The organism is Arthrobacter sp. NPDC093125, from assembly GCF_044754225.1.
Classification (GTDB): Bacteria; Actinomycetota; Actinomycetes; order Actinomycetales; family Micrococcaceae; genus Arthrobacter.
Genome location: NZ_JBIVOQ010000002.1, coordinates 402078 through 517420, shown reverse-complemented (window position 1 = coordinate 517420; position 115343 = coordinate 402078). Strand labels below are relative to the sequence as shown.

The window sequence follows — 115343 nt, the reverse complement described above, 5'->3', positions numbered from 1 at the left end:
GGACGCCGATCCGGACATCGCCGAAGGCCAGGAAATCGTCAAAGTTGGGCTGCCCCACGAGCAGCGAGATCAGGGGCATCATGACGCTCTTGACGAGCGCGTCCACAACGGAGCTGAAGGCCGCGCCAATGACCACCGCTACCGCCAGGTCGATGACGTTGCCTTTGAGAATGAACTTCTTGAATCCAGAGAGCATGGAAACCAAACTATCGCACCGGCGTCCCGACTAAACCGGCCTCCCGACTAAAGGGTTGCGGGCCCCGCGCCTCCGCGTTGGAATCGAGCGCCAGGCGTCAGCGATAGCCCGGTGCAGCTCCCACCCCGAAATACTCCTCCAGGGTGGCGACGCCGCGCTTCCGCATATCGGTGGCGGCCTCCACCCCGATGTACCTCAGGTGCCAGGACTCGTAGAAGTACCCCGTGATCTGGTGGAACATCCACGGGTACCGCACCACGAAGCCGAACCTGTGGGCGTTGGCTTTCGCCCATACCGCCGCCGGCTGCTCGGCAAAGCAGGGCTGGAACGCGCAGGCGCCGCCGCCGTCGCCGATGTCGAAGGCCCAGCCGGTCTGGTGCTCTGAATGCCCGGGCCGCGCGGAGGCGGTGTCCGCGGCGGCTTGTCCCCGCGCGGCGACGTGGCCGTTGTACGTGGCCGCCTGGGTGGCATAGGAGCGGTAGCCGCTGGCCAGCGTCATGGACACACCGTCGGCAGCGGCTGCGGCAAACATCTTCTCCGCCGCGGCCGCCGTGGTCCGGTTCAGCAGAGCCGCCTCGCCGGAGACGGCCAGGGAGACCCGCGGCTGCACCAGGTTCCGCGGCGTGAAATTGGCGGGCTTCAACGGCCGCCGCTTGTTGACCACCACCCACGGGCTGGCAGGATGAGTCAGCGAAAACTGCTTGGACAGGCGGGACGCGGCCGACGGCGGTGCTGCCGCGCCGGTCGCCGGGGCCGTGGCCGACGGCGGAGCTGACGTTTTCGGAGCGCCCGACGGCGGCGCTGACGCTGAGCGAGTGGCGGGCGGCGCCGATGAGGCGCCGGGGCTTGTGAGCGGTGAGGATGCGGCTGAGGTCGGCGTGGCTGTCCCACGCGGGCCGCCAGGTGAGCCGGCCGCCGCCGGAGGTACCGCCGTCGTACTTTCCGTTGCGGACGGTAAGGTGCCGGAACCGGACGGCGTACAGGCCGCCAGCGCCGTCAAACCCGCGCCCGCGAGGAGCAGCCGGGTGACGGTGCGCCGGCCCGGGGCGGGGGAGCAGTCGCCGCACACGGGTGCTAGACCTTCCTCAGCAACATGCGGCGGACGGAGTGGTCAGCTTCCTTGGTCAGAACAAGCTGCGCGCGCCCCCTGGTGGGCAGCACGTTCTCCTCAAGGTTGGGCTCGTTGATCCGCTTCCAGATCTCGCGGGCGGTGAGCTCGGCTTCCTCGTCCGAGAGGGTGGCGTAGCGGTGGAAGTAGGATTCCGGCTGCGCGAACGCCGTAGAGCGGAGCTTCCGGAAGCGGTCCACGTACCACTCCTCTATATGGGACGTCTTGGCGTCCACGTAGATGGAGAAGTCGAAGAAGTCGCTGAGCGCCAAGCCCTGGCGGCCGTCATGCCGGGGACGCGCGGGGGCCAGGACATTCAGCCCCTCCACAATCAGGACGTCCGGGCGGCGCACCACCACTTCCTTGCCGGGGACGATGTCGTAGGTGACATGGGAGTACCAGGGTGCGCGCACCTCCTCTGCTCCGCCCTTGATCTCGCTCACGAACCGCAGGAGCGCGCGCCGGTCATAGGATTCCGGGAAGCCCTTGCGTTCGAGGAGCTGGCGGCGCTTGAGCTCGGCCAGGGGATAGAGGAAGCCGTCCGTGGTGATCAGCTCAACGTTCGGGGTCCCCGGCCAGCGGCGGAGCATTTCCCGCAGCACACGGGCGATGGTGGACTTGCCTACCGCAACGGATCCTGCCACCGCGATGACGAAGGGCGTCCGCTGGGTCTGTTCACCCAGGAACGTGGTGGTGGCGGCATGCAGCTGCCCGGCAGCCTCTACATACAGGTGCAGCAGGCGGGACAACGGCAGGTAAACCTCACGGACCTCATTGATGTCCAAGGGGTCACCGAGCCCGCGAAGGCGCAGCACGTCCTCTTCGTTAAGGGGCTGTTCCATCTGGGCTGCGAGCCGGGACCAGGTCTGCCGGTCCAGCTCCACGAACGGCGATACACCCTCCCCGTTCGCTTCGTTGCGTTGCGAAGTCACCCTAGAGATTCTGCCCCTCGCAACGCCCAGAGCGAAATGGGGCTGACCAGCAGGGACGTCACAGCGCGCCGTTCCTGGGGTCCTGACCGCTCCGCGAGATAGGACGGGCCACTGGTTCAGACCGGAGCGGGGCGCCCCTTCTTGAGCGAATCTTGAGCCTTTCCGTCATCCAGTCCTGAGCAGGGCCGGGAAGGGTGACAGCAGGAAGCGGATCTGCCGCCGAGCCGGAAAGCGTAACTATGGGGGGATAAGTCTTTATGACCAAGGGACGTGGGGCTGGAGGCGCGGAGGCGACGAGGCGGATAGCCCGGGACTTCGGCGGAAGGCGCGGCAGCATCCGCTCCACGGCGGTGGTCGAAAATCGGCACCCGGGGCGGTTCACCGGCCGTGTCACAGGCCCTTTGGTGCTGCTGCTCCTGATCCTCACCGCGATCGTTCTCGTTGCCATGCCTCAAGCCCTCGGCTGGCAGACCTACACGCTGCCGGCCAGCGCCATGACGTCGACCCATCCCGCCGGCAGCTTCCTCGTGGTGCAGCCCGCGGCGTTCAGCCAGCTCAGGAACGGCGATACTGTGACCTTCCAGCTCACGCCCGGCCGCCCCGAGGTAGGGGTTCGCCTGATCACCGGGGTCGGCGCCCGCCAGGACGGTGAGCAGGTACTGATCACCCGAGGCGCGAATAACGACGTCGTGCCTGTCCACGCCCGTCAGATCAGGGGAAAGCTGCTGTACGCGGTACCGGTCGTCGGACACCTCACGGACGCTGTGTCCACCGCTGACCGGAACCTCTGGTTCCAGATCGCCGCGACCGGGCTTGCAGCTCAGGCTGTGCTCGCTGTCATCCTTGCCCGCCGCCGCCGACGGGCCGCTCGCTGAAGCCCCGGGGGGGATAAAGGGCGGCCGGAGGACCCTGTAACAGTGGCCGTCCGACGTCGGTTCTCCTCAAAGCCAGTTAGGCTTATACCCATGTGTGGAATCGTGGGTTATGTAGGCCGTTCGTCGGGCCGGGCTGATGCCGGGCATGGTGCGTTGGATGTTGTTCTTGAAGGGCTGCGCCGTCTGGAGTACCGGGGGTATGACTCGGCGGGTGTAGCTGTGGTGGCTGACGGGGAGATTTCTTCCCGGAAGAAGTCCGGGAAGCTGAGCAACCTGATTGCTGAGCTGGAGGCGCGGCCGCTGCCGGAGTCGGTGACCGGGATCGGCCACACGCGCTGGGCCACGCACGGCGGTCCGACGGATCAGAACGCGCACCCGCATCTGTCTGATGGCGGGAAGCTCGCGGTGATCCACAACGGCATCATTGAAAACTTTGCGGAGCTGAAGCAGGAGCTTTTGTCCAAGGGTGTTGTCTTCGAGTCGGAGACGGACACCGAGGTCGCCGCGGCCCTGCTGGGCGACATTTTCCGGAACAAGCTTGGCGGGGACGTCTCTGACGGCGGCCTGACGCGGGCGATGGAGCTGGCTTGCCAGCGCCTGGAGGGCGCGTTCACGCTGCTCGCGGTGCACGCGGACCAGCCCGACGTAGTGGTCGCTGCGCGCCGGAACTCTCCGCTGGTGGTGGGCCTGGGCGAGGGCGAGAACTTCCTGGGCTCGGATGTGTCCGGGTTCATCGACTACACCCGCCGCGCGGTGGAGCTGGGCCAGGACCAGATTGTGACGATCACCGCTGACACGGTGGAGATCACCGATTTCTTCGGTGCCCCGGCCTCCGGCAAGGAATACCACGTGGACTGGGATCCCGCTTCCGCGGAAAAGGGTGGCTTCAACTCCTTCATGGAGAAGGAAATCCACGACCAGCCTGACGCCGTGGCACAGACCCTCCTGGGCCGTTCGGACCTGAACGGCAAGCTCACGCTGGACGAGCTGCGCATCGACCCGCAGCTGCTCAAGCAGGTGGACAAGATCATCGTCCTCGCATGCGGCACCGCAGCCTACGCGGGCCTGGTGGCCAAGTACGCGATCGAGAACTGGTGCCGGATCCCCACCGAGGTGGAGCTCGCGCACGAGTTCCGCTACCGGGACCCGATCGTGGATGCGAACACCCTCGTGGTCTCGATCAGCCAGTCCGGCGAAACGATGGACACCCTCATGGCCGTGCGCTACGCCCGCGAGCAGGGCGCCAAGACCATCTCCATCTGCAACACCAACGGCTCCACCATTCCGCGTGAATCCGACGCCGTGCTCTACACGCACGCCGGTCCGGAGATCGCCGTGGCGTCCACCAAGGCGTTCCTGGCCCAGATCACCGCCGCCTACCTCCTCGGCCTGTACCTCGCTCAGCTGCGTGGGAACATCTTCTCCGGCCAGATCAAGGACGTCCTCGCGGACCTGGGCAAGATCCCGGCCAAGATCCAGAAGATCCTGGACAACGCAGGCCCCCTGCGTGAGCTCGCGCGCAGCATGAAGGATGAGAAATCGGTGCTGTTCCTGGGCCGCCACGTGGGCTTCCCGGTTGCCCTTGAGGGTGCTTTGAAGCTGAAGGAGATCGCCTACATCCACGCTGAGGGCTTCGCTGCCGGCGAGCTCAAGCACGGCCCGATCGCCCTGATCGACGATGGCCAGCCGGTCTTCGTTGTGGTGCCGTCCCCGCGCGGGCGGGACTCCCTGCACTCCAAGGTGGTGTCCAACATCCAGGAAGTCCGCGCACGCGGTGCACGCACCCTGGTGATCGCCGAGGAAGGCGACGAGTCGGTCAAGGATTACGCGGAGCACGTGTTCTATGTGCCGGAGACGCCCACACTGCTGATGCCGCTGCTCACCACGGTTCCGCTGCAGATTTTCGCTGCTGAACTGGCCGGCGCCAAGGGCTACGACGTGGACCAGCCGCGCAACCTGGCCAAGAGCGTCACCGTAGAGTAAGCCCATGATCATCGGCATCGGCGTAGACGTCGTGGACATTGAGCGCTTCGGCCGCCAGCTCGAGCGCACCCCCGGGCTGCGCGACCGGCTGTTCGTGCCGGCCGAGCGTGAGCTGAACACGCGCTCCCTGGCGGCACGGTTTGCCGCCAAGGAAGCTGTGGCCAAGGTGCTGGGCGCGCCTGCCGGGATGAACTGGCAGGACTGCTGGATCGGACTCGACCAGAACGGCCCCACCATCCAGGTCAAGGGCACCGTGCTCGCCGTGGCCGACGCCAAGGGCGTCAAACGCTGGCACCTGTCCATGAGCCATGACGGCGGCATCGCCACCGCAACCGTCCTGGCCGAGGGCTGAACCCTTCCGGACTGACCCATGATCAGCGCCTATACCGGAACCCAGATCAGGGAGGCTGAAAAGCCCCTGCTGGATTCGGGTATGGGCGCTGTTCTTATGCAGCGGGCCGCCTACGGCCTGGCCAGCGCAGTGATCACAGAGCTGCGTTCCCGCGGCCGGCGGCTATATGGCAGCAGTGTCGTAGTGCTCACCGGCAAAGGCAACAACGGCGGCGACGGCCTCTTTGCCGCCGCCCGCCTTGCGGGACGGGGAATGCGTACGACGGCGGTGCTCGCCGCGGACAGCGCCCACCCCGAAGGCCTGGCTGCCTTCGAGCGGGCCGGCGGACGCGTCCTTCGCCTGACCGAGGCCAACGCTGGCGAGCTGGCAGCGCACGCCGGCCGGGCCGACGTCGTGATTGATGCCCTGCTGGGAACAGGCGCCCGGGGAGGGCTCCGCGGAACCGCCGCGGACCTCGTGTCCGCCCTTTCCCTTGGACCGCCTTCTCTTGGAGGGCGTTCTCCTGGACCGCGTTCTCTTGGGCTGCGCGGACTGGTGGTCGCCTGCGACGTTCCCAGCGGTGTGAACGCTGACACCGGTGAGGCTGAGCAGCCGGTGTTGCCGGCCGATCTCACCGTCACCTTCGGCGGCACCAAGGCGGGGCTGCTGACAGATCCGGGCGCGGACTTTGCAGGCGCCGTCCAGGTGGTTCCGATCGGGATTGAGGACCACCTGCCATGGCCCGCGCTCCGCCGCTTCGAGGCAGCAGACCTCGCTGCGCTGCTGCCCGCCCCTGAACGCCGCTCGCACAAGTACTCCCGCGGCGTCCTGGGCATCATTGCAGGATCTCCGGCCTATCCCGGGGCCGCGGTGCTCGCCTGCCGGGGTGCCCTCGCCGCCGGTGTCGGCATGGTGCGCTATATCGGCCCGCCCGACGTCGCGGACCTGATCCGCCAAAGCTGCCCGGAGGTCGTGTGCAGCACAGGCGCAGTGGCGGACACGCACGTGCAGGCGTGGCTTGTGGGATCCGGAATGGACGGTGCCGACCGCGAGCAGATGCAGCGCGTCCGGGACGCAGCCGAGTCAGGACTTCCCACTGTGGCGGATGCAGGCGCGCTGCCGGTACTGCCGGATGTCCTGGCGCCCCAGGTGGTGCTCACCCCGCACGCCGGGGAGCTCGCCACCTTGCTCAAGCGCCTCGGAGCAGGAATGGAACGCGACGCCGTGGAAGCCTCGACCCTCGCAGCCGTCCGCCAGGCCGCGGGCCTGACAGAGGCGACAGTGCTGCTCAAAGGGGCAACAACACTGGTGGCCTCCCCGTACCAGGACTTCTACAGCCAGTCCGAGGGGACCCCCTGGCTGGCCACGGCCGGAAGCGGCGATGTGCTGGCCGGAGTCATCGGTGCGCTGCTCGCACAAGTGGGGTCCGACGTCGGGCGTTTCCGTGCCGCGGGCATCGATCCGGACGAGCGTTGGGCTGCCATTGCAGCCATGGCGGCGAGCCTTCACGCGCGTGCCGGAATGGCCGCCGCAGACGGAGCACCGCTGACCGCCGGAAGGATCGCCGACGCGCTACCGCAAATTTGGGGTAAAGTCAGCATGCTTAGTAAACAGCGGGCTGGAAACCGTAATAGTCAGTCCCACCCGCTACGGTAAGACCAAGTTACCCGTGGGTTCGCAGATGCCTGCTGGAAACATTGTTGGACAAGCATAGGAGCACGAATGGAAATCTGGCCCGGATCGGCGTATCCCCTTGGCGCCACCTTCGACGGAACCGGAACCAACTTCGCGTTGTTCAGCGAACGGGCAGAGAAGGTTGAACTGTGCCTCTTCGACGAGGACGGCACCGAAACCAGGGTTGAGGTTGCGGAAGTGGACGGATACGTCTGGCACTGTTACCTGCCGCAGGTGCAGCCCGGACAAAAGTACGGCTACCGGGTTCACGGGCAGTACGACCCCGCCTCTGGAAACCGTTTCAACCCCAACAAGCTCCTCCTGGACCCGTACGCCAAGGCAGTGCACGGACAGATCGACTGGGACCCTGCCCTGTTCTCCTACAACATGGGAGACCCCAGCTCGCGGAATGATGCAGATTCGGCGCCGCACATGATGATGGGCGTCGTCATCAACCCCTTCTTCGACTGGGACGGTGACCACAGCCCCCGGATCCCGTACCACCAGTCGGTCATTTACGAAGCCCACGTGAAGGGCCTGACGCAGCTCCACCCCGAAATCCCCGAGGAACAGCGGGGCACCTACGCGGGCGTGGCACATCCGGCCGTCATCTCGCACCTGCAGAAGCTGGGCATCACGGCCATTGAGCTCCTTCCCGTGCACCAGTTCGTCAACGACGGCATCTTGGAGGACAAGGGGCTCAGCAACTACTGGGGCTACAACACCATCGGGTTCTTCGCCCCGCACAACAGCTACAGCTCCACCGGAGACACCGGCCAGCAGGTGCAGGACTTCAAGGCCATGGTCCGCGCCCTCCACCGCGCCGGGATCGAAGTCATCCTCGATGTGGTGTACAACCACACGGCCGAGGGCAACCACCTGGGCCCCACGCTGTCCTTCAAGGGCATCGACAACCAGGCGTACTACCGGCTCATGGAGGGGGACCTCCAGCACTACATGGACTACACCGGTACCGGAAACTCGCTGAACGTCCGCCAGCCGCACTCCCTGCAGCTGCTCATGGACTCCCTGCGCTACTGGGTGACGGAAATGCACGTGGACGGCTTCCGCTTCGACCTCGCCTCCACGCTGGCCCGCGAGTTCTACGACGTCGATAAGCTCTCCACCTTCTTCGAACTCATCCAGCAGGACCCGGTGGTTTCCCAGGTGAAGCTGATCGCGGAGCCCTGGGACGTCGGCCCCGGCGGCTACCAGGTGGGTAACTTCCCGCCGCAGTGGACGGAATGGAACGGAAAGTACCGCGACACCGTCCGTGACTTCTGGCGCGGCGAGCCGGCAACGCTCGGCGAGTTCGCCTCACGCATCACCGGCTCGGCGGACCTCTACGAGCACTCCGGCCGCCGGCCCGTGGCCTCCATCAACTTCGTCACCGCCCACGACGGCTTCACCCTCGCCGACCTGGTGTCCTACAACGAGAAACACAACGAGGCCAACGGCGAAGGCAACAACGACGGCGAATCCCACAACCGCTCCTGGAACTGTGGAGCCGAAGGCCCCACGGACGACGCCAAGGTCCTGGCCCTGCGCGCGCGGCAGCAGCGGAACTTCATCGGCTCGCTCCTGCTTTCGCAGGGCGTGCCCATGCTGCTGCACGGTGACGAGCTCGGCCGCACGCAGCAGGGTAACAACAACGGCTACTGCCAGGACTCTGAGCTGACCTGGATCAACTGGGACACCGTGGACCAGCCGCTGATCGAGTTCACCGCTGCGGTCAACTCCCTGCGGGCCAAGCACCCCACGTTCAGGCGCAGCCGGTTCTTCGACGGCAGGCCAGTGCGACGGGGCGAAGGCGAGCGGCTGCCGGACATCGTATGGCTCGATCCTGCCGGCTCCGTCATGCAGCCGGAGGACTGGGACAGCGGCTTCGGCCGTTCGGTCGGCGTCTTCCTCAACGGCGACGGCATCCAGGGCAAGGACAACCGGGGGCGGCGCATCCAGGACGTCAACTTCCTGCTGTACTTCAACGCCCACGACGGCGACGTCGAGTTCACGCTGCCGCCGGACGAGTACGCACCAGCCTGGGACATCATCATCGACACCGCCGGGGAAGGTGCGGACTCGGAGCCAGTACACGCCGGAGGCATGCTGTCCGTCGCGGCCAAGTCTCTCGTGGTGCTCCGTGCCCACAGCGCCCCAGAGGAGGAACCCGACCACTCCGTCGCGGCCTCACTGGCAGCACTGACCCACACCGCCACCGCTGAGACGGCGGCGCTCACCGCGCCAGCCATCCCGGAACCGGCCAAGACGAAGAAACCGCTGGCAAAGCCTGATGCCCGGACTGAAAACAGCCCGGAAGAGCAGCCCGCGGAAAAGCCGGCCGGTAAGCCTGCAGGAAAGCATGCCGGAACGCCGAAGGCCGGCAAGCCGGCGGGGGAGGGCGCATGAAAACGCCGGCTTCCACCTACCGGCTGCAGATCCGGCAGGGGTTCACGCTCTTTGATGCGGCCGACACCGTGCCGTACCTGAAGTCGCTGGGCGCCGACTGGGTCTACCTGTCACCCGTGCTCAAGGCAGAGAGCGGCTCGGACCACGGCTATGACGTCACCGACCCCTCGGTGGTGGACCCGGAACGGGGCGGGCCGGAAGGTCTCGCGGCTGTTTCCAAGGCCGCCCGCGCTGCCGGGATGGGTGTCCTCATCGACATTGTGCCGAACCACGTCGGGGTGGCTACACCGGCCCAGAACCCCTGGTGGTGGTCGCTGCTCAAAGAGGGCCGTGAATCCCGCTATGCGGAGGCCTTCGACGTCGACTGGGACTTTGGCGGCGGGCGCCTCCGGATCCCGGTCCTCGGCAGCGATGACGACCTCGACCAGCTCGAGGTCAAGGACGGCGAGCTGCGCTATTACGGCCACCGGTTCCCGCTGGCCGAGGGCAGCTACACGGACGGCGATTCGCCCCGGGACGTCCATGACAGGCAGCACTACGAGCTCATCGGCTGGCGCCGCGCCGACAACGACCTGAACTATCGCCGCTTCTTCGCCGTGAACACGCTCGCCGGTGTCCGCGTCGAAGTACCGTCAGTCTTTAATGAGGCGCATGAGGAAGTGGTGCGCTGGTTCCGTGAAGGACTCGCGGACGGCCTGCGGATCGACCACCCGGACGGACTCGCTGATCCCGGGGGTTACCTCAAGAGGCTCCGGGAAGCCACGGGCGGCGCCTACCTGCTGATCGAGAAGATCCTCGAACCGGGGGAGCAGCTGCCAGCCAGCTTCGAGTGCGAAGGAACCACCGGCTACGACGCCCTCGCCGACGTCGACCGTGTCCTCGTTGATCCGCAGGGACAGGACGCCCTCGACAGGCTCGACGCCAGGCTGCGCGGCGGAACACCAGCTGACTACCAGGAGATGATCCGGGGCACCAAGCGGCGGATCACCGACGGGATCCTTCACTCCGAGGTTCTGCGGCTGGCGCGGCTCGTGCCGCAGGACGCCGGGCTCGCCACGGAAACCGCGGCGGACGCCATCTCGGAGATCATCGCGGCCTTCCCCGTCTACCGCACCTACCTGCCGGAAGGCGCGGAGGTCCTGAAGGAAGCCTGCGAGCTTGCCGCACGCTGGCGCCCGGAGCTGGACCAGACCATCTCGGTGCTCCACCCGCTGCTGCAGGACACCGACCTGGAACTCTCCCGCAGATTCCAGCAAACCTCGGGCATGGTCATGGCCAAGGGCGTGGAGGACACCGCGTTCTTCCGCTACAACAGGCTCGGCACCCTGACCGAGGTCGGCGCGGACCCCACCGAGTTCTCCGTTGGGCCGGAGGAGTTCCACAACCGGATGGCCCGCCGCCAGGCCGAGCTGCCGCTCTCCATGACCACCCTCAGCACGCACGACACCAAGCGGAGCGAGGACACCAGGGCACGGATCTCGGTCATCTCCGAGGTACCGGCCGCCTGGGAAAAGTCCCTGGACCGGCTGAATGCGCTGGCCCCGCTGCCGGACGGGCCGCTGTCCGTGCTCCTCTGGCAGGCGATTGCAGGCGCCTGGCCCGCGGACCGGGAGAGGCTGCAGTCCTACGCGCTCAAGGCTGCCCGGGAAGCCAGCAGCTCAACCACGTGGACGGACCCCGATTCCGCCTTCGAGGAGAAACTGGCTGCCGCCGTCGACGCCGCGTTCGACAACAAAGAGGTCCGTGCCGAACTGGAGACCCTCGTGGACCTCCTGGCACCCTACGGCTCGGTGAACTCCCTCTCGGCGAAACTCATCCAGCTGACCATGCCCGGCGTGCCGGACGTCTACCAGGGCACAGAGTTCTGGGACCGCTCCCTGACTGACCCGGACAACCGCCGCCCGTTCAGCTTCCCGGACCGGCAGCAGGCGCTGGAACAGCTGGATGCCGGCGAGCTGCCCTCGTCGTTTACCGACCAGCGGACCAAGTTGCTCGTGACCTCCCGTGCCCTGCGGCTGCGCCGCGACCGGCCGGAGCTGTTCACCGGCTACCGGCCCGTTGAGGCAAGGGGTCCTGCCGCCGGGCACCTGCTGGGATTCCACCGCGGCACCGCGGGAGCGCCTGGCGCGGTCACGCTCGCAACCCGGCTGCCCTACGGACTGGAGCAGGCCGGCGGCTGGCGGGACACCGCCGTCGATCTTGATACCGCCATGAAGGACGAACTGACCGGTGCCAGCTTCGGACCGGGGACCGCGGAGATCGCCGAGATCTTCCGGACGTACCCCGTAGCGCTGCTGGTCCCTGAGACAGGAGGAAAGTCATGACGCACCACACGACGTACCCGCTTGAAGCGGCGAAGCCCGTGCAGGGCCCGCAGCGCTTCGACATCTGGGCGCCGGAGGCAGGGTCGGTAACGCTGCTGGCCGGCGGGGAGCGCTACCCCATGTCGCGCCGGCCCGGTATCGGCCCGGAGGACGAGGGCTGGTGGACCGCCGCCGACGCACCCGCAGGAGGGGACGTGGACTACGGCTACCTTCTCGACGGCGACGAAACCCCGCTGCCTGACCCCCGCACCCGCCGGCAGCCGGAGGGCGTGCACGCCCTTTCGCGCACCTTCGATCCCGCAGCCCACCAGTGGCAGGACAGCGGGTGGCAGGGCAGGGAACTCCAGGGGGCCGTGATCTACGAGCTCCACCTGGGGACCTTCACGCCGGAAGGCACGCTCGACGCCGCCGCCTCGAAGCTGGATTACCTGGCCGGCCTGGGCGTCGACTACATCGAGCTGCTGCCCGTGAACGCCTTCAACGGCACCCACAACTGGGGCTACGACGGCGTGCAGTGGTTCGCCGTCCACGAGGGCTATGGCGGGCCGGCCGCGTACCAGCGGTTCGTGGACGCAGCCCATGCGGCAGGGATCGGCGTCATCCAGGACGTGGTCTACAACCACCTCGGACCCAGCGGGAACTACCTTCCGCGGTTCGGCCCGTACCTCAAGCAGGGCGAAGGGAACACCTGGGGGGATTCGGTCAACCTGGACGGGCCCGGCTCGGACCACGTGCGCCGGTACATCCTGGACAACGTGGCCATGTGGCTGCGCGACTTCCGGGTGGACGGCCTCCGCCTGGACGCCGTCCACGCCCTCAAGGACGAGCGGGCCGTCCACATCCTGGAGGACTTCGGGGCGCTGGCCGACCAGATTTCCGCCGAGGTGGGGCGCCCGCTGACCCTGATCGCCGAGTCGGACCTCAACAACCCGCGCCTCCTCTACCCCCGGGACGTCAACGGGTACGGCCTGGAAGGGCAGTGGAGCGACGACTTCCACCACGCCGTCCACGTCAACGTCAGCGGGGAGACCACCGGCTACTACAGTGACTTCGATTCGCTCGGGGCACTGGCCAAGGTGCTGCAGGACGGCTTCTTCCACGACGGCAGCTACTCCAGCTTCCGGGAACGCCACCACGGCCGGCCGATCAACTTCGACGCCGTTCACCCGGCGGCGCTGGTGGTCTGCTCACAGAACCACGACCAGATCGGCAACCGGGCCACCGGGGACCGGCTGTCCCAGGCGCTGCCCTACGGCAGCCTGGCGCTGGCCGCCGTGCTGACCCTGACGGGCCCCTATACGCCCATGCTGTTTATGGGTGAGGAATACGGAGCCACCACGCCTTGGCAGTTCTTCACCTCCCATCCGGAACCGGAGCTTGGCAAGGCCACCGCGGAAGGCCGGATCAAGGAGTTCGAACGCATGGGGTGGGATCCCGCCGTCGTGCCCGACCCGCAGGATCCCGAAACATTCACGCGCTCGAAGCTGAACTGGGCTGAAGCCTCGGAGGGGGACCACGCCCGACTGCTGGAGCTGTACCGTGCGCTCATCCGCCTGCGGCGTTCCACGCCGGACCTCACCGCGCTTGGTTTCGCGGCCACCGAGGCGGAGTTCGACGACGACGCCCGCTGGCTCCGCTTCCGCCGCGGCGGCGTGCAGGTCCTGCTGAACTTCGCAGAGCAGTCCGTCACCCTGGACAGGGCGGGCTCCGAGCTGCTCCTGGCAACGGACGACGCCGCGCGGATCGACGCCGGCAAGGTGGAGCTGCCGGGGCTGTGCGCCGCAGTTATCCGCGACTGAACCGGCTGTTTCCAGCCAGTCGGGGGCTGGCGTCCGTCATCCTGACCGGATGATGGACGCCACCCCCGCGGGCTCCGTCCTGCTGGAAGGATGGCATGTATGACTTATCTGGCTGCGGAGAACCGCTACAAGACCATGCCGTACCGCCGCGTCGGGCGCAGTGGACTCAAGTTGCCCGCCATCTCCCTCGGGCTCTGGCACAACTTCGGCGACGACAAGCGCTTCGATGAGCAACGCGCCATCCTGCGCCGTGCCTTCGACCTCGGCGTCAACCACTTTGATCTCGCCAACAACTACGGCCCGCCGGACGGATCGGCGGAAACCAACTTTGGCCGCCACCTGAAGGAAGACTTCAGGCCCTACCGCGATGAGCTGGTCATCTCCACCAAGGCCGGCTACTACATGTGGCCCGGCCCGTACGGGGAATGGGGCTCCCGCAAATACCTGCTGTCCAGCCTGGACCAGTCCCTGCAGCGCATGGGGCTGGAGTACGTGGACATCTTCTACAGCCACCGGCCGGACCCCGAGACGCCGCTGGAGGAAACCATGGGCGCGCTGGATCACGCCGTCCGCTCCGGCAAGGCCCTTTACGCCGGCATTTCCTCCTACACACCGGAGCAGACCCTGGAGGCGGCCCGGATCCTCAAGGAACTCGGCACGCCGCTGCTCATCCACCAGCCCAGTTACTCCATGCTGAACAGGTGGACCGAGGAGGGCACTCCGAGCCTGTACGAGACACTCGACGATGTGGGCGCGGGTTCCATCGCATTCTCGCCGCTTGCCCAAGGCATGCTCACCGACCGCTACCTCCATGGCATCCCGGCCGACTCACGGGCTGCCAAGGAGCGTTTCCTCTCTGAATCGGCCATCACGGCGGACAAACTGGAACGCATCCGGGGGCTTAACCGGATCGCCGCCGGCCGCGGACAGTCCCTGGCGCAGATGGCCATCGCCTGGGTCCTGCGCGACCAGGCCAAGGGTTCGCCGGTGACCTCAGCCCTTATCGGGGCGTCCAGCGTCAGCCAGCTCGAGGACAGCCTGGCTGCCATCGAGAATCTCGGATTCAGCTCGGAGGAGCTCAGCGCGATTGACGAGTTCGCCGTCGAATCCGACATCAACCTGTGGGCGCAGAACGTCTGATCCGGGGGAAAGTAATGAACTGGCCGGAGCCGGCGGGAACAATGCCGGCTCCGGCGGCGTTTGGTTAGACTGATAAGCGCGCCGCGTGGCGCGGTGTCCGTCAGACGCTGTCTCTACCAGGTACAGGCGCGCAGGGCACTTGAAGTTTGTTCTCAAAGGAGTTCCGTGTCTTCAAATCCGATTCGTGTCGCTATCGTCGGTGTGGGTAACTGCGCCGCTTCGTTGGTCCAGGGTGTCCATTATTACCGCGATGCCGACGCTAAGGCCACGATTCCGGGTCTGATGCATGTGGAGTTCGGCAAGTACCACGTCAATGACGTGAAGTTCGTTGCCGCGTTCGATGTGGACGGCAAGAAGGTCGGCGTTGACCTGGCCGATGCGATTCTCGCGAGTGAAAACAACACCATCAAGCTCACCGATGTGCCGCCGACGGGTGTGACGGTGCAGCGCGGGCCCACCCTGGACGGGCTGGGCCGGTACTACCTGGAGACCATCGAGCAGTCCAGCAAGGACCCGGTGGATGTGGTGCAGGCCCTGAAGGATGCCAGGGCCGATGTGATGGTGTGCTACCTGCCGGTCGGGTCCCAGGAAGCGGCGGAGTTCTACGCCCAGTGCGCCATCGATGCCGGTGTGGCGTTCGTGAACGCGCTGCCGGTGTTCATCGCCGGGACGAAGGAGTGGGCGGACAAGTTCACCGCGGCCGGTGTGCCGATCGTGGGTGATGACATCAAGAGCCAGATCGGTGCGACGATCACGCACCGGGTGATGGCGAAGCTGTTCGAGGACCGCGGAGTGACGCTGGACCGCACGTACCAGCTGAATGTCGGCGGGAACATGGACTTCAAGAACATGCTGGAGCGGGACCGGCTGGAGTCCAAGAAGATTTCCAAGACCCAGGCGGTGACCTCCAACGTTGAGGGCGAGCTGGCCGCGAAGGACGTCCACATCGGGCCGTCGGATTATGTGCAGTGGCTCGATGACCGCAAGTGGGCCTTCGTGCGCCTGGAGGGCCGGAACTTCGGTGACGCGCCGGTGTCGCTGGAGTACAAGCTGGAGGTCTGGGACTCGCCGAACTCGGCCGGGGTGATCATCGACGCGATCCGTGCGGCGAAGATCGGCCTGGACCGCGGGATCGGCGGGCCGCTGCTGTCCGCGTCGAGCTACTTCATGAAGTCCCCGCCCGAGCAGTTCAACGACGACCTCGCCCGCGAAAAGGTCGAGGCCTTCATCCGCGGCGACCTCGACCGCTAACCCCCGCCCCGACGCTCCCTCACCTTTCGCAGGTTCTGTCCGGACGCTCCTGCAGCTTTTGCGGGGTTTGGCGCAACGCTCCCTCACCTTGATGGTGGGGGAGCGTTGTGCTTTACATGTCGTGCTGATATCTGCGGATGGCGTGGCTGGCCTGCGCGAGTGCCAGCAGCTTCAGGACCAGCTGCCCGTGCAGATGCATTCCGACGGCGGCGGCCAGGATCAGCTGATTCACGTCGTCCGGCGCTGTGCTCGCCGTGATGTCGAAGTGCGCTATGTTGTCCACCGCCTGGCTGTAGGCGTCGAGGACCTCGTCAGCAACCGGCACGCCCAGGTTTGTCATGCGCTCTAGGTGCGTGTTCAGGGCCTTCCGTGCGTCGCTCGGCACGTCCGGCCAGTTACGGGAGCGAACGACGGAGTCACCCCCTTGGGTGGGCACGTCGCCGTCGTCCGTTCCCACTTCATCCAGCTGCAGTACTGTGCGCTGAACTGCCGCGAGCAGCTCGAGGCGGGGAACGCCGTCGTCGGCCAGCTTTAGGAGGTTCCGGATCTGGGTGATGTTCAGCCCGACCACGCGCCGCAGTGCCTGGATAAGCTCCAGCCGGCTGACGTGCTGCGGCGAGTACTCCGCCCGCGTTGCATGGACGGACTGACCCGCTGGCAGCAGCCCTTCCCGCAGGTAGAACTTGATGCTCGCAGGGGAAATGCCCGTGCGTTCACTCAGCTCCTTCAGCTGCATGCCTCCCCGTCCTTCGGTGAATAGCTGTCCCTTGGATAGCTGCTGCGACGCCGGCTATCCTGATGTACAAGACTGGATAGTGCTTCTATCCTAGTGGCATGGAGTCTTGGAATGTGCTGCTTGGCAGCCACGTCATCGCAGCGCTTTTTGTCCTCGCCATCGGCCCTGTCCAGATCCTCCGCCGCCGTCGCGACCGTATCCACCGAACCATGGGCTATCTCTGGGTCGCGGCCATGTACTACGTGTGCTTCAGCAGCTTCTGGATTGTCAGTGACGGGCACTTCAGCTGGCTCCATGGCCTCTCCGCCTTCACGATCATTACCGTTACTCTCGGGCTGGTCAGTGCCATCCGAGGCAACATCAAGTCCCATCTCGGGAACATGGTGGGCAGCTACGTTGGAATCGCGGTGGCATTCATCTTCGCCGTCTCGGCGCCCGGCCGCGCGATTCCAAGACTCCTGGCAGAGGACGCCCCCACCGCCGTCTACGTGGCGGGACTAGTGGTCCTCAGCGTGGCCGTGATTTTCGTGTCACTCAAGCGCGGTCAGGGCCGGAAAGTCCAAGGCGGTAGGCCGCCTCTGAACATGGCCTCTCCGACGGCGGGAATGCCAGCCGCGACTAAGCCAGGCTCAAAGTAGGACACGGACGGCCTACCCTTCTTCAGCTTCCGTCGCCTCAACTCGCACGGTCCCTCACCTTTCGTCGCCTCAACTCGCACGGTCCCTCACCTTTCGTCGCCTCAACTCGCACGGTCCCTCACCTTTCGTCAGCGTATCCCATTACCTGTGGATAACTTCTGCGGGCTGGGTCGGTTTCGAGGAAGAATGCCGTATGCAACCACGTACCGATCTTCCTATTGGCCTGGTGTCTTCCCCCTTCACATTGGAATCCGCGCGGGCTTCCGGAGTTCAACCCAACAGACTGCGACGAGCCGACGTCGTGCATGTAAGTCGCGGGCTGTACCGCCCGACAGGCTGGAGCTTTGAGCTCGAGGCCGCGGCGCGGGCTCTCTCCGCGGCATCCCCCGGTGCCTGGATCTCGCATGTCACAGCGGCGCGAATTCACTCGCAATTTCTGCCGCCATGGCTTTCGGACTCGACGGAGCTGCACTTGAGCAAACCCCGTTCCCTGCCGGAGGTCCGGCGAAGAGGGATCATCGGGCATGCAGTGCTGGCAGGGGCGGACGAAATCGAAACCGTCGACGGCATTCGAATCAGCAGCAGGTCCCGTACATGGCTGGATATGGCGAGGCGGCTGTCCGAGAGCGAACTTGTCTGCATGGGCGATCAGCTCATCCGCGTCCCCAGAGTGGAATTCGAAAACCGCACTGAGCCGTTCGACACGCTCGAGGGATTGCGTTCCCTCGTCGCCCGCCACCCAAATCTTCAGGGTGTGGTCCGGGCACGCGCTGCGCTCGAGCGGATGCGCGTGGGAGCGGACTCTGCACCTGAGTCACTGCTCCGCCTCGCGGTGGAAGACGCAGGCCTTCCGGAGCCGCAGCTGCAACTGCCACTGAGAGATAGCGACACCTTCGCGCCGACTGCAGACCTCGGCTACAGGCAACGGCGGCTGGCAATTCAGTACGACGGCGGACATCACCTTCTCGAGGCCCAAATCTTCAGTGACAAGCGGCGTGACAAGGCATTCGAGGCTGCCGGGTGGACCGTTGTGGTGTTTGGCAGGAACGATCTGGCTGACGGCTTCGAGCGGGCCATTCGCGAGATCAAGCGCGCAATGCGAAGGAGCCAGCTGGACCATCCTCAGGCATCTGGCTTTGCCGATGCCGTCTGAGGAAGCGTCGGCGCCAACGTGCCGGAAGGTGAGGAAGCGTCGGCGCCAACGTGCCGGAAGGTGAGGGAGGGTTTGGGGTGGGGCGACGAAAGGTGAGGGAGGGTTTGGGGTGGGGCGACGAAAGGTGAGGGAGGGTTTGGGGTGGGGCGACGAAAGGTGAGGGAGCGTCGGCGCCGACGCGGCGAAAGGTGAGGGAGGGTTTGGGCTGGGGCGACGAAAGGTGAGGGAGCGTCAGTGCAAACCCGGCGAAAGGTGAGGGAGGGTCAGAAGAGGCCCACGGGGTTGCCGTCGTCGTCCACGTCCATGCGCAGGGCGGCGGGGACGGCGGGGAGGCCGGGCATGGTCATGACCGCGCCCGTCAGCGCCACGATGAAGCCCGCGCCGGTCTTGGGGATCAGGTCCCGCACATGGATCGTGAAGCCCTTCGGCGCGCCGAGCCGGGACGCGTCGTCGGTGAACGAGTACTGCGTCTTGGCCATGCAGACCGGCAGCCCTGACCAGCCGTTCCTCTCGATGTCGGCGAGCCGCCGCAGTGCCGGGACGGAGAAGTCCACTCCGTCCGCGCCGTAGATCTCCTGCGCGATGGTGCGGATCTTGTCCTCCACAGACAGTTCCAGCGGGTACAGGTGCCGGAAGGAGCTGGGCGCGTTGACGGCCGCGGCCACCTTGGCGGCGAGGTCGTCCCCGCCGTCGCCGCCTCCGCCCCGACCCCAGACATCCGCCACGGCAGCCTGGATGCCCTCCCCGGCACACCAGCCTAGCAGCCAGCCAAGCTCCTGCTCCGTGTCCGTTGCGAACCTGTTGAAAGACACCACCGGAGTGACTCCGAACTTCTCCACGTTCCGGACATGGCGCCGGAGGTTGGCGACGCCGGCAGCCAGCGCGTCGACGTTCGGTTCCGTGAGCTGGTTCTTCGCCACCCCGCCCTGCATTTTGAGGGCCCGCACCGTTGCCACCACCACGACGGCGGCAGGGGCCACGTTGGCAACCCGCGCCTTGATGTCCATGAACTTTTCGGCGCCCAGGTCCGCGCCGAAGCCGGCCTCGGTCACCACGATATCGGCGAGCCTACGCGCCGTCTGGGTGGCGATCAGGGAGTTGCAGCCGTGGGCGATGTTGGCGAACGGCCCGCCATGGACCAGGGCGGGGGTGCCGGCGATCGTCTGCACCAGGTTGGGCTTGATGGCGTCCTTGAGCAGCAGCGCCAGGGCCCCTTGCACGCCAAGGTCCGCCACCGTGACGGGCGCCCGGTCGTAGGTGTATCCGAACGTGATGCGGCCCAGCCGCTCGCGCAGGTCCGCCAGATCCGTGGCAAGGCAGAACACCGCCATGACCTCCGAGGCGACGGTGATGTCGAAGCCGTCCTGGCGGGGGATGCCCTGACGGGGTCCGCCGAGGCCGATGACAACCTCCCGGAGGGCGCGGTCGTTCATGTCCAGCACGCGCTTGAACGTCATGCGGCGGGGGTCGATGTTCAGCTCGTTGCCCTGGTAGATGTGGTTGTCCACCAGAGCCATCAGGGCGTTGTTGGCGGACGTTATGGCATGGAAGTCGCCGGTGAAGTGCAGGTTGATCTCGTCCATGGGCACCACCTGCGAGTACCCGCCGCCGGTTGCCCCGCCCTTCATGCCCAGGACCGGCCCCAACGACGGCTCGCGCAGGGCGACCATTACCTTGTGACCGGCTTTCGCGAGCGAGTCAGCAAGCCCCACGGTGGTGGTGGACTTGCCCTCCCCGGCGGGGGTGGGGGACATCGCGGAGACCAGGACCACCTTCCCGGACGGTGCCCCGGCGGTCAGCTTTGCCGGATCGATCTTTGCTTTGTAGCGGCCGAAGGGCTCCACGGCGGCGGCATCGATGCCGGCGGCGGCGGCGATGTCACCGATGGGCCGCAGGGCGGCGGCACGGGCAATGTGGAGGTCACTCGGGGTGCTGTCAGACATCGTCGTCCTTCATGGTCGGGGGAATAACCGGCGGTCCTCCACAGGAAAGCTCAGCGGGTGAGCGGCGGACCGTGCCCGACCGCCACTTTGTGTCGGGCGAAGAATTCGTCGACGGCGGCGTGGTAGCTTTCGAGCGTGATGGCGGCCGTGCGCTGCCACCCCGAGTTCTGGGCGTGCAGGGACGCCGCCCGGCCCATGTCCTCCCTGGTGGCGGGATCGTCATAAAGGGCTTCGAGGACGTCGGCCCAGTCGGCTGCCTTGTGCCCGTCAACCAGCAGCCCGGTCCGGGCGTCAAATACGGCGCGGGAAAGGCCGCCCACGCGGGTCGCCACCACGGGCGTTCCGCACGCCTGGGCCTCCAGCGCAACAAGTCCGAAGGACTCGCTGTAGGAAGGCATCACCACGACGTCGGCCGCGCGGAACCAGGCCGCCAGCTCGCGCGGGGCGACCGGCGGGTGGTGGGTGACGACGTCGTCCATTCCCGCGGCGGTGACCAGGGACTTCAGGTTGAAGTCCTTCGCGCCGCTCAGGGCTCCCAGGATGGTCACTTTGAGATCGATGTCAGGCCGGCGCTCGCGCAGGAGGGCAGCAGCCTTCAGCAGGATCTGCGGGCCCTTGAGGCGCTGGATCCTGCCCGCGAACAGCAGGTGGAAGGACCCCGGGGCGATGCCCTTGGCGGCACGGGAGCGGCTGCGGAAAGCCGGCGTGAACACGGAGAGGTCAACGCCCGGGGGAGCGACATCGATGTGCTCGAAGTCCGCGTCGTAGTGCGACACCAGCTCCGCGGCCTCCGCACTGGTGTTCGCGATCAGCCGGGTGGCGCCGTCCACGATCCGGTGCTCGCCCACTTCGCGCCGGCGCGGCTCGGGCTTTTCGCCGGACTGCAGCAGGAGGTTTTTGACCTTGGCCATGGTGTGCATGGTGTGCACGAGGGGCACGTCCCACAGTTCGGACAGCTCAAGTCCTGCCACGCCGGACACCCAGTAGTGGGAATGGATGAGGTCGTAGCGACCGTGCGGCTGGCGCTCCCGGATCCGCTCGATCTCGGCGACCATGCTGTGCAGCAGCTCCGGCAGGTCCTCCTTGGGCACCTTTCGTGGCGGTCCCGCAAAGACGTTGTGGACGCACACGCCGGGATCCGGATGTTCGACGGCGGGCTGGCCGGCGTCCGTGGACCGGGTGAAGATCTCCACTTCAACGCCGATTTCCGCGAGGGCCGAGGCCAGGCCGCGGATGTAGACGTTCATCCCGCCGGCGTCTCCGGATCCTGGCTGTTCCATCGGTGAGGTGTGCAGGGACAGGAAAGCCACGCGCTTGATCAGTGACATGGCTCTCCTCTCGGCCTAGGGGATGCAGCGTCGCCTGCCGCGGGACTGCATCCGGTAAAACACTACTCCTCGGGACCCTCTCTATTCACGGTGCCAGCGGCTTACGAGGCCGGGGAATGCAGTCTCATAACCGGCCAGCAGCCGGCCCGCGAGCTCCGCGGAGTCCACCAGCGGGTGCTCGGCGAAGGCTTCCAGCGCGGCACCGCGGTCGCCGTGGGATGCAGCCCGGACCGTCAGGCGCTCCACCCGCTTGACGCGCTGCATCAGCTCCAGCTGTGGCGCCGCGGGCCGGGCCTGCGGTATCGGCACAGCACCGCTGTGAGTCACCGTGCAGGGGACCTCGACGACGGCGTCCGCCGGCAGCCCGGGAATCGCCGGCTCACCGGCGCCCTCCCCGGTGACGGCGAAGTTGCGCGTGTTAAGGATCAGCTGCGTGCTCGCCGAGCCAGCAGTGTTCGAACCAGCCGTGAGGGCCTTCATGACCGACAGTGCCACCTGTTCGTAGCCGCCGCCCGCAAGATCCTCGGCGTCGCGTGTCTCGCCGCCGGTCCGGGCTTCGGCCAGGTAGCCCTCCTCCCGGGACACGCGGGCGGCGTCCCACAACCCGAACGCAGCGTCCCCCGCGGCGGCAAGCCGGGGATACAGCTCGGCCTGCTGGCTGTGGATGGACTCGCCCCGGCTCGCCGCCATCGCCTGCATTCCGGTGATGGCCCGGGCTGTCTCGTAGTAATAGAACAGGTATTCATTGGGCAGCAGCCCCAGTTCCTGCAGGAAGGGCTGCGGAAACAACCTGCCCTCCTCAAAGCCGGCCAGCGCGCCGGCGTCCGCCAGCAGCCCGGGAAGGAGGTCCCGGCCCCCGGACTCCAGCCGGTATAGCCAGCCGAGGTGGTTCAGCCCGTAGTAGCCCACGCCGTCGAGCCTTCCCGCCGGCAGCGGCGCGCCGACTGCCCGGGCAGCGCGGTGAACCAGGGCGCTGGCAGAGTCGCAGATGCCGATGACCTTCGGGCCCAGGACAGGCAGCAGTGCCTCGGTGACCATTCCGGCCGGGTTGGTGAAGTTGACCAGCCACGCGTCAGGGGAATGCGCCCACATGGATTCGGCGAGCTCCAGCATGGCGGGGATTGAGCGGAGCGCGTAGGAGATGCCCCCGGCGCCGGTGGTTTCCTGGCCGAGCAGCCCCAGATCCTGGGCGACCCGCTCGTCCGCGATGCGTCCAACAGTCCCGCCCGGCCGGATGGCGGCGAACACCATGTCGGTGCCGGCGAGTGCTTCAGGCAGCGATGTGGAGGGGATGATTTTCGGGGGAGGCCCGACGGCGGCAGCACCGTCCGGCGCGGAGCGCGCCGCCGGGATGGACTTGGCTCTGGTCACGGAACGCAGGGAACCCAGCACCGCGGTGACGGCGGCGAGGCGGGCCGGATCGACGTCGAAGAGCACGAGTTCCCGGACCAGCCCGGCGTAGGGGCCGGAGCACAGCGCCCGGTACACCAGGGGAACCCGGAATCCGCCGCCGCCGGCAATCATGAGCCGCATGCCAAGGAGTCTATGCCCAATCAGCGCAAGCCTCCCGTTTCCGGTGCCACCCGGAGCCGCGCCCGATCATCACCGCCATGTCCGACCCCCAGATCTCGGGGTTTCACCAGCCCCGTTCACGGCGTAGTGTGCCGAGCATGGATGCGATCCCCGCACGCCGGTTCGATCCCCTCTCCGCCGTCCGAACGCCGTCGGCCGGGGGTTTCGACCTGCTCCTCGCCGGAACGGTCTTTCAGGACATCATTTTCACCGGGCTGCCGCACGCGCCCGAGCCTGGCACCGAGATCTGGAGCGAAGGCATGGGGAGCTGCCCCGGCGGAGTGGCCAACCAAGCCATCGCTGCCGCCCGGCTGGGGCTGCGGACAGGACTGGCCGCGGCCTTCGGCGACGACGGGTACGGAGACTACAACTGGAAGATCCTCGCCGGGCAGGAGCACGTTGACCTGTCGCTGTCCCGTCGCGTAGCAGGCTGGCATTCCCCCGTGACAGTGTCCCTCAGCGTGGACCACGACCGTTCCATGGTCACCCACGGCCATGCCGCGCCCGTCACGTCCTCCGAACTCGTGGGCGACCCGCCGCCGGCGCTGGCAGCGGTGGCGGACCTTGGCCACGAACTGGAGCCGTGGGCGCTGGCAGCCCACTCCGAGGGGGTCAAGCTCTTCGGCGATGTGGGCTGGGACCCCAGCGGCGAGTGGGCCCAGGCCCGCCTGGAGAACCTGCAGTACTTCTACGCGTTCATGCCCAACCAGCGCGAGGCCATGGCGTTCACCGGCAAGGAAAACCCCTGGGCCGCGCTGTACTCCCTGGCTGACCGGGTGCCCGTGGCGGTGGTGACGCTGGGGCAGCAGGGTGCCATGGCCGTCGACTCGGAAACCGGCGAGGAGGAATGGGTGCCCTCGCTTCCGGTGACCGCCTATGACCCGACCGGGGCGGGGGACTGCTTTGGTGCGGCGTTCGTCGTCGGCTGCCTGGCGGGGTGGCCGCTGGGGGACCGGCTGCGCTTTGCCAACCTGTGCGCCGCGCTCGCCGTGCAGGAAGTGGGGGGCTCCCTGGCGGCACCCGGATGGGGCGACATCGCCGACTGGTGGAAACGGGCCAACGCCCGGCCCGAGCGGCGCGGCAGCCAGTGGCTGCGGCGCTACGCCTTCCTCGCCGAGATCGTCCGGGATGTCCCGCCGGAGGCCATGCGGCGGGCGGCTGCCACGATCGCGCACCTGTCCGACGCCTGAACCGGGGACACCCAAACGGTCCCGGGAGGCGCAGCCGGCCGGAGGACGCGCACATTCACGCGTCCTCCCGCCGTCTGCGCGTCCTCCTGCCACATGCGCGTCCCAGGGAACATACCGCGTCCCGGGCACGCCACTTTCCCGGCAATTATTCGGCCGGAAGCGCCAGCACTAGAATCAGTAGAGTGACTTACCCAGCAGCAACAGGTGACCTCCCTCCGGTAGCAGGTCCGGTGCCGCACCTTTCCCAAGAACGCTCCGCCATCATCGACCTCGAGGCCATCCGCCACAACGTCCGGAGGCTGGCCGAGGCTGCGTCCCCGGCAAGGGTCATGGCGGTGGTCAAGGCCGACGCGTACGGCCACGGGGCTGTGCCGGTGGCCCGCGCCGCCCTGCAGGCCGGCGCACACTGGCTGGGAGTGGCGCACATTTCCGAAGCCCTGGCCCTCCGCGCCGCCGGCATCGACGCGCCCCTGCTGGCCTGGCTGCACACGCCGGACAGCAACTTCGGCGCGGCCGTGGCCGCCGGCGTCGACATCGGGTGCTCCGGCTGGGAGCTGGAGCGGATCGTCGCCGCGGCCCGGGAGCAGGAGCGTCCGGCGCGCGTCCACCTCAAGGTAGATACCGGCCTCGGCCGCAACGGCGCCACGGTGGATACCTGGGACCGGCTCGTGGGCGAGGCCATGGAATACCAGGACCAGGGCCTGCTGCGCGTGGTGGGCATCTTCTCCCACCTCGCGGTGGCGGACGAGCCCGAGCGGCCCGAAACCGACGAGCAGCTCGCTGCGTTCCGCGCTGTCCTCGCCATTGCCGAGGACGCCGGGGTTGACCCGGAGGTCCGCCACCTGGCAAATACCCCGGCCGCCCTGTCCCGGCCTGACACCCACTTCGACCTCGTCCGCGTTGGCCTGGGCATCTACGGGCTCTCACCGTTCGCGGGCCAGACGTCCGCCGAACTCGGCCTCCGCCCGGCCATGACCCTGCGGACCGTGGTGTCGCACTGCAAGGATGTCCCCGCCGGCCAGGGCGTTTCCTACGGCTTCAACTACCACACCTCGGGCGCCAGCACCCTCGGGCTCATCCCGCTCGGTTATGCCGACGGCATCCCGCGGGTGGCCACGGGCGGCCCCGTGCTGGTAGAGGGCGTGACGTACCCAGTGGTCGGCAGGATCGCCATGGACCAGATGGTCATCGACCTCGGCCCGCGGCACGTGACCGAGGGCGGGCACAGCGTCCTGGGTGCCGAGGCACTGCTCTTCGGCAACGGCGAAGACGGCGGCCCTACCGCCGACGACTGGGCGCGCGCCGCCGGAACCATCAACTACGAAATCGTCACCCGCATCAGCCCGCGGGTGCCGCGCACGTTTATCAACGAAACGCCGGTGCCGTGAGCGAGCCTGCACTCCTTGACGCGCCCCGCTGGGTGCTGAACCTGAAGGTCACGACGGCGGAACAGACCCACGCGCTCGGCGCAGCGCTGGCCGGGGTGCTGCGGGCGGGCGACCTGCTGGTTCTCACCGGCGAACTGGGCGCCGGCAAGACGACGTTCACGCAGGGCCTCGGGGAAGGGCTGGGCGTGCGCGAGGGCATCATCTCACCCACCTTCGTGCTGGTCAGGATCCACCCCAACCTTCCGGACGGCCCCAACCCCGGCGGCCCCGACCTGGTCCATGTGGACGCCTACCGGCTGGGATCGGCGTCGGAAATCGACGACATCGACCTCGAGAACACCCTAGATTCGTCCGTCACCGTGGTGGAGTGGGGACGCGGCCGCGTGGAGCACCTGAGCGACAGCCGGCTCGAGGTGGAACTGCACCGGTCCCTGGGCGGCAGCTCTCCGGCAAGCGGCACCCCGGGAAGCGGTTCGCCGGGGGTCCTGGACTTTGATGTAGAGGACGACGACGAGCCCCGCACCATCATCATCCGCGGCTTCGGCCCGCGCTGGGCCGATCAGCCTGTTCTGGATCCGGCCGTCGAAGGGACTTCCTGATGCTCATCCTTGCGATTGACACCTCTGCGGTCGCCAGCGCCGCGCTCGTGTCCGACGATGCCCTTGAAGGCGTGGTCGGCAGTTTTTCTACTGAAGACACCCGCAGCCACGCCGAGGTGCTTGCCCCCGGGATTGAACAGCTGCTCGCCGAGGCGGGCGTCACGGGGGCGGACCTGGACGCGATTGTCGTCGGCGTCGGACCGGGACCGTTTACCGGGCTCCGCTCGGGCATTGCCACAGCCCGCACCCTTGCCTTCGCCTGGAGCAAGCCGCTGCACGGCCTGATGAGTCTGGACGCCGTCGCACTGGAAGTGGCCGAGTCCACCGATGCCCCGGAGGAATTCCTTGTCGCTACCGATGCCCGCCGTAAAGAGGTTTACTGGGCGCGGTACACCCTGCGGGAAGGCCAGCTCCCGAAACTCGTGGACGGCCCGCACGTAGGTTTTGCCGCCGACGTTCCCGACCTGCCCGCGTATGGTGCCGGCGCGGGGCTGTATGCCGATGTGGTGCGCGCCGATCCGGATTTCAGCTCCGAGCAGCCGGATGCGCTGTACCTTGGGCAATTTGCGCTGGCCCGTCTGGCTGCCGGCGAGGAGCTTCCCGACTCCACACCGCTTTATCTGCGCGAATCCGACGCCCAGGTGCCCGGGCCCAGGAAGCGGGCCCTGTGAGCAGCGAGCCAGGACAGGGCCCGCTCGCGGCAGGCGGCATCAGGGTGCGGGACATGGTTCCTGCGGATATTCCCGCAGTTCATGAGCTGGAGGAGCGGCTCTTTCCGGTGGATGCCTGGCCGCTGCAGATGTTCGTGGATGAGCTGTCCCAGCCCGAAACCCGCCGCTACCTGATCGCCGAGGCAGCCGACGGCATCATCGGCTACGCCGGGCTGATGTGCATCGAGCCGATTGCGGACGTGCAGACCATCGCCGTCGTCCCGGAATACGAGGGCAGAGGGATCGGCTCCGCGCTGCTCAGGGAGCTGATCAGCGAAGGCCGGCGGCGCGGTGCAGCAGATCTCCTGCTTGAGGTTCGTGCAGACAACCCCCGGGCACAGCAGCTGTACCGGCGGTTCGGGTTTGAACAGATCCACATCCGGCGGAAGTACTACCGCGACGGCGTCGACGCCCTGATCATGCGGCTCGAACTCGCCAACGTGCTCGCAATCCACCAGGACATCGTGCACGCGGACGGCACCAGGCAGGACCCCCAGGATACCGGCGCTGACGGCAGGAGCGCTGGCGCCGAGACCGGCCAGACCACCCCCACGGAAGCAGACCAGCAATGAACCGTTCCCAGCCGCTCGTGCTCGGCATCGAATCATCCTGTGACGAGACCGGCGTCGGGATCGTCCGGGGAACCGAACTCCTGACCAACACCGTGTCGTCGTCCATGGACGAACACGTCCGCTTCGGCGGCGTCATTCCGGAGATCGCCTCCCGTGCGCACCTCGACGCCTTCGTGCCCACCCTCACGGCCGCGCTCGCCGAGGCCAAGGTGACCCTGGCCGACGTCGATGCCCTCGCCGTCACGTCCGGCCCCGGGCTGGCCGGTGCTCTGATGGTCGGTGTGTGTGCAGCCAAGGCACTGGCCGTCGCCACGGGAAAGCCGCTGTATGCCATCAACCACCTCGTGGCCCACGTGGGTGTTGGCCTGCTCGACGCACGCCCCGGCCCCCTTCCCGCGGGGACCCTTTCCGCAGCGAACGGCCTTCCCGGTAACCTCGGCGCCCTTCTCGTCTCCGGCGGCCACACCGAAATCCTCCGCATCGGCAGCATCACCGATGACGTGAAACTGCTCGGCTCCACCATCGATGACGCGGCAGGGGAGGCCTACGACAAGGTGGCGCGGATCCTGGGCCTGGGCTATCCGGGCGGTCCCGCCATCGACCGGATTGCCCGGAACGGGAATGCCAAGGCCATCCGTTTTCCGCGCGGGCTGACGCAGCCCAAGTACATGGGCACAGCGGAGGAACCGGGGCCGCACCGCTATGACTGGTCCTTCAGCGGTCTGAAGACCGCGGTGGCGCGCTGCGTGGAGCAGTTTGAGGCCAGGGGCGAAACCGTACCGGTTGCCGACATCGCTGCGGCGTTCCAGGAAGCCGTGGTGGACGTCATCACTTCAAAGGCCGTGCTCGCCTGCCGCGAGCAGGGCATCACCAGTCTCCTGCTGGGCGGCGGGGTAGCCGCCAACTCCCGGCTCCGCCAGCTGACCGAACAGCGCTGCTCCGCCGCCGGCATCACGCTTCATGTGCCGCCGCTGGACCTCTGCACGGACAACGGGGCTATGGTGGCGGCTCTCGGCGCGCAGCTGGTGATGGCGGGGATCGAACCCAGCGGCGTCACATTCGCGCCGGACTCTTCGATGCCCGTCACCACGGTTTCGGCGCCAAGTAGGTCGCACATCAGGCCGTTCTCAGCGCTGGGAACGACCTCAGCTGCTACCTAGACGGGGCGGGCGCCCGCAGAAAGGCCGACGGCGGACGGGCGGCTGCCCGGCATCGGAGCCTTAGGCGGCTGCCCGGAATCCGGAGCCTTAGGCTGTGGGGCCGTTGCGCATCTGCTTCACCAGATCCAGCACGACGGCCTGGAGGTTGCCCCCGTTTTCGGCCGACACGCGGCGCTGGCGCTGGTATCCGGCGCCCCGGCTGATGATCTTTTCAACATCCGCCAGTTCGTCCGCGCAGCCCAGCTTCGCTGCAACGGGTTCCAGCCGGTTCAGGGTTTCAAGCAAGTGGTCGGTGACGAGCTGCTCATTGCCCTGCGCATCCAGGATGATGATGGCCTCCATCCCGTACCGGGCCGCGCGCCACTTGTTTTCCTGGACGTGCCACGGTGGCATGGTGGGGATGGTGCCGCCGTTGTCCAGCGTGGTGGAGAACTCGTGGACCAGGCACTGGGTCAGCGCGGCCACGGCACCCACTTCCTCCAGGGTGGCCAGGCCGTCACAGATGCGCATCTCGATGGTGCCCAGGGCCGGTACCGGCCGGATGTCCCAGCGGATCTCGGAAATCGCGTCGATGACCCCGGTGGTAAACATGTCTTGGACGTAGGACTCGTATTCTTCCCACGTGGCGAACTGGAACGGCAGCCCTGCCGTGGGCAGCTGCTGAAACATGAGGGCGCGCTGCGAGGCGTAGCCGGTGTCCTCGCCGCCCCAGAACGGGCTGGACGCGGACAGCGCCTGGAAGTGCGGAAAGTAATTGACCAGCCCGTCGAGCACCGGGAGGACCTTGTCCCGCCGGTCGAGGCCCACATGCACGTGGACGCCGTAGATCACCATCTGGCGTCCCCACCACTGGGTGCGGTCGATCAGCTTGGCGTACCGCGCTTTGTCCGTGACGGGCTGGAGCTGCGGCGGGCTGAAGGGGTGGCTGCCGGCGGAGAATACTTCCACGCCCATGGGATCGGTGACTTCGCGGACCGCGGCGAGGGACCGGCTGAGGTCCTCCTTGGCTTCCGCGGCTGTTTCGCAGATGCCGGTGACAAGCTCAACTGTGTTGAGCAGCAGTTCCTGCTTGATGTGCGGGTGTTCGTCGTCCTCGTTCAGCTCCGGGTGCTTGGCGGCCACACCGCGCAGCACCTCGTTCGCCACGGAGGCGAGTTCACCGGTCTGCGCGTCCACGAGCGCGAGCTCCCATTCCACACCAAGAGTTGATTGCCGGGATGAAGCGAAATCAATCTTCATGTGTTCCTCTCGCTGAACTGCTGTCCCGTCGCTGGCCGCTGCTGGCAGAACGTCTGGCAGGGGAACGGTCATCCAAGTCTAGTGCAGGGGTAACATCGAGATGATGGCTTGGCTATACAGAGCGCGTGACAGTTACCACAGGACCCCCATCGGCGACCCCGCTAATAACAAGCCGTCCCTGGCCGCGGCCGCCCTGGCGGTGGTGCTCGGCGTAACCGCCTGCACAACGCCGCAGCCCGCGCCGGCCCCGACAGCAACAGCATCCCCTTCACCGGAAAAGACTTCACCGGCGGCGTCCGCCACCTCCACTCCCAGCGAACGGAAGAAAACGACGACGGCGGCACAGCCCCCGGCGGCAGCGCCGCCGAAGCAGACGGCTGCGAAAGGGACGGCACCGCTCGGCTGGGGGCCGCAGCAGCGCGACCAGGACGCTGCGGCCGCCGCTGTGGCCAGGATGACGCTGAGCCAGAAGGCCGGGCAGGTACTCCTTCCGTTCTTCTCCGGGCTCGACCACGAGGCGCAGGCCGCCACCATCGAACGGCTGCATCTGGGCGGCTCCATCATCATGGGCGACAACGTGCCCATCGGCGCAGACGGACTCGTCAACATCGGGGCCATGACCGCGGTGACGCGCCGGCTCGGTGAGGCCTCCCGCTCCGGCGGCCGGACCTGGCCCGGAATGATCGCCGTTGACCAGGAAGGGGGCATGGTGTCCCGGCTGGGCGCCCCGCTCACGCCCTGGCCCTCGCCCATGAGCTACGGGGCCGCTGGCAGCGTGCCGCTGGCAACTGAGGCCGGCAAGGGGCTTGCCGGGGAACTGGCCGCCCTGGGGTTCACGGTCGACTTCGCACCCACTGCGGACATGACCATCGGGCCCGGCGATCCAACCATCGGCGTCCGCTCCATGTCCGCCGACCCCAAGGCGGCCGGCGATCTGAGCATCGGGTTCTCCCGCGGCATGCTGTCGGCCGGCGTGCTGTCCTCCGTCAAGCACTTCCCGGGCCACGGTTCCGTGAGTGTGGATTCCCACAAGGACATGCCGGTCCAGCCGGCAACGGTGCCCCAGCTGAAGGCCAGGGACTGGAAACCTTTCCAGGCGGCCGTCGCGGCGGGAACGCCCATGATCATGATGGGACACATTGCCGTCCCCGCCCTGGAGCCGGGTGTGCCGGCGTCCCTGTCCAAAGCCAGCTACGCGGCACTGCGGGGCATGCGCTTCAAGGGTGTCGCCGTCACCGACGCGCTGAACATGAATGCGGTGACCGCCCGGTATCCGGGCGGTTCGGCAGCGCCGGCAGCGCTCGCTGCGGGCGCCGACCTCCTGCTGATGCCGGCCGATGTCTACGCGGCCCATGCAGCCATCGTTGACGCCGTTGCTTCAGGCAGGCTCCCGGCCTCGCGCCTTGACGAAGCCGCGCGCCGGGTGGTCACCATGATGGTCTGGCGGGCGCGCACCGCCCCCCGGAATCATGGCGCGCCTGCCGGCAGCACGGCAGGGACCTCAGCGAAAGTGTCAGCCCGGGCCGTCACAGTACTCTCCGGCCCTTGCCGCGGCCCGCTGGTGCCCGGCCGTGTCCGGCTGGCAGGAGGCACCGCCGCGGACCAGGCGCGTTTCGCCACGGCAGCGCGGGAGGCAGGAATCATCCTGGGAGACGGGCCGCTGGTGACTTTGATCGGCTACGGCGGCGCGCCGGCAGGCGGGGACATTGCTGTGGCTCTTGATGCACCCTGGCCGCTGGCAGGATCAGCGGCCCCCACCAAGGTGGCGCTCTACGGACGGACGCCGGGCGCCTTCAAGGCGCTGCTGGCAGTGCTGGCGGGCAAAGCGACGGCTCCCGGGAAGCTGCCGGCCGCCGTCGGACCCTACCGCCAAGGCACCGGCTGCCGCTGAGCCCGGCCCCGCAGAGCCGTCCGCGGTCCCGCCGTCATAATTCGGTGATTCCCCGGCGGCTTGCTCCGCAGGAGCGGGCCTATGCCGGGCTTGCCCGTTTAATGGAGGGGTGCCGATTCTGAATAAAGACATGACCCTGTGCATCTCGCTCTCGGCCCGGCCGAGCAACAACGGGACCCGATTCCACAACTACCTGTACGACCAGCTCGGGCTGAACTGGATCTACAAGGCCTTCGCCCCGACGGACCTCGCGCAGGCGATCGCCGGCGTCCGGGGCCTCGGAATCCGGGGCTGCGCCGTCTCCATGCCCTTCAAGGAAGACGTGATTGCCCTCGTTGACGCGATGGATCCGTCCGCGAAGGCGATTGATTCGGTGAACACCATCGTCAACGACGCCGGTCACCTCACTGCCTACAACACCGACTACACGGCGATCGAGCAGCTGCTGGAACGCAACGCGGTGCGCCCTGACTCCTCGGTGCTGCTGCGGGGAGCGGGCGGCATGGCGAAGGCCACGGCGGCCGCCCTGCGGGATGCCGGCTTCCGTGATGTCACCATCGTTGCCCGGAACGAGGCCGCGGGCCGTGCGCTCGCTGACCTTTACGGCTTTGCGTGGCGTGCTGAGCTGGGCGATGCCACGGCCGACTTGACCATCAACGTCACGCCCATCGGCATGGCCGGCGGGCCTGAAGCGGACTCTCTGTCTTTTCCGGCTGCCGCCATTGACGCCGCCGAGGTGGTGTTCGACGTCGTGGCCCTGCCGCCGGAGACGCCGCTGATCAAAGCCGGCAGGGCGGCCGGCAAGAAGGTCATCACCGGCGCTGAGGTGGCCACCATCCAGGCGCTCGAACAGTTCGTGCTGTACACCGGCATCCGCCCCACGGACGAGCAGGTGCGGGACGCCGAAGCCTTCGTCCGGGCACAGTAGGTCCGGGCCCGCAGCAGGTACCGGCACAGCAGGTCCGGGCCGCAACAGGCTAGACCGGCTCCACTGAGACCGCCACCCGTTCCTCGCCGATCCTGGTGAGGACCAGGGTGGCGGTCTTTTTGCCTGCCTTCTTTCCGGCCGCTTTCCCGCCGGGCAGCAGCTGCTTCCTGAGCTCCTCCGGAGTGACGGACGTGCCGCGTTTCTTGATGTCCAGCACGCCGATGCCGTTGTCCTTCACCCAGGACTTGAGTGACTTCACGCTGTAGGGCATGACCTCCAGGATCCGGTAGGCCCGGGCGAAGGGCGTATCCACGGCCTCCGGGGCGCAGATGTAGGCGATGTGCTCGTCCAGGAGGTGCCCGCCCAGCTGCAGGGCCAGGTCGGCCACGAGCCCGGCGCGGATCACGGCGCCATCGGGCTCATAAAGGAAACCTTCGACCGGTCCCACCGGAGCTGCCGGGCCGCCGTCGAAATCCTCGCCGCTGGTGAGTTCCGCCGCCCCTGCCGGGCCGAGCAGGAGCGCCGCCCGCCGCACTCCCGGCCGGGACACCGCATTGAACCAGAGCGTCACTTCCGTGACGTCGCCGCCCACGGACACCCACTGGGCCTCGCAGCCCGCCGGAATGGATTCGTGCGGCATGCCCGGGCCCATCTTGACGCCGACCGCCCGGCCCGCCGCCGCGAGGGACTCCACAAAGGACAGCGGCGGCGAAAAAGCCTCGGGGTCCCAGATCCTCTTGGTTCCGGACGTGGACGTCGTGCGCCGCGCCGGATCCAGCCAGACCCCGTCAGCGTCACCCAGCGGAACGGAAGTGGCGTCCGAATGCACCACCGTGGCGTGCGGAAACGGAATGAGGTTGATAGTGGCGCAGGCGGCCGTGGTTTCATCCATCTCCACAGCGGTCACCGCGACGTCCAGGGAAGCCAGTGCCATGGCGTCAGCACCCAGGCCGCACCCCAGGTCGGCCACGTGCCGGACGCCCGCCTCCGCGAAGCGCTGGGCGTGCCGGGCGGCCACGTTGAGCCGGGTCGCCTGCTCCAGGCCGGCCTGGGTGAACAGCATCTGGCGGGCGAATTCGCCGAACTTGCCCTCGGCCTTGGTCCGGAGGCGCGACTGCGTCAGCACGGCGGAGACCAGCTCGGGGGAGTGGCCCGCCTTGCGGAGACTGGAAGCAAGCGCCATGGACGCGTCCTCGCGGTAGGGACCAAGCGATGCCAGCAGCTGCCACCCTTCCTCGGTCAGAAGCTGTGCGATCTGGTCCTGCGGTGCGTCAGACATGCGTTCAAGCCTAGTGGAGTACAGGCGGCGGCTTCCCGATAGGGTGGTCTGAATGGAATTCAGCGCAGCGCCCAGCCCAGACAAGCCCGCCGACAACCAGACCGGTCCGGTCCGTTACTCACATCCCGCCCGGTATGCCCGCCCTGTGCTGATTGCAGGCGTGGGCGGTGCCATCGTCTGCCTCGTCCTGCTGGGCATCATCTTCCTGCTGGACTCCTTCAACTCCACCGTTTATTCCGTAGGCGGCAAGAACATCAACGACGCGACCGATGAAGCCCGCCAGATCCGGGACCTGTACGCAGGCGCGCGCATCGGAGCCGTGGTGTTCCTCATAGCCTCGGCGCTCGCCGCAGCCGCTGCCGCCGTCGCACTGGTCCGCTGGGGAAAGAACGGTTCATTCGCTGCGGACGACGGCGGCGAGGATGTCGGGTTCGATGCCCTCACCGGCCGCTGAAGGGCGACTTTCCGCCCGTTCCGCCTGTTACAGCAGATGAACTTCTGGCACTCGCCTTGACCGAGTGCTAACCCCTTACATAGAGTCATCATTAGCACTCTCCCTAGGAGGGTGCTAACACATGAAGAACTGCCAGCCTGGCTGCTGCCGGCACCGCGACGACGGTCTGCCGCCAAGGCACCACAGTTTTACTGTCCATGAATTTTTGCTGACGAAAAGGAGAGGTCCGAGTGTCGGTCTCTATTAAGCCTCTTGAGGATCGTATTGTTGTCCGCCCGCTCGAAGCCGAGCAGACCACGGCTTCCGGCCTGGTTATCCCGGACTCCGCACAGGAGAAGCCGCAGGAAGGCGAAGTTGTAGCAGTTGGCCCCGGCCGCTTCGAGGACGGCAACCGCGTTCCGGTTGACGTAGCCATCGGCGACGTTGTCATCTACTCCAAGTACGGCGGAACCGAAGTCAAGACCGGCGGCGAGGAGTACCTCGTGCTGTCTGCCCGCGACGTTCTGGCAATCGTCGTTAAGTAACTCTTTGGATCCCCGTGCCGCCGGTGCTGCCTGACTTTTGTCTGGCTCACCAGCGGCGCGGGGTTCTGTCTTGAAAGGACAAAACCCATGGCAAAGCAGCTTGCGTTCAACGACGCTGCCCGCCGGTCTCTTGAAGCCGGCATCGACAAGCTCGCAAACACGGTCAAGGTGACGCTTGGTCCCCGCGGCCGCAATGTCGTGCTGGACAAGAAGTGGGGCGCTCCCACCATCACCAACGACGGCGTGACCATCGCCCGTGAGGTTGAGCTCGAGGACCCGTACGAGAACCTTGGCGCCCAGCTGGCCAAGGAAGTCGCCACCAAGACAAACGACGTCGCCGGCGACGGCACCACCACCGCCACAGTGCTGGCACAGGCCCTGGTCAAGGAAGGCCTGCGCAACGTAGCTGCCGGTGCCGCCCCGGGCCAGATCAAGCGCGGCATCGAGGTTTCCGTTGAAGCCGTGGCCGCCCGCCTGCTCGAAAACGCCCGCCCCGTTGAAGGCACCCAGGTCGCCAACGTGGCTGCCATCTCCGCCCAGAGCGAGGAAATCGGCGAGCTCCTGGCCGAAGCGTTCGGCAAGGTCGGCAAGGATGGTGTGATCACCATCGAGGAATCCTCCACCACGCAGACCGAACTGGTCCTCACCGAGGGTATGCAGTTCGACAAGGGCTACCTCTCCCCGTACTTCGTCACCGACGCGGAGCGCCAGGAAGCCGTCCTCGAGGACGCCCTCATCCTGATCAACCAGGGCAAGATCTCCGCCATCCAGGAGTTCCTGCCGCTGCTGGAAAAGGCGCTGCAGAGCTCCAAGCCGCTGTTCATCATCGCTGAGGACATCGAGGGCGAGGCCCTGTCCACGCTGATCGTCAACCGCCTCCGCGGCACCCTGAACGTCGTTGCCGTCAAGGCTCCGGGCTTCGGTGACCGCCGCAAGGCCATGCTGCACGACATCGCCACCCTCACCGGTGCGCAGGTTGTCTCGCCGGAGCTCGGCCTGAGCCTGGACACTGTCGGCCTCGAGGTGCTCGGCACCGCACGGCGCATCACGGTCACCAAGGACAACACCACCATCGTCGACGGCGCCGGTACGGAAGAGGACGTCGCAGCACGGGTTGCCCAGCTGCGCGCCGAGCTGACCCGCACTGACTCCGACTGGGACCGCGAGAAGCTGCAGGAGCGCTTGGCCAAGCTGGCCGGCGGCATCGGCGTGATCAAGGTCGGCGCTGCCACCGAGGTTGAGCTCAAGGAAAAGAAGCACCGCATCGAAGATGCCGTTTCCTCCACCCGCGCTGCCCTCGAAGAAGGCATCGTGGCCGGTGGCGGCTCGGCGCTGATCCACGCGCTGAAGGCACTCGACGAGGACCTGGCAGTCACGGCCCTCGAAGGTGACGCGGCAGCTGCCGTCGGGATTGTCCGCCGTGCCCTGGTCCAGCCGCTGCGCTGGATCGCCCAGAACGCCGGCCACGACGGCTACGTCGTGGCTGCCCGGGTTGCCGAGCAGGAAAACAACAACGGCTTCAACGCCAAGTCCGGCGAGTACCAGGACCTGATCGCGGCCGGTGTCATCGACCCCGTCAAGGTCACCCGCGCGGCCCTGCGCAACGCGGCTTCCATCGCTGCGCTGGTGCTCACCACCGAAACCCTCGTGGCTGAGAAGCCGGCCGAGGAAGACGAGCACGCAGGCCACAGCCACTAGGCTGCAGTCCGTTCAACCGGTTCGTCAGGAAGCCCGGTCCAGCAGTTGCTGGACCGGGCTTCCTTCGTTCCATCCGGCGTTCCACTGCACGTGCTTAGTCTGAGAGTCCGGTCACATCCGGCGTGTTCAACTGGTTCGAAAAATCACGAAACGGTAACGTAGATGCTTTGTGCTGCCGTTTGAGGGATTGTCTGTGCCAGAAACGAGAACGACGGAACCGGCAGGTGCCCTGCCGCGCAAGGACGCACCACAGGAAACCGGCCACCAGCCGCGGGCCGCACGGCTGAAGGCAAAAGCCGGATACCGGCCCGAAGTCCAGGGCCTGCGTGCCCTCGCTGTGCTCATGGTGGTCACCTACCATGTCTGGCTGGGACGCGTTTCCGGCGGCGTGGACATCTTCCTGCTGGTCTCCGCCTTCCTGCTGACCCTGTCCTTCGTCCGCAAAGTGGAGAACGGCACCCCGCTGCGCCTCGTAAGCCACTGGCTGCACCTGTTCAAGCGGCTGATCCCGGCCGCCGTCGTGGTGATCCTCGGTGTCCTGGCCGGCACCTGGCTGATCATTCCGCAAAGCCGCTGGCCCGACGTCCTGAACGAAGCGTGGGCATCACTGCTCTACCGGCAGAACTGGCTGCTCGCCGAAACGGCCGTGGACTACTACGCCCAGGACCACTCAGGCGCCAGCCCGTTGCAGCATTTCTGGTCCCTCTCCATCCAGGGCCAGGTGTTTATTCTCTGGCCGCTCATCTTCGCCGCCGCCGCACTGATCCGCCGATTCCTGCAGAGACGGTTCCGGCAGAAACGCCGGGACGTCAGCTACCGGCAGGTGCTGCTGGTGGCCTTCGGCGGCCTCTTCGCCGCCTCCCTGATCTTCTCGATCGAACAGACCTACACGAACCAGGCGTACGCCTACTTCGACACCCGCACCAGGCTCTGGGAGTTCGCCCTCGGATCCCTGCTGGCGCTGTCCCTGCCGTACCTCAAGCCCGGCAGGGTGCTCCGGGTTGTGCTGGGCTGGGCGGGCCTGGTGGCCATGATCTCCTGCGGCCTGGTCCTGACCGTGGACCGTTCCTTCCCCGGCTTCATCGCATTGTGGCCCACGCTGGCTGCCGCAGCCATCATCATCGCCGGCCAGAGCGGCAGCCGCTTCGGCGTGGACCGGATCCTGAGCTCCAGGCCCCTGGTGGCGCTCGGGGACAACTCCTACGCCCTGTACCTCTGGCACTGGCCCATCCTGGTCCTGGCGCTTGCAGGAACGGGGGTCGAAGAGCCCAACCTGGTCCAGGGTCTGGCCATCGTGGCCGCCTCTGTTGTCCTGGCCGTGCTCACTACCCGCTTTGTGGAGAAACCGCTGCGGGACTGGCACTGGCCACAGCTGCGGGCGTGGCGGACCGCCGTCGTCATTGTTGCCTGCGGCGCCCTGCTGGCCGGTCCCGTTGCGGTCTGGCAGACGAAGCTGACCGCGGATGAAGCGGCCGCAGCGGCGCAGCCGCGCGAATTGACTCCCGGCGCTGCCGCGCTGGCCCCGGAAAATGCGGGCAAGCCGATGCCGGAGGCCACCGTGATTCCGGCCCCGGCCGCCATGAAAAACGAATGGGCCGACATCGACGGGCTGTGCACCGACGGCAACGTCCCCCACGACCCGCTGCTCAGCGGCTGCCTGCAGAACTCCAGGCCGGACAAGGTCACCAAGCGGATTGTGGTGCTCGGTGATTCCCATGCCCAGCAGTACATGGCCGCCCTCGGACCCATCGCGAAGGAGCACGGCTGGGAGGTTGTCACCCTCCTGAAGGGGAACTGCCGGTTCGGCGCCGAATCGCCGGAGCGCGACGCCGAGTGCAACGCCTTCAACAGGGCCAGCGCCGCGTACGTCATGGAACACAAACCCGACGCCGTGTTCACCGTCGCGTCCCTGACCCACAAGGAAGCCCCCTTCGAAACCGAAGTGCCCGGCTACCTGGAGGGCATCAAGCCGTTCACCGACGCCGGCATGGACGTCGTGGGGGTCCGCGACAACCCGCGCTTCGCCGTCAACATGCCCGAGTGCGTGCAGAAGTACGGCGCCGAAGCACCCGAGTGCAACCCGCCGCTGGCCGAGTCCCTCGCGGCCTCCTCGCCGCTCGATGCATACCGCGGCAAGGTGGACGGCCTGCATCTGATGGACATGAGCGACTTCATCTGCGCCGACGGGACCTGCCCGGCAGTGGTGGGCAACGTGTACGTCTACAAGGATGACAACCACCTCACCAAGACGTATGTGCAGTCCATGATCCCAATGTTCGAGAAGCGGCTGCTGAAGGCAACCGGCTGGAAGTAGGCGGGGCGGCAGCCGCCCCCGCCGTGCCTTTGCTCACAAAGCCGATCCGGAATATGGGGATCGCCGCAGAGGTTCTAGAATTTATTCAATACTTCTGCACAGGCCAGTCCCGTAATGACGGGCTGGTCATCAGTTGCAACCCCTACCCGTGAACCCGTAACCAAGGTAAGAGGCGCACTCATGACCCAGCCCGAACACGATCCCTTCGGCTTCATCGGCCTGACGTACGACGACGTCCTGCTGCTTCCCGGCCACACCGACGTCATTCCGTCCGACGCCGACACGTCCTCCAGGATCTCCAAGCGGATCACCGTTCAGACCCCGCTGCTGTCCGCCGCAATGGACACCGTCACCGAGTCCCGCATGGCCATCGCCATGGCCCGGCAGGGCGGCCTTGGCGTGGTGCACCGCAACCTGGCCATCGATGACCAGGCGGACCAGGTGGACCGGGTCAAGCGCAGCGAATCCGGCATGATCACGAACCCGTTGACCATCCGCCCCGAGGCCACTCTTCAGGAACTCGATGAGCTCTGCGCGCAGTACCGCGTTTCCGGCCTTCCGGTGGTGGATGAGGAAAACCGCCTGCTGGGCATCGTCACCAACCGCGACACGCGCTTTGTGCCGGAGTCGGACTTTCCGATCCGCCTGGTCAGTGACGTCATGACAAAGATGCCGCTGGTCACCGGGCACGTCGGCATCAGCCGCGATGAAGCGTCGCACAAGCTGGCCACCAACAAGATCGAGAAGCTGCCGCTCGTTGACGAGCAGGGCCGGCTCAAGGGTCTGATCACCACCAAGGACTTCACCAAGGCCGAGCAGTACCCGCTGGCCACCAAGGACGACGAGGGCCGGCTCCGCGTGGGTGCTGCCATCGGCTTCTTCGGTGACGGCTGGGAACGCGCCATGAAGCTGGTCGACGCCGGAGTGGACGCACTTTTCGTGGATACCGCGAACGGCCACTCCCAGGGCGTGCTGGACATGATCCGCCGCCTGAAGTCCGATCCGGTCGCTGCCCACGTGGACATCATCGGCGGCCAGGCCGCCACCCGGGAAGGCGCCCAGGCGCTGATCGACGCCGGCGCTGACGGCATCAAGGTGGGCGTGGGCCCCGGCTCCATCTGCACCACACGTGTGGTGGCCGGCGTGGGCGTGCCGCAGATCACCGCCATCTACGAGTCCGCGAAGGCGGCCATCCCGGCCGGTGTTCCGCTGATCGCCGACGGCGGCCTCCAGTACTCGGGCGACATCGGCAAGGCGCTGGTCGCCGGCGCCGACACCGTGATGCTCGGCTCCCTGCTCGCGGGCTGTGACGAGTCCCCGGGCGAACTGATCTTCGTCAACGGCAAGCAGTTCAAGAGCTACCGCGGCATGGGCTCGCTGGGCGCCATGCAGTCGCGCGGCAAGAACACGTCCTACTCCAAGGACCGCTACTTCCAAGCCGACGTCTCGGGTGACGACAAGCTCATCCCCGAGGGCATCGAAGGCCGCGTGGCCTACCGTGGACCGCTTGCGTCCGTCGCCTACCAGCTGGTGGGCGGCCTGCGCCAGACCATGTTCTACGTGGGCTCCCCGAACATCGCCGAGCTGAAGGCCCGCGGCAAGTTCGTCCGCATCACCCCGGCAGGCCTGAAGGAATCGCACCCGCACGACATCCAGATGACCGTCGAGGCACCGAACTACGGTTCCCGCTAGTCCCGCTGGTTGAGCGGCAGCGAGTTGGCCTGCCGAAACCGTATTTCGGCAGGCCCAACCAGCGGTCCTAGGCACGGGACTAGGCTGAAGCCATGTCCACACCCCGCCATCCGGCCGAGCTCAGTCCCAAGCGGGAGCCGCAGCGGAGGCTGGCTCTTCGGCCGTATGCCAGGGCGGTAGCCCAGGTGCTGCGCGTCAGCTTCCGCGCCTCCCCGGGCGCGGTGATCATGAAAGTGCTCGGCTCGCTGATTTCAGCTGTGCTTCCGCTGGTCACAACATATTTCGCCGCGCTCACCACCACCGCGCTGGCCGCCGCCTACGCCGGTGACGCCGGGGCCGGGCAGCTGGCCATCGTCTACGTCATCATCACCGCCGCCCTCGGCCTGTTCTGGGGAGCGTTCAGCAGTGTCGACCGGTACATCCAGCAGCTGATGAGCTTCAAAGTGGGCGCCATTGTGGGCGACCAGATGTACGAGCGGTTCCTGGCCCTGGAGTTCTGGCGGTACGACGACAAAGAGACCGTGGACCTGTACGACAGGGCCAAGAGATTCTCTGACTCCTACGCCCGGGTCCTGGACCGCATCGCCGCCATCTTCACCCAGCTCGTCTCGGTCATCCTTGCCGTGGGAGCGCTTCTGCTGGTCAGCTGGTGGATCGCGGTGATCGTCCTGATCGCCATCGTGCCCAGCGTCTACCTGCAGTTCAAGCTCTCCCGGGAGCAGATCGCCCACTGGAACACGCAAGTGGACTCCCGGCGGCAGCGGAGGATGATCGAAACCAACCTCCTGCGCCCGCAGCACATCGCCGAGATGCGCCTGTACAGCATCGTGGGGTTCCTGATGGGTTTCCGGTCCCGGCTCCGGGACGCGGACGAGCGCCGCCGTCTTGATTTTCAAAGGCGGTACATCCCCAAGCAGTTGGCGGCCGACGCGCTTCAGTATGGAGCCGAAGTGGTTTCGCTGATCTGGGTGGTGGGGCAGATCATCGCCCGTGCCCAGCCGGTGGGCCAGTTCCTCTATGTGCAGCAGATTGTCAGCCGTGCGCTGTCCACGGCGAACAACCTGGTCTCCTCGCTCAGCTCCATCGATGAGGATCTGGCGAACCTCAAGGATTATGAGCTCTTCATGGGTCTGCCGGTGCATGTTGTGCAGGCACCGCCGCTGCTTGCGGCGCCGAAGGAAGTCGAGCTGAAGGACATCCGCTTCACGTATACGGGCAGTGAACTGGAGGTCATCAAGGGGATCTCCCTGACCGTCCGCGAAGGCCAGCACATCGCCATCGTGGGGGAGAACGGTGCGGGAAAGTCCACCCTGATCCGCATCCTTGCGGGACTCTACCGGCCCGATTCCGGGCAGGTGCTGCTCGACGGCGTCGACCTCGCCGCCGTCGACGTTACCTCCTGGCACCGCCACCTGGCGGTGCTGAGCCAGGAGTTCCTCAAATACGAGTTCGCCACCGCCGCGGAAAACATCTATTTCGGCGACGTCGACTCACCCCGCGATGACGGACGGATCAGGCGCGCTGCTGCCGACGCGGAGGCGCTGGACTTCATCAACAAGCTCCCCAACGGACTGGACAACCACGTCAGCAACTGGATGGAGGATCCCCGCGGCAGGAAGGGCAGCGGCCTGTCCGGCGGCCAGTGGCAGCGGCTCGCCATGGCCCGGAACTTCTACCGGAACGCCTCTTTCATGGTGATGGACGAACCCACCTCGGCCATCGACGCCCTCGCCGAGCACCGGATCTTTACCCGGCTCTTTGCGGACCGCAGCAGCACCATCATCGCCATCAGCCACCGGCTCGCCACCATCGAGAAGGCGGACATCGTGTACATGCTCGAAGACGGCAGGATTGTGGAGCAGGGCACGCACAGGGAACTGGTGGCCCTGCGGGGCCGCTACTTCCGCATGTTCGAGTCCCAGCTCACGGTCCCCACCAGCCCCCTAGCCTCGCAAGCTCAGCCAGGGAACCCTGCTGCCGTGGGCCCAGAGGCCGGAGGGATTTGACGTCCTCTGCCCAACCAGGTGACCCAACCGGCCGGTCCCGGTCGCCGGTCCCTGGACAGCACTGAGGCTGGGATAACCTAGAGCAGTGACTTACGAGATTGAGATTGGCCGTGGCAAGCGTGGGCGTCGTGCCTACTCCCTGGATGACATTGCGATCGTCCCCAACCGTCGCACCCGAGACCCCAAGGACGTCTCCGTCTCGTGGCAGATCGATGCCTACCAGTTCGACATGCCGGTCATCGCTGCGCCGATGGACTCGGCAATGTCCCCCGCGACGGCCATCGCCCTCGGCAAGCTCGGCGGCCTCGGAGTCCTGGACCTCGAGGGTCTCTGGACCCGGTATGAGGACCCGCAGTCAGTGCTGGATGAGATCGGCTCGCTCGAAGACGAAACCAACAGCCCCGCCGTCACCCGCCGGATGCAGGAGCTCTACCGTGCCCCCATCCAGCCCGAACTGATCACCACGCGCCTTGCAGAGATCCGTGCCGCAGGCGTCACGGTGGCCGGGTCCCTGACGCCGCAGCGCACCCAGGAACACTACAAAACGGTAGTGGCCGCCGGCGTCGACATCTTTGTCATCCGCGGCACCACGGTTTCCGCCGAGCATGTCTCCAAGGACCACGAACCGCTGAATCTCAAGCAGTTCATCTACGAACTCGACGTGCCCGTCATCGTGGGCGGCGCGGCAGGCTACACGCCCGCGCTGCACCTGATGCGCACCGGTGCTGCCGGCGTCCTGGTGGGCTTCGGCGGCGGTGCCACCACCACTACCCGCCGTGCGCTGGGCATCCACTCGCCGATGGCCTCGGCCATCTCCGACGTCGCCGCGGCGCGGCGCGACTACATGGATGAGTCCGGCGGGCGTTACGTCCACGTCATTGCCGACGGCGGCATGGGCGCCTCGGGCGACATCGTCAAAGCGATCGCCATGGGCGCGGACGCCGTCATGCTCGGTTCCGCTCTGGCCCGTGCCGAGGAGGCGCCGGGCAAGGGCTGGCACTGGGGCCAGGAAGCGCACCACCTTGAGTCGCCCCGCGGGGACAGGGTCAACGTCGGCACGGTGGGTCCCCTGGAGGAAGTCCTGTTCGGCCCGGGCCACCACACCAACGGCACCTCCAACCTGATCGGCGCGCTGCGCCGCTCCATGGCCACCACCGGCTACTCGGACCTCAAGGAGTTCCAGCGCGTCGACGTCGTGGTGTCGCCGTACGAAGGAAACTGAGTTTTCCCTGCCCCTCGCCTGCCCTGCCCATCGGCAGAGGTACGAAGTAGTCTGGTGAACTACGAGGTTTGACGAGGATGGAGGCGCATCATGACCAGTTTCGCCGGTGGATCTGCCGAGGCCAGGGGCGCCCTGGGGCCGGAAGCAAGGGAAACCTCCCTCGCGGCACTCAAGGCCACCACCCAGCCCGGCAAGGAACTCGACATCCTCATCGTCGGCGGCGGAATTGTCGGCTGCGGCGTGGCGCTCGACGCCGTCACCAGGGGACTGAGCGTCGGCATTGTCGAAGCCAATGACTGGGCGGCCGGCACTTCATCCCGCTCCTCCAAGCTCATTCACGGCGGACTTCGGTACCTGGAAATGCTGGACTTCGGGCTCGTCAAGGAGGCGCTGCAGGAACGCGGCCTCCTCCTGTCGGAACTCGCTCCGCACCTCGCCCGCCCGGTCCCGTTCCTCTATCCGCTGCATAAGCCGTTCCTTGAGCGCCCGTACATCGGGGCCGGCATCGCCCTCTACGACATCATGTCCATCTCGGGAGGACACAAGCGGGGGGTCCCGTTCCACAAGCACCTGACCCGCCGTGGGACACTGCGGGCAGCTCCAAGCCTGAGGGACGACGCCTTCGTCGGATCGATCCGCTACTACGACGGCCAGGTGGACGACGCCAAGTACGTGGCCAACCTCGTCCGCACCGCCGCCCATTACGGGGCCCACGCCGTCAACCAGACGGCTGTGGTCGAATTCCTCCGCGAGGGCGAACGCGTGGTCGGGGCAAAGGTGGTCAACCATGAGGACGGTTCCACGTTCAATGTCCGCGCCAAGCAGGTCATCAACGCAACCGGCGTCTGGACTGACGAGACGCAGGCCATGGTCACCGAGCGCGGCCAGCTGAAGGTCCGGGCATCGAAGGGTATCCACCTGGTGGTGCCGCGTGACCGCTTCCAGTCAACCGTCGGCCTTATCCTTCGTACGGAAAAGTCCGTGCTGTTCGTCATTCCCTGGGGCCGGCACTGGATCATCGGCACCACCGATACGGACTGGCACCTGGACAAGGCACATCCGGCCGCGTCCAGCAAGGACATCGACTACCTGCTGGAACACGTTAACGCCGTCCTGAAACGCCCCCTGACGCGGGAAGACGTCGAGGGTGTGTACGCCGGGCTCCGGCCGCTGCTGGCGGGGGAGAACGACTCCACAGCCAAACTGTCCCGGGAGCACGTGGTCGCCCACCCGGTGCCCGGGCTCGTGGTGGTGGCCGGTGGTAAGTGGACCACCTACCGGGTCATGGCCAAGGATGCAGTGGACGAAGCGACCCGCAGCATGGACGAGCGCGTGCCGCCGAGCTGCACCGACACCATTCCGCTCCTCGGCGCCATCGGATACAAGGCGGCGTGGAACCGCCGCAACAGGACTGCGGAGGAGACGGGCGTTCATGTGGCACGCATCGAGCACCTGCTGAATCGCTACGGCTCCATGACGCCGGAAGTGCTGGCCCTCATCAAGGAGAACCCCGAGCTTGCGGAGCCGTTGCCGGGAGCCGATGACTACCTGCAGGCTGAGGCCGTTTATGCTGCCAGCCATGAAGGCGCCAGGCACGTTCAGGACGTCCTGACCCGGAGGACGCGCATTTCCATCGAGTCCTGGGACCGGGGTGTGTCTGCCGCGCCGGTAGTCGCTAAGCTTATGGGAGAAATTCTCGGCTGGAGCGATGCGCAGCGGGAGAGCGAAATCAAGCACTACCTCGCGCGGGTGGAAGCCGAAAGACTCAGCCAGCAGCAGCCGGACGACGAGTCTGCCGACGCTGCACGCCTGGGCGTGGAGGACATCGTGCCGCTGCGCTGAGATCGCCATCCCGCCGCGCAAGAGGCCCGCGCCTCACTGAAGGGACACCACTTGGCGGAACCACTGGACCGTTACGATGCGGAGCTCACCACACCGGAGATGGTGATTCTGGAGATGGACGCGGCCAACAGGCTGGATGCCTCAAAGCAGCTCGCCCGGCGTCTCTTCGACGCCGGCCGGATCTCCGACCTTGACGGTTTCCTGAAGCACGTCAACGCCCGCGAGCACCAGCTGGCTACCGGCCTTCCCGGCGGCGTTGGACTGCCCCACGCCCGCAGTGAATTCGTGTCGCGCACCTCCATCGCTGTGGGCATCACCAAATACGGAAAGGCCCTCGACTTCGGGGCCGCCGACGGTCCGGCCAACGTCGTCCTGCTGATCGCCACGCCCGCGAGTTCCTTCTCGGACCACCTGGAAGTGCTGGCCACCCTCGCACGGTCCCTGTCCAAGGAATCCTTCCGGGAATCCCTGCGCCGTGCCTACGACGCCGAGGTCATTGCCGAGCTGATCAACTCAAGCTTGGTCTTCTTCGACCACTGACGTTCCGCCAGGTCCTTTGCCCGACCAGCCGTTTCGTTGTTCTACACGAAGACGAAGTACGGTTAAGGGGTGTGGAAAACAGCCCTCCAGCCCCGGTGGATCGCAGGCCTAATTTTTGCGATCGCCGTTTCTGGTGTCTTCGTGCTGCTTAGCCAATGGCAGTTCGGCCGGTCCACGCAGCCCGAGATGCCCGTCAGCCCGACCACCGAGGAGGTCAAGGAGCTGACGGGGCTGCTGCAGCCCGGGGAATTCTTCCGCGGCTCAGTGGCAGACCAGATGGTCACGGCCACCGGCAGCTACGACCCCTCGAAGCAGGTGATCATTCCGGGCCGGCTCAACGCCGGGAAAATGGGCTACTGGGTGGTGGACGCCTTCGCCGTCGACGGCGCCCCGGCACTCAAGGGTGCAGCAGTGTCCCCGAAAACCTGGATACCTGTGGCGCGCGGCTGGATCGCCGATCCCGCCGACGCCAGCGCCCCGCCCTCGGGCTCTATCCGGCTCACCGGACGGCTCCTGCCGTCCGAAGCGCCCGTCCCGGGCAAGGCCCCGGCACCCGGACAGGCCACCGCCGTTTCTGTGGCCGAACTCATTAACGTCTGGAACGTCAGCAGTTACCCGGCCTTCGTTTCCGCCACCTCCGAGATCTCCGGAACGTCCGACGTCGGTGCTGCCGCCGCCGCTGGCGGCCTCGAGCCGCTCAACATCGGTGCCCAGCCGCCGCCCGCGAAGGTCAACTGGCTCAATCTGTTCTATTCGGTGGAATGGATTGTCTTCGCCGGTTTTGCCCTCTTCATCTGGTGGCGCCTGGTCAAGGACGACTACCAGCGCAGCCTCGAGGAACACGAGGACAGCCACGGCATCCCCGGACCGGAGGGCGCCGACCAGATGCAGCCCGCCCGGACCGAACACGACCAGAACCAACCAAAGGTACAGCCATGATTGAACCCAAGCCGGCCATCCAGCCCCAGCCCTCGAACTCCGCCGCCCCGGGCCAGAAGAAGCGGCGCTTCGGCGGCACACAGGCCCAGATCCGCTCCGCACTGAAGTTCTACAAGGTCATGGCCTACCTCACCGGCGCCATGCTGCTGCTGCTCTGCGCGGAACTGGTGGCACGCTACGGTTTCGGCCAGTACCTGTTCGCCGGCGGGACCAACGCCGTCACCGGGCAGCCGTTCGGCTTCGGTTTTGCCGATGCCGAACCGAAGGGTGTGCTGGGCGGCGTCAACCTGTCGGTCACGGTGCTGATCGTTCACGGCTGGATGTACGTGGTGTACCTCATGTCCAACTTCCGGCTGTGGGCACTGATGCGCTGGAACTTCCTGAAACTGATCCTGCTGGCGCTCGGCGGGGTGGTCCCGTTCCTGTCCTTCATCGTGGAGAAGAAGTTCCACGCCGAGGTGGAGGCCGAGCTGGCAGCCCACCCGGAAGCAGCCAGCCGGTACTAGCGCCGCTGCCGGCGTTTCATGCGTCACAGCAGGGCCCTTCAAGATGCATCGGGGCAACAGTGCCAAGTAGTCTAGGACGGTGACTACTCCCACTGCATCCCAGACTTCCCAGAAGCCGGTGCTGGTTGTTGACTACGGTGCCCAGTACGCGCAGCTGATTGCCCGCCGCGTCCGGGAAGCGAATGTGTATTCGGAAGTGGTTCCGCATACCCACAGCACTGAGCAGCTCCTGGCCAAGAACCCCGCCGCCATCATTCTCTCCGGCGGCCCCGCCAGCGTGTACGCGGACGGCGCCCCAAACGTCGGCGCGGACCTCTTCGAGGCCGGTGTCCCGGTGTTCGGCATCTGCTACGGCTTCCAGGCCATGGCCAACGCCCTGGGCGGCAAGGTGGACAAGACCGGGCTGCGGGAGTACGGCTCCACCCAGACCACCATCCTTGGCGAAGGCCGTTCCGTCCTGGAGGGAATGCCTCAGCACCAGAACACTTGGATGAGCCACGGCGACTCCGTCCACGAGGCCCCCGAGGGCTTCGAGGTGCTGGCCACCACGGCGGGCGCTGAAGTTGCCGCCTTCGCCAACGAGGAGAAGGGCCTGTACGGCGTGCAGTGGCACCCCGAGGTGAAGCACTCCGCCTACGGCCAACAGGTGCTGGAGAACTTCCTGTTCAAGGGCGCCAAACTGGAGCCGAACTGGACCACGGGCAACATCCTTGAAGAACAGGTGGACCGCATCCGCCGGCAGATCGGCGATGCCCGGGTCATCTGCGGTCTCTCGGGCGGCGTGGATTCAGCCGTTGCCGCGGCCCTCGTCCAGCGCGCCGTGGGCGACCAGCTGACCTGTGTCTTCGTTGACCACGGGCTGCTGCGCGAAGGCGAGGCCGAGCAGGTGGAGCGCGACTTCGTTGCCGCCACCGGCGTCAACCTCTACGTGGCCAACGAGCAGGAGCGTTTCCAGGCTGCTCTGGCCGGCGTCAGCGATCCCGAGACCAAGCGCAAGATCATCGGCCGCGAATTCATCCGCGCCTTCGAAGAGGCCGAGCGCGCCATCATTGCTGAGGCGGCAGCGCACGGCGAGAAGATCAAGTTCCTCGTCCAGGGCACCCTGTACCCGGACGTCGTCGAATCCGGCGGCGGTGAAGGTGCGGCAAACATCAAGAGCCACCACAACGTGGGGGGACTTCCGGAGGACCTGCAGTTCGAGCTGGTTGAGCCGCTGCGTGCCCTGTTCAAGGACGAGGTGCGTGCCGTCGGTGCCCAGCTCGGCCTGCCGCAGGAAATCGTCGGCCGCCAGCCGTTCCCCGGACCCGGCCTCGGGATCCGGATCGTCGGCGAAGTCACCAAGGAACGCCTGGACCTGCTCCGCAAGGCCGACGCCATTGCCCGGGCAGAGCTGACGGCCGCCGGCCTCGACAATGACGTGTGGCAGATGCCCGTGGTGCTGCTTGCCGACGTCCGCAGCGTGGGCGTCCAGGGTGATGGCCGTACCTACGGCCACCCGATCGTGCTGCGTCCGGTTTCCTCCGAGGACGCCATGACCGCCGACTGGTCACGCCTGCCTTACGACCTGCTGGCGCGGATCTCGAACCGGATCACGAACGAAGTGGACGGTGTCAACCGGGTGGTGCTCGACGTCACGAGCAAGCCCCCGGGAACCATCGAGTGGGAATAGCAGTTACCGGCGGCCGGTCTCCTGAGGGAGGCCGGCCGCTGGGCTTTGAGCTCCAGCGGGTGAAATGCACCGCAACTTGGCCCGTTCCAGTGTTGCGGTCTCTCACGCGGGGCCGTTTCCGGCTACGCTCGAAGCTATGCCCGTATGGTCCATGGCGTCACGTGCAAGCGCAGAAAAGAAGGCAGTAGTGTCAGTTGGTCAGGCCGACCCCGAGGGTTCGGAGGAGCTCAAAAAGTGGCTCTCCGGGCTTAAGCCCGTCACCGGGGCGGACACGATGCTGCGCTTCACCAAGACCCCCGAGGGCTCGATCGACCTGACGCATGCCCACCCGTCTGGCCTTGCCCAGCTCATGGCCGGGCGCCGCACCAGGCTGTCTACGCTGATCCGGGACCAGCAGCAGTACGTCGTTGCCGCCCGCGCATCCCGGAACCTGCGTTCCAAGATTTTCGAACTGGCCAATGACCGCGGCATTGAGGCCGGGTATCTGTCCGCCGGCACCGTGGTGTGGACCTCCGCCGTCGGAGGAAAACCGCAGCGTGTTTCAGCGCCTGTCATGCTGACCGCAATCTCCCTGACGATCCGGCCCGGGGAAGACGACTACGAACTGCAACTGACCGAGCAGGCGCGGATCAACCCTGCCCTCATCCGCCACCTGAAGACCGTTCACGGCATCGTTTTCGACGTCAACGCGGTCACCCGGATGGCGTACAGCACGGCACGCTTCGATCCGCAGCCGGTCCTCGACAGGCTCGGAACCATCGTCAAGCCGATCCCCGGCGCGGAGGTGGAACACAACCTGCTGGTGTCCACCTTCGCGGACCTCGCGGACAACCTGGATGACCCGTGGATCAACCAGCAAAACACCCTTGTGACCTCCCTGGCCCGTTCCGCCGCCGGCGAAGACATCGACATTCCGGTGCTGCAGCCCGGGCGCTTCCCCAGCGTGGACGAGCGCGACCCCGCAGAGGAGCTGTTGCTGCTGGACGCCGATGCGGACCAGCAGTACGTCATCGACACCGTCCGGGCAGGGGACTCGCTGCTGGTCAGCAGCCCTCCCGGCACCGGCCAGACGCAGACGGCCATCAATACCATCGGCGCGCTGGTAGATGAAGGCAAAACGGTACTTGTGGTGGGGGACCGGCGGGCAAGCCTCAGCGAAGTTGCCACCCGCCTCGAGGGCCTCGGCCTGGAGTCCATCCTGTTCCAGCTCTCCGGCAGCGCCACGCCGCAGCAGCTCAAAGGGCAGCTGGTCCGGGCCATCGTCCGGAACGAGAAAACGGCTGAACCGCGCCTGGGCAACCTGCACAAGACCCTGACCGAGCACCGGCACGCCCTGATGGACCACGTGGCTTCCCTGCACAATGTCCGTGAGCGCTGGGGCTGCTCGCCCTACCAGGCAATGCAGTCACTGGCGGAACTGACGTCGATCCAGCCCGCCCCTGCCACCACCGTGCGATTGAAGCGCAGCGTTCTGGACAACATCCGGGACCGCGAGGAGCTGGCCGGCAGGCTGAAGCGTGCGGCGGAGCTCGGCAGCTTCAGCAGCGCCTCCACGTCGAGCCCCTGGCACGGGGCGCGCCTGGTGACGCGCAAGGAGACGGAAGAGGCTCAGGAGCTGGCCCGCTCAGTGGAGAAGAAACTTCCCGAGCTGCACAGCCGCATGAAGGGTGTCGCTGACCACGCCGAAATCCGGCTGGGCATGACCTTTGCCGAGTGGGGCGCCCAGCTCAGGCTGCTGGTGGCTGTCCGGGAGAGCCTGGACAAGTTCACCCCGGACATTTTCGACCGTCCCGTCCACGACCTGATCTCCGCTACGGCCTCATCGTCCTGGCGGCGCGAGCGCGGCATCGAAATGCCCTCGATGCAGCGGTCCCGCCTGCGCCGCGTGGCCAAGGAGTACGTGCGCCCCGGGGTGCACATTTCCGACCTTCACAGTTCGCTGGTGCTGGTGCAGGAGCAGCGCGCACTGTGGTCCGACTACGCCACCACGCAGCGGCACCCCGCCGTGCCCTCCGGCCTGGCCGAAATCAGCATCATGCACCGCGGGCTGACCCGCGAACTCAAGTTGCTGGGAGACGCGCTGCGGCACACGTCGGACGGCGGCGCGCTCGAAAAGACCCCCTATACGGAGTTGATGGAGCGGCTGGAGCGGCTCGTGGCCGACTCCGAGACGCTCAAGACGCTGCCGGAACGAACGCTTCTCATCGAGAACATGCGCGAGCACGGCCTGGGCGAGCTGCTCGCCGACCTTTCAGCGCGGGAGGTCCCGGCCGAGTCTGTAGCCGCGGAACTCGACCTGGCCTGGTGGCAGTCCGCGCTCGAGGCAATGATCAGCGGCGACGACTATCTCGCCATGTCCGACGGCGATGCGTTGCGTCAGCTGGAAGCCGAGTACCGGCTCGCCGACAACGCACACATCGCCAGCGGCGCGGGCCGGCTGCGCTGGCAGCTGGCCGAACGCTGGAGAGCCGGCATTGAACAGCACTCCCGCCAGGCGGACCTCCTGCGGAGCCTGCTCAAGGACGGGCGGGTCACGCTTGCGGCGCTGACGGCCCAGGCGCCCGCGCTCGTGCCCATGCTGGTGCCGGTCTGGTCCGTTAGCCCCTACCTCATGACGGGGCTCCTCCCCGCCGAGCAGAAGTTCGACGCCGTGGTGATCCTCGACGCCGAAGCAACCTCGCTCCAGGCTGTTCTGCCTGCCATGGCCCGCGCCAAGCAGGTGATCGCCTTCGGTGACGACAAGATTGCCAGCCCCCGCACGTTCACTGTGGCGGTGGAGCGGCTGGCGGCGGGGGAACCGACGCACCAGAGCGTGGAGAGCGCCTTCACTGCGCTTGCGCGGGTCCTTCCGACCCGGCGGCTGCATTCGGTGTACCGCGCCGTGGACGAGGACCTGGTGCTGCAGCTCAGCAAGGGCTTTTACGACGGCGGCCTCCGCCGCCTGCCCGAAGGCCAGTCCGCCACGGGACTGGACCGTGCCCTGCTGGTGGAATACCTGCCTGACGGGACCGGCCTGCCGAGCGCAGACCACGAGGGCGTGGAGTCCGTGGTGGCCGAGGTCAACCGGGTGGTGGAGCTGGTGTTCGAACACGCCCGCCTCCGCCCGCGCACTTCGTTGGCCGTCGTCACAGCCAGCCTCCGGCATGCCGCGAGGATTGGCGAGGCGATCCGGCAGCAGCTTCCCAACTATCCGATGCTTTCCGGGTTCTTCACAGCGGGCGAGGAATCGTTCCGTGTGGTGGACCTGGAGCGCGCACAGGGCCTGGTCCGTGACCATGTCATTTTCTCTCCCGGCTATGGCCGCACACCCCACGGACGGGCGCTGCACAGCTTCGGCCCGCTCTCTGCCGAAGGCGGCCGGGCCAAGTTTGCCCTGGCAATGACCCGGGCCCGGCAGTCCCTGCATGTGCTCACCTGCTTCAAGCCCGAGGACCTGGACAGCACCCGTCTCGCCCACGGGGCCGTGGACCTGTACGAGCTGCTGGACCGGGAGATCGCCGGCAACACCACCCTGGGGACTCCGGCTTCCCGTGCCGCCGCGAGTGAACAGGCCCTCGGCGCCGACCCTTTGGTGGCCGACCTGGGGGACAGGCTCCGGGCGCGCGGGGCGCGTGTCTGGCACCAGTACGACGGTGTCATCGATGTGGTGGCGGCAGCAGACCCCCTGAGCACGATGGGCCAGGACGAAGCCGAGATTCCCCGTCCGGTGGCCATCGAGTCCGACGGCACAGAGCAGTACCGCCAGATGACAGTCCGGGAACGCAGCAGACTGCGCCCTCAGCTTCTGGAACGTCTGGGGTGGCGGTACATGCCGCTGTGGACGATAGAGGTCTTCACCGATCCCTCGGCGTGCGCCGACCGCATCGGCGGCTACCTCGGGCTCGAGAAACCCGCCCCCGCCGTCCGCGGTATGGGTTCGCCGGGCTTCTTCGATGAGGACGTCACAGGCCTCGATGATGACTCGTACGCATCCCTTACGGATCTGGACCAGGAACGGGACTACGAGCCCGACCAGGGCCACGACTACGGCCGGCATGCTGAGAACCAGGCAGAACACGGCGAGCCAGACCAAGGCGTGCAGCTTCGGAACGGACACTTCCAGGGTGAGCAGTTCCAGGATGAGCAGGTCCGTGATGAGCAGGCGCAGGACGGAACCGGCCTCGCAGATGTTGACCCCGCGGAGGTTATGGAATCCGGGGATGCAATCGATGATGAATACGTCGGTGGCAGCAGGGACCGGAAGGAGAACGCCGGATGAGCGATGACGAAGCGAATCATGAGCAGCCCACGGATGCGGAGCCTGCCCCGGACGCTCCGGCTGCCGCGGAATCCGACCCGCCACAGGCGGCTAAACCTCCTGTGACACCCGGAGGCGCAGTTCCGAAGAAGGCTGCGGAAGACGACCCTCGAGCGTGGGGAGACCGTGAATCCGAAACCGACCATGACGCCTGGCTCAGGGAGCAGAAGCCGCCTCACTGGGGCTGACGCTCCCGGCGGGGCTTTGCCTGCCTGTATGTCGTAGGCGGTGTCATCCCGGTGGCCGGTTCACGAGGACAAAGAAGAGTTTTCCCTGCGTTGAAGCTCCCGCCAGTGCGCTGGCCTGGGACGGGGTGGCGGCCACGACCATGAGCCCGTCGGAATCTCCGGCGGCGAGCCATTGCCCGCTTTGGCCTTCACGCTCTGAGGTCCAAAGGACCGGTACGGCGGCCGCGAGCACCTTGGAGGCGGATTTCTGTTCATAGCCCAGGCCGCTGGTCAGCACAACATCGACGAGCTGGCCGGGGGATACGAGCTGGATGGAGGTAGGATCCGCCATTCGCAGCGGAACCGCGGCTGAACCGGGCGGCGCTCCCGTGAGCAGGCCGGGTCCCACGAGCTGGGCGTCTGTGAAAAGCTGGCCCTTCCGGAGCGGCGCGGCCAGTTGCTTGCCGCTCACCTCCGCTGCGTCGGTAAAGGTTCCCAGAGAGAGCACAGCAGGCGGCACACTAACAGCCGTGACATCAGTGGCGCCCAGGGTGGCACCTGCAGGTAAATCCCGTGCCGCGGCCAAGCCCGGCACTGTGTGGGCCGGCGCCGGAGTCAGCTGGTGGACCGCGATGCCGGCCGCCGCGCACAGGAGCAGCGCGACAGCGAGCCTGCGGTTGCGGTTCAGCCAGCCGCCCAGGCGGCCGGTACGCGGGCGCCCTCGCGGTCCGGGCAGCGGCGTGCGCCGGCGGGAGCGTGCGGCGGCGGTCCGGGAGCGAATCAGTCCGATAGGTGGCATGAAGCCACGCTATGGAAGGTCCCGGCCGGCAGGCAGATGAAGCCAGCCGTATGTGGAAATCACCGCCGCAGCAGGCCCCTATGTGGAAAACCAGAGACCAACCGGCGTGACGGGATGTGGCGGGTCTAGCTTGCGGCGGCCGCGGGTGCGGGCGAAGCAGCAGCGGCCGCAGGCGTTGCCGAAGCGGCAGGCGCAGCGGAAGCCGCGGAAACCGTGCTGCCCTTCGAGTCGCGTGAATCGGTCCGGTAGAAGCCTGAGCCCTTGAAGACAACGCCGACGCTGTTGAACTTCTTGCGCAGGGTCCCTTGGCATTCGGGGCAGGACGTCAGAGTGCTGTCAGTGAATGACTGCACGATGTCGAAGGCATGGCTGCAATCCTTGCAGGCATAGGCATACGTGGGCACTGTAGATCCTCCTCTTGGACAAACGACAGGTCCCGTGCTGCCGGGGTGCCTTCCCGGGCCGGATCCCGAAGGACGTCCGTGGGGGAGGGGCTCCTTTAGCAGTCGCAGGGCCTGAGTGCCAATTCTATCACCTTGCTGCGCGGGGCATTATGTCAGCCGGATCAGCCCCGATGGCGTGAGGGCGGCATCGACGGGCCGGTCGAAGCCCTCGGCGGGGATGCTGGAAGGCGGCAGCAGTTCGGCGTCGTAAATGACCGCGGTCCTGGGTACCTGCACGCCGTTGGACTCGGCCTTCGCCAGGAATTTGTCGTAGTACCCGCCGCCCTGCCCGATCCTGTTGCCGCTCATGTCGACGGCCGTGGCAGGCAGGAAGATTCCTGCCACGGTCCGCATCACCTCGAGTCCCTGGCGCTCCCCGGCGGGTTCCTGGATCGGGGCGTAGCGGCTGCGGACAAACTGAACGGCCGGATCCCAGAAAACCCAGCCAAGGGTCCTGTCGGGTTCGCACACCGGCAGCAGGACCCTGTGGCCGGCGCTGTGGAGCGCCGAGATCAGCGGGAGAGTGGGCGGCTCGAAGCCGACGCCGAGATAGGCCGTAAACGTCGCCGGCCTGCCGTCGGCGACGGTCTCCGCCCACGCCAGTCCGTGCAGGGCTATTCCGGCCGCTGCCGCTGCAAGGGCATCCGGCTGCATTTCCGCGCGGGCTGCCCGGTGCCGCAAGCGGATTTCATCCTTCGACATTGTCTCTGATGACATGGCGCCTCGTCCTTTGCGTGAGGAATTGTCCGGCCAGCCAAGCACCGGAAGCATTAACCGTATGAATGTTCCCTCCGATAGATTAGTCCAGTGACTTCCACTAATCCTTCAGTCCGCAAGGCCGTCATCCCCGTAGCGGGACTCGGCACCAGGTTCCTGCCTGCCACCAAGGCCATGCCCAAGGAGATGCTGCCGGTGGTGGACAAGCCGGCCATCCAGTATGTCGTTGAGGAGGCCGTCCAGGTCGGCCTAAGCGATGTCCTCATGATCACCGGGCGCAACAAGCGTGCCCTGGAGGACCACTTCGACAGGGTTCCTGCCCTGGAGGCAACGCTGGAGGCCAAGGGCGACACGGCCAAGCTGGAATCCATCCAGGCCGCCAGCAACCTGGGCGACATCCACTATGTCCGCCAGGGAGATCCCAAGGGGCTGGGCCACGCAGTGCTGCGCGCACGGCAGCATGTGGGCCGTGAACCTTTCGCCGTGCTCCTGGGTGACGACCTGATCGATGCCCGCGACGAGCTCCTCAGCGTCATGATCGAGGTGCAGGCCAAGACCGGCGGATCGGTCGTGGCACTCATCGAGGTGGAGCCATCCCAGATCAGCGCCTATGGCTGCGCGGACATTTCCGAAATTGACGGCGAAGGCTACGTCCAGATCAACAAGCTCGTAGAGAAGCCCGACGTCGATGAGGCACCCTCCAACCTGGCTGTCATCGGCCGTTACGTGCTTCACCCCGATGTCTTTGATGTGCTGGAAAAGACCGAGCCGGGACGCGGCGGCGAGATCCAGCTGACGGACGCGCTGCAGGAACTGGCCGGCAGGGACGGTGAAGGGGGCGGCGTGTACGGCGTAGTCTTCCGTGGCCGCCGCTACGACACCGGCGACAAGCTCAGCTACCTGAAAGCGTGCGTCCAGCTTGCCATCGACAGTGACGACCTCGGACCGGGTCTGCGCGACTGGCTTGGGGAACTTGCTGCCGGACTGAATAAGTAACTTCCCATGAGGGTCAGCCACATCTGGCCGGTGACACTGGAATGCGGGGACATCGTCCTTCGCCCCATCCGGTACCGGGACCGCAGGGAATGGACTGAGGTCCGTTCGCGCAACAACGAGTGGCTGGCCCCCTGGGAGGCTTCCAACCCGGCCCCGGGCGGGGCACTGCCCAACTACCGGCAGATGGTCCGGTCGCTCAATACGCAGGCGGCCCAGGGCACAGCGCTGCCTTTCCTCATCACAGCGTGGACACCGGGGTTCCGGGACCCCGTCATCGTCGGGCAGCTGACGGTGTCCTCCATCGTCTGGGGGTCAGCCATGATGGCGACGCTGGGATACTGGGTGGACGAGGCGCGGGCCGGACAGGGCATCGCGCCAACCGCGGTAGCCATGGCCACCGACCACTGCTTCCGGACGCTGGGGCTGCACCGCATGGAGATCAACATCCGTCCCGAGAACAGGCCAAGCCTGCGTGTCGTTGAGAAGCTCGGCTTCCGTGACGAGGGCTACCGCCCGCGGTTTCTGCACATCAACGGGGAGTGGGCCGACCACCGTTCTTTTGCTCTAACCGCCGAGGAGGTTCCGGAGGGGCTGCTCAGCACGTGGCTGCGCTCGAGGCCCGCCTGATGGCCTGCCGGCAGCCTCCTGTTGGTCATAAGTCCAATGATTTGAGAGTCGGTGAGCGACACACCGAGACGAATGCCACAAGGGTTGCCGTATTGCTCATACGGTTTTGTATGTGGACTTCCCTCTTAGCAGCTCAGTCATCCTTGTGGTCGCTGTTGCGCTGTGGATGGTCTGGGTTGCCCCTTACGTGCTCCGCAACGGCAGGCACCGCTTCCAGGTTGCCGGTGACCTGATGCTGGAGAGCGTTGACCACGAAACTGCAAACCAGCAAGCCGGAACGGTCCTTCACATGACCGTCCAGCAGGAGAATCGCATGGACACCAGGAAGAGCAGCGCATCCGCAGCGGGCTTCACGCCGGGCCAGCCCGGAGGCAGGTCCGCCACGAAGCCCGGAGGTGCGTTCCGCATCCGGTATGGACGTGCCGCCATCGCCCTGGCCGGGCTGCTGTCCTTCGCCGCTGCCTTGGTGACCGCAGTCCTGCTGCTTTTTGGCGTGGGTGCAGGCTTTGTTCCCGCGCTATCGTTCTTGGCAGGCCTGGCCGCCGTCGTTCTTCTCCGCTGGCTCGCCGTACGGGACCGCCGCAGGAAGGTCAGCGCCGCCTTCTCGGCAGCCATGGGAGCGCCCGCTGAACGCGAGAACCGTACGCCGCTCGCTGACCCGCATCTCGACGCCGGTGATGCTGCTGAGCTTCCCGAAAGCACCCTGTTCGACGCCGAGGCGGTGGAGTCCCAGCCAAAGCCCCTGACCGCCGTCGAGCTGCGCGAAGCTGCGCTGGCTGTGGCGATCGCAGCAGGCGACAACACCGGCTTGGCCGCGGCTGCCCGACCCGCCGCCGGCCGGCCAGACGACGAAACCGCCAGCTGGGAGCCGGTCGAGATCCCCAAGCCCACCTATGTCGAGGCGGCCAAAGCCGAACGCCCCGCCCCGGAGCCTCTCGATCTGCCCGAGGCGCCGAAGTCCGCAGGCAAACCCTCACTGAAGCAGGGCACAGCTGCAGCGCCCCCCGTCGCCCCGCCGAATGCTGGACCGGCAGGCCCGCAAGGAAAAGCGCAGAGCGCGCTGAGCAACCTGGACGACGTCCTGCAGCGCCGCCGCGCGTAGCCCATCCGGCCCTGCCGCCTGTAGTCTCGCAGCATGACCCGCATCTGTGTTGCCGGCGGCACCGGCCAGGTTGGCAGGGAAGTGGTCCAGCAGGCGCTGGCCCAGGGCCACGCCGTCGCCGTCCTGAGCCGCAACCCCCCACCCGAGGGCACCGCCAACGACGCCGACGGCGTCGCCTACTTCCGTGGGGACGTCACCACTGGTGAGGGTCTGTTGGAGTCACTGGCAGGGTCCGACGTCGTCATTGACTGCCTGGAGGGGCAGAGCGGCAAAGCGCTCCGGCAGTTCGCCGCCGGCGGCGCCCTTTTGATGTCGGCGGCGCTGGAAGCCGGCGTTAGCAAAGCCGTGCTCCTGTCCATCGTCAATTGTGACCAGACGAGCTACGGTTTCTACCGGTCGAAGGCGGACAAGGAACGGGTCTATGCTCGCACGGCGCTGGAAACCGCCACGGTGCGTGCCACGCAGTTTCACAGTCTGGCGGCCCGGCTGTTCTCTGCCGGATCCCGGGTAGGACTCATTCCCGTGATTCGGGGCGCGCGGCTCCAGACCATCTCGCCGGGCGACGTGGCAGCCGCCCTGCTCGAGGAGGCACTTGCGCCGGCCTCCGGCCAGCAGCACAGGTTGAGGACGATTGGCGGGCCGGAGGTCCAGGACATGAAGTCCATGGCACAAACCTGGAAGCGGGTGACGGGCGCCAAAGGGCTGGTTGCCCCGCTGCCGCTGCCCGGCGCGATGGGGACGTTTCTGCGCGAAGGCCGGAACCTGGTGCCCGGCGAGGCGTACGGCCGGGAGACATTGGAGGCCTGGTTGGCAAAGTGCCGGGAAAATTTGTAGCCTAGGGAAACCGGCGTTGCGGTTCTTTGGACAGAGGTTGCGGTTCTGAGGACAGAGTCAGCGTCCACGGGGTTATAGCTCAGTTGGTAGAGCGCTTCGTTCGCATCGAAGAGGTCAGGGGTTCGAATCCCCTTAGCTCCACAGATTCCGGGGATTATGCGTCTTCGGATCCCCTGCCTAAACACTTTGGTAACACCTTGCCGCCGAAACCGTGTCCGGCCAGAGCTTATTCGTCGCCGGGCTTGGGAGTCGTGTGCGGCTCTGGCCTGATCGCTTCGACGTCGAGTTCCAGGGCGATCTTCTCGTCCTCGGTCAGCGGGCGCACTGCCCGCTCGAACAGTGCCACGCCGGCGGCCCAGTTGTCCCAATGCCCGTCGCTTCGGAGCCTGCCCTCTGAGGGCGCCGCTGAACGGACGGCGGCGGCAATAAGGATAGCGGTGACGACCTCGTCATAGGGCAGCTGTTCCGTTTTGCAGAAGGTCCACATGTAGGGATAGTGCGGCTCCTTGGTGCCGCGCAGATGAAAGGTCTCGCAAGCCTCGCCTGCGGCCCGGAACCCGTTCAGGCGGATTCCCTCCGCCTCATCCAGGATCGGCAGGCCCTGGCCTTTCGGGCCACAGACAGTCACGGAGGTGTTGTCGATGATCTTCCGAGCGTCATCGATCACCCCGGTGGTGGCCATCAGGCCAGGAAAGTAGTGGGTGTAGCCCATCGGTCGCTCCTGGTAGCTCCCTTCAAATGTACCGCTTCGGTCTCCAGAGGGCTGGTCACTCATTGATTTTTCGACGCGACACGGGCACGGCGCCATCTAGTGCTGCCGGGCCGACGAGATGCCGGTCAACACCGTTCTGGAAGCTGTGGATGTCCTGTGGCAGCCAACGCAGAAGTCCAAGTCCTCGGGCTTCCGGGTTGCGTCCGGCATCATCGGCATCGTCTTGGGCACCTGGCTGATTGTCCCGTCCATCGCCGGGTTCGCCTCAGGCAGCAGCACGGCATCCATGGCGTTCCTTATTCTGATTGCGGCATAAACGCTAGGAAGGCCTTGGACCGTCGAACGGTCCGGGCCTTCCTGCTGCGGGTCGCTACTGGCGGGCGTGAGCTCTGCCTCAATGGCGGTCAAGGAGGAATAGCAGGGGCGCGGAAGACCTTGTTCCATGTAGAGCGGGGCCGAGTGGCCGCCGCCAGAACAGGATTCCCCTTTGCCCACTGCTTTCATTCCATTCACTATGCGCGCCGCAGCCCGTGAAGGCCGCCAGGAGTCATTCCGGACCGACATCGAACGGCTCACATCACGCGCGGGCAACCGCACACCGCTGTCCATGGTTACAGCCACAAACAGGGTGGCCTGTCTGCGTGGCGCGATCGCGGAGAGTGAGCACACGGCTACAGCCGCGAGCCTCAAGCGGTACCTGGAGGACGGGCTCAGCACCAAGGATATTCATCTGGACATTACTGTCTCCATCGATCACTGACGCCGCATGACTGCGGACGTCCGGCATGCATCCCAAGTGGCGGCACCAGGAGTAATGGCTTGGGGTCAGGGCCGAAGGCAGTCAGGAAGAGGCGGACTCCAATGTGCCGAGGCATAAGATTACTGTATGCGCCCCGAGGAAGCGATCGCACTGGTATTCGCGATGGCTATTGTGTGGACCGGCACGATCCTGGTGTTGCTCGTAGCTGGCGCCCCTGAAAAGCGGACGCGGCGGCACGAACGGAAAGCGGACCGGGCCGTTCACCATCGGCTCCACCGCACCACACGAGCAGGGCGGACGGCGCACCGGCGAAGTCCTTCCCGACGGGGCCGGAGCAGGATCCCGTGAAAACCGCTAGGGACCATAATGTCCCTCCGGACATAAAATGACTGTATGGGTGGCCAGGAAGCGATTGCTGTGGTGTTTGTGCTTCTTGTTATCTGGGTCCTTACGATCCTGGTGCTGCTGTCTCGCGTAGACCGCGATGAGAAGCGGGAACGACGCCAGGAACGGAGAGCCAGTCGGCAGGCTGGGCATCACGCGCACTAAGCAATCCAACCCCAAACGGCTTAGCGTCTGACGGAGTTGACGACACGCCAGACCGTTCCACCACGCCGTCAGTGCCCGGTGGGATCATGGCCGCATGACGGCGCCGACAGTGGAAGCGGCGATCCATGATTTGATGGATCTCGCCTGGAATCTTGTCTACGACCTGCTCGCGGAGCGGGGACTGCTCGGCGACGGGTTCGACGTCGGGGAGTACACCGGGATTCATTCCTGGGTGGAAGACCTGACCAGGTACACCATCGTCCATTCACGGTCGGTAGCGGTGCTGTTCGTGGACACCCGGCCGGTGGACGCGACCATGTTCCACCATGACCTGCTAGGCGCTGACGATCCGAAGCGTTACTTCGCGTTGCAGTAACAGGTTCATGGCACTCCGTTGGCGGCGGCCCGCGACCAACGGGGCCACTGATGCCTATTTCCCCGGGGTCTGCTGAAAGTCATCATTAGAAGCACAGCGCGCTGCGACATTACCGGAGGCTGCCATGATCCAGGCCCTGCTGTGCAAGCTGAACATCCGCCACGAGTGGCATATCGAGCACACCGACGACGGGGGCGTATACAAGCGCTGCCTGCGGTGTGGCAAGGATGACGACCGAGGCGCCGGAGGAAGAGGAGGCGACTTCAGCGGGTGGGTAGGGCCTGCAGGAGGGTGATCCTCGCCACCGGCTAGCTTGCAAGTGCCTGGCCTTGATGCTCAACCGCCCTGCAGAATCGGGGACATAGCAGCGATCCTGTTCCGTGCGTCTAAGAATGTAAATGAGTACGAGCCTCGTCCTTCGGGACGGGGCTCGTACTCGTTTATTCAGGTTGCTTGTGCGCGCTTGTCGGGCTAACCGATCGGAGTGGGCGGCTGCTCGCCGCGGAGCATGGCGAGCGTGTTGTCTGCAGCGAGCACTGCCATGGCGGTGCGCGTCTCGACGGTGGCCGAGCCGAGGTGCGGCACGAGTGTCACATTCTCCAGGTCCAGCAACTCGGGGTGGACCTGCGGCTCTTTCTCGAAGACGTCCAGCCCGGCACCGGCGATGACGCCCTCGCGCAGCGCGGCGGCGAGGGCCGCCTCGTCGACGATCGGTCCGCGTGCGGTGTTGACGAGGTAGGTGGAGCTCTTCATTGCTGAAAGCTGCTCCGCGCCGATCAGATGGTGCGTTGCCGGTCCGTATGGGCAGTGGAGCGAAATGACATCGGAAACAGTCAGGAGCTCGTCGAGGTCGACCCGGCGGGCGCCCAGTTCCGCGGCGATCGCGGGGTCGATTTCGCTGCGCGACTGGTAGACGATGTCCATGCCGAAGGCCTTGGCCCGGCGTGCAGTCGCCTGGCCGATGCCGCCCATGCCGACGACGCCGAGCGTCTTGCCCTGCAGGCTGCTGCCAAGCAGGAAGAACATGCCCCACTTCCACGGCTGGCCGGCGCGGATAAGCCGTTCGCCCTCACCCAGCCGGCGGGTTGCCATGAGGATGAGCCCGAACGCGATGTCGGCCGTAGCCTCGGTGAGCACGCCGGGTGTGTTGGTGGCGACGATGCCCCGCGCGGTGCAGGCCGGTACATCGATGTTGTCGTAGCCGACGGCGACGTTGGAGACCACCTTGAGCTGGGGGCCCGCGGCGTCGAGCAACTCGCCGTCAACGCGTTCGGTGAGCAGGCTCACGATCGCATCGGCACCCGCCACGCGGCGCAGGAGCTCCTCACGGCCAATCGACTCCGGACCGGCCCAGGCATCGACCTCGTGCTCGGCACGAAGCTTTTCGAGCGCTGCCTCGGGCACCCTGCCCGTAACGACTACCCGGCTCATGCGGTCACGATCCATTCGCGCAGGCGTCCGAGGCCCTCGCGGATGGCTTCCGCTTCGATGCCCGAGTAGGCGAGGCGGATGTACTGCCGGTCCTCACCGGGCAGTCGCCGGCCGAAGTGCTCCCGCGTGCAGAAGGAGACGCCGGTCTTGTACAGGGCGTCAGAGGCGAAGTCGCCAACTGCCGCATAACCCATACGCTCCATGACCTCCGTGACGTCAGGGAACAGGTAGAAGGTCGACTGCGGCACGGCGACGTGCATCCCGGGGATGGAATTGACGAGTTCGCACGCGGTGTCGCGGCGCGTCTGCAGGGTGTCAAGCATCTGCTGCACAGAATCCTGGGGGCCGCGGAGCGCTTCGACTCCCGCCCACTGCACGTAGTGGGTGGTGCAGGACTCGTCGTTGGTGTTGAGCGTGCTGAGCACCTGGGCGATCTCACGCGGGGCGACGGCGCAGCCGAGGCGTGACCCGGTCATGGCGAACTTCTTGCTGAACGTGTAGAGGATGACAGTACGCTCGGCCATGCCGGGAATCGATGTGATCGAGCTCGAGACGCCTTCGTAGCGGGTTTCAAAGTAGGCCTCGTCGGAGAGTACCCAGAGGTCGTGTTCGATCGCGAGCTGTGCGATGGCCTCGCGCTCGGCGGCAGTCGACTCGGCTGAGATGGGGTTCTGCAGGTCGTTGTAGATAATTGCGACCGTGTTCGGTGTGATCGACGCGCGGATCTGCTCGAGGTCGATCGCGAAGCCCGTGCTCGTTGGCACATAGCGGTACGGCACGGCCGTGCCGCCGAGGTACTCGATCTGCGATTCATAGATCGGGAAGCCGGGGTTGGGGTAGAGCACTTCCTGGCCGGGGTTCATGACCGCCTGCAAGAACTTCGTGATGACTGGCTTGCCGCCGGTCATCACCACCACGTTCTCGGGGGAGAACTCAATACCGCGGCGCGAGCCGATGTCGTTGGCGAGGGCTTCACGCAGCTGCGGGATGCCGGGGCCCGGGCAGTAACCCGTGTATCCGTCTGCGATCGCCCGGTTCATCGCTTCCACGATGTTTGGGGCAGTGGGGATGTTGATATCGCCGAGATGGAAGGGGTACACCAGGTTCCCCTTCGCCTTCCAGGCGGCGGCGGCTTGCGCGACGCTGAAGGCGGTTTCGGTGCCTAGGCGTTCGAGCCGTTGCGCGAGTTGCTGCATGCTGTTCCACTCCTCATCGAGTTGACGATCGATCCTCTGCGGATTCTGATCCAGTACAGGACTAATATATCAGAACACTAATTATGATATGCGAAGAAAATGTCAGGGGGAACAGCGCCGCGAAATCTGTCAACGGCAGCACGCCCCGGCCCGCGGCGTGAGCTGAGGGATGCGGCACGCTGGGTGTGGTCTTAGCCCCCTCCCGGTTGCCCGCCTACGCCGGTTCTGGAAGCGCCAGCCCTACAGCCGTTCCGGTACCCGGACGGGAGACGGCAGTAGAGGCTGAGCATTAGGGCATGACGATATTTGTAAGTTCGGTCCGCTTGCCGCTGGCTACCTCTTCAATCAGGACCAGCGCGCCCACCTGGGGGCAGTAGTATTTGTGCTCGCGCGAGTTGCTTTCAAGCGGCGTCCAGTCGTCCACCTTCGCGCAGTCGGTGTAGGTGCCCATTTTCGTCGTGACGGTCTGGCCCGTGGCGATAGTGTCCCGCATGTCTTCCGCGTGGCCGGGATAAAACTCTTGCCTATAGGTCTCGCCAACGCGCTGATCGGCCTTCATCCAAATGCCGGCCTTTGCACCGTCCTGTCCGTGAATAAAGCTTCCGGCGCGGTCCCAGAGCATGCCATTCCAAAAGTTTTTCACGTCCTCGCCGAAGTACCACACATCGCCGTTCTTGTGCTGTGCCAGATAGTCCCTGGTTTCCTCGACCAGCTGTCCGTTCTTGTATTCCTTGTCCAGATAGATGACGGTTTCGACGCCCCCTATGACCCGTGTCTCCGGCAGGATCTCAATCTCGGCTCTCTCTCCGGCTCCCACCCCGCCGACAGTCTCGTAGGTCATCTTCTTGCCGACGGGCAAGGCGAAGTATTTGTTCGTTATCTCCCTCGTGAACTCAGCAGGATTAACCTGGGGATTGTACTCGGAGGCCCTGCTTTGCACATTGTTGAAGTAAAAAAGTGCCGCCCCGCCAGCGACCAGCACCAGGACGATGATCCCAAATGTGATGGTTCTTGCCTTCATATGCCTGTCCCACTCCCCGATGAGTAGAAACTCCAATACTGGCCCAGGCACCTGTTGCTTGCCCTGCCATAGGTAAAAGGTAGTCCCGCAATCCCGCCGCGGACAGGGCCAGCAGTAAAGCAAAGTTATTCTGCCCGCGCTTCATGGCGCGAGGCACCGACGAGGCTCGCTGCCCGTTCCTAGCAGCCGCCTGTTTGCTCGTCCTCAAGCTCTTCGTCGGATTCGAGGCGGCGCAGCACGGCCAGCCGGCCCGCGATCCCGGCAAGGGTCGCGGCCCGCTCCGACCCGGCGTCCGCCGGCCCGGGGCCGGGGGATGCCCAGTCAAGTGGGCCGCGACCGATGAGGAAGGGGATGACGTCCTCTTCCGTGAGCTGTTCCAGCACCTCCAGGAAGCGCTTCCAGGCGCCGGCGGAACCGGCTCCCGATCCGGCGTCGGACTCCACGACCGGTGAGGGAACGCCGTCGATGACCCAAACCGGGTACCTGGCGGCAAGCCCCCGGTAGTCGGCACTTTCCAGCGGACCGCCGCACAGCTCCGCAAAGCCCACCCAGAGCAGGTCCGGAGCGGCGCTCTTGGCCGCGAGGGTATGCAGCGGGAGTTCCAGGGATTGTTGCTGGGAGGGTGCCGGCCGGAAGAGCCCGTACGCACCGAGCTGCCGGTCCGTTCCCGGAGTAATGATGAGGCCCCGCTCAAACTCCGACACGCGCTACAGCCAGCCCTTCCGCTTGAAGATTGCGTACATCAGCCCTGCCGTGCCGGCCATCAGCGCGATCGACATCGGATAGCCGAACGTCCAGTGCAGCTCGGGCATGTGGTCGAAGTTCATTCCGTAGACGCCTGCCACGAACGACGGGGCGAAGAAGATCGCCGCCCAGGAGGAAATCTTCTTGACCTGCTCGTTCTGTTGGGCGCTCGCCTCGTTCTGCCGGTTGGCCGTCAGGGTACCGTCCAGCGTCAGCGCGTTCTGCAGCAGGTCGCGGAAGGAATTGGCCCGGGATATCACCCGCTGCACGTGGTCTTCCACATCGCGGAGACTGTGCTGCAGGTCGGAGTCCACCTCATACTTTTCGAATCCCCCCTTCAGCTGCTGCATCATCCCCGGCAGGGGGTGTATGGCGCGCTGGAACTGAATGACCTGCCGGGCCAGTTCATAGATGCGCCGGGATACCGTGCTGTCGCCGGAGAACAGCTGGTCTTCGATCTCGTCGATGTCGTTTTCGAGTCCCGCGACCACGGGCGCGTAATCGTCAACCACCTGGTCCAGGAGGGCGTAGAGCACGGCTTCCGGCCCGTGGCGCAGGAGGTCGGACCGCGACTCCAGGCGGCGCCGGACCTGTCCCACACCTGACATCTCCGCGTGCCGGACAGTGACCACGAAGTTCTTGCCGGTGAAGATGTGCAGTTCGCCGAACTCCACTGTCTCGGTGTGGTCAAGGTAGCGGGCAGGCGTGAGCACCGTGAACAGGTTGTCCCCGTAGCGCTCCAGCTTGGGCCGCTGGTGGGCCGAGATGGCGTCCTCGACGGCAAGCTCATGAAGGCCGAACTCCGCCGCCACGGCGGCGATTTCAGGCTCGGTCGGTCGGTAGAGCCCGATCCAGGCCATGCCGCCGTGAGCCGCCAGAGTCTCGAACGTCTGCTCGAGGTTTTCCGGTTCAACGCTGCGGACCCCGTCAACATAGACGGCGTTATCAATAATCGTCACGGTCTGCCGATCTCTGCCGGGTGCTCAGGACATTGCGCCGATGATGGCACCGGCCGCGGTCATGGCCAGTACGTCGTGGCCGGAATCGATCAGGGTCACGGCTACCGGGCGGCCCGCAAAGCCGTTATGGATGACATGGCCGCCGGCCCGGAACACCACGGCCAGCACCAGGGCAAACAAGGCGCCCGCCAGAGCATTATCCAGTGCCAGTCCGGTGATCAGTACGGCGAGAAGGACTGCGGTCAGCGCCGCGGCAAGCACCATCGGCAGCCAGATGCCCGCGCCGCCCTCAGTGTTTTTCAGGTCCTCTTCCGTCTTGCCGATCGCCTCCATCCATCGCGTGCCCAGCACCGCGGGAAGGTACCAGACGAAGCCGATGGCCATGGTGGCGATGAAGGCCAGCAGCACGGCGAGCCAGTTGATCTGAGAAACGTACGAGAACAAATCCATCCTTGAATCCTATTCCCGGCCCCGGCTGTCCTGCGCCGAAGCTCCTTGCGCCGAGGCTCCCTGGGCGGTAGCTCCCTGGGCGAGGCGGCTGATCAGCGGTTCAGTCCGGTACGGGATGTGGGTATGCAGCGCCAGAACGGTCTCCGTGCGGATGACCCCCCTGATCCTCAGGATCGATCGAAGGGCGGCCTGCAGGTTGTGGGTGTCAGTGGCCACGACCCGGCACCAGACATCGCCCCGGCCTGAGATCTCGTGCACTTCGAGGACCTGGGGGAGCAGGCGCAAGGCTCCCACCACACCGTCGAGTTCGCGGTGGGTTACCTCGATGGTCACGAAAGCAACGACGTCGTACCCCACGGACTCGAGGTCGATTTCCCGGCCTCCGTCACGGAGGACCCCGGAGCGCAGCATCCGGCGCAACCGCGTCTGGGCGGTGTTCCGGGCGATGCCCAGCTTGTCGCTCAGGTCCCCGATCTGGATGCGCGGATCCCGGATCAGTTCCAGCAGGATCTTCAGGTCAGTGGAGTCCAAGGCGTTCAAATCATCACTCCGGGTCACTCTCAGAGGAAAAAATTGACTGTTTTGCTCAATTCTTCCACGGATATTCACCGGGGAAGCCTGCCATGGACCCATTCTGGAGGCATCAACCGTCATCGGCAGGGGAAGCTCCCACAAGGGGCCGGGCTGCCGGAAACAGGCAAGGACACGGCATGACCGTCTTCAGCGAACTTCGCATGCTGCCCGCTCCCGCTAGCCGGCGGGGCTGGGACGCCTCCAACACCGCCCGCCTGGCGATGGCCGGCGTCGTGATCTTTACGCTCCTGGTCGGGGCCAACCTGGCAACGCCGCTGTACCCCCTGCTGCAGGCCCGGCTCGGCCTGACCTCCCTGGATATTTCGGTGGCGTTTTCCGCCTACGTTCTGGCCCTCGCGTCCACCCTGCTGCTGGCCGGCCACTGGTCGGACCACATCGGCCGGCGGGCAGCGCTGCTGCTGGCCGTGCTGACGGGCCTCGCAGGCGGTGTCGTCTTTGCCCACGCGGAAAACCTGGCGGCGCTCTCTGCCGGCAGGGCGCTGCAGGGGATTGCCGTGGCGCTGGCGACCGGGGCCAGTTCCGCCGCGCTGCGGGAGCTGCTTCCGCAGCGGCCCGAGTGGGCATCCCGCGTCACGCTGCTGGCGTCAGCCGGGGGAGTTGCGGCCGGCCCGGCCATCGGCGGCGTCCTCTCGCTGCTGCCCGCGCCCACGTCCACGCCGTACGTCGTCCACTCACTTGTCCTCGCGGCCCTCCTGGTTCCGCTCTACCTGCTTCGTGCCCGCCCGGCCATCAAACCGGCCGACGGTCCGCGGTCGCTCAAGGTCCTGGCTCCACGCCGGCCGTCGATATCGCATGAGGCGCGGGACGCGTTCTGGGTGGCCGCCGCCGTCGGGTTCCTGAGCTTTGCGGTCTTTGGCTTCTGCCTGTCCCTGGCTCCCGGATACTTTGCCGGGTTGCTGGGCGTGGACTCCCGGCCGCTCATCGGTGTCCTGGCCGGCCTGACTCTTGGGGCCTCCGCCCTGAGCCAGCTGGTAACCGTCCGAAGCCGGTTCGCCGTTCCGGCCGGGCTGGCTGTGCTCGGCGTGTCCGTGATCATGATCGCCGCCGCCGGGGCATGGAGCAGTCCCTGGCTCCTGGTCGTGGCCAGCCTGGCGGCCGGTGCCGGCCAGGGAATTGCCTTCCGCACCGTCTTCAATGATGTGGCGGGCAAAGTCGAAGCCTCCCGGCACGCGCAGATCATCAGCACCGTCTACGTCATCACGTACTTGGGCAGCGCGCTGCCGGTGATCGGGCTGGGATTTGCGACGGCGGCCTATGGCCTTGAGGGGGCCGTCACCGGATTCGTGGTGCTCTGCGGCGCCGCCGCCACGGCACTGGCTGTGCTCACGCTTCGCCGGGCGCTCCGGACCCCGCGGCTGTAGGCAGCCGGGCTGCTGGTCCTGCCCAGGGTAGTCAGTCCTGCCGGGGTCAGTCCTGTTCGGGCAGGGGCCCGTGGTTGCCGGGCATGTGCTCAAACACCAGGGTGGTCTCCGTGTGGCCCACCACGGGATCAGTGGCCAGGTTGTCCAGCACCCAGTCTCGAAGGTCCTCCGTGGTGGCCACCGCGATGTGCAGCAGGTAGTCCACGGAGCCTGACGTGTGGAACGTGGACAGCACAGCCGGAAGCTTGGGGACACGCGAGGTGAACCGGTCGATCTGCTCGCGGTCATGCGCCCGGAGCCGGACGGCGATCAGCGCCTGGACCGAACGGCCGATCGCGGAGAGGCTGAGCTTGGCTTCGAACCCCTCGATGATGCCCCGCTCCGACAACGCCCGGGTCCGCATGAGAGCAGTGGAAGGGGCGATCCCCACGAGTTCGGCAAGCTGCTTGTTGGAGATCCGCGCATCGTCCACGAGGGCAGCCAGGAGCCGTTCATCAATGGCGTCCAGCGGCTCGGCGTGTCCCGACCCAGACCGGATGTTCTTCGCATTGGTGCTCACGGATCCTCCTCAGGGTGTGCTAGTTCATCTTAGCCGTGGGTTTCCGGCCGATCCATGCACCGGCACCCTGTGCGCCCGAATATTCGCCGGGCCCACGGCACCTTCCTTGGAGGATAATTCGCGGCTATTACACCGCCTTGGCGGGATGTACGACGGCGGTGATCACCGCCGTCGTACAACCCAGTGCGATCACGGTGACGGCGAGCGCCGTCCAGCCGAACGACTGGAACACGATGCCGCCCGCCCAGCCGATCACACTCGAACCCAGGTAGTAGGCCAGGTTGTACAGCGACGCGGCCTGCGCCCTCCCGGAGAGGGCTATGGCGCCGGTCCAGCCCGCGCCGATGCTGTGGGCGGCGAAGAATCCGCCGGTGAAAATCAGGAGGCCAACGAGGATCAGCACAAGCATCCCGGTGAGGGTAAGGGCAAGTCCCGCAGTCATCAGCGCAATGCCCGCCAGCAGAACCGCCCGCCGGCCAAAGCGCTCCGTCAACCCTCCGGCCCAGCGGGACGTCACCGTCCCTGCCAGGTAGGCCAGGAAGATCAGGCTGATGACCGTTGCCGGGAGGCTGAACGGTTCGCCCGAGAGCCGGAACCCCAGGTAGTTGTAGACCGCCACGAACCCGCCCATGAGAAGGAATGCCTGAACATAGAGCGCAAGCAGGCGGGAGTTGCGGAGGTGGATGCCCAGCGTCCGCGCCGCTCCCCGGAAGCCCCGGGCCGGGGCGGGCGTGAACCTCCTGGCCTTGGGGACCAGGACCAGGAACAGAATCGCGGCAACGGTCGCGAGCACGGAGACGGAGAGCGCTGCTGCGCGCCACCCCCACAGCTCGCCGGCAGGCCCGGCCACCAGCCTGCCAGCGAGGCCTCCCAAAGTTGTTCCCGCCACGTAACTGCCCGCGGCGATCGCGGTATGGGCCTTGTTGACTTCCTCGTTCAGGTAGGCGATGGCGATTGCAGGGATCCCGCCCAGGGCCATGCCCTCCAACGTCCGGAGTGCCAGCAGCAAAGGGAACGAGGTGGCGAGCGGTACCAGCAGGCCCAGAACGGTGGCCGCAGAAATGCCCCAGGTCATCGCCCGGACCCGCCCGATTCTGTCAGCCAGAAACGACCACGGGATGACGGTGACGGCGAGCCCCACCGTGGCCAGCGAGATGGTCAGCGCGGCCTCTGCCGCGGTGACGCCAAGCTCCCTTGATAGCAGGGGCAGCACGGCCTGCGTGGAGTAAAGCTGGGCAAAGGTCGCCACTCCCGCAAAGGCAAGGCCTGCCAGGATTCTGCCGTAGGCGGTGGACCCCTTTGGATGCCCCTCCCACACCGCCTGCTGCCGTCGGCCTGCTCCGCCCGTTCCCGGCACGGGCGGATTGCTGGAGGCGGGGACAGCGGGCGTTGGCATACTTCGAGGGTAGGTCTACCCTGTTCCAGTATCCAATGCATGATTTATGTCCTAATCATGCAGCAGCGGATACATATGGAGGCGGCGGGGAGATCATGGACATTGAGCACAGGCAACTGGTCCAGCTGCTGCCCGTCCTGCCGGTCCTGGCGGAACTGGGCCGCACGCAGCACATCACCGAAACCGCCGAACTGCTGGGCGTTCCGCAGTCCACCGTGAGCCGCGCCCTGGCCCGCGCAAGTGCGGTGGTGGGCACCGAACTGCTCATCCGTGAGGGCAGGGGGGTCCGCCTCACCCCGGCGGCAAAGGCCCTGCTGCCCTATATCGAGTCCGCGCTCGCAGAATTCCGGGCCGGGCTCGACCTTGTGCGCCATGAGTCCGAAGTGGTGCGGGGAAGGATCTCCGTGACGTTCCAGCACACCTTCGGTGAAGCGACTCTGCCCCTCCTGATCAGCGCGTTTCGGAGCCGCCACCCCCAGACCGAGTTCGACCTCAGCCAGGGAGCCAGGGATACCTGCCTCGCCGAACTGGCTTCGGGTGCAGCGGATTTCGCATTGACGGCGCCGGTGGCAGCTGCCAGCCGGGCGATCGGCTCGGCGGCTCTCTACCGGGAACCCCTGCGCCTGGTGGTGCATCACGGCCACCGCATCGCCGGGTTCCCGTCGGCGGCCCTGGCCGACATTAGAGGAGAACCGTTTGTGGCGCTGGGCCCGGGGTACGGGCTGCGCTCCATCACCGACGCCCTGTTCCGCGATGCAGGGTTCCGGCCCCGGATCGCCTTCGAAAGCCAGGATTCCCACACGGCCCGCGGCCTGGTCTCCGCCGGACTGGGCGTAAGCATCCTCCCGCCAGGGGGTGGTCTTGGCCAGGTTCCACAGGCCGGGGTTGGACTGGTCCCCGGTGCGGGCGCCGGCGACCTGGGCTGGGTGGAGGTCCCGCTGCAGTCGGACCGGGCCTACCGGGAGATCGGCGTGGCCTGGCGTGAGCGCCGGGGCGGGTCGGAACCGGACCAGGTGCGTCTCTTCCGGGAACTCGTGCTGGGGGAGGGGCCCGCGCTGCTGGCCGGGCTGGTCCGTGCCCGTTCCGGAGGATGACTCACGCCCTGCTAAGGAGGCTCTCCATCACCTCTGCCACGGAACCCTGCCGGGCCTTCCGCCATTCCGTTCCCGCCCACAGGTTCAGTCGCTCCGCGTCTCCAGCGCCTGCCGCAGCGGCACGGATAGGCGCCGTCAGATGATGGATGGCGGGGTAGCCTTCCGGGGCGTCCCCGTGGTCCCGCACAAACTCGTTGACGAGCGCACGTGCGTAGCGCCCAGTGAAGGCCCGCGTCAGACGGGTTTCCGTGAACCGGTCCGAGGCCAGTGCGTCCTTGTGCAGCTGCCGCGCGCCGCTTTCCTCCGTCCGCAGGAGTGCCGTGCCAACCTGCGCCGCCTCGGCTCCCGCGGCGAGCGCGGCCTTCACAGCTGCTGCATCAGACAGAGCGCCGGCCGCTATGAGCGGAAGGCCGACGGCGGCACGCACCTCCCGGACCAGGTCCGCCGTCGTGGACGGGGCACCTGTGCCGGCGGCAGTCCGTGTGCCCTCGTCCAGGAAGGCGCCACTGTGCCCGCCGGCGCTGCTGTGCTGGACGACCAGCGCATCGACGCCCCGATCCCGGGCGAACTCGGCTTCAGCCCTGCTTGTGACGGTGGCAAGAACAACGGTGCCCGCGCGGCGGAACCGGGCTACGGTCGCCGCCTCGGGCAGGCCGAAGGTGAAACTGACCAGCTCCACTGGATCCAGCAGGAGTTCGTCAACCTTTCCCTGCCAGGCGTCATCGTCGTCCAGCTTCAGGGCTGGGACGTCGACGCCGTACCGGGCGGCATCATCCCGCAGGGTCCCGCGGTACCGTTCCAGCCTTTCCCTCTCGTCGGCGGAAGGCTGCAGTTGCCGCATGTCCGGCATGAACACGTTCATGCCGAAGCGGATGCCGGCCGACCTGGCAGCCCTGACCTCGTCCCTCATCGCGTCGACAGTTTTGTAGCCGGCAGCGAGGAAGCCGAGGCCGCCGGCGCGGTGTACCGCCTCCACGAAGCGGACAGTCGAGGTTCCTCCGGCCATCGGGGCGGCAATCACCCTCGTGTCAAGAATGCCATTGAACATTGCTCTCTCCTAGGGGCGCTTCAGTAGGCTGTTCGAGTGACTGACTCTGACAACCTAGCTGATGCCCCCTCTGCCCGAGCAAGCGGCGCCGGCCCCTCACCGACATCCCCGACGCTGCGGGAGACATTGCCTGCCCAGGAGGCCGTCCGTTCGCCGGGAGCAGGCCGCGGCGGCGGCACGGTAATCGGACTGGACATCGGAGGTACGAAGACGAGGGGAGTCCGTTTCGAGAACGGGCAGCCTGTGGCCGACGAGATCGTCGGCAGTTCGAACGTCCAGAACGTCAGCCGCGACGAGGCGGCAGCGCACCTGGCGGAGCTGTTCGCCATGATCGGCAACGGTCCTGTTGCCTACGTTTACGCGGGTGCAGGGGGAATCGACACGGAGGAGGACGCCGCGGCGCTGGCTGCCCTGATCGAACCCCACGTTCCAGGGGCAAAGATCACAGTGGTCCACGATTCGCGGCTGCTGCTCGCGGCCGGCGGGGCCAGCAGCGGCGTGGCCGTCATCGCGGGTACCGGCTCGGCAGCCTGGGGAAGGAACGGGCAAGGGGAGGAAGCCCGGGCCGGCGGCTGGGGGTACCTGCTGGGCGATGAGGGCAGCGGCTACTGGCTGGGGCGGGAAGCTGTCCGGCACAGCCTGCGCCGGATGAACCAGGGATTGGAAGCGGACGAACTGACGCGGGCCCTGCTGGCCGCGTGCGGGATAAACCATCCCAACAAGCTCATTGCCCTGTTCCATTCCGCTGACACGGGGCGCCGTTACTGGGCGCAGCAGGCACGGCTTGTGGTGGAAGCCGCCGACGCCGGACACCTCGCCAGCCAGGAGCTCATTCAGCAGGCAGGCAAGGACCTGGCCGACATGGCTGCCCAGGTGCTGCGGCAACTCCGGCTGGACGGCCCGGTCATCCTGGGAAGCGGCCTCGGCATGAATGTTGTCCGGCTGCAGGAAGCATTTCGGAACCACCTGGCGGCGGCCGGTGTCACCGATGTGCGGGTCCTGGAGCAGGAGCCGGTTTTCGGAGTCCTGCAGCTCGTCGGAGAGCAGCGCTGACCCTCGAAAGTAATCCCGCCGACGCGCAAGTCCCGCGGGCGGCCCGACTAGGCTTGCTCCATGAGCGTTCTTTTCGACACCCGCCCGGCCGCCTACGCGGTGATCATCCAAGACGGGGCCATCCTGCTGGCGTACTGGAAGCAGGACGGCAAAGAGGGCTGGACGCTCCCCGGAGGAGGCCTGGACCTGGCTGAGCACCCGGTGGACGGGTGCATCCGCGAGGTCTTCGAGGAGACGGGCTACCACGCAGAGATCGGCAGCATGCTCGGCATCGACGTGGGCCATTGGCCCGCGGGAACACGGCTTGACGGTGTGGACCGCGAGTTCCAGGCCCTCCGGCTTGTCTACGAGGCACGCGTGACCGGCGGGGAACTCACCCATGAGGTGAACGGCACCACCACGCATGCTGCATGGGTCCCGCTGGATCAGGTCGGCTCGCTGAACAGGGTCTCACTCGTGGATGCGGCGCTTAGGCTGTTCCAGGAACGCCCGGCCAACGGCAAGCTGGACTAGGCCCTTCCGCTCCAAGAATCCCGGCTCTAAATCTCCTAGCCAAGGTCTGGCCAGGTGGCTATTCTGTTGGGAGCGTCCGGATACAGTCCGGACCGGGCAGACAGCGGGGAGGTGGACTTGATGATTGCAGAACTCCTGCGCGCAGCGCGCAATGGCAAAAAGTCCTTCATTAATCCTGCCCCGCTCGAGGGCACTGCCTAACACCAGAATTCGCCTGCAGCCAGCCGCAGCAGGACAGCACAGTGCCCGGGGCCCATCCAGAGGTCCACAGTGAACAAATCATTTGGCCGGTCAACGGCCGCTATTCATCATCAAAGCCGGGAGCTTTCCGGCAACAACCACCACGTCAGCAACAACCACCGCTTCGCCGACAACCACGAACTGTCCGGCCGCAACGAGCAGCTGCCCGGCAACACTCAGCAACTGCGGGGCCCGGTGGAATACGGTTTCACCGGCCGCGTGGCCGCGCACTTTGCGGACCATCCTGCCCACGGCGGACAGCTGCCTGCCCGGGTGGTCCGGGTAGACCGCAACCGCATCCGTGTCGCCACCGCGGACGGCCTGCAGGGAGTGCCCTACCCGGCAGCGCCGCCCATGCCCGCAGGTGGTGACTGGGTCTGGCTCGGACCCAACCCGGCCGGTGAACCCGGCATCGTCGCGGTGCTTCCCCGCACGTCCGAACTCAGCCGCAAACGGGCGTTTGAGGACTCCTCGGAGGCCCAGGTCCTGGCGGCCAACATCGACGTGGTCGGCGTCGTGGTCCCCGTAGATCGGCCCCTGACCCACAACAGGCTGGAACGCACCCTTGTGGCCGCGTGGGACTCCGGCGCCGTGCCGCTGGTCATCATCACGAAAGCCGACCTTGCCCACATCGCCGATGACGTCGTCGGAAAGGTGGTGCTCCAGGCCGCCGGAGCCGACGTGGTGACCACGTCCGCCGAACAAGGAGATGGCCTGGACGAACTGCTTGCCCGGATACCGGCGGGCGGGACGCTTGTCCTGCTCGGTCCGTCCGGCGCGGGCAAATCCACGCTCATCAACGCACTCGTCGGGCGGAAGGTGCAGTCCACCGGAGAAGTCAGGGCGGCGGACGGCAGGGGACGCCACACCACCGCATCACGGGAGCTGGTTCCGCTGCCCCGTGGTGCAGTACTCATGGACACGCCGGGGGTGCGTGGCTTTGGGCTTTTCGACGCCGACGACGGCATGGGCGAAATGTTCGGCGACGTCGAGGAGCTGTTCGGGCAATGCCGGTTCTCGGACTGCGCCCACGACAGCGAACCGGGGTGCGCCGTGCAGGCTGCGCTCGCCGACGAAACGCTCGATACCAGGCGGTGGGCGAGCTACCTGAAACTGCAGCGCGAACTTGCCGCCCTGAACCGGCGCTCCGATGCCGCGGCCCGGCGTGCCTACCAAAGGGAGTGGCACCAGAAGGTGGTTGCCGCCGGCAGGAGCCAGCGGGCGGCTGAACGCTACCGCCACACCTAAGACCGGACAAGAGGAACGCAGCACCTACCCATCCGCGCCGGGACCGGTTCCGAATGACAGAGGGTTGTCTCCGAATGGTTACGGTATCCGCGCCTGCAGTTACATTCCCGCAGGCACTGGTTACTCTTTGTCAAGACGAGCTTTACACCCAAAAATCAGCGTGCTTATGATCGGCTCGCTTCACAGTCCGATGGTGCCAACAGTAGGGAAGCCCGGGAATGGCCGAAGCCATGATTGAGTTCCAGAGCGTCACCAAGCAGTACCAGGGCGGACAGCCGGCGGTCGATGACCTCAGCATGTCCATCGGCAAAGGCTGCATCACGGTGTTCGTGGGACCGTCAGGCTGCGGCAAAACCACGTCGCTGCGCATGATCAACAGGATGGTGGAGCCGACGTCCGGAACCATCACGGTCGCAGGCCAGGACGTAACGTCGGTTCCTGCTGCGGAACTCCGGCGGTCCATGGGCTACGTCATGCAGTCCTCCGGCCTCATGCCGCACCGCTCCGTGCTGGACAACATCGCCACGGTGCCGCGCCTGAACGGCGTTCCCAAGGGGCAGGCCCGGAAGCGCGCTGCGGAACTGCTCGACGTCGTCGGGCTGGATCCGTCACTGGGAAAGCGGTACCCGTCCCAGCTCTCCGGGGGCCAGCAGCAGCGCGTCGGCGTGGCAAGGGCACTGGCAGCGGATCCTCCGGTGCTGCTCATGGATGAGCCCTTCAGCGCCGTTGACCCCGTGGTCCGCGAGGAACTCCAGCAGGAGCTCCTCCGGCTGCAGCGGGACCTGGCCAAGACCATCGTTTTCGTCACGCACGACATTGACGAGGCCACCGTGCTGGGGGACAAGGTGGCGGTCTTCGCCGTCGGCGGCAAGCTGGCGCAGTACGCCACACCGGAAGAGATCCTGCGGGCTCCGGCGAATGAGTTCGTGGCATCCTTTGTGGGCCGTGACCGCGGGTTCCGCCACCTCGGGTTCACCGCGGCCGACGGCGTCACCATCCATTCCGTCCAGACGGTCACCAGGGGCGGCACTGCCGACGCCGGCATGTCAGATCACGGCGATGGCTGGCGCCTCGTTGTGGACGGGGAATCGCGGCCGCTGGGATGGGAGGCCCCGGGCCCTGATTCCGGACTTGTTCCCGGCGGTTCACTGTTCCGGCCCGGGGATACCCTGCGCCGCGCCCTTGACTCAGCACTGTCCTCCCCGTCAGGGCTGGGAGTCGCGGTGGACAGCGACGGCAGGGTGCTCGGTGTGGTGCAGGCACCGGAAGTGCTTGCCGTCATCGAATCGGCCCGCCGGGTGCGGCAGGGTGCCCTCTGATGGACTGGTTCCTGGCCAACATCGGCATGGTTGCCGGGCTCGCGGCGCAGCACATGGTGCTCGCGCTGATCCCGATGATCCTGGGACTGCTGATCTCCATCCCGCTGGCGCAGGCCTCCCGCCGCCACCCCGCGCTGAGGTCCCTCGTGTCCACCGTCAGTTCGTTGCTCTACACCATTCCGTCGCTGGCACTCTTCATCATCCTGCCTCCCTTGCTCGGGACCCGGATCCTTGACCCCCTGAACGTCATCGTCGCCCTGACCATCTATGCGGTGGCGCTGCTGGTTCGGGCGGCCATGGACGCCTTCGACTCGGTGGACGACGACCTCCGGCAGGCGGCCGTCGCGATGGGCTACAAACCTGCGGCGCGCTTTTTGCACATCGACCTGCCCCTCTCCCTGCCAGTCCTGTTCGCCGGCCTGCGCGTGGTGTCCGTCAGCAACATCTCGCTGGTGAGCGTCGCCGCGCTGCTCGGCGTGGGCAACCTGGGGATCCTCTTCACCGACGGGCTGCAGCGGACCTTCGTCACGGAGGTGGTGGTGGGAATCCTCGCGATCTTGCTGCTGGCACTGCTGATGGACGGCGTGCTCGTTCTCCTGGAGCGGCTGCTCACGCCATGGACCCGGGCGACGGCCGCATCAACCCGTGCCGAGTCGGTGACGGGCGCGGAGTACATCGCGGACACCCACGTCCATGCGGGGGCGCGGCCATGAACCTCTTCCTTGAAACCTTCGCCTGGCTGGCCGACCCGGCCCACTGGCGGGGGAGCTCCGGCATCGCCGCCCGGCTGCTCGAGCACCTGCAGTACAGCGGACTGGTCCTGCTGATTGCCGCCGCGCTCGCCGTGCCGGTGGGGCTCTACATCGGACACACCGGGCGGGGGCGGGTTGCGGCGGTGGCCGTGGCCGGCGCCCTGCGCGCGCTGCCCACGCTGGGCCTGCTGGTGCTCTTTGCACTGATCGCCGGCAGCGGACTCATGCCGCCGGTGTGGGCCCTGGTGATCCTCACGGTCCCGCCGCTGCTGGCCGGGACGTACGCGGGCATCTCCAGTGTTAACGAAACGGTGGTTGATGCCGCCCGGGCCATGGGAATGAAGGAACTGCAGATCCTGTTCCGTGTGGAGCTTCCCAACGGCCTTCAGGTGATGTTCGGCGGCCTGCGCACCGCCGTGCTGCAGGTGATCGCCACTGTGTCCGTGGTGGCCTACCTTCCGCTCGGGGGCCTGGGCCGCTATCTCTTCGACGGGCTCGTCCTGCAGGACTTCCCCCGCATGCTGGCCGGTTCGCTCCTCATCGCCGGCCTGGCGATCGCCGTCGACCTCGTCCTTGCGGCCGCGCAAAGGCTGCTCGTTTCCCCCGGGCTGACCACCGGTCCCAGGGGCGGCCGCAAGGCCGCCACCGATCTCTCGGCTGCCGCACCCGCGGCGGCCGCTGTTCAAGGAGGCACCTCATGAAGCATCCCATCCACTCGGCTGTCACCCGCCGGAGCCTCGGCGGCATCGCCGCGGGCGTAGGCATCGCCCTGGCACTTTCCGCATGTGGTGGCGGCGGCGACCCCCTGTCGGGACCGACCACCAGCGCGGGAGGCCCGGCAGCCGGGGGCTCCCTGGTTGTCGGTTCGGCAGACTTCCCCGAGAGCCAGACCATTGCCGAGATCTATGCCGGCGCCCTCAACGCCGCGGGCATCACGGCCACCACCAAGCCGAACATCGGCTCCCGCGAGATCTATTTCAAAGCCGTGCAGGACGGGTCCATTGATGTAGTCCCGGAATATAGCGGGAACTTGCTCACCGTTGCCTTGGATCCTGAAGCGACAGAAGTCGCGGCGGACGAAGTGTACAAGGCCGTAGTTGAAAAGCTGCCGGAGGGCCTCGGCGTGCTGGAGCCGTCCAAGGCCGAGAACAAGGACGCCATGGTGGTCACCAAGGCCACAGCGGAGAAGCACCAGCTCAAATCCATCGAGGACCTTGCCAAGGTGTGTAAGGACTTCACCATGGCGGCGCCGGTCACCTTCGAAGAGCGTCCCTACGGCTTCCCCGGCCTCAAGAAGAATTACGGCTGCGAGCTCAAGGCCCTCAAGCCCTTCAACGATGGCGGCGGCAACCTGACCCTGCAGGCGCTCCTGAAGGACGAGGTCCAGGTGGCCGACATCTACACCACCACGCCGTCCATTGCGGACAACGACCTCGTGGTGCTCGAGGATCCCAAGAACAACTTCATCGCCCAGCAGGTGCTGCCCCTCTACAACAGCGCCAAGATGACCGACAAGGCCAAGGAGGCCCTGAACAACGTGTCCAGGACCCTGACCACGGAGGACCTCATCAACCTCAACCGGGCGGTCAGCGGCGACCAGAAGCAGAGCGCGAAGGACGCAGCAGCCGGGTGGCTCAAGGAAAAGGGCATCGCCAAGTAAGGCCCGCTGAGTGAGGCTGCCAGCCCGCAGTTCCCGAGCACGACGGCGGCTGCCGGACTTCCACGTGAAGGCCGGCAGCCGCCGTCCGCCGTTAACCAGGCCCATAATCCGGGCGGGCCCGACCGCTGCCGGGCCGCGGCACGGGTGTGAGGCACGTCTCCACGGAAGAACATCCCGCATATGGCATATTTGATGGATGGCAGAATTCAAGCAGTCCACCAAGCTTCATAATGTCCTTTACGACATCCGTGGACCGATTCTTCAGGCCGCCCAGCAGATGGAGGCGGAGGGTCACCGGATCCTCAAACTGAACATCGGCAACCCCGCACCTTTCGGTTTTGAAGCACCGGACGCGATTTTGGTGGACATGATCCGCCACCTGCCCCATGCCCAGGGATACAGCGACTCCCGGGGCATCTTCTCAGCCCGCACGGCAGTGTCGCAGTACTACCAGACCCGGGGCATCCAGAGCATCCACGTGGACGACATCTACCTCGGCAACGGCGTCAGCGAACTCATCACGATGTCGCTGATGGCGCTGCTGGAGGACGGGGACGAAATCCTCATTCCCACCCCCGACTACCCGCTGTGGACCGCTTCCGTGGCCCTGGCCGGCGGACGGCCCGTGCACTACCTGTGCGACGAGGAGTCGGGCTGGCAGCCGGACCTGGAAGACCTGGAAGCCAAGATCACGCCGCGCACCAAGGGCATTGTGGTCATCAACCCGAACAACCCCACCGGCGCCGTGTATCCGGAAAGCACCCTGCGCAGGATCGTGGCGCTGGCCGAAAAGCACGGGCTGGTGCTGTTCGCCGACGAGATCTACGAGAAGATCCTGTACGAGGACGCCGTGCACGTGAACATGGCCGGCCTCACCGGGGATGATGTCCTGTGCCTGACCTTCAGCGGACTGTCCAAGGCTTACAGGGTCTGCGGCTACCGCGCCGGGTGGATGGCCATCTCCGGCCCGAAGAAGGACGCCTCGGACTACCTCGAAGGCATCAACCTGCTGGCCAACATGCGGCTGTGCGCGAACGTTCCCGCCCAGCATGCGATCCAGACCGCGCTGGGAGGCTACCAGAGCATCAACGACCTCATCCTGCCCGGCGGACGCCTGCTGGAGCAGCGGAACAAGGCCTACGACATGCTCAATGCCATCCCCGGCGTGAGCACCCAGCAGGCCAGGGGAGCCCTGTACCTGTTCCCCAAGCTGGACCCCGAGGTCTTCCACATCCGTGATGACGAGAAGTTCGTCCTGGACCTGCTCAAGGAACAGAAGATCCTCGTGTCCCACGGCAGGGCGTTCAACTGGGTGCGGCCCGACCACTTCCGGATGGTGACGCTGCCAAACGTCAAGGACATCGAAGAAGCGATCGGCCGCATGGGAGACTTCCTCAGCAGGTATCAGGGGAACTAGCCTGTTCCCACATACAACTGTGGGAAAGAGGTCATCATGACCGATGTCATGGATTTCGTGGAGTCTCCGGCCATGGCCCTGCGGGTTGATGACGGATTCCAGCTTGCTTCCGTCGACCCTGACGCGACGCCCGGGTACACGGGAAACAAGGCCGGGGGCGAGGCGCTCCTGGCTCATCAGGACGGAAAGCTGGCCGAGCTGCAGGAGAAGCTGTTCGCAGAGGCCAGGTTCGGCGGCTTCAAACGGGTGCTGCTGATCCTGCAGGCCATGGACACGGCCGGCAAAGGCGGCATTGTCCGCCATGTCATGGGCGCCATGGATCCCCAGGGCGTCCAGCTCAAGTCCTTCAAGGCGCCCACGGATGAGGAGAAGTCATACGACTTTCTGTGGCGGATTGAAAAGGAAGTGCCTGCCGCCGGCATGATGGGGGTCTTTGACCGGTCGCAGTACGAGGACGTGCTGATCCACCGCGTCCACGCCTGGGCGCCGCCGGAGGAGATCAAGCGCCGCTACGCCGCCATCAATGAGTTCGAGGGACGGCTGACGGACGCCGGAACGAAGGTCGTCAAGGTGATGCTGCACATCAGCCGGGACGAACAGAAGAAGAGGCTGCTGGCTCGCCTGGACAATCCCGAGAAGCACTGGAAGTACAGCACCGGGGATTTGAAGCAGCGCGCGTTTTGGGAAGACTACATGGCCGCCTACCAGGCTGCCTTCGATATAACCAGCACCGAGGTGGCCCCCTGGTACGTGGTTCCGGCGAACAAGAAATGGTACGCACGGATCGCTGTGCAGGAACTGCTGCTCTCCGCCTTGGAGGGGCTGAATCTCGAGTGGCCCAAGGCCGACTTCGATGTGGAAGCAGAACGGCGGCTGGTCGAACGGTCCTGACCCGCTGAGAGGTCCCGACGCGGTTTCTCGGCTGCCCCTTGCTTCTTAGCTGTCCTGGCGGGCGGCGGCGAGCCTCTTCCGGGCTCCCTCCAGCCATTCCTCGCAGCGCCGGGCCAGGGCCTCGCCCCGTTCCCACAGGGCGAGGGAATCCTCGAGGCTCGTCCCGCCGGCTTCAAGTTTGGAGACGACGCCTATGAGCTGTTCGCGTGCCTCCTCGTAGCTCAACGCCTCGATGTCTGCGGGAATGGGCGTTGCCGGTGATGCCGCGGTTGCCTCGGCGGAGTTGTCAGTCATGGGTTCACCTGTCGTGTTGGTTTGGTTGGTTGATCGGCTGGGGCGGCTCACGTTCTGGCGGGCTGGCGGGCGCCTGCGGATTGCGGGCCGCCGGTGGACGTCGCACCGAACTTTCCGCCCGCGACCCGGATGGAGAGGTCGGTTTCGGCGGGCGCCTCCGAGGGGTGCCGCACGACGGTCCCGGCTGATGGCCCGCCCGCGGCTAGCTGGACAACGGCATAGCCACGGTCCAGCGTCTGCTGCGGAGACAGGGCCCGGACCTGCGCCTGCAAATGCCCAAGCTGGTCGGCGGCCCTCGTAACGGCAGCGCTGATGGCGGCAGTGGACCGGCGCGCCAGCCGTTCCACTTCCTCCTCTCTTACGTTGACCATGACTTCGGGGGCGGCAAGAACGGGACGCGAACGCAGGGCTGCCAGGCGGTCGGATTCCCTGGCGACGAGCTGCGTCACTGAGCGGTGCAGCTGGGCCTCCGCCTGGCGCACGCGCGCGAGCTCCTCCGAGACTTCAGGAACGATCCGCTTGGCGGCATCCGTCGGGGTGGACGCGCGCAGGTCGGCGACGTCGTCCAGGATGGGGCGGTCCGCCTCGTGCCCGATGGCGCTCACAACGGGAGTTACCGCGCCGGCGACTGCCCGGATCAGCTCCTCGTTGCTGAAGGGGAGGAGGTCTTCCAACGCGCCGCCGCCGCGGGCGACGACAATCACGTCGACATCGGGGCGGGCGTCCAGTTCCTTAAGCGCCCGGATGATCTGGGCCACGGCGGTATTTCCCTGGACAGCGACTTCCCTTATCTCGAATTCGACGGCGGGCCAGCGCAGCGCCGCGTTCCGCAGCACGTCCTTCTTCGCGTCCGAGTCCCGGCCGGTGATGAGGCCGATGCGGTGCGGCAGCAGGGGGAGCCGCTTCTTCCGCGATTCGGCGAAGAGGCCTTCGGCACCGAGCGCGTGGCGCAGCCTCTCAATCCTGGCGAGGAGGTCGCCCAGGCCCACGGGACGGATGTCCTTGACGGACATGTTGAGGCGTCCGGTCTTGAGCCAGAACTCGGCCTTCAGGAGTGCGACCACCCTGCTGCCGCGTTCCAGCGGGCTCTCCTGGCGGTCGAGGATCTTGGACCAGACGGAAGCCGGCAGGGAAATCTCGGCGTCCACGTCCCTGAGCGTCAGGAAGGCGCTGGTGCCCCTGCGGTTCAGTTCGATGACCTGGCCCTCGACCCACGCCGCCGGCGCACGCTCAATATGCGCTTTGAGTTTTTGTGACAGCAGCTGCAGCGGCCACGGGTTGTCCGGGGTTGTCTCGGCGGCGGTGGCGGGCACGGTCGTGGGAGCGGTGCCGGGGACAATGGCATTTTCAGCCATGCGCAGCCCGGGTGGAGGCGTTCGCCTGTTGCATGTGCCCGTCCTTTGCCTTGTGTGCCTTCTTGTTATGCCTGCACATGTTGTGCCTGCACCCCGGCTAATCAACTCTATCCATAGCTTTATCACCCGATGACGACATTTTTTGCCTGTGGAGCGACCTGCCTAGGATGGCAATGTCACTACGACCCGCCAGAAACCCCAACCAGCTAGGAATCCCTTGCGTTCTCTTGTTTCGGCCTTGGCCGTAGTCATTGGCCTGCTGCTGTCCGCGGTTGCCGTCCCGGCCATCTGGGTGGACCGCAACATCGTTCAGGAAGACGGCTTCGTTGCGCTGGCCGCTCCCTTGGGAAAGGATCCCGCTTTTCAGCAGAGGCTCGCTGCCGCTGCCGTGGGCGGGATCGATACCGGGGGAGCGATACCCGAGCCCGTGGCAGGGATCGTCAGGCCCCTGCTGGAATCCGCAGCAGCCTCCCTCAGCGGGCTGCCGGGCTATCCGGCCGCCTGGGAGGAGACGCTGCGTAAAAGCCACCGGCTTAACTTTGGCGCCGCGGGTACTGCCCCTTCCGAAACCGGCTCCGCTTCGACCGTCACGCTGGATGTGGCTCCCCTCGTGGGGCTCGTCACCAGCCAGATTGCGGAGCGCGCGGGAGTTCCGCTGGAGGCTCCGGGGCAGACCCTGCTGACGGTTGGACAGCCAAACCAGCGGCAACAGATCGAACAGGTCACCGCGTACGCGCCTCTTGGCTCCAGCCTGGCCGTTGGGGCGGGAATCGCGTTGCTCCTGGCGTTTGTGGCGGCACGCCGCCGATGGACTGTGTTCGCCGGAGCAGGCGTCGGCGCTCTCGGGTTGGCGGGGCTGTGGAGCCTGGGATCACGCTTTGCCTCGGATACGGCCGCAGGCACGGCAAGCGGCAACGAAGTGGCCGACCTGTTCGTGCAGGAGTTTGTCGCTGCCTCGACCCGCGGCTTTGGGCCGTGGATAACGACGGCGGCCATGACCGGCGCCGTGCTGGTGGCCGCCGGCCTTGCCGGGCGTCTGCTCGGCGGCCGGGCCCGCAGGGGGTGATTCGCCCCGGCTTTCCGGTGTCCGGGTGGAGCCAGGGCCGTCGCAGGCCGGGTTCGCGACCAAGGTTCGCCCGGGGCATAGTGCCGCGGGGAGGCCATGCTGCACCCGGTAGCATGGAGCAATGACCTCCTCAGCTGTCTCCCTCTCGATGCCAACCGTTCCGCGCCGGCGCCGTTCACCAGAGGAAGTGCTGGCAGCCGCGCCTGTGGCCGGTCCAAAGAAGGTCTTGCTGGCGGCCCCGCGCGGATACTGCGCCGGCGTTGACCGGGCCGTCATCGCCGTGGAAAAGGCGCTGGAGCACTACGGGCCTCCTGTTTACGTCCGCAAGCAGATTGTCCACAACGTGCACGTGGTCAGTTCCCTGGAAGAACAGGGAGCCATTTTTGTCGATGAAACCGACGAGGTGCCTGAGGGTGCGCTGGTGATCTTCTCGGCGCACGGCGTGTCACCTGCCGTGGTCCAGTCCGCGGAGGACCGGGGCCTGCGCACCATCGACGCCACCTGCCCGCTGGTCACCAAGGTCCACAAGGAAGCGGTGCGTTTCGCAAAGGACGACTTCGACATCCTGCTGATCGGCCATGACGGCCACGAGGAAGTCGAAGGGACAGCCGGCGAAGCCCCGGAGCACATCCAGATCATCAACGGTCCGCATGAAGTGGACAAGGTGACGGTACGGAACCCGGAAAAGGTCATCTGGCTTTCCCAGACCACACTGAGCGTTGACGAAACCATGGAAACGGTCAGGCTGCTCAAAGAGCGGTTCCCCACCCTGCAGGACCCGCCCAGCGACGACATCTGCTACGCGACCACGAACCGCCAGGTCGCCATCAAGAAGATCGCTCCCCAGGCTGACCTGGTGATTGTGGTCGGTTCCGCGAACTCCTCGAACTCAGTGCGGCTGGTTGAGGTTGCCCTCGAGTACGGTGCCAAGGCGTCGTACCGCGTGGACTTTGCCAACGAGGTGGACGAAACCTGGTTTGAGGGCGTTTCCACCGTTGGCGTCACGTCCGGCGCGTCCGTGCCCGAGGTGCTGGTCAAAGACGTGCTCCGCCTGCTGGCCGACTACGGCTACGGTGCCGTCGAGGAAGTCGTCACCGCGGAAGAGGATCTGCTCTTCTCACTGCCCAAGGAGCTGCGCGCAACCCTGAAGGCGGCCGGCGACGTCTCACGGGCCCTCGGCGGCCGGCGCTCAAACTAGCGGCCGCGGGAGCCCCTAGGCGGCGTCCTCCTCGGACGCCTCGTCCAACTCCCGCGCGCTGTGAGCCCGCTCCTGCAGTTCAGGCGCGGAAACGGCACGGGGAGTCACCTGAACCGCGGACGGCGCAGCAAGGCCGGCGGCGTCGAGGGCATTGAGTTTCCGGGCTGTGGGCAGCACACGCGCCTCCAGCGTGCCGACCATCGAGTTGTACCGGTCCACCGATGTTTTCAGGGAGGACCCGAGCTTGCTGACATTCTCACCGAGGGTGCCCATGCGCTCATAGAGCTGCCGGGCTAGCTCGAACAGTTCACGTGCACTGTCGGTCAGCACGTCCTGCCGCCAGGTGAACGCAACGGACTTCAGGACCGCCAGCAGGGTGCCGGGTGAGGCAAGCACCACGTTCTTGGAGAGGGCATGATCCAGGAGCCCCGGATCTGCGGAGAGGGCGGCCGCGAGGATGGACTCGGCAGGCAGGAAGCAGATGACCAGCTCGGGGGAGTTGCCTGAGATGTCCCAGTACTTCTTGTTGCTGAGGGCGTCGACGTGGGACTTGAGCGCTTTGGCATGGGCTGCCAGCAGGGCCTGCTGGGTGGAACCGCTACCCGCGTTGTCGGGGCCAGTCTGGCCAAGGTCCTGGGCCTCAAGGTAGGAGGACAGCGGCACCTTCGCGTCAACCACCAGCTGCTTGTCGCCCGGAAGCTGGACCACGAGGTCCGGACGGACGGAAGCATCCGTACCCGGGCTGTGCAGCTGCTCGTAGAAGTCCACATGGCGGAGCATCCCGGCCGCTTCGACCACCCTGCGCAGCTGGACTTCGCCCCATTGGCCCCGGGCGCTGTTCGAGCGCAGGGCCGCTTCGAGGGCGTGCGTGGATTTCATGAGCTGCTGGTCAGAGAGCCTGGCCTCCTGCAGCTGCTGAGCGAGCTGCCCGTACTGTTCCAGCCGGTCGCGTTCCAGGAGGGAAACCTGCTGCTGGACGGCACTAAGCTTCTCGGCTACCGGCGCCAGGGCCCGCAGAACGCTGCCGTCCTGCTGGCGCGATTCCCCGAGCTCCCGGTTTTGCACAGCCAGCAGCCTCCGCTCGGCTTCAGACGCGGCGTATTGCGCGCTGACCTCCGAGAGTCGCGCCGAAACGCCGTCGAAATCCGCCTCCAGCGCCACATTGCGGCGCCGCATGACCACGTACACGAAGGCCGCCCCCGCCAGCGCGCCGAGCAGCAGCATCAGGAGGGCCAAAATCACTGCAAAAGAATCCATGCCTTCACTGTGGCACGCAGGTACGACATTCCTGCCGAAGACGCTGCCAGCCCCGCTCCTCCTTGCCGGTGTGCTTGCCCTGGCTCGCCCCTCGAACCTGGCACCTCCTCTGCCTGTGCCCTTATGGCACCGCCATAACAGGTAGAATCATTGTCCGTGGCTCTTACTATTGGCATCGTCGGACTGCCCAACGTCGGCAAATCAACTCTTTTCAACGCACTGACCCGGAACCAGGTGCTGGCGGCGAACTATCCGTTCGCCACCATCGAACCGAACGTCGGTGTCGTTAACCTGCCCGACTCCAGGCTCCAGGAGCTCGCCGGGATCTTCGGATCGCAGCGGGTGCTGCCGGCCGCTGTGTCCTTCGTGGACATCGCCGGCATCGTCAAGGGTGCGTCCGAAGGAGAAGGGCTGGGTAACCAGTTCCTCGCCAACATCCGTGAAGCGGAAGCCATCGCAGAAGTGGTGCGCGTCTTCGACGACCCCGACGTAATCCACGTTGACGGCAAGGTGGATCCCCGCTCGGACATGGAAACCATCAACACCGAGCTGATCCTCGCCGATCTGCAGACCATCGAGAAGGCGATTCCCCGGATCGAAAAAGAAGTCAAGATCAAGAAGCGGGAAGCCGCGGAACTCGCAGCCATCAAGGCAGCGCAGGCCGTGCTGGAGCGCGGTGACACCATCTACTCCTCCATTAAGAGCGACAAGCTGGAGATGGAGCACCTGAAGGAACTCAGCCTCCTGACGGCCAAGCCCTTTATCTACGTCTTCAATGCGGACGAAGGAATTCTCGGCAGCCCCGAGAAGCAGGCCGAGCTGCGAGCCATGGTTGAACCCGCCGACTGCATCTTCCTCGACGCCAAGCTTGAGGCCGACCTCGTCGAGCTGGATGAGGCTGAGGCCCGCGAGATGCTCGAAATGAACGGCCAGGATGAGTCGGGCCTGGACCAGCTGGCCCGCGTTGGATTCCACACGCTTGGACTGCAGACCTACCTCACGGCCGGCCCCAAGGAAGCCCGGGCGTGGACCATCCGCCAGGGAGACACGGCGCCGCAGGCGGCGGGAGTCATCCACTCGGACTTCCAGCGAGGCTTCATCAAGGCCGAGGTCGTTTCCTTCGAAGATCTGGTCGAGGCCGGATCCATGGCGGAAGCGAAGTCCCGCGGCAAGGTCCGCATTGAAGGCAAGGAATATGTGATGGCCGACGGCGATGTCGTCGAGTTCCGCTTCAACGTGTAGTTCTCATGATGAGGAGGGTCTGGTCCGGCAGGTGATGACTGCGGGACCAGACCCTCTTGTTTACCCGAAAAGTTGAATGTAAGCACCAGTTCTGGCTTCCGTGCATCCATTTCGGACGATTGATAAGTGTGCACACCACATGACTGGGTCAGCGCCTGATGCCGGTTATCATCATCTTGGCTAACGAAACTTCAGAACCATGAGGAATGACGTGCACTGTGAGCGATGAGAACGATAAGAGCTTGGAACTTGTTACGGTGGAGGATCTCAGGATCCCCGTCGAGGTAGCCGAAGAGGATCTCAACGAAGACGACGGCTCCCAGTTAGCCATCAACGCCATGATGGATGAACAAGATAGCGAAGCAGAGCAATTTGCTATCGCCTTCCTGAAACAGGTCATACGTCTGCGTGGTGTACGCATTGATAGGGCGCAATTCCTCAAGGCAGAACTTCACAAACGAGGTGTCGGAGCTACAGAGATCAATAGGGCCATCCGGGAGAACCCTGCAGCAGCAGGAATTGCACCGGCCATGCTTGATGAAATCGCTGAAAGTGCTATTGACTTTGAGACTGGAAAATCCACAGCCCTGTCATTTGCTGCCGGCTTACCTGGCGGTTTTGCAATGCTCGGGACAGTGCCTGCGGACATCACCCAGTTCTACGTTCACGCCTTTAGGGTTATGCAGAAAGTCGCCTACGTTTATGGTTGGCAGTCGTTCTTAGATGATATCGAAGACATCGATGACGAAACCTTGGGCATACTTGCTGCCTTCCTTGGCGTAATGATGGGGGTCGGTAGTGCGTCTTCCTCGGTCAGTCTTTTTGCCGTTCAGGTTGCCCGACCTGCCGTCCAAAAAAAGATCGCGAGTGTGGCCCTGACTAAAACCGCGTGGTATCTCCCCATGAAGCAGACACTGCGGATCATCGGAGTGCAGGTCACCAAACAGAGCTTTGCCAAGACCGTCAGCAAGGTTGTTCCCGTTGTGGGGGGAGTGGTATCGGGAGGCCTCACGTTCGTCACACTCAATTTGCAGTCGAACCGGCTTAAAAAGCATCTCAGAGAACTGCCGCCTCCGAATGTCGATGCGGAGGCCTATCTGGCGGCCATCAAAGTTGCTGATGCAACGCCGCCCAGTATGACAAAAGCTCTCGTAGATACAATCGAGGATGTTAGCTCGACTATCAAGGGCACTGCCTCTCGAGCAGCGGACAAGTTCTCCTCAAGCCATACCCTTGACGAGGGCTTTCCTGCTGCGTCAAAGGCCCGGGCGAAGGCCGAAAAAATGGCTGGCGCAATCGCCGGAACAGCGACCACTGTTGGGTCTAACGTAACGGGATTGTTCAAGTCGAAGAAGAAGCAACGAACCGAAGACGTCGACGGTGGAAATCCCAGGGAGATTCTTACTGAGGAGTAGGCCTGGGGAAGGGGCCTGACATCGGTGCGCCTCCGGGCACGAAGTCCAATACGGGCAAGAATGCTACCGCTAAGGTTGTTTCTGATGCGGAACGCCGTCGAGTTCCGCTTCAATGTGTGACCAGGCGCTTCAGCGCCCATAGGGAAGCCACTCACGACCTGCCCCGGCTGCCGCCGGCTGGACGGATTTGAACCCTAAGCACACTTTCCAATAGCTTTGTTCAGGCGCCTCCTTGTTCCCCCAATCAAGGAGGCTTCGACCAGAAGAACCCCCGCGGCCACAAGCCTGCGGGGGTTCTTTGCTGTCCGCGCCGGAAATAGCGATGAGGCTATGGGCAAGGATGGCTGACGGAGCCGGCCCCAGCTGCCGCAGGAGAGACCGTGGAGCCGGACCGTTATGGCAGCGCCCCCCAAGCGAAGACCACGTGCAAGCCTTCCCCCCGCGGGGGTGACGGGCACTCCCACATCAAGCGTAGGCAGCGGTGATGAACCCGGCAACAGGTAATTGCTGCGCCAGCTTGCCCTTCCGGTTCAGTGATTGAGGATTAACAAGCAATAGCCTCGGTCCCTTGGCGGGACGCTCACATTGTGATTGGTGCCCGCTATCAGGCACCTGTTTTCTGCGACGCGGCGTGCTAGGTTGCATCTCGATAACAACCTTTACTGAGGGGCAACTTTCGGTCCGCAGGTGCGGCGCGCGGGTCTAGGCTACTTCCCATGTGAGACATGCCACATGCTCACTGGGGGGATGTGGCTGTCTGGCCGGCGTCTTCAGCGGCGGTCCTTTCCACACTAAAGAGACATAGGAGGCGGAATGCGATTCAGTCGTATTTCCAAAGCAGTAGGCGTCGCCGCCGCAGCGGCGCTGGCACTCAGCGCCTGCGCAAGCACCAACACCGGGACAACCCCGACAAGCAATGCGGCCGGCAAACAGGGCGGCACAGCCACCGTGGTTGAGGTGAATGCGTTCAACACGTTCAACCCCAACACGGCCGACGGCAACACTGACATCAACTCCAAGATCAGCTACGCAACGCACTCCGGCTTCTACTACATCGACAACCAGCTCAACATCGTCCGGAACGAAAAGTTCGGCAAGATGGAAAAGACCTCTGACGATCCGCTGACCGTCAAGTACACCATCAATGAAGGCGTGAAGTGGTCGGACGGCACGCCCGTCACGGCGGCTGACCTCCTTCTCCAGTGGGCAGCCTTCTCCGGGTACTACAACGACGCCGATGCGGACGGCAAAGCAGGAACGTCGTACTTCTCCTACGCCGGGGACCCGACCGGCCTCGCCCTCACCGACTTCCCGGAGATCGGCGACGACAACCGATCCATGACGCTGAAATACTCCAAGCCGTTCGCCGACTGGGAGATCGCACTCGGCGGGCCCGGCATCGACATCCCGGCCCACGTCCTGGCAAAGAAGGCCGGCATGGCCGACACCCAGGAGTTCATCGACCACCTCAAGAGCCTGCCCCGTGGTGACGCCAAGGCACCCAAGCCCGCGGACAGCAAACTCAAGGCCATGTCCGAATTCTGGAACACCGGGTTCGACACCAAGACCCTGCCCGGCGACCCTACCCTCTTCCTGTCCAACGGCCCGTTCATCGTCAAGAGCGTGAACCAGGACCAGTCCCTGACCATGGTCAGGAACAAGGACTACAACTGGGGCCCGGAACCGAAGCTGGATGAAATCACCGTCCGCTACATCGGCTCGGCACCCGCACAGGTCCAGGCACTGAAGAACGGCGAAGCGGACATCATTGCTCCGCAGGCCTCCGCCGACACGCTCGAGCAGCTCAAGGCACTCGAGAGCCAGGGCGTCACGGTGGAGCAGGGCAACCAGCTGTCCTACGACCACATCGACCTGAACTTCTACGGGGTATTTGCCGACAAGAACGTCCGTGAAGCATTCATGAAGACGGTTCCCCGCAAGGACATCGTGGACAAGATCGTCAAGAAGCTGGATCCGGAAGCCAAGCCGCTGGATTCACAGCTCTTCGTTCCGGCCCAGCCCGCCTATGCGGACTCGGTGAAGGAAAACGGCTCCGCCGCCTACCAGGATGTTGACATTGAAGGAGCCAAGAAGCTGCTCGCCGGCAAGACTCCGGAAATCCGCATCATGTACAACAAGGACAACCCGAACCGCGTGGACGCCTTCTCCCTGGTCCGTGAATCTGCCACCCAGGCAGGCTTCAAGATCGTCGACGGCGGCCTCGGCGGCTCCGACTGGGGCAAGGCGCTGGGCAAGGGTGGCTACGACGCCACCATCTTCGGCTGGATCAACCCGGGCGTCGGAGTCTCCGGCGTACCGCAGATCTTCCGCACGGGCAACGGGTCCAACTTCAACAAGTTCAGCGATCCTGAGGCCGACAAGCTGATGGAAGAGCTCATCGTGACGACGGACCGCGGCAAGCAGGACGAGCTCACCAGGCAGATCGACCAGAAGATCTGGGCTTCCTCCTACGGTCTCCCGCTGTTCCAGTCCATCGGCGTGGACGCCTACAGCGACCGGATTACCGGCGTGAAGTTCATGCCTAACCAGACGGGTGTCTGGTGGAACTTCTGGGAGTGGGCCGAAAAGTAAGCCGGTGACCACAACTGCAAGAAGCTAACTAAGGCGCCGGGATCAAGCACCATGGTCCCGGCGCCTTGTGGCGGCAACTCCCGCCCCGTGCCGGCACCACGAAGGCGGGCACGGCCAAACCTGCGACCGGTCCTGGCAACCCCCGGACCCGAATACTGAGGTTCTTTCACGATGGTGACCTACATTGTCCGGCGGCTCGTCACCGCTGCACTCATCCTCCTGGGCGCGTCTTTCCTGGTGTATCTGCTGACCGCAGCGTCCGGCGATCCGCTCGCCGAGTTCCGGGCCAGCAGCGCCCCGAACAAACAGCAACTGATGGATTCGCGCTCGGCCCTCCTGGACCTGGACACCCCTGCTCCCATCAGGTACTTCAAGTGGCTGGGCGGCGCCGCCCAGTGCCTCGTTCCCTTCGCCGGGACGTGCGACCTTGGCAAGAACATCGCCGGCCAGCCCATCACCGATGCTCTGGGGCATGCCCTGGTCCAGACCCTCACACTGGTTACGGCAGCCACCGTGCTGGCGATTCTCATCGGCATCACCCTGGGCATCATCACCGCGCTGCGCCAGTACAGCAGCCTGGACTATGGCGTGACCTTCATGGCGTTTCTGTTCTTCTCCCTGCCGATCTTCTGGGTGGCCGTGCTGCTGAAGGAGTTTGGCGCCATCGGGTTCAACAACTTCCTCAGGAACCCTGAGATTCCCCTGCCGGTGGCCGCGGGCATCGGCGCTGTCCTAGGCCTCGTGGCCCTGATCATCGCCGGGGGTGATCTCAAGCGCCGGATCATGACCGGCGGTATAGTCTTCGCGGCGGTCACGGCGGTGCTCATCTACTTCTCGGTCACGCTGTGGTTCAAGACCCCCGGACTCGGCCCGGTCGTCATCGCCATTGCGGGTGTGGGCCTGGCCTTTGCGGTGACCCTGCTGACGGCCGGCCTGAAGAACCGCAAGGCGCTGCGGGCCGCGCTCATCGCTGCGGGGGCGGGCGTGGTTGCCTACTTCCTCATCCAGCCACTGCTCAACCAGGCAACATTCCTGATGATCGTGCTCCTTGGGATCGCCACGGTCCTCGTCGGCATGGGCATCGGCTACCTCGTGGGCGGATACGACCGCGGGCAGTCCATGCGGGCGGCAGCGCTTACCTCTTTCCTTCTGGGTTTCCTCATTGTCCTTGACCGCTACATGCAGGCCTGGCCGGCGTACTTCAACAACAGCAGGGTCCGCGGACGCCCCATCGCAACCATCGGCGCCGGCACCCCGAATATCGAAGGCGACTACTGGATCCTCGGGCTCGACTCGTTCACCCACCTGATCCTGCCCACCACGGCACTCATCCTCATTTCCCTGGCCGGTTACACGAGGTTCACCCGTTCGTCCATGCTCGAGATCATGAACATGGACTACATCCGGACAGCACGGGCCAAGGGCCTCTCGGAGCGGACCGTGGTCATGCGCCACGCATTCCGGAACGCCCTCATCCCGGTGGCCACGATCGTCGCCTTCGACATCGGCGGGCTCATCGGCGGCGCCGTCATCACAGAGACGGTGTTCTCCGTCCGCGGCATGGGATTCCTGTTCCTCGACGGCATCCTGCACGTTGACCCGAACCCGGTCATGGGCGTCTTCATCTGCGTCGCCATCACGGCCATGGTGTTCAACCTCATCGCGGACCTTGCCTACTCCGCGCTGGATCCACGAGTAAGGGTAAAAGCATGAGCCAGCCGAGCCAGCAGGACGAAATCGTAGCTGAACAGGCCAGCCTCAAGGCACAACCGGCGGCCGGGATCGAGCCAGTCGCCGAGGCCAGGGGACTGAGCCAGGGGCAGATTGTCCGCAAGCGGTTCCTCGGGCACTCCGGCGCCATCGCGGGCCTCGTGGTCTTCGCCATCATCTTCGTCACCGCCTTCACGTCCGTCGGATATGCAGGCATCCCGGGATGGTGGAAGTACACCCACGAGACCGTCTCACCGCTCGTCAACGACGGCGCGCCCACGGCCTCCTTCTGGCCGCTCGCCTGGGGGGAGCATCCTTTCGGCCAGGACCGGATCGGCCGTGACCTGTTCGCCATGACCATGCGCGGCGCCCAGCAATCCATCACCATCATGGTGGTCATCGGACTCATTGCAGGCCTGATCGGCGTGACCGTGGGCGCACTCTCCGGCTACTTCCGGGGCTGGACAGAAGCAATCCTCATGCGCCTAACCGACGTCATCATCATCATCCCCGCCCTGCTCCTGGCCGCCGTCATGGCACAGTTCGCGGGCCGGCGGGACGAGGGGAGCTGGTTTGCGTCCTTTGCCAGCACCAACGGTGTGCTGGCCCTGGGTATCTTCCTTGGGCTGATCAGCTGGGTGGGCCTTGCACGGCTGATGCGGGGTGAGTTCCTCACCCTGCGCGAACGGGAATTCGTCGACGCGGCGCGCATCTCCGGAGCCAGCAATGCCCGGATCATCTTCAAGCACATCCTGCCCAACGCCGTCGGCGTCCTGATCGTAAACGTCACCCTGACCATGTCCGCGGCGATCCTCACCGAGACTGCACTGAGTTACCTTGGCGTGGGCGTGAAATCCCCGGATACGTCCCTGGGCCTGCTCATCTCGCAAAACCAGGAGGCCTTCACCACCAGGCCCTGGCTCTTCTGGTTCCCCGGCCTGTTCATCGTCCTCATCTGCCTGAGCATCAACTTCATCGGCGACGGCCTGCGGGATGCCTTTGATCCCCGGCAGAAAAAGTTCAACCCCAAGAAGGCGCGGGAAAGCGGCCCGAAGACGCCGGAGAAGACACCCGTCACCGCCTCTGAAGGCAACACAGGGGACAGCGCGGACGGGAACGGCCCTGCATCCGGTCCCGGCAAGGGAGCCTGACGTGCTGTCCGGCCTAGAACAGGGCCACTCCCCAGATGCTGAACACCACAAGGGCTGCCGTGACACCGAGTTCCAGCCACCTGATCCTCACAGCGACGGGCGTGTCACTCGCGGTACCGGCGTCGACGGCCCCGGATTCCACCATCTGCTGCCACCGGGCGCGGACAAGCTGTGCAGCCTGGCCCGAGTCGGTGCTTTTCAGGTCGCCTGGACGTACGGACTGGCCCGGGCCGTAGGTGCTCCCGGGCAGGCCCTGAAGGTCCTCCGGGCGGGCGTTGCGGCCGCCCCAGATTCCCGGTGCAGGCGCTGCCCATGCGCCGTAGCTTCGGGCCGGCGTGATCAGTGTCAGTGCATAACGCGTGTCCACCTGCACCAGGGCGGACCACGGCACGGCAATGCTGCGGAACGGATTTTCGAGTGTCACGCCGGCGTCGTGGACCACAACGGACGGACGCCAGAACAGCACCCAGCCAAGGTAGGCGGTCAGCAGCAGCGGACCGGTGCCGGACACCGCTTCTGCCTGGCCGCTCAGGGCCGTGCTGACGAGACCGGCGCCGGCCACCGCCCAGGCAAGCCCGGCGAACCACTTGTTGGTGCGGGCCTTGAAGATCGCCGCGTTTTCGGCGGACGGCGCAGTGCTCATGCCCCCCATAATTCAGGATTCCGCGCCGCGGCACTAATTCCAGCTGCTCCGCCGGCACGCGTGAAAGGAAAACCCCACCATGACTGACTTCATCAGCCACAGCCCCGCACGGTCCGGTTCCGACGGCAAGGGCGCCGTCGTGCTTGAAGTGCGCGACCTGAGCGTCGATTTCGGCGTGGACAAGGTGTGGGTGCCGGCCGCCGTCGGACTTAACTATGAGGTCCGCGCCGGTGAGGTGCTGGCCATCGTCGGCGAATCCGGTTCGGGCAAGAGCGCCAGTTCCATGGCGTTGCTGGGGCTGCTGCCCAGCAACAGCCGCGTCTCCGGCAGTGTCAAACTTTCGGGCAAGGAGCTGCTGGGCGCGGACGCCTCGAACATCCGCAGTGTCCGGGGCAAGGACGTGGCCGTCATTTTCCAGGAGCCCATGACCGCCCTCAACCCCGTCTACACCGTCGGGGCCCAGATTATGGAGACGGTCCGGCTGCACAACGAGGTGTCCCCTGACCAGGCCCGCGAACGGGCCCTGCAGATGCTGGACCTCGTGGAACTGCCCGACCCCGAGAAGGCCTTCAAGTCCTACCCGCACCAGCTGTCCGGCGGGCAGCGGCAGCGTGCGATGATCGCGCAGTCACTCTCCTGCGACCCCAGACTGCTCATCGCGGACGAACCGACCACGGCGCTGGACGTCACGGTACAGGCGGAAATTTTGGACCTCATGAGGAACCTGCGGAACAAGCTGGACAGCGCCATCGTCCTGATCACCCATGACATGGGCGTCGTAGCGGACCTCGCCGACCGGATTGCGGTCATGCGGCGCGGAGTCATCGTGGAAACGGGCACCGCCGAAGAGATCTTCCACCACCCCCGGCACCCCTACACGCAGGCCCTCCTGGCAGCGGTGCCGCACCTCGGGCAGGGTGGAGCGGGCGCCGACACTGACGTGGACGTTACCGCCGCGCTGGCGGCGGCCACGCATGCCGAACTGGAATCGGTCAACCGCGAGGAGCTGCTCCGGCGGGAGCGGGAGAACGCCGCGGCGCTGGCCGCCGCCGAGTCCGCCAGGCCTGCCGGCGAACCCGTCCTGGAGCTGGAGGACGTCGCCATCGAGTACCCCAAGCAGGGGCGCGTGCCGGCATTCCGGGCCGTCGAGGGCGCCAACCTTACGGTCTACCCCGGTCAGGTCGTCGGGCTGGTGGGGGAGTCGGGCTCCGGCAAGACCACCATCGGTCGGGCAGCGGTGGGATTGCTTCCGGTAGCCGACGGCAGGATGAGGGTTGTGGGCCAGGACATTTCCGCCGCGAAGAAGAACGGCAGGCAGTTGCATCAGGTCCGGCGGCACATTGGCATGGTGTTCCAGGACCCGTCCTCCTCCCTGAACCCGCGCCTTCCCATCGGTGAAAGCATCGGTGAGCCGATGTACCTCGCCGGGGTGGCCAAGGGCAACGATCTGCAGAAACGGATCGAGGCGCTGCTGGACCAGGTGGAGCTGCCGCGCGGATACCGCAACAGGTACCCGCACGAACTCTCGGGAGGGCAAAAGCAGCGCGTGGGCATTGCACGTGCCCTGTCACTGAAGCCCAAGCTGATGGTGGCGGACGAGCCCACCTCCGCTCTGGACGTGTCGGTGCAGGCCAAGGTGCTGGAGCTTTTCCAGAACCTGCAGCGGGAGCTGGGCTTCGCGTGCCTGTTCGTCACCCACGACCTGGCCGTCGTCGACGTCCTCGCCGACAGGATCTGCGTCATGCAGCGCGGACGGATCGTGGAGCAGGGGACCCGCGACCAGATCCTCCGCAATCCGCAGGAGCCCTACACGCAGAAGCTGCTGGCCGCTGTGCCCCTGCCCGACCCGGAGCGGCAGCGTGAACGCCGCGAGCTGCGGGCCCAGCTGCTGGCGGCGGGAGCCGAGTAAGCCGCCCTGCGCCCTCGGAGCCGACCGGGCGCGGCCCAGCCGCGCCCGGCCGTACCGGTCCGGGCCTAGCGTCCCAAACCGAGCGAGGACAGGCGGTCCAGCAGCAGCCCGCCCAGGGCGCGGTGGCCGTCGTCGTTCATGTGGACCGCATCGGCGAGGTGGACCTCCAGGTCGTACCTGGTGAGCCAGTCCCCGGCGCTGACGAAGGGTATGCCGTGTTCCGCAGCCACGGTGCCCAGCAGTGCGTCCACTTCCGAACGCCTGCCGCCGCCGTGGTCCGCGCCCTTGGCCAGCGTGCCAATCATGGCGAACTTCGCGCCGGGATACTGCTGCTTGAGCGTCGCGATCAGCCGCTCGGCGTTGGCCCTGATCTGGTCGTCGCCCGCTCCCTGCTTCGCGTCGTTCCCGCCGCCTTCGATGACTACCAGCGGAGGCTGGCCGTAGGGGAGATGCCAGTCACCCCGCTGCAGGGCATCGACATAGTTGCCGGTGGCGCCGTTCGAGGCAACAAAGCCGGTGCCGCCTTTGCCGCAGAAAAACACGTCATAACCCAGCCCCGCCAAGGCACGGCGCGGCCAGCTGTTGCCGGGCTCGGACTGCGAATCCCCGATCAGCAGTGCGGTGCGGCTGATGTCCTCCACGATTACCTCGTCCCGGCCGTTGGCAGGATTCCGGTACAGCGCTCCGGCGGGGAGGGCGGCGGGGTCTGCACCGGCCGCCAGGTCCTCCACGACAGCAGCGCCGGCGGCCACCGCTTCGCCGGGGCCCGCCACCGGGGCGGCAGCACGGGCAGCGCCCTGGGCAGAAACAGGAGGCGCCGTGACGCCTCCGGCGTCGATGCCGGGCCCAACTGTGGCGCTGCAGCCGCTCAAAAGAACGCCGGCGGTGATCAGCGGGCTCATCAGGAGTGCCCTCACTGAGGCTTGAAACATGGGTGGAACTCCTGGCCTGCTCGTACTGGTTTAGCAATAGTGGTGGATCACTTCTCCAAAAGCCAGTGATATTGCTCACGTGACACGGCCATGCACTCACGATTTGGTAACGGGGAACCGGTAGGGGGCTTCCCGGCTTTTAGGCCAATAAAAGGGGGAGCGTCTAGACTTGGTGTAGGTGCCCTGTGCTAAAGGGTCTTATCGTCGTGCGTTCCGGTTGGAAATGTCGCGATACAACAGCTGACTTCACCACTGAATCGAGCAATAACGCATGTCTGAAACCACCACCAACGCCGCGGTAGCCACTGCATCGCGCAGTGATCTGCGCAACGTCGCGATTGTGGCCCACGTTGACCACGGCAAGACCACGCTTGTGGACGCCATGCTCAAGCAGACCAACTCATTTGCCGCTCATAACCACCTCGAGGACCGGGTCATGGACTCGGGCGACCTTGAGCGTGAAAAGGGCATCACCATCCTCGCCAAGAACACCACCGTTGCCTACAACGGCCCGTCGTCGAATGGCGAGACCATCACCATCAACGTGATCGACACCCCCGGCCACGCCGACTTCGGCGGCGAGGTGGAGCGCGGCCTGTCCATGGTTGACGGCGTGGTGCTCCTGGTTGACGCTTCCGAGGGCCCGCTGCCCCAGACGCGGTTCGTGCTGCGCAAGGCGCTGGCCGCACACCTGCCCGTCATCTTGCTGGTGAACAAGACCGACCGTCCTGACGCCCGCATCGACGAGGTTGTCCACGAATCGATGGACCTCCTGCTCGGCCTGGCCTCCGACCTCGCAGACGAAGTGCCCGACCTGGACCTGGATGAGATCCTCAACGTTCCCGTCGTCTACGCAGCCGCCAAGGTTGGCCGGGCTTCGCTCGAGCAGCCGGCCGACGGCGCCGCCCCGGAGAACGAGGACCTCGAGCCCCTGTTCAAGACCATCATTGAGCACATTCCGGCTCCGACCTACAACCCGGACGGCGTGCTGCAGGCCCACGTGACCAACCTGGATGCCTCCCCGTTCCTTGGCCGCCTCGCCCTGCTGCGCGTCTACAACGGCACCCTGCGCAAGGGCCAGACCGTCGCCTGGGCACGGGCCAACGGTGAGCTGAAGAACGTCAAGATCACCGAACTGCTGGCCACCAAGGCACTGGACCGCGTTCCCGCCGAGTCCGCCGGCCCGGGTGAAATTGTTGCAGTCGCCGGCATCGAGGAGATCACCATCGGTGAGACCCTGACCGACGCCGAGAACCCCCAGCCGCTGCCGCTGATCACGGTGGACGATCCCGCGATCTCCATGACCATCGGTATCAACACCTCGCCGCTGGCCGGCAAGGTGAAGGGCGCTAAGGTCACCGCGCGCCAGGTGAAGGACCGCCTGGACAAGGAACTGATCGGTAACGTATCCATCAAGGTGCTTCCCACCGAGCGCCCCGACGCCTGGGAGGTCCAGGGCCGGGGTGAGCTCGCCCTGGCCATCCTCGTGGAGCAGATGCGCCGCGAAGGCTTTGAACTCACGGTCGGCAAGCCGCAGGTAGTCACCAAGACCATTGACGGCAAGATCCACGAGCCGATGGAGCACATGACCATCGATGTGCCGGAAGAGTACCTGGGTGCGGTCACGCAGCTCATGGCCGCCCGCAAGGGCCGCATGACCAACATGGCGAACCACGGTACCGGCTGGTGCCGGATGGAGTTCATCGTCCCGGCCCGTGGCCTCATCGGCTTCCGCACGAAGTTCCTCACGGACACCCGCGGCGCCGGCATCGCGGCCTCGATCTCCGAAGGCTACGAGCCTTGGGCCGGACCGATCGAATACCGCACCAACGGCTCGATGGTCGCCGACCGCGCCGGCGTGGTGACGCCGTTCGCCATGATCAACCTGCAGGAACGCGGCTCCTTCTTCGTCAAGCCCACTTCCGAGGTCTACGAAGGCATGATCGTGGGCGAGAACTCCCGCGCCGACGACATGGACGTCAACATCACCAAGGAAAAGAAGCTCACCAACATGCGTGCCGCTTCCTCCGACACCTTCGAGAACCTGACGCCGCCGCGTGACCTGACCCTCGAAGAGTCCCTCGAATTCGCCCGCGAGGACGAGTGCGTTGAGGTCACCCCGGAAGCCATCCGCATCCGCAAGGTCATCCTGGACACCAACGAGCGTGCCAAGGCCAACCGCGCCCGCGCGAAGGCATAACCAGCGCCTTCCATTCCTGCAAATCCCTGAGACGGGGAGCAGCTGACGGAAGTGTGTGAACAAGAGAGCTGCCGGCACGGCAGGCGGCCTGGCCGCCGCCGGGCCGGCAGCTCTTTTTTGCAGCCCCCGCAGGTGCCGTATGGCACCGTCAACAGACCCAGCAGGCAGGACTAGTCAGCCGTCGGATCCCGGTGGTGGGCGATCATCAGCGAGGTGGCCTCGCCGTCGTCGTCGGCCGGCAGGGCCATGTATTCGTCGAGCACAGCGCGCAGCTTGTCCAGCATTTCCTGCCTCCGGGCGGTGTTGAACTTCACGCCCAGGCGCCACACTTCGATGTCCTCCGGCGGCAGGTCCCGGGTCTCCTGCAGGAAGGTTTCGATCAGGATGGGCGCGACGTTGTCCACGGACGTGGCCCAGGACTTGCGGCTGGCGATGTAGGGCACCTCAGCGGCGCCCCGCCGGCCTTTGCGGCGCTCTTCGGCGAGCAGGAAACCGGTCCGCACCAGGGTGCGCACGTGATGCAGGCTGGAAGCGGGATTGATGCCCAGGAGCTCGGCGATTTCCTTGTTGGTTCGGGCTTGGTGAAGGCACAACCGCAGGATCCGAAGCCGGAGCGGAGAGCTGAGCGCACGGCCCTTCGCCACCAGGTCAGCATCGTCGCTTTCCGGCGCGGGTGTCATAGCGTCAGTCTAGCCAGCAATAACTGATTGACATATATCAATCGCTACTGGAAACTGATGCGGTGACAGCCGAACGGACCGCTGCAGGGGAAGCATCCAAGTCGCTGTTACTGGACCGCAACTTCACCACCTTCTGGGCCGGGCAGGCCATGAGCCAGCTCGGCGCACAACTGGGTCAACTGGCGTTTCCGGTACTGGCAGTGTCCCTGCTGCATGCCTCGGAATTCGAGGTGGGCGTGCTCAACGCAGCCGGCCTCGCCGCGTTTCTCATCGTGGGCCTGCCGGCGGGGGCCTGGGTGGACCGGTGGCTGAAGCGTCCCACCATGATCCATGCCGACCTCACGAGGATGGCCGCCATGGCAGCCGTGCCGCTGCTGTGGTGGGGCGGGCTGCTTGAGATTTGGCACCTCTACGTCATCGCGGCGATCGTCGGCACGGCCACAGTGTTCTTCGACGTCTCTTACCAGAGCTACGTTCCCGTCCTTGTCGCGCCCGGCCAGGTGAACCAGGCCAATTCAAAGCTGGAGGCAACGGCCCAGATAGCCAGGATCGGCGGGCCGGCCGCCGGTGGCCTGCTGCTGGCAGTGGTCACGGCTCCGGTGCTCTTCATCGGCGAGGCCATCGGCTACTTCCTGTCCGCGATCTTCCTCGCCCGCACCCGTGACCGGGAGGTGGCCGCGCCGCTGGCGGACCGGCGTCCGCTGCGCGCGGAGATCAAGGAAGGACTCGGGTTTGTCATCCGGCATCCGCTGATCAGCCGCATCGCAGCCTGCACGGCTGCCATGAATTTTTGCGGCATGATGATTTTCACGATGATGCCGGTGCTGGTCCTGCGGACCCTCGACCTCGGCGCGCAGGGGATGGGGCTGGTCATGGCCGTGGGCGCTGCCGGCGGCCTGCTGGGGGCAGTGGTCGCCCCGAAGCTGGCCGCCCGGGTGGGGGAGGGCACGGTGATACCGCTCTGCGCGGTGGCCAGCTCCGTGTTCCTGGTTCCTCTGCCGTTGGCTGCCATGGTCGCCGAACCCGCTGCATCCCTTGTGCTGGTGCTGGTCTCCGAGTTCTGCTTCGGGTTCGTGGTGCTGGTCTACAACATCATGCAGCTCAGCATGCGCCAGCGCGTGTGCCCGCCCCGGCTGCTGGGGAGGATGAACGCGTCGATCCGGTTCGTGGTGTGGGGAGTCATGCCGCTGGCGGCCCTGGCGTCCGGCCTTCTCGCCGAGCAGCTCGGCCTCATCGCCGTCATCTGGATCGGAACCGCCGGCAGTTTCCTGGCAGCCGCCCCGGTGGTGTTCTCGCCGTTGCTGCGCATGCGCACCCTGCCCAGCCAGGTCGAGGGCAGCTAGCTCCGCGGACTTCGCCGCGCCGGCGGGGGCGGCACTTGCTTGGCGGCCACCACCCGCTCGAGGTGGATGACGACGTCGGCACTGCGGGTGCGCACGGTGCATTCCGTCGCGCCGCACTCCAGAAGGTCTCCCAGCGCGTCCGTGAACCCGCCTTCGATCCTGTACCTCACCACCACACGGGTACCCGGGGAAGCGGCGGCGAGGAAGTCACGGGGTGCGGAGGGCGGCAGGTTCACGCGTTTATCGTATGACGCCTCCCGACTGTGACGCCTGTGGACCGTGACGCCGGTGGACTGTGACGCGCCGCTACGTTCGCTAAGCGGGGCTGGGAGATAATAGGCTCTGAAGTCAGAGAGTCCGGCATGCAGGCCGGAAGTACCATCCGGCGCTAGGCCGGTACCAACCTGGAGAGGCAAGGGACGTGACGTACGTAATCGCGCAGCCGTGTGTAGATGTCAAGGACAAGGCATGCATTGAGGAGTGCCCCGTCGATTGCATCTACGAAGGCGAGCGCTCCCTCTACATCCACCCTGATGAGTGTGTCGACTGCGGCGCCTGCGAGCCTGTCTGCCCCGTTGAGGCCATCTACTACGAGGATGACACCCCGGAGGAGTGGGCCGATTACTACAAGGCCAACGTCGAGTTCTTCGACGAGCTGGGTTCACCGGGCGGCGCCGCCAAGATCGGCAACACCCACACGGACCACCCGATGATTGCAGCGCTTCCGCTGCAGAACCAGGACCACTGAGGCCCGTAGGTGACTACAGCTGTCCGCAGTTTTGGCCTGAGCCTGCCCGAATACCCGTGGGAGGCCATGGCGCCATACCTCGCTAAAGCGGCCGAGCATCCGGACGGCGTGGTCAACTTGTCCATCGGCACGCCGGTGGACCGCACGCCCCAGCTGATCCAGGAAGCGCTCCGCGCTGCCGCAGACGCCCCCGGCTATCCCACGGTGCACGGCACTGCCGCACTGCGCGAGGCCATCGCCACCTGGTTTGCACGGCGCCGCGGCGTTGAGGGACTCGATCCCCGCGACATCATGCCCACGGTCGGTTCCAAGGAACTCGTGGCCTGGCTGCCGTTCCTGCTAGGGCTGAAGCCGGGCGACGTCGTCGTCCGTCCCACTGTCGCCTATCCGACTTATGACATCGGAGCCACCTTTGCCGGTGCCACGGCCGTTGCCGCCGATGACCTCGATGAACTCGACGCAGCCACGCGCGCGAAAGTCCGGCTCGTCTGGGTCAATTCACCTGGCAACCCCACGGGAAGTGTCAGGGACGTCGACTCCCTGCGCCGGATCGTGGACCAGGCGCGGGAAGTCGGGGCCGTGGTGGCCTCCGACGAGTGCTACGCGGAGCTTGGCTGGGGCGAATGGGACCTGCAGCGCGGCGGGGAAGCCGTGCCCAGCATCCTGGATCCCAGCGTCGCCGGGGGCTCCCACGAGGGTCTCCTCGCCGTCTACTCGCTCAGCAAGCAGTCCAACCTCGCAGGCTATCGGGCCGCTTTCGTGGCCGGGGACTCCGCGATCATGGCGAACCTGGTCAACAGCCGCAAACATGCCGGCATGATCATGCCCTATCCGGTCCAGGAAGCAATGCGCGTGGCACTCGGGGACGACTCGCACGTGCAGGAGCAGAAAGACCTTTACCGGGGCCGCCGCGAGCGGATCGTGCCCGCACTTGAAGGCTTCGGGCTCACCATTCATGAATCCCATGCAGGGCTTTACCTGTGGTCCACGGCCGGAGAGGCTACCTGGGACACCATCGGCAGGCTCGCCGAGCGGGGCATCGTTGCAGGACCCGGGGTCTTCTACGGCGAGGCCGGGAATGGATTTGTGCGCGTGGCACTGACCGCATCGGACGAACGGATCGAGGCCGCGGTAGCCAGGCTGGCCCCGTAACAATAGGTGTGACACCGGCCACAACCGGCGCATATTTGCGGCGAACAGGGCCCTTCGGATTAGTGGCAGGCGGAAAGTGGCGGTACTTTTTAACTGACTATCAATGGTGGCTTTCTACAAGAAGGCAGCACGGCCGTTGGATGTCCCGCCGGTGCGGGATCCCCGCGCGGCTCACCTGATGTTGGATCAAGCTTTCTAGAGAGGCCAAGAGGCCTCATGAAGGGGACTCCATGACTGAGACCACCAGCGCACCTGAGACCACCAGCGCGACCCTGCACCACGCAGGCGGCGAACTCGAACTCCCGCGCATCAAGGTTGTAGAGGGAAACGAAGGCTACGACGTTTCCAAACTTCTGAAGCAGACCGGCGCCGTCGCCTTTGACCCTGGCTTCATGAACACCGCCGCGACCACCTCGGCGATCACCTACATTGACGGCGACGCAGGAATCCTGCGCTACCGTGGCTACCCGATCGAGCAGCTCGCACAGCACTCCAGCTTCCTCGAAGTGTCCTACCTGCTGATCTACGGCAACCTGCCGACTCCCACCGAGCTGGAGGACTTCGACCAGCGGATCCGGCGCCACACGCTCCTGCACGAGGAGCTGAAGGGCTTCTTTGGCGGCTTCCCGCGGGATGCGCACCCGATGCCCGTGCTGTCCTCCGCCGTCTCGGCGCTGTCCACGTTCTACCAGGACTCCCTGGACCCGTTCAACGCCGAGCAGGTGGAAGTTTCCACCATCCGCCTCATGGCAAAGCTCCCCGTCATCGCCGCCTACGCGCACAAGAAGTCGATCGGGCAGCCGATGCTGTACCCGGACAACTCCATGAACCTGGTGGAGAACTTCCTGCGCCTGAGCTTCGGCCTGCCTGCGGAGCAGTACGAACTGGACCCGGTTATGGTCAAGGCGCTTGACCTGCTCCTGATCCTGCACGCCGACCACGAGCAGAACTGCTCCACCTCGACCGTGCGCCTGGTGGGCTCCTCGAACGCCAACCTGTTCGCCTCCGTCTCCGCGGGAATCAACGCCCTGTTCGGCCCGGCCCACGGCGGTGCCAACGAGGCTGTCCTGAAGATGCTGCGCCAGATCCAGGCCGACGGCACCAAGCCGGAGGACTACATGGAGAAGGTGAAGAACAAGGAAGACGGCGTCCGCCTCATGGGCTTCGGACACCGCGTCTACAAGAACTACGATCCGCGCGCCAAGATCGTCAAGGCAACGGCCCACGAGATCCTCGGCAAGCTCGGCGGCAACGACGAGCTGCTGGACATCGCGCTGCGCCTTGAAGAGAAGGCCCTGAACGATGACTACTTCATCCAGCGCAAGCTCTACCCCAACGTGGACTTCTACACCGGCCTGATCTACAAGGCCATGGGCTTCCCGGAGAAGATGTTCACCGTGCTGTTCGCGATCGGACGCCTTCCCGGCTGGATCGCCCAGTGGCGCGAAATGATCAGCGATCCCACAACGAAGATTGGCCGCCCGCGCCAGCTTTACATCGGATCGCCGGAGCGCGACTACCCGGCCCGCTAATCCCCACCGGCTCCCAAGCCCCGCGCGCTCGGTTCGGGACCCTCGCCGGTGTGGGCCCACACCGGCTCCAAAACCTCGCACGCTCGGTTCGGGTCCCTCGCCGGTGTGGGCCCTTTCAGCGGATTACGACGGCGGCCGCCCACCTACAGAGGTGGGCGGTCGCTGTTTTTCCGTCTGGAACCACGGAAAGGAGCCCCGCCGCCAGCCATTAACCTCCCCGGGCCGTGGGCATAGACTGGAGCCGGAGAGCGGCTTGCCGCATCCATAGGGGGCGATTGTCGAGATGCCAAGGGAGGCATACGGATGCAGCACACAGGCGGTCCAGGCTGGCGGATCACCATGGACACGTCGGGGCCCATGCTCATTGCCCTTTATATAAGAGACATCGCGGGGCTCGATGGTGCCGGCTTTCCGGCGCTTTCCCATGTTGCCCCGAAAATAAGGCACGCCGACCATTCGCATCTGACGGCCGAAGTGGGCGGGATCAGTGCCCTGAAGACGGAGTGGGAAGCCTGGTGGGAGCAGCTGCTGAAGGCGCATCCGCAGATGTCTCCAGAGATGTCGCCGCCCGGATTCAACGCCTTCGCGAACTCCCCGGCGCTCCGCCGGGTCCTGCAGGCGCACTTCGGCGCAGCCCTGACCTGGGCCCGCGAACGCCGCAAGGAGTACGCGGAGCTTGAGGCCGAGCGGTCAGCCGGAGGATCAGCCCACCTTCTCGAGGACATCGTGGAGGACCGGCTGCTGGAGGTGGGCAGGGACTCACGGGACTTCGACCTCACCATCATCGAGCTGCCCCTCGACGAGCAGCGGGCGTGGTTCCTGGAACCGGACAAGATCATCATGAGCCATGACCTGCTGAAGCAGCCGGAAGTCTTCCGCAGCTACCTGCAGCCCGTAGTGGAAATCCTCGTCTGACCCGGACTTAGCCGGCCCCTGTCTTATCCGGCCTCTGCGGCCAACGTGATTGTTACCGTGCCGCCGGCTGCCGGAAAATCCTGCCAGCCGTTCCTGGCCTGCCGGTTCCAGCTCATTCCGTCCACGTCCACCTGCACCACGGCAAGTTCCTTGGCGTTGGCCACTGCCCAGTGGGCTACGGACCACGCGAGATCGTCCGTGGCCTCCACTTCCACGGTCTGACCGGCCGCAGATGAGGGGACGCTTCCGTACGCTGCTTCCAGCTGGACCCGCAGTGCCTCCGGGTCTCCATTGCGTTCGGGGGAGCGGAGAGTGCAGTCCAAGCCAGCAGGCGTCTGGCCGCTCAGGGCAGAAGCAAAGGAACGGCCCATCGTCTCGTGCTGGGCGTATGCCCGGGGGTATGCCGAGCGCTGCACGCGTTGGGCAGCCTCGGTGATGTCCATGGCTGCATAGCCAGGGATCTCGACCAGCGCGTCGTAAAAGGCATTGGCTGCGTAGAGGGGATCCATGACCTGCGCCGTGGTACCCCAGCCCTGCGAGGGACGCTGCTGGAAAAGTCCGCGGGAGTCCGGTCCGGCCAGGTCGCCGTGGTCAATGTTGCGCAGCTTCGATTCCTGCATCGCCGTGGCCAAAGCAATGCTGGCCGCTCGCGGCGGCAGTCCCCGGCGGACCGAAACAGCAACGATCAGGGCGGCGTTTGCCGCCTGGTCGGTGGCCAGGTCTGCCTGCTGCGAGCCGACTTTGGCTGTGCACCCTTCCACGATGAGCCTCTCAGAGCGCTGCACGAGGGTGAACCCTGTATAGATGCCGCCGCCGAGCAGCGCAACGGACAGCGCCCCAACCACCGCAGCCCGCAGTTTGCGTCGCTGTGTCACGTCGGTACTCCCCTAAAACCGGGCTTAAAGCCGTGGGCGGCCGGCAGGAGCGCCGGCCGCACATGGACGGTCAGTTGGCGTGCAGGGCGTCGTTGAGCTCCACCGTTCCGCCCTTGCGGGGGAGTACTTCCACTTCGCCGGTGGTGGAGTTGCGGCGGAAAAGCAGGTTCGGGACGCCGGAGAGCTCAACGGCCTTGACAATCCTGGCAGTGTCTTCGCCGTCGGCATTCTTCGGTCCGACAACGCGGACCCGGGTGCCGGCCGTGACGTAGAGTCCGGCCTCCACAACGGAGTCATCACCGATGCTGATGCCCACGCCGGAGTTGGCTCCCAAAAGGACGCGCTGGCCGAGCGCAACCTTCTCCTTGCCGCCGCCCGAGAGGGTGCCCATGATCGAGGCGCCGCCGCCGACGTCGGTGCCGTCGCCCGCCACGACGCCAGCGGAGATGCGGCCTTCCACCATGGAGGTGCCCAGGGTGCCGGCGTTGAAGTTGACGAAGCCCTCATGCATGACCGTGGTGCCCTCGGCGAGGTGGGCGCCCAGGCGGACGCGGTCGGCATCGGCAATGCGCACGCCGGTGGGCACAACGTAGTCCACCATGCGGGGGAATTTGTCGACGCCGTAAACGGTCACGGCGCCGCGCCTGCGCAGCTTCGCGCGGGTCAGTTCGAAGCCGTCCACGGCGCAGGGGCCGAAGTTGGTCCACACGACGTTCGGCAGCTTGCCGAAGACGCCGTCGAGGTTCAGGGTGTTCGGCTGGACGAGGCGGTGCGAGAGCAGGTGCAGCCGGAGGTAGGCGTCGGCCGTGTCCGCCGGAGCTTCATCCAGGTTGATCTGGACGAAGACCACCTTCTGCTCGGTGCCGCGGTCCGCGTCCGCGCCGCCCGCGGCGATTGCGGTCAGGGTTTCGTCGGCGTTCTCGACCGCGCGGAGGGACTCGGCTGCCACGCCGAGGGCAGGGGCGGGGAACCAGACATCCAGCACCGTGGCATCGCCGTGGCGGGTGGCGATGGTGGCCACCCCGAATCCGTAGGCCGAACGGGATTCGTCGGACAAAGGCTGGGCAGCGGGCACGGCGGAAGAAGCGGTTTCAGTCATGGCCCCAGTCTATCGAGACGGCCCGCAAGCACCGAAACTGGTCCGCTACAACGGAGTCGCATTTGGGGCCGTTCCTTGTGCCGGGAACGGCCGGTGCTGCGGCGCCCGTAAGCCCGTGCTGCGCCCCCGATGGGAGGGGCGTGGCGGGGGGATACAGTTGGAGGGTGATTGCCGAAACCGCACCCGTAACCCTCGACCTCCGCCAGGACGTGGCGCTGCTCACGGCAGCGTTGATCGACATCAACAGTGTGTCCGGCAACGAAACTGAGCTGGCAGACGCCGTCGAACTGGCTCTCCGGCAACTCCCCGGCCTTGACCTGCTGCGCGACGGCGACTCCATCATCGCCCGCACATCCCTGGGGCGAAGTGAACGGGTTATCCTCGCCGGCCACCTGGACACCGTCCCGCTGCCGGTCACCGGGGGGTCGCTGGGGACGGTGCCGTCCACGTGGCCTTCCGGGGCGCCGGGAGACGGGGTCCTGTACGGCCGCGGCGCCACCGACATGAAGGGCGGCGTCGCCGTCCAGCTGGCGCTCGCTGCTTCACTGTTCGACAGCGGCGCGCAGCCGTCCAAGGACGTCACCTTCGTCTTTTACGACCACGAGGAAGTGGAAGCCGTCAAGAGCGGCCTCGGAAGGCTGGTGCGCAACCACGGGGCGCTGCTGGAAGGCGACTTTGCGATCCTCCTCGAGCCGACGGACGGCACCGTGGAGGGCGGCTGCAACGGCACCATGAGGTTCGAGGCCACCACGGTGGGGGAGGCAGCCCACTCGGCCCGGGCCTGGATGGGAAGCAACGCCATCCATGCCGCAGCACCCATTCTTGGCAGGCTCGCCTCATACGAGCCGCAGACCATTAATGTGGACGGCCTGGACTACCGGGAAAGCCTGAACGCCGTGAAGATCCACGGCGGAACCGCCGGCAACGTCATTCCGGACCGCTGCGTGGTGGAGATCAACTACCGCTTCGCGCCTGACAAGACCCCGGCCGAGGCGGAGGCCCACGTGAGGGATCTGCTGGCCGGCTTCAACGTCGTCTGCACCGACAGCGCCGCAGGCGCACGGCCGGGACTCAACCACCCTGCCGCCGCCTCATTCGTGGCTGCAGTGGGAGCCGAGCCCAAACCCAAATACGGCTGGACCGACGTCGCGCGTTTCAGTGACCTGGGTGTCCCGGCGGTGAACTTTGGGCCGGGGGACGCGCTCCTGGCGCACAAGGATAACGAGCACGTGGAAGCCGAAGCCGTCCGCGCCTGCCTGCGGGCGCTGCAGAAGTGGCTGGCCTGATAAAAGACACCAGTTTCTGCTGGGAGTAACCATGCGGAAGGCCCGCAACCGCGAGGTTGCGGGCCTTCCGCCTTTAGATCCTGCCGGACGCGCCGCTACTTGATCGCGGTGGTGACCCCGGCGGTGGGGGCCTTCGCCACGCCGCCGGCTGCCTTCTTGGAGCCGTGGCGCTCAATCCAGATGGCGAGGCGGGACACTGCCAGGTTGATGGCGATGTAGATCGCCGCAGCCACGAAGAACACGGGGAACAGGAACTGCGGCCCGAGGAAGTCCGCCATGACCTGCACCGCGCGCAGGAGTTCGCCGTACGCGACGATGTAACCCAGCGACGTGTCCTTAAGGAGGACCACCAGCTGCGCCACGAGTGAGGGCAGCATGCGCCGGATCGCCTGCGGGAGCTCGACCGTCAGCCGTGACTGGAAGCTCGTCAGGCCGATTGCCAGGCCGGCCTCGCGCTGTCCCTTCGGGAGGGACTGGATGCCCGCGCGAATGATCTCCGCGAAGATCGCGGCGTTGTACAGGACCAACCCGGCGACCACGGCGATGAACGGACTGGTGGCAAACACCAGCAGGACGAACAGCATCATCAACACCACGGGCATGCCGCGGAAGAATTCCAACACGATCCTCGTCGGTACCCGGATCCACGCGACGTCCGAGATGCGCATCAGGCAGAGCAGCAGCCCCAACGGGAAGGCAATCACGGCCGCGATGGCGGCGGCTCCCAATGTGGCGCCAATGCCGTCAAGAATCAGGGACCAGACATCCGCCTGGCCGAAGATCGCCCACCTCCGCGCCTCGAAAATTCCCTGCTGCGCCAGTGTGTAGAGCGCAAAAGCGAGGAGGCCGGCGATGAGAACCACGCCGATGATCGAGCCGATGAGTGAAATTCTGCGGGCTTTGGGACCCGGGACGTCGTAGAGAACGGAGGTCATCGCGCGATCGCCACCTTTCGTTCAACCTGGTGGGCGAGGTAGCCCAGCGGCACGGTGATCAGGAGATAGAAGAATGCAACGCCCACGAGGACCCACATAACGGCATCACCATGATCGTTGGCCAGCTGCCTGCCGTAGCCGAACAGCTCCAGGACAAAGAACGCGCCGGCTACGGATGAATTCTTGACCAGCGCGATCAGGATGTTGATTAGAGGCGGAATCACCGTGCGCAGGGCCTGGGGCAGGATGACCACGGACAGCACCTGGCCGAAGGTCATGCCGATGCTGCGGGCAGCCTCCGCCTGGCCCACCGGAACACTGTTAACGCCCGAGCGGACTGCTTCGGCGATAAAGGCGGCCGTATACGCGCTAAGTGCGATGATGGCTGCGATTTCGAACTGCTCGAACGTGACTCCGAGCCGGGGCAGGACGATGGCGGCGAAAAAGAAGGCGATGGTCAGCGGGGTGTTACGCACCACCTCCACGTAAGCCATGCTGAACCCGCGCAGCGCTGCGACCGGGGATACCCGGGCGGCTGCCAGGAGGGTGCCAACGACGAGGGCGATGATGCCGGAAACGACGGCCAGGAACAGGGTTCTGAGAAAGCCGTCCCAGTACTGCGGGAGGCTTTCAATGATGACGTCCATAGGGTCCTTCAGCTGCGTTTGTGGGGAATGTGCGGTAAATGAAAGCGGCGGTCACCGGAGCCGGGGATAGCCCGGTTACCGGTGACCGCCACGCCTGTCTTAGTAGCGGTCGATCGTGGGAAGTTCCGGAGCCGTCTTGATGACTGCGCCGGCGGTGTCCTCCCAAGCCTTCTTGTAGGATCCGTCCTTTGCGAATTCCTCCAGCTGGTCATTGATCCAGGTGCGGAATTCGGTGTCGTCCTTCTTCAGGCCGATGCCGTAAGGCTCCTTGGTGAACGTCTCCTCGGAGGCGAGCTTGAAGGCGTCCGGTTCCTTGTTCACGAAGCCGGCCAGGATGACGTTGTCCGTGGTGATGGCCTCGACCTGGTTGTTGCGCAGCGGTTCAAGGCAGGCCGAGTAGGTGGTTGCCGGAACGAGGACAGCTCCGTACTTTTCCACGATGGTGCCGGCAGGAGTGGAACCGGTAACGGAGCAGACCTTCTTGCCCTTGACGTCTTCAGGCTTGGTGATGGTGGTGTTGTCCTTGTTCACCATGAGGGCCTGGCCTGCCTCGTAGTACGGGCCGGCGAAGTCCACTTCTGTTTTGCGCTTGTCGTTGATGGTGTAGGTGGCAATGATCATGTCCACCCTGCCCTGCTTAATGAACTGCTCGCGGTTGGCGGAGACGGTTTCCACCCATTCGATGTTGTCGGCGGAGATGCCGAGCTTGGCTGCGAGGAGCTTGCCGATCTCCACGTCAAAACCAACCGGCTTTCCGTCCAGGCCCTTCTGGCCGAACAGCGGCTGATCAAACTTCGTGCCGATGGTCACCTTGCCGGCGGAGGAGAGCTTCTCCATGGTGGAGCCGGCAGCAAAGCTGGGCTTCTCGGCGGGGCTGGGGTTGGTACCGCCGCCGGTGCCGCCGCCACATGCGCTCAGGCTCAGCGCCAGGGCTGCGGATGCTGCTACCAGAAGGGACTTCCTTCGGGTCAAAAATGCCTTCATGACATTCCTTTCATTGGGCGGCCGCCAAGGACGGCCAAGGGTGAACCCGGAGGTTCAGTGAGTAAGGAGCTTGGACAGGAAATCCTTCGCCCGGCTGCTCTGGGGATTGGTGAAGAATTGTTCGGGTGTGGCGTCCTCAACGATCTGGCCGTCCGCCATGAACACCACGCGGTCCGCGGCCTTGCGGGCGAAGCCCATTTCGTGGGTGACCACAATCATGGTCATGCCCTCCTTGGCCAGCTGGATCATGACATCCAGGACCTCGTTGATCATTTCCGGATCGAGCGCGGAGGTGGGCTCATCGAACAGCATGACCTTCGGCTTCATGGCGAGGGCGCGGGCGATTGCAACACGCTGCTGCTGGCCGCCGGAGAGCTGGGCGGGAAGCTTCGGAGCCTGATGGCCCACGCCTACACGCTCGAGGAGGGCCATGGCTTCCTTGTCCGCCTCACCCTTGGACATGCCCTTGACCTTGATGGGTCCGAGGGTGACGTTTTCAAGGATGGTCTTGTGGGCGAAGAGGTTGAAGGACTGGAAAACCATTCCGACGTCGGCACGGAGGCGTGCGAGCTCCTTGCCTTCCTCCGGCAGGACCTTGCCGTCGATCCTGATGTCGCCGTTGTCGATGGTCTCAAGGCGGTTGATGGCTCGGCACAGCGTGGACTTGCCCGAACCCGAGGGCCCAATGACCACAACGACCTCGCCCTTGCGGACCTGGAGATTAATGTCCTTCAGAACATGCAGCTGGCCGTAATGCTTGTTCACGGCATTCAGGGAGACGAGCGCATTGTCCGGCACTTGAGTTGTCATGAGAAGAATCTATCGAAGAACTCTCACATATGACCGCAATCACTCCAACTTCCTGCTGATCGTAATTCAAGAGATACCTGCAGGTCAGCAGGTTAGCCTTGGACGATGAGCATCAATGCAGATCCGTCTAAGTCCGCCCAGCCCCGCCGCAAGGGGCCCCTCGAGCTCCGCCGGAAGCAGGCGGCAGTGGAGATGTCGGACCAGCGGCTGCTCGACACCAAGGGGCCGGGCCACTTCATCCATACCGACCCGTGGCGGGTCATGCGCATCCAAAGCGAATTCGTTGAAGGCTTCGGT

103 protein-coding genes and 1 tRNA gene (2 of these 104 cut by a window edge) are annotated in these 115343 nt (G+C 65.9%); 68 read left to right on the top strand and 36 right to left on the bottom strand.

Annotated elements, in window-relative coordinates; genetic code table 11:
• The 3 genes from mscL to coaA form a co-directional block, all read right to left on the bottom strand.
• A protein-coding gene (gene mscL, locus ACIP9X_RS06840; protein ID WP_400478970.1) for a large conductance mechanosensitive channel protein MscL crosses the window boundary here: on the bottom strand, positions 1–196 show its start. The gene continues 200 nt to the left of window position 1, outside the view; the window shows 196 of its 396 coding nt (coding positions 1–196); its start codon is at positions 194–196; its stop codon lies beyond the left edge, outside the window.
• A 97-nt stretch (positions 197–293) separates the two neighbouring features.
• A complete protein-coding gene (locus ACIP9X_RS06835; protein ID WP_400478969.1) occupies positions 294–1265 on the bottom strand; it encodes a D-alanyl-D-alanine carboxypeptidase family protein in 972 nt (323 codons plus the stop codon).
• A 5-nt stretch (positions 1266–1270) separates the two neighbouring features.
• Entirely contained in the window at positions 1271–2236 is a 966-nt protein-coding gene (gene coaA / locus ACIP9X_RS06830) for a type I pantothenate kinase (protein WP_400478968.1), read from the bottom strand.
• Between the two features lie 257 nt (positions 2237–2493).
• Between coaA and ACIP9X_RS06825 the strand changes: the two genes are divergently transcribed.
• The 9 genes from ACIP9X_RS06825 to ACIP9X_RS06785 all read left to right on the top strand — a co-directional run bounded on the left by ACIP9X_RS06825 (position 2494) and on the right by ACIP9X_RS06785 (position 16019).
• Complete coding sequence (locus tag ACIP9X_RS06825) at positions 2494–3111, top strand: signal peptidase I (RefSeq protein WP_400478967.1); 618 nt, start codon at positions 2494–2496, stop codon at positions 3109–3111.
• 90 nt (positions 3112–3201) lie between these two features.
• Positions 3202–5094 carry a glutamine--fructose-6-phosphate transaminase (isomerizing) gene (gene glmS / locus ACIP9X_RS06820; RefSeq protein WP_400478966.1) on the top strand — a complete coding sequence of 631 codons (1893 nt, stop codon included), beginning with the start codon at positions 3202–3204 and terminating at the stop codon, positions 5092–5094.
• Positions 5095–5098: 4 nt separating this feature from the next.
• The gene (locus ACIP9X_RS06815; RefSeq protein WP_400478965.1) at positions 5099–5446 is read left to right on the top strand and encodes a holo-ACP synthase; all 348 of its coding nucleotides are present in this window, start codon (positions 5099–5101) and stop codon (positions 5444–5446) included.
• An 18-nt stretch (positions 5447–5464) separates the two neighbouring features.
• A complete protein-coding gene (locus ACIP9X_RS06810) occupies positions 5465–7081 on the top strand; it encodes an NAD(P)H-hydrate epimerase (RefSeq protein ID WP_400478964.1) in 1617 nt (538 codons plus the stop codon).
• Positions 7082–7147: 66 nt separating this feature from the next.
• A complete protein-coding gene (gene glgX / locus ACIP9X_RS06805) occupies positions 7148–9505 on the top strand; it encodes a glycogen debranching protein GlgX (protein ID WP_400478963.1) in 2358 nt (785 codons plus the stop codon).
• A complete protein-coding gene (gene treY / locus ACIP9X_RS06800) occupies positions 9502–11829 on the top strand; it encodes a malto-oligosyltrehalose synthase (RefSeq protein ID WP_400478962.1) in 2328 nt (775 codons plus the stop codon). Before glgX ends, treY begins: the two co-directional genes overlap by 4 nt.
• Positions 11826–13628 carry a malto-oligosyltrehalose trehalohydrolase gene (gene treZ / locus ACIP9X_RS06795; protein ID WP_400478961.1) on the top strand — a complete coding sequence of 601 codons (1803 nt, stop codon included), beginning with the start codon at positions 11826–11828 and terminating at the stop codon, positions 13626–13628. The genes treY and treZ overlap by 4 nt, the downstream gene beginning before the upstream one ends.
• Positions 13629–13727: 99 nt before the next feature.
• Positions 13728–14768 carry an L-glyceraldehyde 3-phosphate reductase gene (gene mgrA / locus ACIP9X_RS06790; protein WP_400478960.1) on the top strand — a complete coding sequence of 347 codons (1041 nt, stop codon included), beginning with the start codon at positions 13728–13730 and terminating at the stop codon, positions 14766–14768.
• Between the two features lie 165 nt (positions 14769–14933).
• Positions 14934–16019 carry an inositol-3-phosphate synthase gene (locus ACIP9X_RS06785; protein WP_400478959.1) on the top strand — a complete coding sequence of 362 codons (1086 nt, stop codon included), beginning with the start codon at positions 14934–14936 and terminating at the stop codon, positions 16017–16019.
• Between the two features lie 112 nt (positions 16020–16131).
• Here the strand turns inward: ACIP9X_RS06785 and ACIP9X_RS06780 are convergent, their stop codons facing one another.
• Complete coding sequence (locus ACIP9X_RS06780; RefSeq protein ID WP_400478958.1) at positions 16132–16755, bottom strand: MerR family transcriptional regulator; 624 nt, start codon at positions 16753–16755, stop codon at positions 16132–16134.
• Between the two features lie 98 nt (positions 16756–16853).
• Between ACIP9X_RS06780 and ACIP9X_RS06775 the strand changes: the two genes are divergently transcribed.
• Together ACIP9X_RS06775 and ACIP9X_RS06770 are read left to right on the top strand one after the other, a co-directional pair.
• Positions 16854–17393 carry a DUF2306 domain-containing protein gene (locus ACIP9X_RS06775; protein ID WP_400478957.1) on the top strand — a complete coding sequence of 180 codons (540 nt, stop codon included), beginning with the start codon at positions 16854–16856 and terminating at the stop codon, positions 17391–17393.
• Between the two features lie 472 nt (positions 17394–17865).
• A complete protein-coding gene (locus ACIP9X_RS06770) occupies positions 17866–18546 on the top strand; it encodes an endonuclease domain-containing protein (protein ID WP_400478956.1) in 681 nt (226 codons plus the stop codon).
• A 263-nt stretch (positions 18547–18809) separates the two neighbouring features.
• Here ACIP9X_RS06770 and ACIP9X_RS06765 read toward each other — a convergent pair whose 3' ends face one another.
• From ACIP9X_RS06765 to ACIP9X_RS06755, 3 genes are all read right to left on the bottom strand, one after another.
• Positions 18810–20489 (bottom strand): formate--tetrahydrofolate ligase, encoded by a 1680-nt coding sequence (locus ACIP9X_RS06765; protein ID WP_400478955.1) that lies wholly within the window; start codon positions 20487–20489, stop codon positions 18810–18812.
• Positions 20490–20539: 50 nt separating this feature from the next.
• A complete protein-coding gene (gene mshA / locus ACIP9X_RS06760; RefSeq protein ID WP_400478954.1) occupies positions 20540–21817 on the bottom strand; it encodes a D-inositol-3-phosphate glycosyltransferase in 1278 nt (425 codons plus the stop codon).
• A gap of 81 nt (positions 21818–21898) precedes the next feature.
• Positions 21899–23350, bottom strand: a complete 1452-nt coding sequence (locus ACIP9X_RS06755) for a 6-phospho-beta-glucosidase (RefSeq protein WP_400478953.1) — start codon at positions 23348–23350, stop codon at positions 21899–21901.
• Between the two features lie 137 nt (positions 23351–23487).
• On the opposite strand from ACIP9X_RS06755, the gene ACIP9X_RS06750 reads away from it, so the two are divergent.
• The 6 genes from ACIP9X_RS06750 to tsaD all read left to right on the top strand — a co-directional run bounded on the left by ACIP9X_RS06750 (position 23488) and on the right by tsaD (position 29008).
• On the top strand, positions 23488–24579 hold the full coding sequence (locus ACIP9X_RS06750; protein WP_400478952.1) for a PfkB family carbohydrate kinase: 1092 nt from the start codon (positions 23488–23490) through the stop codon (positions 24577–24579).
• A 182-nt stretch (positions 24580–24761) separates the two neighbouring features.
• Positions 24762–25967: an alanine racemase gene (gene alr / locus ACIP9X_RS06745; RefSeq protein ID WP_400478951.1), complete on the top strand. Its 1206-nt coding sequence runs from the start codon at positions 24762–24764 to the stop codon at positions 25965–25967.
• Positions 25964–26566: a tRNA (adenosine(37)-N6)-threonylcarbamoyltransferase complex ATPase subunit type 1 TsaE gene (gene tsaE / locus ACIP9X_RS06740; protein ID WP_400478950.1), complete on the top strand. Its 603-nt coding sequence runs from the start codon at positions 25964–25966 to the stop codon at positions 26564–26566. Before alr ends, tsaE begins: the two co-directional genes overlap by 4 nt.
• A complete protein-coding gene (tsaB, locus tag ACIP9X_RS06735; protein ID WP_400478949.1) occupies positions 26566–27237 on the top strand; it encodes a tRNA (adenosine(37)-N6)-threonylcarbamoyltransferase complex dimerization subunit type 1 TsaB in 672 nt (223 codons plus the stop codon). Before tsaE ends, tsaB begins: the two co-directional genes overlap by 1 nt.
• A 53-nt stretch (positions 27238–27290) precedes the next feature.
• Positions 27291–27848, top strand: a complete 558-nt coding sequence (gene rimI / locus ACIP9X_RS06730; RefSeq protein WP_400479055.1) for a ribosomal protein S18-alanine N-acetyltransferase — start codon at positions 27291–27293, stop codon at positions 27846–27848.
• A complete protein-coding gene (gene tsaD, locus ACIP9X_RS06725) occupies positions 27845–29008 on the top strand; it encodes a tRNA (adenosine(37)-N6)-threonylcarbamoyltransferase complex transferase subunit TsaD (protein WP_400478948.1) in 1164 nt (387 codons plus the stop codon). Before rimI ends, tsaD begins: the two co-directional genes overlap by 4 nt.
• Before the next feature lie 87 nt (positions 29009–29095).
• On the opposite strand, the gene ACIP9X_RS06720 is transcribed toward tsaD, so the two are convergent.
• Positions 29096–30247 (bottom strand): glutamate--cysteine ligase, encoded by a 1152-nt coding sequence (locus ACIP9X_RS06720; protein WP_400478947.1) that lies wholly within the window; start codon positions 30245–30247, stop codon positions 29096–29098.
• Between the two features lie 103 nt (positions 30248–30350).
• Between ACIP9X_RS06720 and ACIP9X_RS06715 the strand changes: the two genes are divergently transcribed.
• Positions 30351–32138, top strand: a complete 1788-nt coding sequence (locus ACIP9X_RS06715) for a glycoside hydrolase family 3 protein (protein WP_400478946.1) — start codon at positions 30351–30353, stop codon at positions 32136–32138.
• Between the two features lie 109 nt (positions 32139–32247).
• Positions 32248–33066 carry a shikimate 5-dehydrogenase gene (locus tag ACIP9X_RS06710; protein ID WP_400478945.1) on the top strand — a complete coding sequence of 273 codons (819 nt, stop codon included), beginning with the start codon at positions 32248–32250 and terminating at the stop codon, positions 33064–33066.
• Between the two features lie 49 nt (positions 33067–33115).
• On the opposite strand, the gene ACIP9X_RS06705 is transcribed toward ACIP9X_RS06710, so the two are convergent.
• Positions 33116–34345, bottom strand: coding sequence for an SAM-dependent methyltransferase (locus ACIP9X_RS06705; RefSeq protein WP_400478944.1), 1230 nt, complete (start codon positions 34343–34345; stop codon positions 33116–33118).
• Between the two features lie 52 nt (positions 34346–34397).
• Between ACIP9X_RS06705 and ACIP9X_RS06700 the strand changes: the two genes are divergently transcribed.
• From ACIP9X_RS06700 to ACIP9X_RS06635, 14 genes are all read left to right on the top strand, one after another.
• Positions 34398–34799, top strand: coding sequence for a hypothetical protein (locus ACIP9X_RS06700; protein ID WP_400478943.1), 402 nt, complete (start codon positions 34398–34400; stop codon positions 34797–34799).
• 230 nt (positions 34800–35029) lie between these two features.
• Positions 35030–35323: a co-chaperone GroES gene (groES, locus tag ACIP9X_RS06695; RefSeq protein ID WP_214837451.1), complete on the top strand. Its 294-nt coding sequence runs from the start codon at positions 35030–35032 to the stop codon at positions 35321–35323.
• Positions 35324–35410: 87 nt separating this feature from the next.
• Positions 35411–37021 carry a chaperonin GroEL gene (gene groL, locus ACIP9X_RS06690; protein ID WP_400478942.1) on the top strand — a complete coding sequence of 537 codons (1611 nt, stop codon included), beginning with the start codon at positions 35411–35413 and terminating at the stop codon, positions 37019–37021.
• Positions 37022–37364: 343 nt separating this feature from the next.
• Complete coding sequence (locus tag ACIP9X_RS06685) at positions 37365–39335, top strand: acyltransferase family protein (protein WP_400479054.1); 1971 nt, start codon at positions 37365–37367, stop codon at positions 39333–39335.
• Between the two features lie 180 nt (positions 39336–39515).
• Positions 39516–41027 carry an IMP dehydrogenase gene (gene guaB, locus ACIP9X_RS06680; RefSeq protein ID WP_400478941.1) on the top strand — a complete coding sequence of 504 codons (1512 nt, stop codon included), beginning with the start codon at positions 39516–39518 and terminating at the stop codon, positions 41025–41027.
• Between the two features lie 92 nt (positions 41028–41119).
• A complete protein-coding gene (locus ACIP9X_RS06675; RefSeq protein ID WP_400478940.1) occupies positions 41120–43033 on the top strand; it encodes an ABC transporter ATP-binding protein in 1914 nt (637 codons plus the stop codon).
• An 85-nt stretch (positions 43034–43118) separates the two neighbouring features.
• Positions 43119–44255: a GuaB3 family IMP dehydrogenase-related protein gene (locus tag ACIP9X_RS06670; protein WP_400478939.1), complete on the top strand. Its 1137-nt coding sequence runs from the start codon at positions 43119–43121 to the stop codon at positions 44253–44255.
• 90 nt (positions 44256–44345) lie between these two features.
• Complete coding sequence (locus ACIP9X_RS06665) at positions 44346–46097, top strand: glycerol-3-phosphate dehydrogenase/oxidase (RefSeq protein WP_400478938.1); 1752 nt, start codon at positions 44346–44348, stop codon at positions 46095–46097.
• Positions 46098–46148: 51 nt separating this feature from the next.
• Complete coding sequence (locus tag ACIP9X_RS06660; RefSeq protein ID WP_400478937.1) at positions 46149–46637, top strand: PTS sugar transporter subunit IIA; 489 nt, start codon at positions 46149–46151, stop codon at positions 46635–46637.
• A 69-nt stretch (positions 46638–46706) separates the two neighbouring features.
• Complete coding sequence (locus tag ACIP9X_RS06655; RefSeq protein WP_400478936.1) at positions 46707–47576, top strand: SURF1 family protein; 870 nt, start codon at positions 46707–46709, stop codon at positions 47574–47576.
• Entirely contained in the window at positions 47573–48082 is a 510-nt protein-coding gene (locus ACIP9X_RS06650; protein ID WP_400478935.1) for a DUF3817 domain-containing protein, read from the top strand. Before ACIP9X_RS06655 ends, ACIP9X_RS06650 begins: the two co-directional genes overlap by 4 nt.
• A 79-nt stretch (positions 48083–48161) precedes the next feature.
• Positions 48162–49751, top strand: a complete 1590-nt coding sequence (gene guaA, locus ACIP9X_RS06645) for a glutamine-hydrolyzing GMP synthase (protein WP_400478934.1) — start codon at positions 48162–48164, stop codon at positions 49749–49751.
• A 136-nt stretch (positions 49752–49887) separates the two neighbouring features.
• Positions 49888–54009, top strand: a complete 4122-nt coding sequence (locus ACIP9X_RS06640; protein WP_400478933.1) for an AAA family ATPase — start codon at positions 49888–49890, stop codon at positions 54007–54009.
• The gene (locus tag ACIP9X_RS06635; protein ID WP_400478932.1) at positions 54006–54236 is read left to right on the top strand and encodes a hypothetical protein; all 231 of its coding nucleotides are present in this window, start codon (positions 54006–54008) and stop codon (positions 54234–54236) included. Before ACIP9X_RS06640 ends, ACIP9X_RS06635 begins: the two co-directional genes overlap by 4 nt.
• Positions 54237–54279: 43 nt before the next feature.
• Here ACIP9X_RS06635 and cpaB read toward each other — a convergent pair whose 3' ends face one another.
• The 3 genes from cpaB to ACIP9X_RS06620 all read right to left on the bottom strand — a co-directional run bounded on the left by cpaB (position 54280) and on the right by ACIP9X_RS06620 (position 56174).
• Positions 54280–55014: a Flp pilus assembly protein CpaB gene (gene cpaB, locus ACIP9X_RS06630; RefSeq protein WP_400478931.1), complete on the bottom strand. Its 735-nt coding sequence runs from the start codon at positions 55012–55014 to the stop codon at positions 54280–54282.
• Positions 55015–55139: 125 nt separating this feature from the next.
• Positions 55140–55418: an FmdB family zinc ribbon protein gene (locus ACIP9X_RS06625; protein WP_400478930.1), complete on the bottom strand. Its 279-nt coding sequence runs from the start codon at positions 55416–55418 to the stop codon at positions 55140–55142.
• A gap of 147 nt (positions 55419–55565) precedes the next feature.
• On the bottom strand, positions 55566–56174 hold the full coding sequence (locus ACIP9X_RS06620) for a 5-formyltetrahydrofolate cyclo-ligase (protein ID WP_400478929.1): 609 nt from the start codon (positions 56172–56174) through the stop codon (positions 55566–55568).
• A gap of 90 nt (positions 56175–56264) precedes the next feature.
• Between ACIP9X_RS06620 and galU the strand changes: the two genes are divergently transcribed.
• From galU to ACIP9X_RS06595, 5 genes are all read left to right on the top strand, one after another.
• Entirely contained in the window at positions 56265–57170 is a 906-nt protein-coding gene (galU, locus tag ACIP9X_RS06615; protein WP_400478928.1) for a UTP--glucose-1-phosphate uridylyltransferase GalU, read from the top strand.
• 6 nt (positions 57171–57176) lie between these two features.
• The gene (locus tag ACIP9X_RS06610) at positions 57177–57797 is read left to right on the top strand and encodes a GNAT family N-acetyltransferase (protein WP_400478927.1); all 621 of its coding nucleotides are present in this window, start codon (positions 57177–57179) and stop codon (positions 57795–57797) included.
• A 112-nt stretch (positions 57798–57909) separates the two neighbouring features.
• Positions 57910–58899: a hypothetical protein gene (locus ACIP9X_RS06605; protein ID WP_400478926.1), complete on the top strand. Its 990-nt coding sequence runs from the start codon at positions 57910–57912 to the stop codon at positions 58897–58899.
• 33 nt (positions 58900–58932) lie between these two features.
• Positions 58933–59733 carry an SDR family oxidoreductase gene (locus ACIP9X_RS06600; protein WP_400478925.1) on the top strand — a complete coding sequence of 267 codons (801 nt, stop codon included), beginning with the start codon at positions 58933–58935 and terminating at the stop codon, positions 59731–59733.
• Positions 59734–59801: 68 nt separating this feature from the next.
• Positions 59802–59874, top strand: a tRNA-Ala gene (locus ACIP9X_RS06595).
• 85 nt (positions 59875–59959) lie between these two features.
• On the opposite strand, the gene ACIP9X_RS06590 is transcribed toward ACIP9X_RS06595, so the two are convergent.
• Positions 59960–60445 (bottom strand): hypothetical protein, encoded by a 486-nt coding sequence (locus ACIP9X_RS06590; protein ID WP_400478924.1) that lies wholly within the window; start codon positions 60443–60445, stop codon positions 59960–59962.
• A gap of 118 nt (positions 60446–60563) precedes the next feature.
• Here ACIP9X_RS06590 and ACIP9X_RS06585 point away from each other — a divergent pair, with 118 nt between their 5' ends.
• The 3 genes from ACIP9X_RS06585 to ACIP9X_RS06575 all read left to right on the top strand — a co-directional run bounded on the left by ACIP9X_RS06585 (position 60564) and on the right by ACIP9X_RS06575 (position 62130).
• Complete coding sequence (locus ACIP9X_RS06585; protein WP_400478923.1) at positions 60564–60761, top strand: hypothetical protein; 198 nt, start codon at positions 60564–60566, stop codon at positions 60759–60761.
• Between the two features lie 171 nt (positions 60762–60932).
• Positions 60933–61205, top strand: coding sequence for a hypothetical protein (locus ACIP9X_RS06580; RefSeq protein ID WP_400478922.1), 273 nt, complete (start codon positions 60933–60935; stop codon positions 61203–61205).
• A gap of 643 nt (positions 61206–61848) precedes the next feature.
• Positions 61849–62130: a hypothetical protein gene (locus ACIP9X_RS06575; RefSeq protein WP_400478921.1), complete on the top strand. Its 282-nt coding sequence runs from the start codon at positions 61849–61851 to the stop codon at positions 62128–62130.
• 471 nt (positions 62131–62601) lie between these two features.
• Here the strand turns inward: ACIP9X_RS06575 and ACIP9X_RS06570 are convergent, their stop codons facing one another.
• The 7 genes from ACIP9X_RS06570 to ACIP9X_RS06540 all read right to left on the bottom strand — a co-directional run bounded on the left by ACIP9X_RS06570 (position 62602) and on the right by ACIP9X_RS06540 (position 68471).
• The gene (locus ACIP9X_RS06570; RefSeq protein ID WP_400478920.1) at positions 62602–63561 is read right to left on the bottom strand and encodes a 2-hydroxyacid dehydrogenase; all 960 of its coding nucleotides are present in this window, start codon (positions 63559–63561) and stop codon (positions 62602–62604) included.
• Entirely contained in the window at positions 63558–64757 is a 1200-nt protein-coding gene (locus ACIP9X_RS06565) for a pyridoxal phosphate-dependent aminotransferase (RefSeq protein ID WP_400478919.1), read from the bottom strand. The genes ACIP9X_RS06570 and ACIP9X_RS06565 overlap by 4 nt, the downstream gene beginning before the upstream one ends.
• A gap of 289 nt (positions 64758–65046) precedes the next feature.
• The gene (locus ACIP9X_RS06560) at positions 65047–65778 is read right to left on the bottom strand and encodes a hypothetical protein (protein WP_400478918.1); all 732 of its coding nucleotides are present in this window, start codon (positions 65776–65778) and stop codon (positions 65047–65049) included.
• A 179-nt stretch (positions 65779–65957) separates the two neighbouring features.
• Positions 65958–66482, bottom strand: a complete 525-nt coding sequence (locus ACIP9X_RS06555) for a hypothetical protein (RefSeq protein ID WP_400478917.1) — start codon at positions 66480–66482, stop codon at positions 65958–65960.
• A 3-nt stretch (positions 66483–66485) separates the two neighbouring features.
• Positions 66486–67481, bottom strand: a complete 996-nt coding sequence (gene corA, locus ACIP9X_RS06550) for a magnesium/cobalt transporter CorA (protein WP_400478916.1) — start codon at positions 67479–67481, stop codon at positions 66486–66488.
• Positions 67482–67505: 24 nt separating this feature from the next.
• Complete coding sequence (locus ACIP9X_RS06545) at positions 67506–67931, bottom strand: DUF1761 domain-containing protein (protein WP_400478915.1); 426 nt, start codon at positions 67929–67931, stop codon at positions 67506–67508.
• A 9-nt stretch (positions 67932–67940) separates the two neighbouring features.
• Positions 67941–68471 carry an Lrp/AsnC family transcriptional regulator gene (locus tag ACIP9X_RS06540; RefSeq protein WP_400479053.1) on the bottom strand — a complete coding sequence of 177 codons (531 nt, stop codon included), beginning with the start codon at positions 68469–68471 and terminating at the stop codon, positions 67941–67943.
• Positions 68472–68641: 170 nt separating this feature from the next.
• On the opposite strand from ACIP9X_RS06540, the gene ACIP9X_RS06535 reads away from it, so the two are divergent.
• Entirely contained in the window at positions 68642–69886 is a 1245-nt protein-coding gene (locus ACIP9X_RS06535) for an MFS transporter (protein WP_400478914.1), read from the top strand.
• A 46-nt stretch (positions 69887–69932) separates the two neighbouring features.
• Here ACIP9X_RS06535 and ACIP9X_RS06530 read toward each other — a convergent pair whose 3' ends face one another.
• Together ACIP9X_RS06530 and ACIP9X_RS06525 are read right to left on the bottom strand one after the other, a co-directional pair.
• The gene (locus ACIP9X_RS06530; protein ID WP_400478913.1) at positions 69933–70445 is read right to left on the bottom strand and encodes an Lrp/AsnC family transcriptional regulator; all 513 of its coding nucleotides are present in this window, start codon (positions 70443–70445) and stop codon (positions 69933–69935) included.
• A gap of 127 nt (positions 70446–70572) precedes the next feature.
• Positions 70573–71841 carry an MFS transporter gene (locus ACIP9X_RS06525; RefSeq protein ID WP_400478912.1) on the bottom strand — a complete coding sequence of 423 codons (1269 nt, stop codon included), beginning with the start codon at positions 71839–71841 and terminating at the stop codon, positions 70573–70575.
• Between the two features lie 95 nt (positions 71842–71936).
• Here ACIP9X_RS06525 and ACIP9X_RS06520 point away from each other — a divergent pair, with 95 nt between their 5' ends.
• The gene (locus ACIP9X_RS06520; RefSeq protein ID WP_400478911.1) at positions 71937–72935 is read left to right on the top strand and encodes a LysR substrate-binding domain-containing protein; all 999 of its coding nucleotides are present in this window, start codon (positions 71937–71939) and stop codon (positions 72933–72935) included.
• Between the two features lies 1 nt (position 72936).
• Here ACIP9X_RS06520 and ACIP9X_RS06515 read toward each other — a convergent pair whose 3' ends face one another.
• The gene (locus ACIP9X_RS06515; protein WP_400478910.1) at positions 72937–73983 is read right to left on the bottom strand and encodes a nitronate monooxygenase; all 1047 of its coding nucleotides are present in this window, start codon (positions 73981–73983) and stop codon (positions 72937–72939) included.
• Between the two features lie 126 nt (positions 73984–74109).
• Here ACIP9X_RS06515 and ACIP9X_RS06510 point away from each other — a divergent pair, with 126 nt between their 5' ends.
• The 9 genes from ACIP9X_RS06510 (at position 74110) to ACIP9X_RS06470 (ending at position 83076) form a co-directional block, all read left to right on the top strand.
• Positions 74110–75036, top strand: coding sequence for an N-acetylglucosamine kinase (locus ACIP9X_RS06510; protein ID WP_400479052.1), 927 nt, complete (start codon positions 74110–74112; stop codon positions 75034–75036).
• 60 nt (positions 75037–75096) lie between these two features.
• On the top strand, positions 75097–75549 hold the full coding sequence (locus ACIP9X_RS06505) for an NUDIX hydrolase (RefSeq protein WP_400478909.1): 453 nt from the start codon (positions 75097–75099) through the stop codon (positions 75547–75549).
• A 402-nt stretch (positions 75550–75951) separates the two neighbouring features.
• Positions 75952–77037 (top strand): ribosome small subunit-dependent GTPase A, encoded by a 1086-nt coding sequence (gene rsgA, locus ACIP9X_RS06500; RefSeq protein WP_400479051.1) that lies wholly within the window; start codon positions 75952–75954, stop codon positions 77035–77037.
• A gap of 218 nt (positions 77038–77255) precedes the next feature.
• Positions 77256–78356, top strand: a complete 1101-nt coding sequence (locus tag ACIP9X_RS06495; protein ID WP_400478908.1) for an ABC transporter ATP-binding protein — start codon at positions 77256–77258, stop codon at positions 78354–78356.
• Positions 78356–79069 carry an ABC transporter permease gene (locus ACIP9X_RS06490; protein WP_400478907.1) on the top strand — a complete coding sequence of 238 codons (714 nt, stop codon included), beginning with the start codon at positions 78356–78358 and terminating at the stop codon, positions 79067–79069. Before ACIP9X_RS06495 ends, ACIP9X_RS06490 begins: the two co-directional genes overlap by 1 nt.
• Positions 79066–79809 carry an ABC transporter permease gene (locus ACIP9X_RS06485; RefSeq protein WP_400478906.1) on the top strand — a complete coding sequence of 248 codons (744 nt, stop codon included), beginning with the start codon at positions 79066–79068 and terminating at the stop codon, positions 79807–79809. Before ACIP9X_RS06490 ends, ACIP9X_RS06485 begins: the two co-directional genes overlap by 4 nt.
• Positions 79806–80768, top strand: coding sequence for an ABC transporter substrate-binding protein (locus ACIP9X_RS06480; protein WP_400478905.1), 963 nt, complete (start codon positions 79806–79808; stop codon positions 80766–80768). Before ACIP9X_RS06485 ends, ACIP9X_RS06480 begins: the two co-directional genes overlap by 4 nt.
• Positions 80769–80964: 196 nt before the next feature.
• The gene (locus ACIP9X_RS06475; RefSeq protein ID WP_400478904.1) at positions 80965–82185 is read left to right on the top strand and encodes a pyridoxal phosphate-dependent aminotransferase; all 1221 of its coding nucleotides are present in this window, start codon (positions 80965–80967) and stop codon (positions 82183–82185) included.
• A 36-nt stretch (positions 82186–82221) separates the two neighbouring features.
• Positions 82222–83076 (top strand): polyphosphate kinase 2 family protein, encoded by an 855-nt coding sequence (locus ACIP9X_RS06470; protein ID WP_400478903.1) that lies wholly within the window; start codon positions 82222–82224, stop codon positions 83074–83076.
• Between the two features lie 45 nt (positions 83077–83121).
• Here ACIP9X_RS06470 and ACIP9X_RS06465 read toward each other — a convergent pair whose 3' ends face one another.
• Positions 83122–83370 carry an exodeoxyribonuclease VII small subunit gene (locus ACIP9X_RS06465; RefSeq protein WP_400478902.1) on the bottom strand — a complete coding sequence of 83 codons (249 nt, stop codon included), beginning with the start codon at positions 83368–83370 and terminating at the stop codon, positions 83122–83124.
• Positions 83371–83417: 47 nt separating this feature from the next.
• Complete coding sequence (gene xseA / locus ACIP9X_RS06460) at positions 83418–84725, bottom strand: exodeoxyribonuclease VII large subunit (protein WP_400478901.1); 1308 nt, start codon at positions 84723–84725, stop codon at positions 83418–83420.
• A gap of 217 nt (positions 84726–84942) precedes the next feature.
• Between xseA and ACIP9X_RS06455 the strand changes: the two genes are divergently transcribed.
• A complete protein-coding gene (locus tag ACIP9X_RS06455) occupies positions 84943–85791 on the top strand; it encodes a hypothetical protein (RefSeq protein WP_400478900.1) in 849 nt (282 codons plus the stop codon).
• 121 nt (positions 85792–85912) lie between these two features.
• A complete protein-coding gene (locus tag ACIP9X_RS06450) occupies positions 85913–86989 on the top strand; it encodes a 4-hydroxy-3-methylbut-2-enyl diphosphate reductase (RefSeq protein WP_400478899.1) in 1077 nt (358 codons plus the stop codon).
• Positions 86990–87004: 15 nt separating this feature from the next.
• Here ACIP9X_RS06450 and ACIP9X_RS06445 read toward each other — a convergent pair whose 3' ends face one another.
• Complete coding sequence (locus ACIP9X_RS06445) at positions 87005–88246, bottom strand: DNA recombination protein RmuC (protein ID WP_400478898.1); 1242 nt, start codon at positions 88244–88246, stop codon at positions 87005–87007.
• A gap of 156 nt (positions 88247–88402) precedes the next feature.
• On the opposite strand from ACIP9X_RS06445, the gene ychF reads away from it, so the two are divergent.
• The 5 genes from ychF to ACIP9X_RS06420 all read left to right on the top strand — a co-directional run bounded on the left by ychF (position 88403) and on the right by ACIP9X_RS06420 (position 96356).
• Complete coding sequence (gene ychF / locus ACIP9X_RS06440) at positions 88403–89488, top strand: redox-regulated ATPase YchF (RefSeq protein WP_400478897.1); 1086 nt, start codon at positions 88403–88405, stop codon at positions 89486–89488.
• Between the two features lie 218 nt (positions 89489–89706).
• Positions 89707–90903: a hypothetical protein gene (locus tag ACIP9X_RS06435; RefSeq protein WP_400478896.1), complete on the top strand. Its 1197-nt coding sequence runs from the start codon at positions 89707–89709 to the stop codon at positions 90901–90903.
• 813 nt (positions 90904–91716) lie between these two features.
• On the top strand, positions 91717–93495 hold the full coding sequence (locus ACIP9X_RS06430) for an ABC transporter family substrate-binding protein (protein WP_400478895.1): 1779 nt from the start codon (positions 91717–91719) through the stop codon (positions 93493–93495).
• 171 nt (positions 93496–93666) lie between these two features.
• Positions 93667–95208 carry an ABC transporter permease gene (locus tag ACIP9X_RS06425; protein ID WP_400478894.1) on the top strand — a complete coding sequence of 514 codons (1542 nt, stop codon included), beginning with the start codon at positions 93667–93669 and terminating at the stop codon, positions 95206–95208.
• A complete protein-coding gene (locus ACIP9X_RS06420; protein ID WP_400478893.1) occupies positions 95205–96356 on the top strand; it encodes an ABC transporter permease in 1152 nt (383 codons plus the stop codon). The genes ACIP9X_RS06425 and ACIP9X_RS06420 overlap by 4 nt, the downstream gene beginning before the upstream one ends.
• A 13-nt stretch (positions 96357–96369) precedes the next feature.
• Here ACIP9X_RS06420 and ACIP9X_RS06415 read toward each other — a convergent pair whose 3' ends face one another.
• Positions 96370–96999: a PH domain-containing protein gene (locus ACIP9X_RS06415; RefSeq protein WP_400478892.1), complete on the bottom strand. Its 630-nt coding sequence runs from the start codon at positions 96997–96999 to the stop codon at positions 96370–96372.
• A 79-nt stretch (positions 97000–97078) separates the two neighbouring features.
• Between ACIP9X_RS06415 and ACIP9X_RS06410 the strand changes: the two genes are divergently transcribed.
• Positions 97079–98908: an ABC transporter ATP-binding protein gene (locus tag ACIP9X_RS06410; protein WP_400478891.1), complete on the top strand. Its 1830-nt coding sequence runs from the start codon at positions 97079–97081 to the stop codon at positions 98906–98908.
• A 65-nt stretch (positions 98909–98973) separates the two neighbouring features.
• Here ACIP9X_RS06410 and ACIP9X_RS06405 read toward each other — a convergent pair whose 3' ends face one another.
• Positions 98974–99840, bottom strand: a complete 867-nt coding sequence (locus tag ACIP9X_RS06405; protein ID WP_400478890.1) for an SGNH/GDSL hydrolase family protein — start codon at positions 99838–99840, stop codon at positions 98974–98976.
• A gap of 271 nt (positions 99841–100111) precedes the next feature.
• Between ACIP9X_RS06405 and typA the strand changes: the two genes are divergently transcribed.
• Entirely contained in the window at positions 100112–102040 is a 1929-nt protein-coding gene (gene typA, locus ACIP9X_RS06400) for a translational GTPase TypA (RefSeq protein WP_400478889.1), read from the top strand.
• Between the two features lie 170 nt (positions 102041–102210).
• On the opposite strand, the gene ACIP9X_RS06395 is transcribed toward typA, so the two are convergent.
• Positions 102211–102720, bottom strand: coding sequence for a helix-turn-helix domain-containing protein (locus ACIP9X_RS06395; RefSeq protein WP_400478888.1), 510 nt, complete (start codon positions 102718–102720; stop codon positions 102211–102213).
• A 62-nt stretch (positions 102721–102782) separates the two neighbouring features.
• Between ACIP9X_RS06395 and ACIP9X_RS06390 the strand changes: the two genes are divergently transcribed.
• Positions 102783–104063: an MFS transporter gene (locus ACIP9X_RS06390; protein ID WP_400478887.1), complete on the top strand. Its 1281-nt coding sequence runs from the start codon at positions 102783–102785 to the stop codon at positions 104061–104063.
• Here the strand turns inward: ACIP9X_RS06390 and ACIP9X_RS06385 are convergent.
• A complete protein-coding gene (locus ACIP9X_RS06385; protein WP_400478886.1) occupies positions 104060–104299 on the bottom strand; it encodes a hypothetical protein in 240 nt (79 codons plus the stop codon). The genes ACIP9X_RS06390 and ACIP9X_RS06385 overlap by 4 nt on opposite strands.
• Before the next feature lie 185 nt (positions 104300–104484).
• Between ACIP9X_RS06385 and fdxA the strand changes: the two genes are divergently transcribed.
• The 4 genes from fdxA to ACIP9X_RS06365 all read left to right on the top strand — a co-directional run bounded on the left by fdxA (position 104485) and on the right by ACIP9X_RS06365 (position 108410).
• A complete protein-coding gene (fdxA, locus tag ACIP9X_RS06380) occupies positions 104485–104811 on the top strand; it encodes a ferredoxin (protein WP_400478885.1) in 327 nt (108 codons plus the stop codon).
• Between the two features lie 9 nt (positions 104812–104820).
• The gene (gene dapC, locus ACIP9X_RS06375; protein ID WP_400478884.1) at positions 104821–105963 is read left to right on the top strand and encodes a succinyldiaminopimelate transaminase; all 1143 of its coding nucleotides are present in this window, start codon (positions 104821–104823) and stop codon (positions 105961–105963) included.
• A 230-nt stretch (positions 105964–106193) separates the two neighbouring features.
• The gene (locus ACIP9X_RS06370) at positions 106194–107495 is read left to right on the top strand and encodes a citrate synthase (protein ID WP_400478883.1); all 1302 of its coding nucleotides are present in this window, start codon (positions 106194–106196) and stop codon (positions 107493–107495) included.
• 303 nt (positions 107496–107798) lie between these two features.
• Positions 107799–108410, top strand: a complete 612-nt coding sequence (locus ACIP9X_RS06365; RefSeq protein WP_400478882.1) for a hypothetical protein — start codon at positions 107799–107801, stop codon at positions 108408–108410.
• 23 nt (positions 108411–108433) lie between these two features.
• On the opposite strand, the gene ACIP9X_RS06360 is transcribed toward ACIP9X_RS06365, so the two are convergent.
• Complete coding sequence (locus tag ACIP9X_RS06360) at positions 108434–109285, bottom strand: hypothetical protein (protein WP_400478881.1); 852 nt, start codon at positions 109283–109285, stop codon at positions 108434–108436.
• Between the two features lie 70 nt (positions 109286–109355).
• Positions 109356–110384, bottom strand: coding sequence for a 2,3,4,5-tetrahydropyridine-2,6-dicarboxylate N-succinyltransferase (dapD, locus tag ACIP9X_RS06355; RefSeq protein WP_400478880.1), 1029 nt, complete (start codon positions 110382–110384; stop codon positions 109356–109358).
• A 164-nt stretch (positions 110385–110548) separates the two neighbouring features.
• Here dapD and dapE point away from each other — a divergent pair, with 164 nt between their 5' ends.
• On the top strand, positions 110549–111670 hold the full coding sequence (dapE, locus tag ACIP9X_RS06350; protein WP_400478879.1) for a succinyl-diaminopimelate desuccinylase: 1122 nt from the start codon (positions 110549–110551) through the stop codon (positions 111668–111670).
• A gap of 95 nt (positions 111671–111765) precedes the next feature.
• Here dapE and ACIP9X_RS06345 read toward each other — a convergent pair whose 3' ends face one another.
• The 4 genes from ACIP9X_RS06345 to ACIP9X_RS06330 form a co-directional block, all read right to left on the bottom strand.
• The gene (locus tag ACIP9X_RS06345; RefSeq protein ID WP_400478878.1) at positions 111766–112605 is read right to left on the bottom strand and encodes an amino acid ABC transporter permease; all 840 of its coding nucleotides are present in this window, start codon (positions 112603–112605) and stop codon (positions 111766–111768) included.
• Positions 112602–113252, bottom strand: a complete 651-nt coding sequence (locus ACIP9X_RS06340; RefSeq protein WP_400478877.1) for an amino acid ABC transporter permease — start codon at positions 113250–113252, stop codon at positions 112602–112604. The genes ACIP9X_RS06345 and ACIP9X_RS06340 overlap by 4 nt, the downstream gene beginning before the upstream one ends.
• 99 nt (positions 113253–113351) lie before the next feature.
• Positions 113352–114236: a glutamate ABC transporter substrate-binding protein gene (locus ACIP9X_RS06335; protein WP_400478876.1), complete on the bottom strand. Its 885-nt coding sequence runs from the start codon at positions 114234–114236 to the stop codon at positions 113352–113354.
• Positions 114237–114290: 54 nt separating this feature from the next.
• Positions 114291–115046 (bottom strand): amino acid ABC transporter ATP-binding protein, encoded by a 756-nt coding sequence (locus tag ACIP9X_RS06330; RefSeq protein WP_400478875.1) that lies wholly within the window; start codon positions 115044–115046, stop codon positions 114291–114293.
• A gap of 105 nt (positions 115047–115151) precedes the next feature.
• Here ACIP9X_RS06330 and ACIP9X_RS06325 point away from each other — a divergent pair, with 105 nt between their 5' ends.
• Positions 115152–115343 carry the start of a TIGR00730 family Rossman fold protein gene (locus ACIP9X_RS06325; protein WP_400478874.1) on the top strand. It continues 594 nt past the right edge of the window, so 192 of the gene's 786 nt are visible here — the first part of the coding sequence; the start codon lies at positions 115152–115154; its stop codon lies beyond the right edge, outside the window.

Bases quoted from the DNA above. Each gene is read 5' to 3' on its own strand.
- typA (WP_400478889.1), top strand. From the start codon at position 100,112: ATGTCTGAAACCACCACCAACGCCGCGGTAGCCACTGCATCGCGCAGT.
- ACIP9X_RS06665 (WP_400478938.1), top strand. From the start codon at position 44,346: ATGACCAGTTTCGCCGGTGGATCTGCCGAGGCCAGGGGCGCCCTGGGG.
- ACIP9X_RS06570 (WP_400478920.1), bottom strand. From the start codon at position 63,561: ATGAGCCGGGTAGTCGTTACGGGCAGGGTGCCCGAGGCAGCGCTCGAA.
- ACIP9X_RS06515 (WP_400478910.1), bottom strand. From the start codon at position 73,983: ATGTTCAATGGCATTCTTGACACGAGGGTGATTGCCGCCCCGATGGCC.
- glmS (WP_400478966.1), top strand. From the start codon at position 3,202: ATGTGTGGAATCGTGGGTTATGTAGGCCGTTCGTCGGGCCGGGCTGAT.
- ACIP9X_RS06545 (WP_400478915.1), bottom strand. From the start codon at position 67,931: ATGGATTTGTTCTCGTACGTTTCTCAGATCAACTGGCTCGCCGTGCTG.
- ACIP9X_RS06700 (WP_400478943.1), top strand. From the start codon at position 34,398: ATGGAATTCAGCGCAGCGCCCAGCCCAGACAAGCCCGCCGACAACCAG.
- ACIP9X_RS06755 (WP_400478953.1), bottom strand. From the start codon at position 23,350: ATGCGGCTCATGATTGCCGGCGGCGGCGGATTCCGGGTTCCCCTGGTG.
- tsaD (WP_400478948.1), top strand. From the start codon at position 27,845: ATGAACCGTTCCCAGCCGCTCGTGCTCGGCATCGAATCATCCTGTGAC.
- ACIP9X_RS06470 (WP_400478903.1), top strand. From the start codon at position 82,222: ATGACCGATGTCATGGATTTCGTGGAGTCTCCGGCCATGGCCCTGCGG.
- ACIP9X_RS06560 (WP_400478918.1), bottom strand. From the start codon at position 65,778: ATGAAGGCAAGAACCATCACATTTGGGATCATCGTCCTGGTGCTGGTC.
- dapD (WP_400478880.1), bottom strand. From the start codon at position 110,384: ATGACTGAAACCGCTTCTTCCGCCGTGCCCGCTGCCCAGCCTTTGTCC.
- ACIP9X_RS06420 (WP_400478893.1), top strand. From the start codon at position 95,205: ATGAGCCAGCCGAGCCAGCAGGACGAAATCGTAGCTGAACAGGCCAGC.
- ACIP9X_RS06340 (WP_400478877.1), bottom strand. From the start codon at position 113,252: ATGGACGTCATCATTGAAAGCCTCCCGCAGTACTGGGACGGCTTTCTC.
- rimI (WP_400479055.1), top strand. From the start codon at position 27,291: ATGGTTCCTGCGGATATTCCCGCAGTTCATGAGCTGGAGGAGCGGCTC.
- ACIP9X_RS06505 (WP_400478909.1), top strand. From the start codon at position 75,097: ATGAGCGTTCTTTTCGACACCCGCCCGGCCGCCTACGCGGTGATCATC.
- ACIP9X_RS06370 (WP_400478883.1), top strand. From the start codon at position 106,194: ATGACTGAGACCACCAGCGCACCTGAGACCACCAGCGCGACCCTGCAC.
- ACIP9X_RS06775 (WP_400478957.1), top strand. From the start codon at position 16,854: ATGGAGTCTTGGAATGTGCTGCTTGGCAGCCACGTCATCGCAGCGCTT.
- ACIP9X_RS06620 (WP_400478929.1), bottom strand. From the start codon at position 56,174: ATGTCATCAGAGACAATGTCGAAGGATGAAATCCGCTTGCGGCACCGG.
- ACIP9X_RS06445 (WP_400478898.1), bottom strand. From the start codon at position 88,246: ATGGATTCTTTTGCAGTGATTTTGGCCCTCCTGATGCTGCTGCTCGGC.
- ACIP9X_RS06525 (WP_400478912.1), bottom strand. From the start codon at position 71,841: ATGCCAACGCCCGCTGTCCCCGCCTCCAGCAATCCGCCCGTGCCGGGA.
- ACIP9X_RS06675 (WP_400478940.1), top strand. From the start codon at position 41,120: ATGTCCACACCCCGCCATCCGGCCGAGCTCAGTCCCAAGCGGGAGCCG.
- ACIP9X_RS06395 (WP_400478888.1), bottom strand. From the start codon at position 102,720: ATGACACCCGCGCCGGAAAGCGACGATGCTGACCTGGTGGCGAAGGGC.
- ACIP9X_RS06480 (WP_400478905.1), top strand. From the start codon at position 79,806: ATGAAGCATCCCATCCACTCGGCTGTCACCCGCCGGAGCCTCGGCGGC.
- treY (WP_400478962.1), top strand. From the start codon at position 9,502: ATGAAAACGCCGGCTTCCACCTACCGGCTGCAGATCCGGCAGGGGTTC.
- ACIP9X_RS06640 (WP_400478933.1), top strand. From the start codon at position 49,888: ATGCCCGTATGGTCCATGGCGTCACGTGCAAGCGCAGAAAAGAAGGCA.
- ACIP9X_RS06720 (WP_400478947.1), bottom strand. From the start codon at position 30,247: ATGAAGATTGATTTCGCTTCATCCCGGCAATCAACTCTTGGTGTGGAA.
- mshA (WP_400478954.1), bottom strand. From the start codon at position 21,817: ATGTCACTGATCAAGCGCGTGGCTTTCCTGTCCCTGCACACCTCACCG.
- ACIP9X_RS06335 (WP_400478876.1), bottom strand. From the start codon at position 114,236: ATGAAGGCATTTTTGACCCGAAGGAAGTCCCTTCTGGTAGCAGCATCC.
- ACIP9X_RS06600 (WP_400478925.1), top strand. From the start codon at position 58,933: ATGACCCGCATCTGTGTTGCCGGCGGCACCGGCCAGGTTGGCAGGGAA.
- ACIP9X_RS06475 (WP_400478904.1), top strand. From the start codon at position 80,965: ATGGCAGAATTCAAGCAGTCCACCAAGCTTCATAATGTCCTTTACGAC.
- mgrA (WP_400478960.1), top strand. From the start codon at position 13,728: ATGACTTATCTGGCTGCGGAGAACCGCTACAAGACCATGCCGTACCGC.
- ACIP9X_RS06415 (WP_400478892.1), bottom strand. From the start codon at position 96,999: ATGAGCACTGCGCCGTCCGCCGAAAACGCGGCGATCTTCAAGGCCCGC.
- ACIP9X_RS06715 (WP_400478946.1), top strand. From the start codon at position 30,351: ATGGCTTGGCTATACAGAGCGCGTGACAGTTACCACAGGACCCCCATC.
- ACIP9X_RS06635 (WP_400478932.1), top strand. From the start codon at position 54,006: ATGAGCGATGACGAAGCGAATCATGAGCAGCCCACGGATGCGGAGCCT.
- ACIP9X_RS06405 (WP_400478890.1), bottom strand. From the start codon at position 99,840: ATGTTTCAAGCCTCAGTGAGGGCACTCCTGATGAGCCCGCTGATCACC.
- ACIP9X_RS06520 (WP_400478911.1), top strand. From the start codon at position 71,937: ATGGACATTGAGCACAGGCAACTGGTCCAGCTGCTGCCCGTCCTGCCG.
- ACIP9X_RS06825 (WP_400478967.1), top strand. From the start codon at position 2,494: ATGACCAAGGGACGTGGGGCTGGAGGCGCGGAGGCGACGAGGCGGATA.
- ACIP9X_RS06585 (WP_400478923.1), top strand. From the start codon at position 60,564: ATGCCGGTCAACACCGTTCTGGAAGCTGTGGATGTCCTGTGGCAGCCA.
- ACIP9X_RS06345 (WP_400478878.1), bottom strand. From the start codon at position 112,605: ATGACCTCCGTTCTCTACGACGTCCCGGGTCCCAAAGCCCGCAGAATT.
- groL (WP_400478942.1), top strand. From the start codon at position 35,411: ATGGCAAAGCAGCTTGCGTTCAACGACGCTGCCCGCCGGTCTCTTGAA.
- ACIP9X_RS06575 (WP_400478921.1), top strand. From the start codon at position 61,849: ATGACGGCGCCGACAGTGGAAGCGGCGATCCATGATTTGATGGATCTC.
- ACIP9X_RS06365 (WP_400478882.1), top strand. From the start codon at position 107,799: ATGCAGCACACAGGCGGTCCAGGCTGGCGGATCACCATGGACACGTCG.
- ACIP9X_RS06425 (WP_400478894.1), top strand. From the start codon at position 93,667: ATGGTGACCTACATTGTCCGGCGGCTCGTCACCGCTGCACTCATCCTC.
- ACIP9X_RS06495 (WP_400478908.1), top strand. From the start codon at position 77,256: ATGGCCGAAGCCATGATTGAGTTCCAGAGCGTCACCAAGCAGTACCAG.
- ACIP9X_RS06685 (WP_400479054.1), top strand. From the start codon at position 37,365: ATGGTGGTCACCTACCATGTCTGGCTGGGACGCGTTTCCGGCGGCGTG.
- ACIP9X_RS06565 (WP_400478919.1), bottom strand. From the start codon at position 64,757: ATGCAGCAACTCGCGCAACGGCTCGAACGCCTAGGCACCGAAACCGCC.
- guaB (WP_400478941.1), top strand. From the start codon at position 39,516: ATGACCCAGCCCGAACACGATCCCTTCGGCTTCATCGGCCTGACGTAC.
- treZ (WP_400478961.1), top strand. From the start codon at position 11,826: ATGACGCACCACACGACGTACCCGCTTGAAGCGGCGAAGCCCGTGCAG.
- ACIP9X_RS06750 (WP_400478952.1), top strand. From the start codon at position 23,488: ATGGATGCGATCCCCGCACGCCGGTTCGATCCCCTCTCCGCCGTCCGA.
- ACIP9X_RS06410 (WP_400478891.1), top strand. From the start codon at position 97,079: ATGACTGACTTCATCAGCCACAGCCCCGCACGGTCCGGTTCCGACGGC.
- ACIP9X_RS06430 (WP_400478895.1), top strand. From the start codon at position 91,717: ATGCGATTCAGTCGTATTTCCAAAGCAGTAGGCGTCGCCGCCGCAGCG.
- ACIP9X_RS06810 (WP_400478964.1), top strand. From the start codon at position 5,465: ATGATCAGCGCCTATACCGGAACCCAGATCAGGGAGGCTGAAAAGCCC.
- ACIP9X_RS06815 (WP_400478965.1), top strand. From the start codon at position 5,099: ATGATCATCGGCATCGGCGTAGACGTCGTGGACATTGAGCGCTTCGGC.
- ACIP9X_RS06465 (WP_400478902.1), bottom strand. From the start codon at position 83,370: ATGACTGACAACTCCGCCGAGGCAACCGCGGCATCACCGGCAACGCCC.
- ACIP9X_RS06450 (WP_400478899.1), top strand. From the start codon at position 85,913: ATGACCTCCTCAGCTGTCTCCCTCTCGATGCCAACCGTTCCGCGCCGG.
- tsaB (WP_400478949.1), top strand. From the start codon at position 26,566: ATGCTCATCCTTGCGATTGACACCTCTGCGGTCGCCAGCGCCGCGCTC.
- ACIP9X_RS06780 (WP_400478958.1), bottom strand. From the start codon at position 16,755: ATGCAGCTGAAGGAGCTGAGTGAACGCACGGGCATTTCCCCTGCGAGC.
- glgX (WP_400478963.1), top strand. From the start codon at position 7,148: ATGGAAATCTGGCCCGGATCGGCGTATCCCCTTGGCGCCACCTTCGAC.
- ACIP9X_RS06590 (WP_400478924.1), bottom strand. From the start codon at position 60,445: ATGGGCTACACCCACTACTTTCCTGGCCTGATGGCCACCACCGGGGTG.
- ACIP9X_RS06485 (WP_400478906.1), top strand. From the start codon at position 79,066: ATGAACCTCTTCCTTGAAACCTTCGCCTGGCTGGCCGACCCGGCCCAC.
- cpaB (WP_400478931.1), bottom strand. From the start codon at position 55,014: ATGCCACCTATCGGACTGATTCGCTCCCGGACCGCCGCCGCACGCTCC.
- ACIP9X_RS06705 (WP_400478944.1), bottom strand. From the start codon at position 34,345: ATGTCTGACGCACCGCAGGACCAGATCGCACAGCTTCTGACCGAGGAA.
- ACIP9X_RS06535 (WP_400478914.1), top strand. From the start codon at position 68,642: ATGACCGTCTTCAGCGAACTTCGCATGCTGCCCGCTCCCGCTAGCCGG.
- ACIP9X_RS06490 (WP_400478907.1), top strand. From the start codon at position 78,356: ATGGACTGGTTCCTGGCCAACATCGGCATGGTTGCCGGGCTCGCGGCG.
- ACIP9X_RS06610 (WP_400478927.1), top strand. From the start codon at position 57,177: ATGAGGGTCAGCCACATCTGGCCGGTGACACTGGAATGCGGGGACATC.
- ACIP9X_RS06765 (WP_400478955.1), bottom strand. From the start codon at position 20,489: ATGTCTGACAGCACCCCGAGTGACCTCCACATTGCCCGTGCCGCCGCC.
- xseA (WP_400478901.1), bottom strand. From the start codon at position 84,725: ATGGCTGAAAATGCCATTGTCCCCGGCACCGCTCCCACGACCGTGCCC.
- ACIP9X_RS06330 (WP_400478875.1), bottom strand. From the start codon at position 115,046: ATGACAACTCAAGTGCCGGACAATGCGCTCGTCTCCCTGAATGCCGTG.
- ACIP9X_RS06650 (WP_400478935.1), top strand. From the start codon at position 47,573: ATGATTGAACCCAAGCCGGCCATCCAGCCCCAGCCCTCGAACTCCGCC.